Origin of the sequence: Pseudomonas sp. JQ170C, assembly GCF_035581345.1 — a bacterium.
In the GTDB taxonomy this organism is placed as follows: Bacteria; Pseudomonadota; Gammaproteobacteria; order Pseudomonadales; family Pseudomonadaceae; genus Aquipseudomonas.
On the sequence record NZ_CP141608.1, the window covers coordinates 4633195 to 4748537 of the forward strand.

General features: G+C 60.2%; 93 protein-coding genes, 2 tRNA genes, 3 rRNA genes and 1 pseudogene (1 of these 99 running past the window's edge). 52 read left to right on the top strand and 47 right to left on the bottom strand.

The features are described 5' to 3' along the window. The 8 genes from hutU to U9R80_RS21140 form a co-directional block, all read right to left on the bottom strand. On the bottom strand, positions 1-556 hold the start of the coding sequence (gene hutU / locus U9R80_RS21105; RefSeq protein WP_324803847.1) for a urocanate hydratase. The gene continues 1115 nt to the left of window position 1, outside the view; 556 of the gene's 1671 nt are visible here — the first part of the coding sequence; its start codon is at positions 554-556; its stop codon lies off the left edge, out of view. A 25-nt stretch (positions 557-581) separates the two neighbouring features. Further along, positions 582-1997: an OprD family porin gene (locus U9R80_RS21110; RefSeq protein WP_301843133.1), complete on the bottom strand. Its 1416-nt coding sequence runs from the start codon at positions 1995-1997 to the stop codon at positions 582-584. A 63-nt stretch (positions 1998-2060) separates the two neighbouring features. Continuing rightward, positions 2061-3638 (bottom strand): histidine ammonia-lyase, encoded by a 1578-nt coding sequence (gene hutH, locus U9R80_RS21115; protein ID WP_301843131.1) that lies wholly within the window; start codon positions 3636-3638, stop codon positions 2061-2063. Continuing rightward, entirely contained in the window at positions 3635-4426 is a 792-nt protein-coding gene (locus tag U9R80_RS21120; protein WP_301843130.1) for an ABC transporter ATP-binding protein, read from the bottom strand. Before U9R80_RS21120 ends, hutH begins: the two co-directional genes overlap by 4 nt. Next, positions 4423-5181, bottom strand: coding sequence for an ABC transporter permease (locus tag U9R80_RS21125; protein ID WP_301843128.1), 759 nt, complete (start codon positions 5179-5181; stop codon positions 4423-4425). Before U9R80_RS21125 ends, U9R80_RS21120 begins: the two co-directional genes overlap by 4 nt. Positions 5182-5196: 15 nt before the next feature. Next, positions 5197-5919: an ABC transporter permease gene (locus U9R80_RS21130; protein WP_301843127.1), complete on the bottom strand. Its 723-nt coding sequence runs from the start codon at positions 5917-5919 to the stop codon at positions 5197-5199. 138 nt (positions 5920-6057) lie between these two features. Further along, positions 6058-6921: a transporter substrate-binding domain-containing protein gene (locus tag U9R80_RS21135; RefSeq protein WP_301843126.1), complete on the bottom strand. Its 864-nt coding sequence runs from the start codon at positions 6919-6921 to the stop codon at positions 6058-6060. 104 nt (positions 6922-7025) lie between these two features. Then, positions 7026-7814: a HalD/BesD family halogenase gene (locus U9R80_RS21140; RefSeq protein WP_301843125.1), complete on the bottom strand. Its 789-nt coding sequence runs from the start codon at positions 7812-7814 to the stop codon at positions 7026-7028. A gap of 106 nt (positions 7815-7920) precedes the next feature. On the opposite strand from U9R80_RS21140, the gene U9R80_RS21145 reads away from it, so the two are divergent. Further along, complete coding sequence (locus U9R80_RS21145; RefSeq protein ID WP_301843124.1) at positions 7921-8817, top strand: LysR substrate-binding domain-containing protein; 897 nt, start codon at positions 7921-7923, stop codon at positions 8815-8817. Positions 8818-9104: 287 nt separating this feature from the next. On the opposite strand, the gene U9R80_RS21150 is transcribed toward U9R80_RS21145, so the two are convergent. Next, a complete protein-coding gene (locus tag U9R80_RS21150; RefSeq protein WP_301843123.1) occupies positions 9105-10013 on the bottom strand; it encodes a site-specific integrase in 909 nt (302 codons plus the stop codon). Positions 10014-10642: 629 nt separating this feature from the next. Between U9R80_RS21150 and U9R80_RS21155 the strand changes: the two genes are divergently transcribed. The 3 genes from U9R80_RS21155 (at position 10643) to U9R80_RS21165 (ending at position 13032) form a co-directional block, all read left to right on the top strand. Beyond that, positions 10643-11410, top strand: a complete 768-nt coding sequence (locus U9R80_RS21155) for an SIR2 family NAD-dependent protein deacylase (RefSeq protein ID WP_301843122.1) — start codon at positions 10643-10645, stop codon at positions 11408-11410. A 77-nt stretch (positions 11411-11487) separates the two neighbouring features. After that, positions 11488-11718 carry a BPSL0761 family protein gene (locus tag U9R80_RS21160; protein WP_301843121.1) on the top strand — a complete coding sequence of 77 codons (231 nt, stop codon included), beginning with the start codon at positions 11488-11490 and terminating at the stop codon, positions 11716-11718. A 306-nt stretch (positions 11719-12024) separates the two neighbouring features. Continuing rightward, positions 12025-13032 carry a DNA-binding protein gene (locus U9R80_RS21165; protein WP_301843120.1) on the top strand — a complete coding sequence of 336 codons (1008 nt, stop codon included), beginning with the start codon at positions 12025-12027 and terminating at the stop codon, positions 13030-13032. 79 nt (positions 13033-13111) lie between these two features. On the opposite strand, the gene U9R80_RS21170 is transcribed toward U9R80_RS21165, so the two are convergent. Then, positions 13112-13978, bottom strand: coding sequence for a hypothetical protein (locus tag U9R80_RS21170; protein ID WP_324803857.1), 867 nt, complete (start codon positions 13976-13978; stop codon positions 13112-13114). Between the two features lie 259 nt (positions 13979-14237). Here U9R80_RS21170 and U9R80_RS21175 point away from each other — a divergent pair, with 259 nt between their 5' ends. The 14 genes from U9R80_RS21175 to U9R80_RS21240 all read left to right on the top strand — a co-directional run bounded on the left by U9R80_RS21175 (position 14238) and on the right by U9R80_RS21240 (position 33774). Then, complete coding sequence (locus U9R80_RS21175) at positions 14238-14897, top strand: hypothetical protein (protein ID WP_301843118.1); 660 nt, start codon at positions 14238-14240, stop codon at positions 14895-14897. Between the two features lie 345 nt (positions 14898-15242). Next, positions 15243-16979 (top strand): hypothetical protein, encoded by a 1737-nt coding sequence (locus U9R80_RS21180; RefSeq protein WP_301843117.1) that lies wholly within the window; start codon positions 15243-15245, stop codon positions 16977-16979. Beyond that, the gene (locus U9R80_RS21185; protein WP_301843116.1) at positions 16972-17904 is read left to right on the top strand and encodes a TniB family NTP-binding protein; all 933 of its coding nucleotides are present in this window, start codon (positions 16972-16974) and stop codon (positions 17902-17904) included. The genes U9R80_RS21180 and U9R80_RS21185 overlap by 8 nt, the downstream gene beginning before the upstream one ends. A gap of 539 nt (positions 17905-18443) precedes the next feature. Then, the gene (locus tag U9R80_RS21190; protein WP_324803861.1) at positions 18444-20192 is read left to right on the top strand and encodes a hypothetical protein; all 1749 of its coding nucleotides are present in this window, start codon (positions 18444-18446) and stop codon (positions 20190-20192) included. A gap of 294 nt (positions 20193-20486) precedes the next feature. Further along, entirely contained in the window at positions 20487-24263 is a 3777-nt protein-coding gene (locus U9R80_RS21195) for a YobI family P-loop NTPase (RefSeq protein WP_301843114.1), read from the top strand. 1378 nt (positions 24264-25641) lie between these two features. Further along, positions 25642-26604 carry a LysR substrate-binding domain-containing protein gene (locus U9R80_RS21200; RefSeq protein WP_301843113.1) on the top strand — a complete coding sequence of 321 codons (963 nt, stop codon included), beginning with the start codon at positions 25642-25644 and terminating at the stop codon, positions 26602-26604. Between the two features lie 104 nt (positions 26605-26708). Next, on the top strand, positions 26709-28175 hold the full coding sequence (locus U9R80_RS21205; protein ID WP_442964919.1) for a 2-hydroxymuconic semialdehyde dehydrogenase: 1467 nt from the start codon (positions 26709-26711) through the stop codon (positions 28173-28175). Positions 28176-28189: 14 nt separating this feature from the next. Beyond that, entirely contained in the window at positions 28190-29002 is an 813-nt protein-coding gene (locus U9R80_RS21210; RefSeq protein ID WP_301843112.1) for a fumarylacetoacetate hydrolase family protein, read from the top strand. An 11-nt stretch (positions 29003-29013) separates the two neighbouring features. Further along, positions 29014-29952, top strand: a complete 939-nt coding sequence (locus U9R80_RS21215; protein WP_301843110.1) for an acetaldehyde dehydrogenase (acetylating) — start codon at positions 29014-29016, stop codon at positions 29950-29952. A 10-nt stretch (positions 29953-29962) separates the two neighbouring features. After that, a complete protein-coding gene (gene dmpG / locus U9R80_RS21220; protein ID WP_301843109.1) occupies positions 29963-30991 on the top strand; it encodes a 4-hydroxy-2-oxovalerate aldolase in 1029 nt (342 codons plus the stop codon). Then, on the top strand, positions 30988-31758 hold the full coding sequence (locus U9R80_RS21225) for a 2-keto-4-pentenoate hydratase (protein WP_301843108.1): 771 nt from the start codon (positions 30988-30990) through the stop codon (positions 31756-31758). Before dmpG ends, U9R80_RS21225 begins: the two co-directional genes overlap by 4 nt. Positions 31759-31782: 24 nt before the next feature. Then, the gene (locus U9R80_RS21230) at positions 31783-32208 is read left to right on the top strand and encodes a RidA family protein (protein WP_301843107.1); all 426 of its coding nucleotides are present in this window, start codon (positions 31783-31785) and stop codon (positions 32206-32208) included. 10 nt (positions 32209-32218) lie between these two features. Continuing rightward, positions 32219-32791 carry a 3-hydroxyanthranilate 3,4-dioxygenase gene (locus tag U9R80_RS21235; RefSeq protein ID WP_301843106.1) on the top strand — a complete coding sequence of 191 codons (573 nt, stop codon included), beginning with the start codon at positions 32219-32221 and terminating at the stop codon, positions 32789-32791. Then, positions 32788-33774: an amidohydrolase family protein gene (locus U9R80_RS21240; RefSeq protein ID WP_301843105.1), complete on the top strand. Its 987-nt coding sequence runs from the start codon at positions 32788-32790 to the stop codon at positions 33772-33774. The genes U9R80_RS21235 and U9R80_RS21240 overlap by 4 nt, the downstream gene beginning before the upstream one ends. A gap of 949 nt (positions 33775-34723) precedes the next feature. Here the strand turns inward: U9R80_RS21240 and U9R80_RS27405 are convergent. The 8 genes and pseudogenes from U9R80_RS27405 to U9R80_RS21275 all read right to left on the bottom strand — a co-directional run bounded on the left by U9R80_RS27405 (position 34724) and on the right by U9R80_RS21275 (position 46632). Beyond that, entirely contained in the window at positions 34724-35488 is a 765-nt protein-coding gene (locus U9R80_RS27405) for a methyl-accepting chemotaxis protein (protein WP_442964987.1), read from the bottom strand. A gap of 141 nt (positions 35489-35629) precedes the next feature. Continuing rightward, a pseudogene (locus tag U9R80_RS27410) lies at positions 35630-36616 on the bottom strand (cache domain-containing protein); the annotation flags it as partial. Positions 36617-36709: 93 nt separating this feature from the next. Then, entirely contained in the window at positions 36710-37771 is a 1062-nt protein-coding gene (locus U9R80_RS21250; RefSeq protein WP_301843351.1) for a porin, read from the bottom strand. Positions 37772-37868: 97 nt separating this feature from the next. Next, complete coding sequence (locus tag U9R80_RS21255) at positions 37869-39629, bottom strand: hypothetical protein (protein WP_301843352.1); 1761 nt, start codon at positions 39627-39629, stop codon at positions 37869-37871. Positions 39630-39748: 119 nt separating this feature from the next. Next, positions 39749-41077, bottom strand: a complete 1329-nt coding sequence (locus tag U9R80_RS21260) for an OprD family porin (protein ID WP_301843353.1) — start codon at positions 41075-41077, stop codon at positions 39749-39751. A 128-nt stretch (positions 41078-41205) separates the two neighbouring features. Beyond that, positions 41206-42621, bottom strand: a complete 1416-nt coding sequence (locus U9R80_RS21265) for an amino acid permease (protein WP_301843354.1) — start codon at positions 42619-42621, stop codon at positions 41206-41208. Between the two features lie 31 nt (positions 42622-42652). After that, on the bottom strand, positions 42653-43897 hold the full coding sequence (gene kynU, locus U9R80_RS21270; protein WP_301843355.1) for a kynureninase: 1245 nt from the start codon (positions 43895-43897) through the stop codon (positions 42653-42655). A gap of 506 nt (positions 43898-44403) precedes the next feature. Then, a complete protein-coding gene (locus U9R80_RS21275) occupies positions 44404-46632 on the bottom strand; it encodes a TonB-dependent hemoglobin/transferrin/lactoferrin family receptor (protein ID WP_301843356.1) in 2229 nt (742 codons plus the stop codon). Between the two features lie 626 nt (positions 46633-47258). Between U9R80_RS21275 and U9R80_RS21280 the strand changes: the two genes are divergently transcribed. The 7 genes from U9R80_RS21280 (at position 47259) to U9R80_RS21310 (ending at position 52775) form a co-directional block, all read left to right on the top strand. After that, on the top strand, positions 47259-47603 hold the full coding sequence (locus U9R80_RS21280; protein ID WP_301843357.1) for an energy transducer TonB: 345 nt from the start codon (positions 47259-47261) through the stop codon (positions 47601-47603). Between the two features lie 18 nt (positions 47604-47621). Then, positions 47622-48692, top strand: coding sequence for a hemin-degrading factor (locus tag U9R80_RS21285; protein ID WP_301843358.1), 1071 nt, complete (start codon positions 47622-47624; stop codon positions 48690-48692). A gap of 12 nt (positions 48693-48704) precedes the next feature. Further along, the gene (locus tag U9R80_RS21290) at positions 48705-49592 is read left to right on the top strand and encodes a heme/hemin ABC transporter substrate-binding protein (RefSeq protein WP_301843359.1); all 888 of its coding nucleotides are present in this window, start codon (positions 48705-48707) and stop codon (positions 49590-49592) included. A gap of 50 nt (positions 49593-49642) precedes the next feature. Further along, entirely contained in the window at positions 49643-50626 is a 984-nt protein-coding gene (locus U9R80_RS21295; protein WP_301843363.1) for a FecCD family ABC transporter permease, read from the top strand. Next, positions 50626-51393 (top strand): heme ABC transporter ATP-binding protein, encoded by a 768-nt coding sequence (locus U9R80_RS21300; RefSeq protein WP_301843360.1) that lies wholly within the window; start codon positions 50626-50628, stop codon positions 51391-51393. The genes U9R80_RS21295 and U9R80_RS21300 overlap by 1 nt, the downstream gene beginning before the upstream one ends. A 54-nt stretch (positions 51394-51447) precedes the next feature. Continuing rightward, on the top strand, positions 51448-52332 hold the full coding sequence (locus U9R80_RS21305; protein ID WP_301843361.1) for a ChaN family lipoprotein: 885 nt from the start codon (positions 51448-51450) through the stop codon (positions 52330-52332). A gap of 128 nt (positions 52333-52460) precedes the next feature. Then, a complete protein-coding gene (locus U9R80_RS21310; RefSeq protein WP_301843362.1) occupies positions 52461-52775 on the top strand; it encodes a hypothetical protein in 315 nt (104 codons plus the stop codon). A gap of 144 nt (positions 52776-52919) precedes the next feature. Here U9R80_RS21310 and rrf read toward each other — a convergent pair. The 5 genes from rrf to U9R80_RS21335 form a co-directional block, all read right to left on the bottom strand. Continuing rightward, positions 52920-53035: ribosomal RNA gene (gene rrf, locus U9R80_RS21315) — 5S ribosomal RNA — on the bottom strand. A gap of 139 nt (positions 53036-53174) precedes the next feature. Then, positions 53175-56064 (bottom strand): 23S ribosomal RNA (locus tag U9R80_RS21320). A 223-nt stretch (positions 56065-56287) separates the two neighbouring features. Then, positions 56288-56363: transfer RNA gene (locus U9R80_RS21325), tRNA-Ala, on the bottom strand. A 10-nt stretch (positions 56364-56373) separates the two neighbouring features. After that, positions 56374-56450, bottom strand: a tRNA-Ile gene (locus U9R80_RS21330). 85 nt (positions 56451-56535) lie between these two features. Beyond that, a 16S ribosomal RNA gene (locus U9R80_RS21335) occupies positions 56536-58072 on the bottom strand. Together the 16S, 23S and 5S rRNA genes with 2 tRNA genes alongside form the textbook arrangement of a ribosomal RNA operon. A gap of 549 nt (positions 58073-58621) precedes the next feature. Between U9R80_RS21335 and U9R80_RS21340 the strand changes: the two genes are divergently transcribed. Next, entirely contained in the window at positions 58622-59428 is an 807-nt protein-coding gene (locus U9R80_RS21340; RefSeq protein ID WP_301841365.1) for an aminoglycoside phosphotransferase family protein, read from the top strand. Positions 59429-59477: 49 nt separating this feature from the next. Then, a complete protein-coding gene (locus U9R80_RS21345) occupies positions 59478-60371 on the top strand; it encodes a formate/nitrite transporter family protein (protein WP_301841363.1) in 894 nt (297 codons plus the stop codon). 6 nt (positions 60372-60377) lie between these two features. Here the strand turns inward: U9R80_RS21345 and U9R80_RS21350 are convergent, their stop codons facing one another. Then, the gene (locus U9R80_RS21350; RefSeq protein WP_301841361.1) at positions 60378-61478 is read right to left on the bottom strand and encodes an MBL fold metallo-hydrolase; all 1101 of its coding nucleotides are present in this window, start codon (positions 61476-61478) and stop codon (positions 60378-60380) included. Between the two features lie 126 nt (positions 61479-61604). On the opposite strand from U9R80_RS21350, the gene U9R80_RS21355 reads away from it, so the two are divergent. Both U9R80_RS21355 and U9R80_RS21360 read left to right on the top strand, forming a co-directional pair. After that, entirely contained in the window at positions 61605-62681 is a 1077-nt protein-coding gene (locus U9R80_RS21355) for a diguanylate cyclase (RefSeq protein ID WP_301841359.1), read from the top strand. Between the two features lie 57 nt (positions 62682-62738). Next, positions 62739-65324, top strand: coding sequence for a bifunctional diguanylate cyclase/phosphodiesterase (locus U9R80_RS21360; protein WP_301841358.1), 2586 nt, complete (start codon positions 62739-62741; stop codon positions 65322-65324). On the opposite strand, the gene U9R80_RS21365 is transcribed toward U9R80_RS21360, so the two are convergent. Then, a complete protein-coding gene (locus U9R80_RS21365; RefSeq protein ID WP_301841356.1) occupies positions 65321-65902 on the bottom strand; it encodes a TetR/AcrR family transcriptional regulator in 582 nt (193 codons plus the stop codon). The two genes, U9R80_RS21360 and U9R80_RS21365, sit on opposite strands and share 4 nt — an antisense overlap. A 108-nt stretch (positions 65903-66010) precedes the next feature. Here U9R80_RS21365 and U9R80_RS21370 point away from each other — a divergent pair, with 108 nt between their 5' ends. Then, complete coding sequence (locus tag U9R80_RS21370; RefSeq protein WP_324803882.1) at positions 66011-67450, top strand: amidase; 1440 nt, start codon at positions 66011-66013, stop codon at positions 67448-67450. Between the two features lie 8 nt (positions 67451-67458). Here the strand turns inward: U9R80_RS21370 and U9R80_RS21375 are convergent, their stop codons facing one another. Both U9R80_RS21375 and U9R80_RS21380 read right to left on the bottom strand, forming a co-directional pair. Further along, positions 67459-67782 (bottom strand): DUF2025 family protein, encoded by a 324-nt coding sequence (locus U9R80_RS21375; RefSeq protein ID WP_301841353.1) that lies wholly within the window; start codon positions 67780-67782, stop codon positions 67459-67461. Positions 67783-67983: 201 nt separating this feature from the next. Beyond that, positions 67984-68901: a LysR family transcriptional regulator gene (locus U9R80_RS21380; protein ID WP_301841352.1), complete on the bottom strand. Its 918-nt coding sequence runs from the start codon at positions 68899-68901 to the stop codon at positions 67984-67986. 121 nt (positions 68902-69022) lie between these two features. On the opposite strand from U9R80_RS21380, the gene U9R80_RS21385 reads away from it, so the two are divergent. Then, complete coding sequence (locus tag U9R80_RS21385; RefSeq protein ID WP_301841351.1) at positions 69023-69781, top strand: SDR family NAD(P)-dependent oxidoreductase; 759 nt, start codon at positions 69023-69025, stop codon at positions 69779-69781. Position 69782: 1 nt separating this feature from the next. On the opposite strand, the gene U9R80_RS21390 is transcribed toward U9R80_RS21385, so the two are convergent. The 6 genes from U9R80_RS21390 to U9R80_RS21415 all read right to left on the bottom strand — a co-directional run bounded on the left by U9R80_RS21390 (position 69783) and on the right by U9R80_RS21415 (position 73898). Beyond that, complete coding sequence (locus U9R80_RS21390; protein WP_301841350.1) at positions 69783-70646, bottom strand: efflux RND transporter periplasmic adaptor subunit; 864 nt, start codon at positions 70644-70646, stop codon at positions 69783-69785. Between the two features lie 12 nt (positions 70647-70658). Beyond that, positions 70659-70865, bottom strand: coding sequence for a DUF1656 domain-containing protein (locus tag U9R80_RS21395; protein WP_301841349.1), 207 nt, complete (start codon positions 70863-70865; stop codon positions 70659-70661). Continuing rightward, positions 70852-72840 carry an FUSC family protein gene (locus U9R80_RS21400; protein WP_301841348.1) on the bottom strand — a complete coding sequence of 663 codons (1989 nt, stop codon included), beginning with the start codon at positions 72838-72840 and terminating at the stop codon, positions 70852-70854. The genes U9R80_RS21395 and U9R80_RS21400 overlap by 14 nt, the downstream gene beginning before the upstream one ends. Positions 72841-73077: 237 nt before the next feature. Continuing rightward, positions 73078-73194 (bottom strand): cytochrome c oxidase subunit CcoM, encoded by a 117-nt coding sequence (gene ccoM, locus U9R80_RS21405; protein ID WP_028943534.1) that lies wholly within the window; start codon positions 73192-73194, stop codon positions 73078-73080. A gap of 134 nt (positions 73195-73328) precedes the next feature. After that, positions 73329-73490 (bottom strand): hypothetical protein, encoded by a 162-nt coding sequence (locus U9R80_RS21410; RefSeq protein WP_165957326.1) that lies wholly within the window; start codon positions 73488-73490, stop codon positions 73329-73331. A 78-nt stretch (positions 73491-73568) separates the two neighbouring features. Beyond that, positions 73569-73898 (bottom strand): aspartate-semialdehyde dehydrogenase, encoded by a 330-nt coding sequence (locus U9R80_RS21415; RefSeq protein WP_301841344.1) that lies wholly within the window; start codon positions 73896-73898, stop codon positions 73569-73571. A gap of 141 nt (positions 73899-74039) precedes the next feature. Here U9R80_RS21415 and rapA point away from each other — a divergent pair, with 141 nt between their 5' ends. Then, complete coding sequence (gene rapA, locus U9R80_RS21420; protein ID WP_301841342.1) at positions 74040-76886, top strand: RNA polymerase-associated protein RapA; 2847 nt, start codon at positions 74040-74042, stop codon at positions 76884-76886. A 43-nt stretch (positions 76887-76929) separates the two neighbouring features. On the opposite strand, the gene U9R80_RS21425 is transcribed toward rapA, so the two are convergent. After that, on the bottom strand, positions 76930-78282 hold the full coding sequence (locus tag U9R80_RS21425) for a spinster family MFS transporter (protein ID WP_324803891.1): 1353 nt from the start codon (positions 78280-78282) through the stop codon (positions 76930-76932). Positions 78283-78559: 277 nt separating this feature from the next. Here U9R80_RS21425 and U9R80_RS21430 point away from each other — a divergent pair, with 277 nt between their 5' ends. After that, positions 78560-80833 (top strand): putative bifunctional diguanylate cyclase/phosphodiesterase, encoded by a 2274-nt coding sequence (locus U9R80_RS21430; protein WP_301841340.1) that lies wholly within the window; start codon positions 78560-78562, stop codon positions 80831-80833. Here the strand turns inward: U9R80_RS21430 and U9R80_RS21435 are convergent. Beyond that, positions 80733-81620 (bottom strand): NAD(P)-dependent oxidoreductase, encoded by an 888-nt coding sequence (locus U9R80_RS21435; protein ID WP_301841338.1) that lies wholly within the window; start codon positions 81618-81620, stop codon positions 80733-80735. The genes U9R80_RS21430 and U9R80_RS21435 overlap by 101 nt on opposite strands. Before the next feature lie 199 nt (positions 81621-81819). On the opposite strand from U9R80_RS21435, the gene U9R80_RS21440 reads away from it, so the two are divergent. Beyond that, positions 81820-84003, top strand: coding sequence for a hypothetical protein (locus U9R80_RS21440; protein ID WP_301841336.1), 2184 nt, complete (start codon positions 81820-81822; stop codon positions 84001-84003). A gap of 167 nt (positions 84004-84170) precedes the next feature. Here the strand turns inward: U9R80_RS21440 and U9R80_RS21445 are convergent, their stop codons facing one another. Then, positions 84171-84476: a DUF2288 domain-containing protein gene (locus tag U9R80_RS21445; RefSeq protein WP_301841334.1), complete on the bottom strand. Its 306-nt coding sequence runs from the start codon at positions 84474-84476 to the stop codon at positions 84171-84173. Between the two features lie 361 nt (positions 84477-84837). Here U9R80_RS21445 and U9R80_RS21450 point away from each other — a divergent pair, with 361 nt between their 5' ends. The 5 genes from U9R80_RS21450 to U9R80_RS21470 all read left to right on the top strand — a co-directional run bounded on the left by U9R80_RS21450 (position 84838) and on the right by U9R80_RS21470 (position 89838). Further along, positions 84838-85968, top strand: coding sequence for a branched-chain amino acid ABC transporter substrate-binding protein (locus U9R80_RS21450; protein ID WP_301841332.1), 1131 nt, complete (start codon positions 84838-84840; stop codon positions 85966-85968). A gap of 227 nt (positions 85969-86195) precedes the next feature. Next, complete coding sequence (gene livH / locus U9R80_RS21455) at positions 86196-87119, top strand: high-affinity branched-chain amino acid ABC transporter permease LivH (RefSeq protein WP_028943524.1); 924 nt, start codon at positions 86196-86198, stop codon at positions 87117-87119. Continuing rightward, entirely contained in the window at positions 87116-88372 is a 1257-nt protein-coding gene (locus U9R80_RS21460) for a high-affinity branched-chain amino acid ABC transporter permease LivM (RefSeq protein ID WP_301841329.1), read from the top strand. Before livH ends, U9R80_RS21460 begins: the two co-directional genes overlap by 4 nt. Then, entirely contained in the window at positions 88369-89136 is a 768-nt protein-coding gene (gene livG, locus U9R80_RS21465) for a high-affinity branched-chain amino acid ABC transporter ATP-binding protein LivG (RefSeq protein WP_301841327.1), read from the top strand. Before U9R80_RS21460 ends, livG begins: the two co-directional genes overlap by 4 nt. Beyond that, positions 89137-89838 carry an ABC transporter ATP-binding protein gene (locus U9R80_RS21470; protein WP_301841326.1) on the top strand — a complete coding sequence of 234 codons (702 nt, stop codon included), beginning with the start codon at positions 89137-89139 and terminating at the stop codon, positions 89836-89838. It abuts the gene before it with no gap. Between the two features lie 43 nt (positions 89839-89881). On the opposite strand, the gene U9R80_RS21475 is transcribed toward U9R80_RS21470, so the two are convergent. Then, a complete protein-coding gene (locus tag U9R80_RS21475; RefSeq protein ID WP_301841325.1) occupies positions 89882-90796 on the bottom strand; it encodes a LysR family transcriptional regulator in 915 nt (304 codons plus the stop codon). 107 nt (positions 90797-90903) lie between these two features. Here U9R80_RS21475 and U9R80_RS21480 point away from each other — a divergent pair, with 107 nt between their 5' ends. From U9R80_RS21480 to U9R80_RS21490, 3 genes are all read left to right on the top strand, one after another. Continuing rightward, the gene (locus tag U9R80_RS21480) at positions 90904-91503 is read left to right on the top strand and encodes a short chain dehydrogenase (protein ID WP_301841324.1); all 600 of its coding nucleotides are present in this window, start codon (positions 90904-90906) and stop codon (positions 91501-91503) included. Positions 91504-91573: 70 nt separating this feature from the next. After that, positions 91574-92248 (top strand): COG3650 family protein, encoded by a 675-nt coding sequence (locus tag U9R80_RS21485; RefSeq protein WP_301841323.1) that lies wholly within the window; start codon positions 91574-91576, stop codon positions 92246-92248. 106 nt (positions 92249-92354) lie between these two features. Continuing rightward, a complete protein-coding gene (locus U9R80_RS21490) occupies positions 92355-93968 on the top strand; it encodes an NAD(P)/FAD-dependent oxidoreductase (protein WP_301841322.1) in 1614 nt (537 codons plus the stop codon). A 56-nt stretch (positions 93969-94024) separates the two neighbouring features. Here the strand turns inward: U9R80_RS21490 and U9R80_RS21495 are convergent, their stop codons facing one another. After that, entirely contained in the window at positions 94025-95119 is a 1095-nt protein-coding gene (locus tag U9R80_RS21495; protein ID WP_301841321.1) for a PLP-dependent cysteine synthase family protein, read from the bottom strand. Between the two features lie 220 nt (positions 95120-95339). On the opposite strand from U9R80_RS21495, the gene nhaA reads away from it, so the two are divergent. Further along, positions 95340-96518, top strand: coding sequence for a Na+/H+ antiporter NhaA (gene nhaA / locus U9R80_RS21500; RefSeq protein ID WP_301841319.1), 1179 nt, complete (start codon positions 95340-95342; stop codon positions 96516-96518). Positions 96519-96588: 70 nt separating this feature from the next. Here nhaA and U9R80_RS21505 read toward each other — a convergent pair whose 3' ends face one another. Further along, a complete protein-coding gene (locus U9R80_RS21505; protein ID WP_028943515.1) occupies positions 96589-97053 on the bottom strand; it encodes a glycine zipper 2TM domain-containing protein in 465 nt (154 codons plus the stop codon). A 148-nt stretch (positions 97054-97201) separates the two neighbouring features. Between U9R80_RS21505 and U9R80_RS21510 the strand changes: the two genes are divergently transcribed. Further along, positions 97202-97435 carry a hypothetical protein gene (locus U9R80_RS21510; protein ID WP_301841317.1) on the top strand — a complete coding sequence of 78 codons (234 nt, stop codon included), beginning with the start codon at positions 97202-97204 and terminating at the stop codon, positions 97433-97435. On the opposite strand, the gene pdxH is transcribed toward U9R80_RS21510, so the two are convergent. The 5 genes from pdxH to dinG all read right to left on the bottom strand — a co-directional run bounded on the left by pdxH (position 97432) and on the right by dinG (position 104946). Continuing rightward, positions 97432-98079 (bottom strand): pyridoxamine 5'-phosphate oxidase, encoded by a 648-nt coding sequence (pdxH, locus tag U9R80_RS21515; protein WP_301841316.1) that lies wholly within the window; start codon positions 98077-98079, stop codon positions 97432-97434. The two genes, U9R80_RS21510 and pdxH, sit on opposite strands and share 4 nt — an antisense overlap. A gap of 18 nt (positions 98080-98097) precedes the next feature. Then, the gene (locus U9R80_RS21520) at positions 98098-99069 is read right to left on the bottom strand and encodes an OmpA family protein (RefSeq protein WP_301841315.1); all 972 of its coding nucleotides are present in this window, start codon (positions 99067-99069) and stop codon (positions 98098-98100) included. Positions 99070-99168: 99 nt separating this feature from the next. Continuing rightward, entirely contained in the window at positions 99169-100314 is a 1146-nt protein-coding gene (locus tag U9R80_RS21525) for a serine hydrolase domain-containing protein (protein ID WP_301841372.1), read from the bottom strand. 149 nt (positions 100315-100463) lie between these two features. After that, positions 100464-102719: a beta-agarase gene (locus U9R80_RS21530; RefSeq protein ID WP_301841312.1), complete on the bottom strand. Its 2256-nt coding sequence runs from the start codon at positions 102717-102719 to the stop codon at positions 100464-100466. Positions 102720-102801: 82 nt separating this feature from the next. After that, positions 102802-104946: an ATP-dependent DNA helicase DinG gene (gene dinG, locus U9R80_RS21535; RefSeq protein ID WP_301841311.1), complete on the bottom strand. Its 2145-nt coding sequence runs from the start codon at positions 104944-104946 to the stop codon at positions 102802-102804. Positions 104947-105043: 97 nt separating this feature from the next. Here dinG and U9R80_RS21540 point away from each other — a divergent pair, with 97 nt between their 5' ends. Next, on the top strand, positions 105044-105508 hold the full coding sequence (locus U9R80_RS21540) for a CopD family protein (RefSeq protein ID WP_301841310.1): 465 nt from the start codon (positions 105044-105046) through the stop codon (positions 105506-105508). 46 nt (positions 105509-105554) lie between these two features. Here U9R80_RS21540 and U9R80_RS21545 read toward each other — a convergent pair whose 3' ends face one another. The 3 genes from U9R80_RS21545 to U9R80_RS21555 all read right to left on the bottom strand — a co-directional run bounded on the left by U9R80_RS21545 (position 105555) and on the right by U9R80_RS21555 (position 107329). Continuing rightward, entirely contained in the window at positions 105555-105818 is a 264-nt protein-coding gene (locus U9R80_RS21545) for a DUF1145 domain-containing protein (RefSeq protein WP_301841309.1), read from the bottom strand. Between the two features lie 15 nt (positions 105819-105833). Further along, positions 105834-106550, bottom strand: coding sequence for an OmpA family protein (locus U9R80_RS21550; RefSeq protein ID WP_301841308.1), 717 nt, complete (start codon positions 106548-106550; stop codon positions 105834-105836). An 89-nt stretch (positions 106551-106639) separates the two neighbouring features. Then, positions 106640-107329, bottom strand: a complete 690-nt coding sequence (locus U9R80_RS21555) for an OmpA family protein (protein WP_301841306.1) — start codon at positions 107327-107329, stop codon at positions 106640-106642. Positions 107330-107486: 157 nt separating this feature from the next. On the opposite strand from U9R80_RS21555, the gene U9R80_RS21560 reads away from it, so the two are divergent. The 7 genes from U9R80_RS21560 (at position 107487) to U9R80_RS21590 (ending at position 115321) form a co-directional block, all read left to right on the top strand. Beyond that, the gene (locus tag U9R80_RS21560) at positions 107487-107981 is read left to right on the top strand and encodes a DUF6231 family protein (protein WP_301841304.1); all 495 of its coding nucleotides are present in this window, start codon (positions 107487-107489) and stop codon (positions 107979-107981) included. A gap of 4 nt (positions 107982-107985) precedes the next feature. Next, on the top strand, positions 107986-108462 hold the full coding sequence (locus tag U9R80_RS21565) for a YchJ family protein (protein WP_301841303.1): 477 nt from the start codon (positions 107986-107988) through the stop codon (positions 108460-108462). A gap of 5 nt (positions 108463-108467) precedes the next feature. Beyond that, positions 108468-108938 carry an LEA type 2 family protein gene (locus tag U9R80_RS21570; RefSeq protein ID WP_301841301.1) on the top strand — a complete coding sequence of 157 codons (471 nt, stop codon included), beginning with the start codon at positions 108468-108470 and terminating at the stop codon, positions 108936-108938. Positions 108939-108944: 6 nt separating this feature from the next. Continuing rightward, positions 108945-109145, top strand: coding sequence for an SEC-C metal-binding domain-containing protein (locus tag U9R80_RS21575; RefSeq protein ID WP_301841300.1), 201 nt, complete (start codon positions 108945-108947; stop codon positions 109143-109145). A gap of 235 nt (positions 109146-109380) precedes the next feature. Then, positions 109381-111819: a penicillin acylase family protein gene (locus tag U9R80_RS21580; protein ID WP_301841297.1), complete on the top strand. Its 2439-nt coding sequence runs from the start codon at positions 109381-109383 to the stop codon at positions 111817-111819. A 187-nt stretch (positions 111820-112006) separates the two neighbouring features. Then, on the top strand, positions 112007-114061 hold the full coding sequence (locus tag U9R80_RS21585; protein WP_301841296.1) for a c-type cytochrome: 2055 nt from the start codon (positions 112007-112009) through the stop codon (positions 114059-114061). A gap of 144 nt (positions 114062-114205) precedes the next feature. Beyond that, positions 114206-115321 carry a succinylglutamate desuccinylase/aspartoacylase family protein gene (locus tag U9R80_RS21590; protein WP_301841294.1) on the top strand — a complete coding sequence of 372 codons (1116 nt, stop codon included), beginning with the start codon at positions 114206-114208 and terminating at the stop codon, positions 115319-115321. The last annotated feature ends 22 nt before the right edge of the window (positions 115322-115343 follow it).

Genomic DNA, 115343 nt, shown 5'->3' on the forward strand with positions numbered 1-115343 from the left:
CCAGGGTCGCGGCCAGTGGCTGGGCGCCGCCCATGCCCCCGAGGCCGGCGGTCAGCACCCACTTGCCCTTGAGGCTGCCGTTGTAGTGCTGGCGACCGGCTTCGACGAAGGTTTCGTAGGTGCCCTGGACGATGCCCTGGCTGCCGATGTAGATCCAGCTGCCGGCGGTCATCTGGCCGTACATGGCCAGGCCCTTGGCATCCAGTTCGTTGAAGTGTTCCCAGTTGGCCCAGTGTGGCACCAGGTTGGAGTTGGCGATCAGTACGCGCGGAGCGTTGCTGTGGGTCTTGAACACGCCGACCGGCTTGCCCGACTGCACCAGCAGGGTTTCGTCTTCGTTGAGGTTGGTCAGGCTCTCGACGATCTTGTCGTAGCACTCCCAGTTACGTGCGGCACGGCCGATACCGCCGTAAACCACCAGTTCTTTCGGGTTTTCTGCGACTTCCGGGTCGAGGTTGTTCATCAACATGCGCAGCGGCGCTTCAGTCAGCCAGCTCTTGGCAGTGAGCTTGTTGCCACGGGCTGCACGGATTTTTGTATCGCGGAATTTGGTCATGCCAGGTACCTCGCTAGATTTTTTATTAAAAGATATTCAACGGATACGACGTGATGATGCGGACTTGGTCTTCATCGGGGCCTGAGTTATGGCTGATATCTTCATTTCCCCGGTAGGTCGATTGTCGAATCCTTACCGACAAATTCCTCGCTGGTCCCTCCTGAACGACGTAACGGACCTCGATGTCACGCTCCCATTCCTCACCATCACGAATGGTGTTTTCAAAGCTATAGGCGCCCTGCTCGTCTGCCCCCGTACCGTCTGCATCTTTTCCGGTCACGTAACGCACCATGAAGCCCAGGCCTGGCACACCTAACGCGGCAGCATCAAGGTCGTATTGCACCTTGTAAGACTTTTCACCGGGGGCGTTGAAGTCGGCCCACTGTGACGAGTTGGCCAGCCAGATTGAACCGGCACCTACATAACGATCCGAACTTTCTCCGCCTTGGCCGCTAATACCCAAATAATCAAATGGTGTGTTGCCATTAACCCGCTGATGAGCAACAGTAAGGCTATGGGCGCCAGCAGTCAGTTTCAGCGCAATACTGTAGGCGTCATTGTTTATCCTGCCGGCTCTCGCGTCGCCTGCATCGTCAGTTTTGTAGTAATTAATGCTGGTCGCTAGCAACAGACCGTCGCTAATAGCAATGTGATGATAAAGATCGGCGTAATATTGGTTCCATACATCTTCATAGTTCGCAGCGTGCAAGCCGCCGGACAAACTATCGCTGAAAGTGTAGTCGCCGCCGATATACGTGGCCCTATCCACCCGGGTCCAGCCGTAAGCCGTGCCCAGGTTGCCGTCACGGTTAGTGCTATTGTCGGCATTACCAGAAGTAAAGTGCCCCCCCTGCAGGGCGAGCCCCTTGATTTCATTACTGCTGAACAAGCCGCCATTGGCATGTTGCGGCATCAGATAGCCGTCCCAAGTGCCGAACACCGGGCTTTGTGGCATCAGGGTGCCGACCTTGAGTTCGGTTTCAGACACGCGCATTTTGACGGCGCCTCCCGCCATGCCATATGCGTCCTGTGCTTGGCAGGAACCCGTACGCGCATCGCAATGACTGGCGTTGCTCGGGAACACCTGACTACCACCAGTCCCCCCTCCACCATTGAGGCGTACGGCGCCATTGGCAAATGCATCCACGCCAACGCCAACAACACCTTGGGTGTAACCCGAGGTGAAGGTCAGCATCTCTGCCTGCCCCCACTCATTTATATAGTTTTGCGTACCGGGATCAGTGTTTTTGTAGTTCTTGTAAAACGCAACGTTGCGACTCTCCAAGCGCAGCGCACTGTCTTCAATAAAACCATTGGATTTAGCTTGACTGGAAACGTCCGGGTCTTGGCCAAGAGCATCTGATAGTTCTGATGCGAAAGCGTGTTGAGTCGCTGTCGCGGCAATAGCCAACGCCAGAACATGCCACTTATTAAGCTGCATGAAAGTTAATCCTTATTTTTGTTTTATTAACTTGTTTCGAGGAGTGCCATTAAAACTAGAAAGTTAGTCCACCGAGGAAACTCCCAGCCTCGGTCGCGCTCTAACCAAACGTGCTGCCTTTTCAATATCAGGTGCTAACCAGCGGTCTTCGTCATAGGGCGGGACATGGTCACGCAGGCAGCGCCAAGCAGCTGCGGTGCCGCTTCCAAACCGCTGCGCTTTGAGAAACTCGAAAGCTTGTGCCGCCAGCAGATACTCAATCGCAATGACCTGGGTAGCGTTCTCGATGACTTTAAGCAGTTTGAGGGTGGCTCCGGTACCTAGGCTCAGGTGATCCTCCTGCAGGGCGGAAGTCACAAAGTTATCGACCACTGCCGGTTGGGCAAGGTGGCGATTTTCCCCGACCAACGCCGCCGCGACATACTGCGCGATCATCATTCCCGAGTTGACCCCGGGTAGACTGACCAAGAATGGAGGTAGTCCACTGACAAGCGGATTGATCAACCGATCCAGGCGTCGCTCGGCAACACCCGCGAACTCTGCAACCGCGATGCACAGCAAATCGGCAGCCATCGCCACAGACTCACCGTGCGGGTTGGCCTGAGACAGGACACGATAAGCGTCAGGTGTGCCGACAAGCAGAGGGTTGTCTGTCGCCGATGCCAGTTCAATATTGATCTGCTGTTCCGCGTGCATCAGTTGATCACGACAAGCTCCATGAATCTGAGGGATCGAGCGAATGCTCAAGGCATCCTGCGTGCGGATACCGCGGCTGCTGGAAATGACTTCACTTCCCGCCAGCAGCGCACGCAACCTGACACCTACTTGCTTAGCACCCGGGTGAGGTTTGAGCGCCAGGACGGTCTCATCAAATGCATCGATCTGCCCCTTAAGTGCCTCGAAGCTCATCGCGCCGATGATGTCCGCCCAATCGGCCAGATTGAATGCATCAGCCAAGCCCAGGCAGGCCAAACCAGTCATGCAAGGCGTGCCATTGACCAAACTAATTCCGTCTTTGGCGCTTAACGTCAACGTAACCAGACCCGCTTGACGCAACGCTTGCTCGGCCGGCATCAACCGCCCTTGCCAGCTTACCTCGCCAAAACCCAGCAAGGCGACGCCAACGTGCGCCATGTGCGTCAAATAGCCCACTGAGCCCTGTGACGGCACGACCGGCGTAATTTGCAGGTTAAGTAGCGCTATCAGCGCTTCTATCACGCTACGGCTAATACCCGAATGGCCATGGGCATAATTGTTGACTGCCACGCATATAATGGCGCGCGTCTGCTCAACCTTCAGCGGCACCCCGACGCCACAGGCGTGACTCAACAGGGTGTTACGCGACAACTGCGCCAGTTGTGGCCCTTCGAGATTGACACTGCTGAGTGCGCCCAGGCCGGTGCTGATGCCGTAAGCCCGCTCGCCGCTCGCCACGATACGATCAACGATGGCGCGCGCATTGTCGATACGGGCCCAGGCCGAGTCACTGAGGTCCAATCGAGCACCCTCTCGTGCAACCCTAACGACTTCGCGCCATGTCAACGGTGAGTCGGCAAGGACAACCCTCCCCTGGCCCTCGGCGCTAGAGTCGGTTGATGCCGGGCCATGATTCAAGCCGTAAGTAGCGGTGTTGTTGCTCATTCCGCACTCCTCATCTGATGGCTGGCGACAAATTGGCGAAACCGCTCGGTAGGCAAACCTTCGAACAACTCAGTCGGCGTGCCTTGGGCATCAATTTGGCCCCCCTGCATGAAAACCACCCGGTTAGATACGTGGCGGGCAAACCCCATCTCGTGCGTCACGACCAACATGGTGCGGCCTTCTTCCGCAAGCCCGCGCATGACCTTAAGGACCTCGCCTACCAGTTCGGGGTCCAGGGCCGAAGTCGGCTCATCGAACAGCATGACTTGAGGATTCATTGCCAGGGCACGGGCAATGGCGACCCGTTGTTGCTGGCCTCCGGACAGGTGGGCGGGGTAGTAATGGCGCCGGTCATACAGTCCGACCTTCTGCAATAATTGTTCGGCTTCTTCAACACACTCAGCGCGAGAACGCTTGAGCACGCGCATCGGCCCCTCTATGACGTTCTCTATGACGTTCCTGTGGGACCACAGGTTGAAACTTTGAAACACCATCCCCAGACGACTGCGAATTTGTTGTACCTGGTGGGTGTTGCTCGGCACTTGTCGACCGTCACGCAGGCGTTTCATTTCGATTGTTTCCCCGTTGAGGCTGATACTGCCTTCATCAGGAGTTTCGAGCAGATTGATACACCGCAAAAAGGTACTTTTGCCTGAACCGCTTGCACCAAGAATCGAGACAACATCACCTTTATGGGCTTGCAGAGATATCCCCTTGAGCACATGTGCCTGACCATAGGACTTCTGGATGTTGCTGACCGACAGTGCGGCCATTGACTGAGTATTCATAGTGAGCTCCGCAGGGATTTCGAATGGCTGCCGGTGTCAGGCTTGTCTTGCTTCTCAACGAGCACAGGCCGCTCACGCAGGTGCGGCGTCAGCCGATGCTCAAGCCAGCGCATGACACGTACGATAAGGAAGTTCAGTACCAGGTAGATCATTGCGGCGCAAGCGAACACCTCCATGGTCCGGTAGGTCCGCTGGATGATCTGCTGAGCGATTCCTGTGACATCCCAGACGGTAATCAAGCTGGCCAGTGCGGTGGCCTTGAGCATAAGGATGGCTTCAGTGGAATAGGCCGGCAGTACCTGGCGCAAGGTGACCGGAGCGATAATCCTGCGCAGCAAGGCCATCCGCGACATACCAATTGCCTGCCCGGCCTCGATCTGGCCATAGGGGATGCTGAGCAGGCCGCCACGAATGATTTCTGCTGTGTACCCGGCTGTACACAGTGCCAGGGACACGACTGCGCAACCATAAGGCGAACGCAAGACAACCCAAGCGAAGCTTTCGCGTACTACGGGTAATTGGCTAAGCCCATAGTAGATCAGGTACATCTGGATGATCAGCGGCGTACCGCGAAAGATCATGATGTAGAAACGTCCCGGATAGCTCAGCAATGGGCAGCGGCTAACGCGCATGCCGACAATGGCGAATGACAATAGCAATCCCAAAGTCAGCGAGCTAAAGAACAGTGTCAGTGTGGTAGGCAACGCCGACAACAACTTCTGCAATGTGTCGAGCAAAAAGGCAAAGTCGATCATTAGGGCTCACCTGTCTCAATGTTGGAGGGGGCTGCGGCGCTGAGAACGCTGCACCCGAGCCTCGGCGATATTGAATATCCGCCCTGAAAGTCCGGTCAGGAGCAGATAGCCGATGCCACCAATGATGTAGAAGGCGAAATACTGGCGGGTCGAACCGGCCGCCATCAGGCTGGCGCGCATCAGTTCGACCAGGCCGATGACTGAAATCAGCGCCGAATCTTTCAAGGTCATCTGCCAAACGTTGCCCAGGCCTGGGAGCGCATAACGCATCACTTGCGGGATCAATACCCGCCTGAAACGCATGAAGCGTCCCATGCCGATAGCTAGAGCCGCTTCCAGCTCTCCTCGAGGGACGGCCATGAACGCTCCACGATACACTTCGGCCTGATACGAACCAGACAGCAGGCCGACCGCAAGAGCCCCCACCACAAAGGGGGGCATGCCGATATAGCCTGTGGCACCGAACCAGTGACCGACAGCAGAAACGACGGTGCCACCACCAAAGTAGAACAGGTAAATCACCAGTAGCTCGGGAACCCCCCGGAACAGCACTAGGTAGGATTCACCCAGCCAACGCAGGCCAGATCGGCGTGACAGCTTGGCCGCGGCCACCAGGCTGCCGAACACCGCACCGACTAGCAACGATACAACGGTCAGCAACAGTGTCATGCCTGCGGCTTTCAATAACGCCAAGCCCCAGCCGGTGTTACCGAAACTGAGCATCTGCAAGGTATCCATAACTGTATCCTTTATATCGAGACGCTTTTCGTTCGCCAGCCGCACGCAACAGCGGCGTGCAGCGGCGGGATCGACATTGACCAGCTGTTCACCAGCGATCGCGAGGACAACCTTCTCTGTTCGACCCGGTCTCTGTTTTTATGGTGTGATGTCAGCTTTGAACCATTTTTCGGTGAGTTTCTTCACCGTTCCGTCTGCCAGTGCAGCACTCAATGCTTCGTCGAACTTGGCCTTCAACTCCGGAGTGTCCTTACGAAAGCCCAGCGCTTCGCCCGGTCCCCAGATAGGACCACCGATCTTGGCGCCGACCATGGCAACCGATTTGTTCTCGGGCAAGTCAAGCACCGAGGTGAAAAAGGTCACGTCATCGAAACTGAAATCAATGCGCCCGGACTGTAGATCCAACACATGCTCATCGGACTTCTTGTACTCGCGGATGGTGGCGATGTCCTTGAAGTTGGTTTCGATGAATTGGGTGTAAGCGGTACCGGACGAAATGCCAATGGTTTTACCGTCGAGCAATGTCCGCATCTTCTCGATGTACGGTTTGTCCTGCGTGGCGTCGCCGGTCAGCTTGACCACCTCTGCGGCTAAACCGGCCTTGGCTATCAGCTCAGGATCGCTGGCCGCCAGTACGCCTTGAGTCGCAGCGTAGGGCCTGGAGAAATCAATCACTTTCTCGCGCTCGGGAGTGATGACGATGGCATCCATGATGACGTCGAACTTGCCAGCTTGCAGGCTGGGAATCATCCCATCCCAATCCTGAGCCTGCAGGGTGCATTTGATCTGCATGCGCGCGCAGAGATCTGCCATCAGCTCAGGCTCAAAACCGCCGATGGTCCCTCCCGGAAGCGTCATGTTCCAAGGCGGATACGCAGCCTCGGTAGCAATAGTGACCGCCGTCCATTCTTTAGCTTGAACAAAGGATGTGCAAAGCCACGCTACGCCGATAAGCGCACACTTAGCATGTTTTTTTAACGCGTTGATTTTTATTGTTTTCATATGCGTTTCCACTGCAATTAAAATTGAATGGTGTCGCTCATGGCTTCTCACGTCAGCGCAAGAAGCCGACCTTGAGTTCACTCACTACTTTTCGCTAATACCGATTAATACGCACGACCGTAAAAGCCGATACTGTCCTCCTTACTAAACTTTACATCTTGTCTTTCGTAATAAGAAAATATAGCAATCAGCCGCTCCTGCGAACCTTTGATAGGGGTGACGCGGTGCAAAGAGTTGACACCACGGAACACGTTCAAGGTCCCCGCTTCCAAGGTAAGTGTTTTGACCTCAGGGTCACGTTCGTCAAGCACAGCCGCAACGCCGTCGTAGTTGGGATTCTCCGCCGTTCGCAGATTGCTCCGGTACTGGAATTTTCCGCCTTCGAGGGGCTCCTGTAGCAGCAATGTCGTGGTGAACTCACTGCGGTCGAAATGCCAGTTCAACGCCTCACCGTCGCGATAGCTCATGACATTGGCGCGCGCCAGAGGGTCTTGCATCATATGAAGTGTTGGTTTTTTCATAACGGCGGCGATAAAGCGCAGAAGTGGCGGGTACTCGTAAATACCCAGCACAATACTTTCTTCAATCTGATCGGCACACAGCGTGTGGTTTGTTGACTCGACCTCACGCAACGCCGGATGATTTGAGTCCAGCTCCTTGAAGTCCGGTAGGAAGTAAATATTGTGCCGGCGTGAATGCGTGTGTGATTGGCTGTCCATCTTGGGTTTGATCTCGGCCACGGCTTTTTTAATCGCCTCCGGCCTCATCAGCTTTGTCAGATTGAACATCCCGGTTTCTTGCAACTCAGTAGCTGCTTGATCAACCTTTGCCTGCCATTCAGGGCTACCTTCCTTATCAAGTGGGTAGCGCTCCAGATCTAGAATGTCTTGCATAGTTGCCTCCTAGTAAGTGAACCATGAACGTACCCCGAGAAAAACTTTCTCACAACAGTACTAATTGTTAAGTTAGCATTAGAAAATCTTACGCTCGGAGTGCAACATGGGCCGCCTACCGCCGCTTAACGCAGTAAAAGCTTTTGAGGTTGCTGCACGAACGGGCAGCTTCGTGCTCGCCGCCGAAGAGTTGGGGGTATCCGCCGCAGCGATTAGCCAGCAAGTCAGACATCTTGAAGACTTCCTGGAGCGCAAACTTTTCGTGCGTACCGGCAATCGGATCACCCTGACAGATGCAGGCCATGCCATTTATCCGCAGACGTCCCGTGCGCTGAATGATATCGCCGCCATGACCACACGCATCCTTGAGGGTGACCTGCATTCAAGGCGGTTGGTGATCAGTGTGCCCTTCTCGTTGGCCGAAACCTGGCTCGCACCGAAGCTTTTGCCGCTACAGGAGCAGTACCCGAACCTGGCAATAGATATACGGGTAGAAGACGATCCCGTTGACCTGATCCGCCATGACATCGACATTCGGGTCAGTTATGGCGATTACCATTATCCGGCCTTGACTGCCGTACATCTGGTGCGTGATGAGGTAATTCCAGTCTGTACGCCTGATTTTTGGTCAGCTCACGGTAATGATGAGTTTGACCTCTCGCAAATTTCCCAGAACTTGTTCATCCATACCCACTGGGGTGCTAGCTATGCATCAGGCCCCACTTGGCACGATTGGTTTTCACTGATTTCCAGTAAGTATCACCCCGACCCGAAACAAGGTGTACGAAGCGGGTTGTCCAGTTTGTCGGTTTCACTGGCTCTGCTGGGCCTTGGAATAGCACTGGCGCACAAGCTAATCGCTCAGTCTGAGCTGGAGTCTGGGAGGTTAATAAACCTATCTTCGATGTCGCTTCCGCTGGGCCATCCCTATTGTGCGTTTGTACCTACCGGAAAGATGGGACGTAACGATATCACCCGAATGATGGAGTTACTGGGAGGGTAATCACGAAAAATGCACCTTTGGCCGCGAATGCTCTTGCTGGCGGTGATAGTCGCGGCGCTGCGGGCATTGCCTATGGGACTATTTACCGCCCTGTTCGGCTGAGAAGGCCCCCTGACGCTGGGGTGGCTCTTCACCAACGCCGCTCTCCTGATCTATAGCGGGCCTAAGAGCTTCGTTGGCGCCTGGAAATCCTGGCGGTAAACCTTCCCGCACCATCAGAAAAAGGCCTAGCAGCTAAGCGGTTCCGGGACGAAACGGGTCAGATATCCGGTAATCCATTCGTTCGCTCAACGGACCCATTCACCGAACGGCGCGTCACCATCGATGTAACGTGCGGCCGTCTGGACATCGCGCCACCCCACATAGGCCATTAGCTCCTTACTACTCCATTGGTTGCGGCTGGCCCAGGTAGCAAAGCCGCGGCGTAGCGAATGCGCCGAATACCCCTCGGCGTCGACGCCGCTGCGCAACAACGCCTGCCGCAACAGCCGCGATACGCTGTTGGCGTTCAAGGCTTGCTCGCTGACATGTCCCCAGCGATCAATCGCGCGAAACAGCGGGCCCTGGTCAACGCCACTGACCTCCAACCACTGAGCGCAGGCCTGCACGGGGCATAGGCGCTTTAGCGCCGGCATGGTCAGGTTTCGTCCACGATTAGCACGGTCAGTCTTGCTGCTGGGCAAGAACAGCTGTATCCCCTCCCCCTCGCGAATCTGCACATATTCGGCCTGCAGCCGGCACAGCTCATCGCCGCGCAAGGCGCGCCAGAAGCCGAGCAGGATCAGCGCCTGGTCGCGCGCGGCACGCAGCCCCACACCGGGCTCTGTCGCGCCCAACTGCACCTGCAACCCGCCAATACAGTCCTCAAGCGCTTGCAGCTGCAGTGCCTCCGCCTGCTTGACCGGGCGTGGATGCAGCGCCTGAATGCCGCGCAAGGTGTCACGCACTCTGGGTGCCTTGGTCGGATCGACGAAGCCGTGCTGCTGATGCCATTGCGCCAACGCCGCCAAGTGGGTGCGCAGGGTACTGGCCGACGCCGTAGCGCCATAGGCAGCGAGGTAGCGCACCACACTTTCGCTGGAGGCCGGCAACATGCCGCCCCACTCTGCTTCAAAGTGTTCGATCGCCTGGGCATAGCGGCGCTGGGTGCTGGCACGTCGTGCCGCTTGGAGATAGTGATCGGCCGCGTCGCTCACCTGAGCCTCCCCGTACCGTTAATTCAGGACGATTCACCTCGAAAGGGGTATGGCGTTCAAGAAACTAGGCTTCTCAAACCTCAGTATTTTCAGCACTCAATGCGATTTTGAGCCTGCGGTACACCTGTAATTTCATACCGTAAAAACAGTACGAAATAATCCGGCGTAACACGCCAAATCCTGGAGTAACAACGAGCCGTTCGGCCTATGCCGATGAACGTTCGCAGCCTCCGGAAGGTGATCCTCGACCACCACTGCCCTGCGCAACGCCTCATCGGTGAGTCACGTGCCACGCAGGACGCCCATTCAGTCTAGTCCGCTGCCGACATCTCCGCGCGTGATGGAGTCTCGGCGTTCGCGATGAAACCGCGGCACAACCACCTAATATCGAAAGTACGCCTGTGGGCAGATAGGCTGAATTCCACCAACAGCGCATACTGGCGTGACGGCGCCGACCGTAGCTGATGCCTACCCTCCCGGTTTCTCCTGGTGCGAGGACTTGGCGGACGCCTCAGCGTCGATCCGCTGCCGGGCGAATTGCCTGGCAATTAGCGGGGAGGGAAAGACTCAGCTTTGCCCCACAGACAGCGGCCGCCGCGCGCGCCCATTTATTTGGAGCACAGGTTCTGATGAAGGCCTTGGAGGAAGCCGCCGATGCGCTGCAGAGAGCGCAACGCATCGTCGTATTCAGCGGCGCGGGCATCTCTGCCGAAAGCGGTGTACCGACGTTCCGCGACCGACTGAGCGGCCTATGGGCGCGGCAAGACCCTCAGCGCCTGGAGACGGCCCAGGCTTTTCGTGAAAACCCGGCGCTGGTGTGGGGTTGGTACCTGTGGCGGCGTCAGCAGGTCGCGCAAGCATTGCCCAATGCCGCACACTTGGCGGTCGCCGCCTTGGCCGCTAGCGGGCGGACAGTCACGGTCATCACGCAGAACATTGATGATCTACACGAACGCGCTGGCAGTCCGGACGTTGTACACCTGCATGGCAGCCTGAAATCCCCCAGGTGTTCGGGCTGTCGTCGAACTGCCGAGCTAACTGCCGCCGAACAAAGAGTGCCGAACGAAGGTGCGTTGATTGAGCCGCCGCGCTGTAAAAGCTGTAACGGCCGGCTGCGCCCAAGCGTAGTGTGGTTCGGCGAGGACCTGCCTGCAATGGCCTGGAAAACTGCGGTGCGGGCGGCGCGAAGCTGCGACGTGTTACTGTCGATTGGGACCTCTGGCGTGGTGAGGCCGGCAGCTGACCTACCTGACTTGGCATTGGCGGCTGGCGCCGTGGTGATCCATATCAATCTGCTCGACGTCGCTATGGGCGGGCCGAATGAGCAAATACTGTTAGGACGAGCCGGGGACATACTCCCCAGACTGGTCGAGATGATGACGAGGACGAAGCACTGAATGCACGCTCAGCGCCGGCGGAGCTACTCTTGTACCGTGTTGGAAAACCCAGCCGCTGACGGCCGGAGGAACTCAAAATGACCATGCCCGAGGAACGCACCCGCGCCGTGCTAGATACCCGCAAGTTCTTGCTCGAACCCTCCCGGGATGGCTCGCTGCCTACACAGGTTCGTCGCGATGCCAAATTCCTGTTGCGTCATTTTCCGACTCCGGAAGACATCCGCCGAGCGGGCCTTATCGAAGAACGCAACGAAACTCTGCCTCTGGACTACCTGGGGCCGGTATTCAGTTCCTCAATTTCTGGTTAGTGCCGCTTCACCTCCTTGCGCCCTAACGCTTCTTCAGTTCATCGAATGGATCAACTGAAGTCGCCATGGGCGTGCCCAATGAGTTGATGTTATGGGGAACGGCCGGTTAGCTGCTGCCTCTTCGCAAGGACCTTAGCCGGATAAGCCGCGCGAGGATCCCCAGCCCATACTTCGCAGCCCGAAGAAGTACCACTGGCGGCTGCGAAAGTTGAACGGGGGACGATGCCGCAGGCGCGCACGTCGGGAGGCATCCGAGAGAGTTTAATTCCATACTGTCTAGGCATTCCCCATCGTCGGAGCAACACCATGGCCCGCAGTGGAATTAACAAAGCCCTGGTTCAGGGCGCGCGCGATGCCCTGCTGGCCAGAGGTGCAACCCCGAGTATTGAAGCGGTGCGTGCAGAGCTCGGCGACACGGGCTCCAAGACCACGATTACGCGCTATTTGCGAGAGCTGGCGAGCGAAGAGCCGCGCCCCCCTGCTGTAACCTTAACTGAGGAAGTCCAGGTTTACGTCGAGAGCCTGGTGCAGCGCCTCGCGGCAGATGCCCAAGAAGCCGTGAGCGCTGACCGGGCGCGCCTTGAACGGCAGAAACTTGCTTACGAACAGCAGCGTCAAGTCGATAGTGCCCGCCATGACGAGCTTAAAAAAAGCCATCAACTTCTGCTCGACGAACGCCATGAATCACGTGAACGGGAGCACAGCCTCAATACTCGCGTCCAGCAACTGGAGGGTGAGCGGCAGCGCCTACTCGCAACTGAATCGCACCTGCAACGAGCAGTGGGCGATCGCGCAGAACAGATACAGTCGCTGGAAGAGAAGTACCAGCAGGCTCGCGAGTCATTGGCACATTACCGTGAGCACACTCGTCAGCAGCGAGACAACGACATCCATCGCCATGAAACGCAAGTCCAGCAGCTTCAGCATGACCAGCGACGCCTACAGGAACTGGTGATGAGCAAACAGGAAGAACTTACCCTGCTGTACCGCGACTTGGAGCGGCAGAACGCTGAAAACCACGCCAAGGATATCGCCCTGCAGGCCGAGCAAAAGAGATTCCAGCAGCTTCACGCTAATCATGCCCAGTTGAACACTGCGCTTAGCCGGTTACAACAACGTGAACAGGCTCTGCAACTTGAAGTCTCCAGCTTACGCGAACGCGCCCACCGCTACTTGCTGGATCGTCGCCAAGACCGAAGAAATCTACGCGGCTTGGCGCAACAACTGGACCAGGTCCACCAACTGTTGGCTCGACTACCCAACACAGCAGTTTCATTCCGAAAACAGCCTGACGCTGACAGCCCTACCCGCTGACTCGGCGCGTACGATTGCCGCCAGCCCTACCCTCACTGGCCGCTAGCAGCCGATCCGGCGCTTAGGAATAACGCAGCGATCAATCGTCGTGAGGAAATTCGCAACAAACGCCATTCAGGGTGACGGGGTGCTCCTGCCATTGCGCGAGTTTTCTGTACCATTTTTGCCGCAACGAACGCGGCAATCGACACTCCGTTCTCCCAATCAGCTGTTGCGGACCGACATTGAGCTCGCGCTGAAGCTCCTGCCGAAAGTTCCAGATCAGCAACGCCAGATGTTGGTCATCGCCCTGGAGCCAACCCAACTCTCGAAGGAGATCCAGCAGATCCTGATGGGCGGCGCAGATCGCGTGGCAATGCTCCCAATTGTGTACTGGAACTGGCTCAGTCGTGAGCATTTGTGGTGTGAGTGTTGCATGAAGCTCGGCACAGATATGACAAATCGGCCGCTGTATGCTGCTCAGCGCAAACAACCCAGTGAAGTTCTTGGCAAGCCACCACCGGTGAAACAAGTAGCGGTCTGAGTGCGTATGTAACAACACCAGATGAACAGCCAAACACGGCCAGTCGGCACGATCAAACAACAACGTGCTCAATTTGCCGCCATAGCCATCTAAAGGTTCACCCGCTAATCGAATGGAGTCAGCCAACTCATCCCACTCGCCGCCCCACTCGGTGTGGGAAGTTACCGCCCACAACGGATTGTCATACAACTTGCGCAACTGCGGAAAATGACCAAACAGCTGGGACCGGGTATTTGGGGCCGGCGTGACGCCGCGTCTGGCACGTTTCCATAGCGATAGACTATCTTGCCAAGGCCGCACGCCGTGCCAGTATTTTGCCATGCTATATGGCGTATGAGGGCAATCCATCGATTGTGCCACTGTATGAAACAATGCCGTGTTGCGAAACAGGCACCCCGATGGATCAACGTCTAGGGCGATCACCTTGTACACCTCGACTACATTCGCCAGCGATCCTTTTTGCGCGGAATCTCAACCGTACTAAAACCTGAAAGACACTGAAGTTAGAGCCCTGCGCGGAAAATTAATGAGGTAGAGCCCCCCCTCATTCGCCCCCTAGTGTACATACTGATTACAGCACATACTGAAGACCAAGTTTGAAGCCGTTCGATAATTTTGACACCCGATATGCCAATAAGAAGGCTCATAGGTATTTACAATACCTATCGAATTGGAGGTTGAGATGTCTTCAATCAATCTTGTTTCCATTGAGCGCCAGCTGGCCAACGTTGCCACTTTCACTGCGTGCCGTTTACCAAGACATGGTCGACACGGCAGCCGCGTCACCATTTTTCCCTCCAGGAAAAACAACGCCCCACTCATGTGCGAGTCACTACTCGAAGCGGCCTTCAGCTTGGAGCTGGAACGAAGGACCGACGTGCTCTGCTATCAAATTCATCCTTATACACTGAAGTTTGTCGCGACCAAGGTTCGTTACACCCCCGACTTCCAAGTGACGTTTACCAGCGGCAGTCAGCAATTAATTGAAGTAAAAAACGACAAAAGTTTCGAGTGCAAAAGAATCCGGGCTAGACTCTCTCGCATTATCGACCTGCTGGCTGAGCACGATTGCGTTTTGGAGTGTTTGCCAATGTGCAATTTCTACAATGCCACACGCACCTCCAATCTCGAATACTTGTACCACCTTGCTTATAGCAATGACGGGGGAGCAGGCAGAGCGATTCGCCACCTTATAGCTCAGCAACCTCAAGCAATCCCGCTGCGCCAGCTATTGCAGAATAAATTTACCCCGGCAGAGATTGCCCACGCACTATTCTACCAAGTCATTCAATGCAATATAAGCAAGCCAATCACATTAGAATCTATGGTCTGGCTTAATTAATTCCTCAAGCATGGTGTACACCCTGCGAGACCACGGCTGTCCAGACTGCCCTAATTGGGATTACGAACTTATACACATAACACAGTGACAGCTCAGCCCCTCCCTCACGCTATAGGTACTTAGCTACCGTAATCCGTAATTAAAGAGGTTTGATCATGAACGTTTCCCCTGATGAATTCAACATACGGGTTGGCGAACAGTGGCGCTTTTATACGGAGGTTTATTTGGTCATTGCGGTCGATGACAAGCGGGCTCACCTGCGAAGTATAGTGAGGCGTACCCATATTGCGATACATACGCTGGAGCGACTGCGCCACGCTTTTTTTTCGCGGGAACTTATTTCGCGTGCAGGACGCCCCGCTGGAACATAATGTACTGCGCATCGTTGCCGACCTTAACGACGATCAACGACAACAACTGGACAAGCGCCTGCAGTATGTCCGCATTGCAGAAGCGAAACTCGGTGGAAGTCTACCGCGTCCAGCGACCGTGGCGCTGATCCAGGAGATAAGCAAACAAATAGCTGACTCTCATCCCCCCTGCTATACCACCTTGTACGGCTGGATGAAACTCTATCGACAGTCCGGTGGTAGTCCTATTGCACTGATCCGCTCGCCCCTGCAGCGCCGGCGTCGGCTGCTCGATCTTCAACCTAACGTTGTTGCCGAAACCATTGAGCACTGGGTACGCGAACTGTACCTAATAGAACTTCCGCATAGCATCGTTGAAGTTACTGATGTCATTCAATGTTGTCTTGAGGACCTCAATAGCAAGCGGCCGATTACAGACCAGCTGAGCGTCCCGAGCAGTTCGACCATTTGGCGTATCATTAAACAATATGACACCTATGAAAAGGACATCACGCAACGAGGGCGACAATATGCTATTAGAAAACAAAAGTTCAGCAGAAAAGGTCAACTAACGTATTTACTGGACCGTGTGGAGGGCGACACTCAGCTGATCGACGTTCTGGTCGTCAATGATCGTGGGGTAGTGATAGGTCGTGCCTGGCTTACGGTACTGATTGATGTGTGTTCTCGTGTAATTATTGGATGGGATATTTCTATCAATCCACCGTGTATTGAAAAGACACTCCGGGCACTCAGGCATTCGCTGCGCTCTGACTTGCTCTATACCGGCCTTGCCACCACCTATATTCTGGATAACGGCAGTGAATTTGCAGGAAAAAAAATCGCATATATCATGCACCTGCTTGGTGCCCAAGTAACTTACTGTGAGCCGTTCACCCCAGACCAAAAGCCCTATGTCGAACGCTGGTTTAAAACTCATAACATCCAGTTCGCCCATCACCTCAGCGGTACGACATTTTCAAACCCTGACGAACGGGGAGATTACAACTCTGAAAAAAATGCTACATACACCATCGCCGAGCTCAAAGAGAGCTTCAGCCAATTTCTTGGTATCTATCATCAGAATTTCCACCGATCTCTCAATGACTCGCCACTGAACACCTGGAACAAATTCCTCGATAAAAAATTTCCGCCGAAAAGGTTCAGTGAGTCGGATATTCAGCGCTTGTTCTGGAGCAAAATAACAGCACTTCCATCCAACGGCCGGATCGGATTCTCAAAACTTCAATGGACCGGGCCAGCAGTGCCAGCACTGACTACCCGCGGGGCCAAAAGAGTCAGACTCACGGTGTTCTACGACATCAGTGACTTGGGCACAATTTGGATCTGCCACCCGGACAGGCCGGAAGACCTCTATCCGGTTGAAGCGGTCGACCCGGAGTACCAGAACGGCCTGACTATGCAAATGCACCGTCTGGTGCAGAACCAACTGCGAAACGAACGGAAAGCATTCGATTTCAGGTCTGCTCGTGAATGCCGCGTCAAATACATCATCACATTGCGCAACAACAAGCGCAAAGCGGCACAGAAACGTTTAGCACGCTTGCAGGAAAGCCAGGCCTCGGACCGTCAGGAACCGATTGACAGTTACCCAACCTCGCCCTCTCGGGATTCCGCTCTACGTCCCAATCCAGTCCCACTTCCACCGATCACGCTGCTCGACGCAACCCCACTCTCACCCTTCTCTACAGTAGAGGTGCGCCATGAGTAATGCCGACAACCAATGGCTACTCGACTATTCGCAACAGCTGGTCTTGTTTCCGTCATTTCTCCACGCGTACACCATGTTGCAAAAAAGCGTGGAGACCGCCCGGCAACGGGGAATTCCCACTTCCGCGATGGTGGTGGGACCGTCAGGTTGTGGTAAGTCCACGTTGCTTCAACTGTTCCGTGATTCGTTTGGCCCTCCCTACGAGCTGATAGCACAGAACGGCATCACTACGATTCGGCCCGCGTTCTATTGCAGCGTTCCTTCGCCGGTGACCGTAAAAGCCTTCGCCAAAAAATTGGTTCGGGAACTGGGCTGCTCTGATTTAAGGGGCGATACGGTGGAACTGAGCTATCGCGTGATGGCATTGCTGAAAACCTGTCAGGTCGAAGTCTGTGAACTTGATGAATTTCATCACTTGGCCAGGCCCGAAGCAGAAAAAACGTGGGGAGTTGTCATCGATTGGCTCATCACCATGATGAACGAAACCATGACCCCCTTTGTCCTTGCAGGGGCTCCCGAATGTAAGTTTCTGTTGAATCAGCGTCCGGCATTCGCCCGCCGCTTTCCTTTCGTTGTGGACCTGCAACATCTCGACTTCAGTGAAGACCGCGACTCGGATTACATGGTGTTACTCAGCAGGCTCGACGAGCAGCTCTATACCCGCGGCCAGCTTAGTTCGGGGGCTCATCTCACTGATTCTGATGTAGCGGTGCGCCTGTATGTCGCCACATCCGGTAATTTGGAATATATCAGGATGATCATCCACGGTGCCGCACAGCACATGCTCGCTCATCAGCGGCTGAGTTTGGAAATTTCTGACTTTGCTCAAGCTAGCAAGTTAATCGACTTGAAGCTCAGCATGAGTCCAGAGCCATTGGGGCTGACTTTATCATCTTGCTATGACATGATTCAGAGAAGACAATGAAAACACTTAATTTTATCCCTCTGCCTCAGCCCGGTGAAAGCGCTAGCAGTATAATCCGTAGGCTGGCTAGCCAAAACGGTTACTCTACCGTTTCTAAGTTAGGTGCCTATTTTTTCGGGTATGGATATACACCCCATGGGAGCTCACTACTCCAAGGCAACCGCTATGAGTCAATAATGCTTTCTCAAGTAGGGCCGTCGTTACAGCAACGCATCAAAAATGGCTTCTACGCGTTAGCAGAACAAGATGCACCTAAAGGGGCCTTCCTGCTCGGAAATGTGAGAGTCGGAAGGCGGCTATTGAGAGCCCGATCCTTCCCGGTATGCAGTGAATGCCGAAAGTCGGGATACGACCATTTCATCAATGACCTCTGTCTTTGCAGACATTGTCCGGTACATTGCCGCACGCTGCTTTTTGCATGCCCTCACTGCAAGCGGCGTTTGGCTTTAAGAAATCAAAGTTCGCTACATTGTGCCTGCGGGGCAGATTGGGATTCACCGGCATGTTCTGAAGACGAGTGCCTTCCCGAAAAACGTCTGATGCAGATATTTGAACAACAAGATCAGAAAAAGCTAGACTCACTCATGGCGATGATAAGCGCCTTTGGCATTTCCAGACACAAAATCAACCGCATCAGCCACAGTGTATTTGATGCGGCCACTGCCTTGGTGTTTGATGACGCTCATAGGCTAAAACCTCTTCTGTCTGAGATCTGGAAACCGCTGGATGTGGTCCAAGCTGAAATACTGACTGCTCAGCTCAGGAGGCTGCATCCGGCCATTGCCTCCGATATTGAAGCGTTGCCGAAGAAAAACTCAAATATTATAAACAATGATCCAGCTCAGCCTATCACCGTTACCGGCATGAAGCTTTTACTCGGAGTAACGTCACGCGTATGGAAAGAGTTTCTCCAGGCAAACAAACGCCACAACAAGAAAAATTATAGCTTTGCCGACCTTGAGCAAATCCGCCAACCAATTATCGACTTTGCAGCGAAAACCACAAAGAAAAAACTTCAATTTGAATCAAAAATAGTTTCATCATGCTCCACATTAGCTGTCACCTCGAAACGCCTAGGTCTCACGCACGCTGAATGCCGTATTTTATCTGAAAAGGGACTACTCACCCCCATCGCTAGAATTCGCACGCGGCCCTACTACCAAAAAAATGACATCAACGTCTTTCAGACTGCATTCATATCTACACGAATGCTGGCCACTCGCCTAAAAGTTACGCACACTCAAATAATTACTGCACTCAACCGCTGCAAAACGATCAAGCCGTTGATCAACCACTCCGGAGCTCCATATCTCGTCCGCACCGAAGAAATCCCAACAGTGCTCCAATCATTAAAAAAAATACCACCAAAAACTAACTCCTTGAGGGATCAATTAAAAATAAACCGTTGCACCACAGAGCATTTACAGACGTTAACTCTCGATCAAGTGGCCGAGCACCTCAAGGTACACCGGAGCTCGGTTATTTACTATCGCGACCTCGGGCTGATCAGGTGCTCAACAGACAACAGTCGAGTTTTTGTTCGTGATGATGTAGTCAGCTTTTATGATCGCTTTGCTACTCCACGAATTTTAGGCCGCGAGCTTTACTTGGCCCCCAATAAAATATGTCGTATCCTCGAGCGCCATAACATCCATGGCCTCTCTGGACAGCTGGTTAATGGCAACGCAAATACTATATTTGATCGCAAACACCTTCCAGAGAACCTATACGCACTGATCAATCCAACGCACGATACATTTGGAGTTTGTCTCTCACTCAACCAGGTCATGACTTTACGAGACGCAGCGAAGGCATTAGGGATAACATATGGAGATGTGCGGAAGCTTTTTTCCCGCGACATTCGTCCTAGTCGAGCAGCGCAATACAGAGGTCACGGATCAATTTCTCACGATGAAATAAGTTCAATAAGAAAAAATATCTCCAGCCTTTCGAAACTGTCCGACGTTCTAGATAACTTTAACATCACGCATGCAGCTTTTTCCAGACGCTTCGTCTTCCCCGGCTTTGTCCACCCGTTGAAACTGAACAACCAAAAATTCCTTACACCAACCGATTCCATCAAGCTCAACGCTTTCATGGGCCAATATTGCAGCCCAACCGACGCAGCTAAAATCCTGGGGCTATCGTCCGCTCATATTAGCCTCTTAATGAAACAAAGAACCATTTCCTCATACCGTGTACCAGGATTTGACTATCCACACCCGTTCGTGAAAAGAATTGAAGTCCAAGCGTTGCTGGAACTACGGGTAAAGGATTTGCCCCGTTAGGCGAATCCCAATCAGGCGTATCACCGTGGGCGAACCGCTGCAATAGCCCAGACAACACCCTCAGCTTACAGTGCGCACATTATTGCCATTACCGGACCATTGGAGTCCCTCCCGCATCCGACCTCTTTGGTACACGTAGAGCCCTGGATTCCTGGCGAATGCCCGCCAAATATGTCATATAGCCGCTACTGACATGACGACGCGTGAGCGCTAATGGTGCACACGCTTACAGGGGCATTGGTAGCTGTCCGCGCCAGGCGCGACACGGAAGGCCAGAAACCAGGATCAAGGTTGATGTTTGGACGTATTGGACGCGGCGTTAGCCGCTGTTGGTGGGCGCTTGTGGCGGGCGGGCGGGCTACCCGCAGGTCATTTCTCGCGGGGCGCAAGGGGGATGAGCCATTCTTCGAGCCGTTGACCCCTGTCTTAGTTGAGAATGGAAGGGCCGACCGGTACGAGCGCGAGCTCCTGCGTGCGTTGAAAAACGAGGAAGTTCTGAATATCGCGGTTACAGGCGGCTACGGCGCCGGAAAAAGCAGTGTGCTGAAGACCTTCTTTGAGCACCACCCTGCGTTCGACCACATCTTTGTCTCCTTGGCCACATTCAGCAAGCAGCGACCGGCGGCATCTGAGGTGATAACTGATGGTGCGCCCGGGGACGCTGCTGTGACAGCAACCGCTACTCCCCCCGACACGGAAAATTCCGACCTGATCAATCGAATCGAAGAAACGATCGTTCAGCAGCTGCTTTACGCTGTGCCAGCAAAGGATGTGCCGAAGACGCGGCTCAAGCGAATAACCCAGTCTTCAACATTGCGGATCTATTGGCAGACTTTGCGGATTGCATTCATTGTCACATGTGCTTTACGGCTATGGGCCCCAAAGCTGAAAACGCTGTCCAATGTGTCCGTAGAGTGGTTCCTGCAATGGCTCCTTCTGGTACCCGAATCACTTGCTGTGGTTGGAGTGCTCGGGGGGGGCGTCTGGGCCCTGTATGTCGGATTAAGGATGCTCTCGCTTTTCAGCATCGATGGTTTGACGCTCAAAGGCGGCAAGCTTGAGGCTACGCAACACGGATCAGTGCTTCACAAAAACATCGACGAAATCATCTATTGCTTCGAGCGTAGTGACATCAATGTTGTAGTGATCGAAGACTTGGACAGGTTTGACATCCAGGACATTTTTTTCAGGCTGCGCGAAATCAACTTCATCATCCAGCGGTCTCCGCAGATCAGACGTCCCGTTCACTTCATCTACGCCATCCGCGATGAGATGTTCACCGTCACCGACAAGACCAAATTCTTCGACCTGATCATTCCTATTATCCCGGTGGTGAACTCGGAGAACTCCCGGGAGAAGCTGGTAGAGCTGATGAAGGACCGCAAGGTAACGGGTAAGCCACTGAGCGATGGGCTGAAGCCCAAGCTGATCGAGACGGTGTGCTATTACATCGATGAGATGCGGCTGATCAAAAACATTGTGAACGAGTACGACATCTACGCGAATTTACTGAGCCAAGATGGTTTGTTGCTTGATCCCAACAAGCTCTTCGCAATGGTCGCCGTCCGCAATCTTTATCCCGAGGCATACGCCGACCTGCTGAAGCGCAAGGGAGTCATTCATACGATCATCGAGGGCTATCCCGTTTGGGTTCATCACGAGACCCAAAAGTTGACGAACGACATCGTTAAGTTGAGAGAACGGCGCGCGGAGCGAGAGCTTGAAGTTGCCAGCGACCTGATTCACCTCCGTGCCGTCGTCTGGTATGAGATCATGCATCAAGGGGCGCTCAACAGCGCAAATTGTCTCTCGCTGCAGGATCAGTCGACGCTCGCACTGGTTGAATTTGTTACCCACGAAGGATTCACCAAAGCCTGTCGCTCGGTGAATGTGTGGCCTTTTTTTGACATGAACAACAGGTACAACAGTCAGAAAGGAAACCCGGTGCAGCCTTTGACTGTCCTCAATGAGCTTTCATATGAGAAGCGGGCTGCTCGGCTGGAGATCTCCTTAGAAGATATCGATACCGAACTAAGCTCGCTGCAAAAACAAATTACTAAGCTCAAAACCATGCCATTCAGGGAGGCAAGTCATAACGGTTACGGCGAGACATTCGCCGCGCAGCTCAAGGACTACAAGCTCATTGCCTTCCTGCTGCACCGCGGATTTCTGGATACCGACTACTCCGATTACCTTGGCTACTTCTACGAAGGCTCGCTCACCCAGTCTGACAAGAACCTGATCCTGGCTCTTGGCCGAGGCGAAATGCCTGATGTTGGCACCGCAATCAGCAACCCAGAGCGTGTCGCCGGTAAGCTTGACCTCGACTCCCTGGACAAGGGGAAAGGAATTCTCATGCACCTGATCGGGGAGCTCGCCCGCCACCGCACCGAAGACGCTGAAAACAGGAGCGCACAGCTCACTGTGATTCTCAAGAGCGGCCATCAGCATATGGATCGCTTGGCAGAGGCGTTTGACTTGATGCTTCTGGACGCGGATCGAAATGTTTTCATCAAAGCAATGTTCAGGGTCGATGCGAACCTTATCCTACAGTTGCTTGCCTACGAGAAAGCGCTGACTGCCCGAGAGGAACTCGTGCGAACGGTGCTGGATACACTGACGGTAGACGAGGCGGAGCAACTACAAGGGCGTCGAGGGACTTTCTTGAAGATGATCAATGGGCTATCCGATGTGTCGAAGCTAGTACCGCACATGGAAAGCGGGCAGATGGGGTGGGGTTGGCTCAAAGCTAAACCGGCAAGGTTCTCCAACATCAGCGAAACCACTTCACCTGATGACCTCAAGCGTCTGATGGAATGGGGTTGCATCGAGACCTCTCTAGGGATGCTCCGTCTCCTGTGTCGAACGCTTGACCCTGACAATGTCGATGAGCAGGTCACCTATCATCGACTGTGCAGACTCGACGCCCCGAGTGTTGATGCAATCATTAAACATTCGCCGAGTGGTTTCGTGGAAGCGCTGCTGACGCAGGAAGGCAAGCTTCACGAGTCCTCTGAATCGCTGAAAGCGCTTTTGGAACTATTAGAGGATGACGAAGATGAGGAACTGCTGCTGAAGGTGTTTGAACGCTCTACCGGCACAGTGCAGTCGCTGCAGTTGCTCCCGCAGCTACTTTGGCTTCCAGCGCTAAAATCAGCGCGGCTTGAGCACCCCGGTAGGGCTATTTGGACGTTCGTGAACAGCGTGATCTTCGCGCCCGCGGATGCACCTGAACGTGTCGATCTGGGTGATGCGTGGAAGCCGATCTTCCACAACTACATCGAGTTGAATGCGACAGTTCTCGCCAGTCAACTCTGGGGAATATCTGAAGCAGACCTGCGGCTTCAACACTTTTTCATCAACAGCGAGCAGGTCAGCAACATTACATTGAGCACGCTTTTCGCACACATCGTCCTGACTCCATCGGTTGTGGTAGGGGCGTCGCCCACCATGCCCTCCACACGATGGCCTTTGTTCGTAAATCAGGGTTTCATTCCTTACAGCTCGGAAATCAGAGAACTGATTGCGCAAAACTCGCCGGAATTGGAAGGCACTTACATCGCCAAACGCTGGAGGGATGCGCGCGTCTACCTTAACCTTGCCTCGATGCCAGTACACCTGGTGACATGGCTAAGTCGTATTGCAGAGGCCTCTATCACCGAAACCATCAAGATGTGGTCAGGTGTGAGCATAGAAATGTTCGGCCTGTGTGAAGACTCTGTGGTTGAGTTGGCAAAGGCGTGTGCGCGAGCCAACAAAGAACAAACAACCTTCCCCGCCGATTATCTGCCCGTGATTCTACACTTTCTGAGTAATGGCAACCTTTCTCCCGCAGACCGACAGGAAATGCTCATCCAGGCTCTGCAAATGAACTGCGGATGGGGTGACGTTGCTACAGTACTGCCGCTGATCGGGGATGAACATGGAGCGCTTCTCAATAAACGGCGTGTGAGCTTTTCCACGTCAGAAGATGATCGCCGTCTTGCTGAAGCGCTGAGAAATCGCAATTTCGTAGGTGCAGTGAAACCTGAGGCGAAACGTATCGTCGTCTACAGCAAGCGCAATCTATAAGTATGATTTTGCTGGATAGCGGGTTCATCGAATGGTCACCCGCTGCCGACTAGATTGGTGGGCAGGCCTGCACAAGGTGATTTTCAGAGGCCGTGGCTAATCAGCTCGGGCTCGTCTCCTTAACCGATGCGGGCATTTCCACTAACGCTCATTGGGTAAGTCGAGGTAGAACCACATACTCACAATATCGGTCTAGCGGTAAGCTGAGAGTTCAGTCATGGTTGACTATCGCACCTGAAATTTCAGCATTGATGAAAATTTATTTCAAAGCAAGATCAGTTTCACCCTCGACCAGACCGTCTGGCATGAGATGACTGTTTCAGCGCAAAGTGAAAACCTATGCGCTCCGTAGCTGTCAACCGAGCCACCTTAGCCGCACGCTAAGGTGGCTTTTTTTTGGGCTGTTCACTGAGTCCTGGGGAGTGTGATTCTGGTGTTGGTGTTGGTGTTGGTGTTGGTGTTGGTGTTGGTGTTGGTGTTGGTGTTGGTGTTGGTGTTGGTGTTGCGACTGTGGGTTTATCCGTTCCATGCGGCGAGGCTGTCGGCCCCTTCCGCCCTTACGGCGGCCTACTTTTCTTTTGGGAAAAGTAGGCAAAACCGCTCGCTCCTGCATCCGGCCCTGCGCTACGCTCCGGGTCCCCTCCTTCCGGCGCCCTCCGGGGCCACGCGGCCTACGACTTGCTTCGCCAAGTCTACGTCTCGCGTCTTCGGCTACGCCGAAGGGTGCTGCGCACTGCCCCTACAGGCACCTCCACTCGGCCTCCTGAAGTCGCACTCCGCGGCGCCTGAACTTTTGTGCATGAAGATCAAGATCAAAAGCGGGCTTCCGCCAGTGAGAACGGGCCCAATCTGTGGGAGCGGGCTTGCCCCGCGATGGATTTTGAATCTTGCCGATAGATCCATGCCTGCCGGTGATCCCGCTTCAGCGTTGCAGCTGGATGTGCACGGCTCAGGGGACTATCGCGGGGCAAGCCCGCTCCCACCGAGCCCGCTCCTACCTGGCTGTTGGCAGTGGAGTTTGATCTCGAAGATGCGTCCTCACAGGCGCCGCCCGTAACTTCGCGACTTCAGGAGGCCGAATGGAGGCCCCTGGAGGACACCGGAGTGAGGGAACCCGGAGCGCAGCGTAGGGCCGTATGCAGGAGCGAGCGGTTTTGGTTCCTTTTGCCACCAAGACAAAAGGGACCCGCCGTAAGGGCGGAAGGGGCCACCAGCGTCACCCCATGAAATGGATAAGCCCGCAACACCAACACTAAAATCACACTCCCCCGAATTCCGTGAAGAACCTTTTTTTGCCTCGGCAAAATCCGCTACTTGAATCGAGCCACCTCAAGTGTGCAATGCTCCGCCTCACAAGCCCGTCATTTGAAGGTCAAGCATGCAGTTCACTCATCTGTCAGTTGCGCGCAAACTCAAGTTCTACCAGTTGATGGTGTTCGATCAGGTCCTTCAGAGCGGCTCCTTGCTCCGCGCTGCCCAGGCATTGAGCCTGACCCAACCCGCGGTCACCAAGATCATCCATGAGCTGGAATCCTACTTCGACGCGCCGATGCTGGTCCGTGGCAACCGGGGTGTCAGGGCCACGCCATTGGGCGAGCTGGTGGCGCGACGCAGCAAATCGCTGCTGGCCGAACTGCGCTCGCTGACGGACGAGGTCAATGCCTACCAGGAAGGCACCTCGGGACATGTGCTGGTTGGCACCCTGATTTCCGCATCCAGTTCGCTGCTACCGCGTGCCCTGCAATTGCTCAAGCAACGCGCGCCGAAGGTTCTGGTGTCACTGCGGGTCGGCCAGATGGACCAGTTGTTCCCGGCCCTGGCCGTGGGCGAGGTCGACCTGGTGGTGGGTCGTGTACCGGACGACTGGCGTTGGTACCACGAGTCGTCACAGTTGGAGGCGGTTGTGCTCTATGGCGAGGAGTTGTCGGTCGTCGCCGGCGCGAATCACCCGCTCGTTGGCCAGAACCCGATCAACCTCAAGGCCCTGCACGACTATCCCTGGGTGCTGCCGACGCGCGACTCGCTGCTGCGCCGCACCGTCGACAGCCTCTTCGACGAGGCCGGATTGACGGCGCCCCCCAACGTGGTCGAGTCCTTGTCGATTCTCACCAATATCAGCCTGATGCAAGACCAGCAAACCGTCGCCGTCATGCCCCTGGAAGCGACCCGCCAATTCACCGGAGCCGGGCTGCTGGCCACCCTGGACCTGGGTACCCATCTGCAGTTCGGCGACATCGGCTACTTTCACGCCCGCAACCGCGAACTGGGGCCGGCCGCACGGCTGTTTCGCGAGTGTCTGGAGCAGGCTGCCCAAGAGCAACATGGCGAACAGCCGGGCTAACCGCCAGGCATTCCATTTGCTAATACCTGACAGCAATTGTTTGATTACTCGCTTATAGGAAGACCCCATAGACTCCTCCGAAACGCCAAGAATCGGAGGTCACCGTGCCCAATCCCCTGCCCCTGTTGCGCCACTTCGTGAACGGAGAGTTCGTTGCCACCGCCGCGACCTTCGACAATGTATCCCCCATCGACGGTCGCACCCTGGCCCGGGTCTGCAAGGCCGACGCAGCGCTGGTGGACAGTGCGGTAACCGCAGCCAAGGCGGCCCAGGAAGGTCCCTGGGCCGACTACAGTGCCAGTCAGCGAGCCGACGTCCTGCTGCGAATCGCCGAAGGCATCGAGCGCCGCTTCGAGGAGTTCGTCGCCGCGGAGGTGGCCGACACCGGCCGCCCCGTACAGCAGGCCCGGACTCTGGATATCGCCCGCGGCGTTCACAACTTTCGCACCTTCGCTGAACTGATTCGCCAGGCCGGCGGCGAGTACTACGAGATGCGGACTGCCGATGGCAACGATGTCTTCAGCTATACGGTGCGCAAGCCTCACGGCGTAGTCGCGATCATCTCCCCCTGGAACCTGCCGATGCTGCTGCTCACCTGGAAAGTGGCACCGGCGCTGGCTTGTGGCAACTCGGTGGTGGTCAAGCCTTCGGAAGACTCGCCCACCACCGCCACCCTGCTGGCCGAGGTCATGCAGGAAGCTGGCGTGCCGGCGGGCGTGTTCAATCTGGTGCATGGTTTCGGGCCGAACTCGGCCGGCGAATTCCTCACCCGTCACCCCGATGTGGACGCCATTACGTTCACCGGTGAGTCCCGCACTGGCGCCACCATCATGAAAGCGGCAGCCGAGGGCGTGCGCGAGGTGTCCTTTGAGCTGGGTGGCAAGAACGCCGCCGTCGTCTTTGCCGACTGCGACTTCGACGCCGCCGTTGCCGGCGTGCTGCGTTCCAGCTTCACCAACTCCGGCCAGGTATGCCTCTGCTCGGAACGGGTCTACGTCGAACGGCCGATCTACGAGCGCTTTGTCGCCGCCCTCAAGGAGGGCGCCGAAAAGCTCAAGGTCGGCTACCCGGACGAGGACGGCGTCAACATGGGCCCGCTGATCTCCCACAAGCACCGTGACAAGGTGCTGGGCTACTTTGAACTGGCCCGCCGCGAGGGCGCCACCGTCGTCACCGGCGGCGGCGTGCCGCATTTCGGCGATGCCCGCGACAATGGCGCCTATGTGCAGCCGACCATCTGGACCGGCCTGTCCGATGACGCCCACTGCGTGCGTGAAGAAGTCTTCGGCCCGGTCTGTCACGTCGCCCCGTTCGACCGCGACGAAGAAGTGATCCGTCGTGTCAACGACTCCGCCTACGGCCTCGCCACCGCCGTCTGGACGACCAACCTCAAGCGCGCCCACAAGGTGTCCCGCCAGCTGCGCGTCGGCATGGTGTGGGTCAACACCTGGTTCCTCCGTGACCTGCGCACGCCCTTCGGCGGTGCACGACTCTCCGGCCTGGGCCGCGAGGGCGGCCGTCACTCCCTGGACTTCTACTCGGAAGCCACCACCGTCTGCGTCAACGCCTGAGCCGGAGTACTCCCATGCATGCCGTCCTCCTCGAAGCCGCCGATCTCCTGCGCCAGGCGCAGCTGAGCGGCCAGCCCTGCCCACCGGTGCGCGAGTTGATCGCCGCCGCCCATGCCAGCGAACCCGACACCGATGCGGTGGCCCTGGCCTACGCCGTGCAGCGTCACAACAACCAGCTCGCCGTGGCCGCCGGGCGCCGCCCGGTGGGCCGCAAGATCGGCCTGACCAGCCTGGCGGTGCAAGCCCAGCTGGGCGTCGACCAGCCGGACTTCGGCCTGCTGCTGGCCGACATGGCCCGTGGCGACGGCCAGCCGATCGCCTGGGCGGACTGCGCCCAGCCCAAGGTCGAGGCCGAGATCGCCCTGGTGCTGGAACACGACCTGCCCCACGAACGCCACACCGTCGCCGACCTGATCCGCGCCACCGCCTATGCCCTGCCGGCGATCGAGGTGGTCGGCAGCCGCATCGCCAACTGGGACATCAAGCTGGTCGACACCATCGCCGACAACGCCTCGTCCGGCCTGTTCGTGCTCGGTACCCGTCCGGTGCAGTTGCACCAGCTGGATCTGGTGCGTTGCGGCATGAGCATGACCCTGCGCGGTGAACCGGTGTCTGTCGGTGCCGGCGCGGCCTGCCTGGGCAACCCGCTCAACGCCGCCGTCTGGCTCGCCGACACCATGGCCCGTCTCGGCGAGCCGCTGCGCGCCGGCGACATCCTGCTGACCGGAGCGCTCGGCCCGATGGTCGCGGCCCAGCCGGGCGACCAGTTCACCGCCCACATCCAGGGCCTGGGCAGCGTCAGCGCCGCCTTTGCCAGCCGGAATTAAGAGGAGCCCCCATGAGCAAGAAACTCAAAGTCGCCATCGTCGGCTCCGGCAACATCGGCACCGACTTGATGATCAAGGTGCTGCGCAATGCGCAGTACCTGGAAATGGGCGCCATGGTCGGCATCGACCCCGCGTCAGACGGCCTGGCCCGCGCCGCACGACTGGGCGTGCCCACGACCCATGAAGGCGTCGAGGGCCTGACCCGCCTGCCAGTCTTCAACGAGATCGACTTCGTCTTCGATGCCACCAGCGCCGGCGCGCACGTGAAGAACGACGCCTTGCTGCGGGCCCACAAGCCCACCCTGCGCCTGATCGACCTGACACCAGCCGCCATCGGTCCCTATTGCGTGCCGGTGGTCAACCTGGAGCAGCACCTGCAGGCGCTGAACGTCAACATGGTCACCTGCGGTGGCCAGGCGACCATCCCGATGGTGGCGGCCGTGTCGAGGGTGGCCAAGGTGCACTACGCCGAGATCGTCGCCTCCATTGCCAGCAAGTCCGCCGGCCCCGGCACCCGCGCCAACATCGACGAATTCACCGAGACCACCAGCAAGGCCATCGAGGTGATAGGGGGGGCCGCCAAGGGCAAGGCGATCATCGTCATGAACCCGGCCGAACCGCCGCTGATGATGCGCGACACCGTGTTCGTGCTGTCCGAGGCCGCCGACCAGGCCCGCATCGAGAGCAGCGTGGAGGAAATGGCCGCCGCTGTGCAGGCCTACGTGCCGGGCTACCGCCTGAAACAGAAGGTGCAGTTCGACGTAATCCCCGAGTCCGCGCCGCTGAACATCCCCGGCCACGGACGCTTCTGCGGCTTGAAGACCTCGATTTTCCTCGAGGTGGAAGGCGCCGCCCATTACCTGCCGGCATACGCCGGCAACCTCGACATCATGACCTCCGCCGCGCTGGCCACCGCCGAGCGCATGGCGCATTCGCTGCTGAACGCCTGAGGAACGCCCCATGAACGGCAAGAAGCTGTATATCTCCGACGTGACCCTGCGTGACGGCAGCCATGCGATCCGCCACCAGTACAGCCTGGAACAGGTCCAGGCCATCGCCCGCGCCCTCGACCAGGCCCGCGTCGACGCCATCGAAGTGACCCACGGCGACGGCCTGCAAGGCTCGTCCTTCAACTACGGCTTCGGCGCTCACACCGACCTTGAGTGGATCGAGGCCGCGGCCGAGGTGATCGAGCACGCCCGGCTCACCGTTTTGCTGCTCCCCGGCATCGGCACGGTGCACGACCTCAAGGCCGCCTACGACGCCGGCGCGCGCTCGGTGCGGGTGGCCACCCACTGCACCGAGGCGGACGTCGCCAAGCAGCACATCGAGTACGCCCGCTCGCTCGGCATGGACACCGTCGGTTTCCTGATGATGAGCCACATGATCCCCGCCGAAGAACTGGCCAGACAGGCCCAGTTGATGGAGAGCTACGGCGCGCAGTGCATCTACATGGCCGACTCCGGTGGCGCCATGAACATGCACGACACCCGCGAGCGCATGCGCGCCCTGAAGGCGCGCCTCAAGCCCGAGACCCAGACCGGCATGCACGCCCACCACAACCTGTCCCTCGGCGTGGCCAACTCCATCGTCGCGGTAGAGGAAGGCTGCGACCGCATCGACGCCAGCCTGTCCGGCATGGGCGCCGGCGCCGGCAATGCGCCTCTGGAAGTGTTTATCGCCGCCGCGGACCGCCTGGGCTGGAACCACGGCACCGACCTGTACCGCCTGATGGACGCCGCCGACGATCTGGTGCGCCCGTTGCAGGACCGCCCGGTGCGGGTCGACCGCGAGACCCTCGGCCTCGGCTATGCCGGGGTGTATTCCAGCTTCCTGCGCCACGCCGAAGTGGCCGCCGCCAAGTACGGCCTGAAGACCCTCGACATCCTCGTCGAACTGGGCAGACGCCGCATGGTCGGCGGCCAGGAAGACATGATCGTTGACGTCGCCCTCGACCTGCTGGCCCAGCACCCGGAGAACCGCCCATGAGCACCGAAATCGCCCGTATCGCCACCGCGCTCGACCAAGCGGCACGGCGTGCCCAGCCGCTGGCCCAGTTCAGCGTCGAGACGCCCTTTTCGCTGGACGACGCCTACCGCATCCAGCGCACCTCCATGCAGCGCCGCTACGACGATGGCGAACGCTGCATCGGCATCAAGCTGGGCTTCACCAGCCGCGCCAAGATGATCCAGATGGGCGTCGACAGCCTGATCTGGGGCTGGCTCACCGATGCCATGCTGGAAGAGGACGGCGGCCTGGTCGACCTGGCGCGCTACATCCACCCGCGCGCCGAGCCCGAGGTCTGCTTCCTCACCCGCCGGGATATCGACCGCCCGCTGACCTTGCTGGAAGCGGCGGACTACGTGGAGGCCGTCGCCCCGGCGCTGGAAATCATCGACTCGCGCTACCAGGCCTTCAAGTTCAGCCTCGAGGACGTGGTGGCGGACAACTGCTCCTCCTCGGGCCTGACCGTCGGCCCCTGGTCGCGGGATTTCTCCGCGCTGGCCAATGCCGGCGTGGTGATGCGCCTGGACGGCCGCGCAGTACAGGTCGGCTCCACCGCCGCAATTCTCGGCCAGCCGCTGCGTAGCCTGGTGCAGGCCTCGCGCTTGCTGCACGACGCCGAACGGGTGCTGCCGGCCGGCAGCCTGGTGATGGCCGGAGCTGCCACCGCCGCCGAAGCGCTGCGCCCGGGCATGCACGTCAGCGTCGAAATCCAGGGCCTGGGCGAAAGCAGCTTCAGCGTGCGCCCCTGACACGAACCCACAAGGAACCGCATCATGAGTGACAACCGCGCCACCGTCGTCGCCGGCAAGGCCAAGCCTCGCGGCCGCTTCCCCCACATCAAGCGCGCCGGCGACTTCCTGTTCGTCTCCGGCACCAGCTCGCGCCGCCCGGACAACAGCTTCGTCGGCGTCGAAGTGGATGAGATGGGCACCACCAACCTGGACATCCGCGCGCAGACCCGCGCAGTGATCGAGAACATCCGTGACATTCTTGCCAGCGAGAACGCCAGCCTCGCCGACCTGGTGGAGATCAGCACGTTCCTGGTCGATATGAATGACTTCGGCGGCTACAACCAAATCTATACCGAGTACTTTGACGAAACCGGGCCGACCCGCACCACGGTCGCCGTACACCAACTGCCACACCCGCACCTGCGCATCGAGATCAAGGCCGTCGCCTACGCGCCCCGCTCACGCTGAGAGAACAATAATGGACAAGCACCACTTCAGCCCGCCGTTCAACTTCAATCGCTGGATCGAAGAGCACGCCCATCTGCTCAAGCCTCCAGTGGGTAACCAGCAGATCTGGCAGGGCAGCGACTTCATGGTCACCGTGGTCGGCGGCCCCAACCAGCGCACCGACTTCCACGACGACCCGGTGGAAGAGTTCTTCTACCAGTTCAAGGGCAACGCCTACCTGAACATCTGGGATCGGGGCCGCTACGAGCGGGTGGACCTCAAGGAAGGCGACATCTACCTGATGGCCCCCCATGTCATCCATTCGCCCCAGCGCCCCGAACCCGGCAGCCTGTGCCTGGTGATCGAGCGCAAGCGCCCGGCCGGACTGCATGACGCCCTGCAATGGTCCTGCGCCCGCTGCGGCACCCTGATCAAGCGCTACGAGATGCAGCTGGAAAGCATCGTTGCCGACCTGCCGCCGGTGTACGAGCGCTTCTACGCCACCACGGATGACGAGCGCCGCTGCGCGCAATGCGGTGACATTCATCCCGGCCGTGACTGGCAGGCTTGGCACCGGACCCTCCAGGAGTTCCACCCCACATGAAAATCGACATCCATTCGCACTTCTTCCCCACTATCAGCCAGGAAGAAGCCGCCCGCCTGAGCCCCGAGCACGCGCCCTGGCTGCATACCGAAGGCCGCCAAGGCCAGATCATGCTCGGCAACAAGCCCTTCCGCCCGGTGCACGATGTGCTCTGGGACCCGGTCCGCCGCCTCGAGCATCTGGACGAACAAGGCCTGGACATCCAGGTGATGTGCGCCACCCCGGTGATGTTCGGCTACGCGCAGCCCATTGAACGCGCCCTCCCCTGGGCGCAACTGATGAACGACCGCGCAGTGGAAATGGCCGCCCATGCCCCGGACCGCCTCAAGGTGCTGGCCCAGGTTCCGCTGCAGGACATCGACGCCGCCTGCCGCGAGGCCAGCCGTGCCATGGCCTGCGGTCATATCGGCGTGCAGATCGGCAACCATGTCGGCGAGCACGATCTCGATCACGACGGCCTGGTCACCTTCCTCCACCACTGCGCCAACGAGAACATCCCTCTGCTGGTGCATCCGTGGGACATGATGGGCCGCGACCGCATGAAGAAATGGATGCTGCCCTGGCTGGTTGCCATGCCGGCGGAAACCCAGCTCGGCATCCTCTCGCTGATTCTCTCCGGCGCCTTTGAAACCCTGCCCGAGTCCCTGCGCCTCTGCTTCGCCCACGGCGGTGGCGGCTTCGCCTTCCTGCTCGGCCGTGTCGACAACGCCTGGCAGCACCGCGACATCGTCCGCGAGGACTGCCCCAACCTGCCCTCCAGCTACGTCAAGCGCTTCTACGTCGACTCCGCCGTCTTCGACCAGCGTTCGCTCAAGTTGCTGGTGGATGTGATGGGGACCGACCGCGTGATGCTCGGCTCCGATGCGCCGTTCCCGCTGGGCGAGCAGCAGATCGGCGCGGGCGTCCTGGAGCACCCGGGACTGTCTGCAAGCGACAAGCATCGCATTGCCGGCGGCAACGCCCGGGAGTTCTTCAGTCTCTGATTTCCTTTGCTTCGGCCACTTGGCCTCTTGGCCCCCTATCCATACTCGGAGAGGGGGCTTTTTTGTTGGTTCATCACGGATTGTCGGGAACGTTTGGCTTGGCTTGGCTTGGCTTGGCTGGCTTGGGCGGTGCGATGGCGGTGGCGGTGGCGGTGGCGGTGGCGAGCTTATCCATTTTGTGTGGTGGGGCCACTGGCCCCTTCCGCCCTTACGGCGGCTTACTTTTTTTCAGTCGAAAAAAAAAGTAAGCAAAAAATTCTCGCCCCACCAGGGGCCCTACGCTTCGCTTCGGGTCCCCTCGCTACGGTGTCGCTACGGGGCATTGCGAGCTACGACTTGCTTCGCCAAGTCTACGCTTCGCAACTTCGGCCACGGCCGAAGGCGCTTCGCGCTAGCCCCTACACGACACCTCCACTCGGCCCTTCTGGTTAACGGGGCGGGTGGATCAAGATCAAGAGCACAATTCGCTGCGCTCTTGCTTTTGGACCCCGGTGAATCAGTAGGCACCGCTCTTCTGCTCTTCTGCTCTTCTGCTCTTCTGCTTTTTCTTTTGCTTTTGATCTTGCTTTTGATCTACCTGCCCCGTTAACCAGAAGGGCCGAGCGTAGGTGTCGTGGAGGGGTGAGTGCGAAGCACCTTCGGCCGTGGCCGAAGTCGCGAGACGTAGAGTTGCTTGCAACTCGTAGGCCGCGATACCCCGTAGCGACACCGGAGTGAGGGGACCCGGAGCGAAGCGTAGGGCCCCTGGTGGGGCGAGAATTTTTTGCTTACTTTTTTTTTCGACTGAAAAAAAGTAAGGCGCCGTAAGGGCGCAAAGGTGACTCCGCGCCGCCTTGGCAAACGGATAAGCCCGCAGCACTCAACGCCACAAATCCACAAATCCACAAATCCACAAAGAACATCAAACCCGTAAATCCGTGAAGGACCTTTTTTTGTGGCACGCGCGGCCTCAGACGCGGAAGCTGCCTACCAGTTGCTGCAAGCGCCTGGCCTGACGTTCCAGGTCGGCGCAGGCGCCCAGCGTGGTCCGCAGATTTTCCACACCCCCCAGGTTAAGGGTGTTAATGGCGCTGATTTCCAGGTCCAACGAATCGACCACAGCGGTCTGTTCCTCGGTGGCCGTGGCGACCGACTGGTTCATGGCGTCGATCTCGACGATGTGCCGGGTCACGTTGCCAAGGCGCTCGCCCGCCTTGTTGCCGATCTCCACGCTCAGCTCGCTGTAGCGCTGGCTCTCGACCATGGCGGTCACCGCCTCGCGCGCACCGACTTGCAGCTCAGCGATCATCGCGTGGATTTCCTGCGCTGATTCCCGGGTGCGTTGCGCCAGGCCGCGCACCTCATCGGCGACTACCGCAAAACCTCGACCGGCCTCGCCGGCGCGGGCGGCTTCGATGGCGGCATTGAGGGCCAGCAGGTTGGTCTGCTCGGAGATGCCTTTGATCACGTCAAGGATCTGGCCGATGTTCACTGTCTTGCTGTTGAGCTGCTCGATGTTGACGCAGGAGGTGCTGATCTTCGCCGACAGTTCGTTCATCGCGGCGATGCTGCGCTCGACCACATGACGACCGCCTTCGGCCTGCTGACGCGCGTCCGAGGCCTGGTGCGAAGCGTCGGCGGCGTTGCGCGCGATCTCCTGCGCGGCGGCACCCAGTTCGTTGATTGCCGCGGCGACACTGTTGGTGCGGTTGGCCTGCTCGTCGGAGTTGACCATCGACGCGTTCGAGGCATCCACCACCCGTTTCGCCACGTCGTTGAGCTGGCGGGTTGCCGAGGACACCTCGCTGATCGAGCCGTGGATGCGCTCAACGAAGCGGTTGAAGGCCTCGGCCAGTTCACCGAACTCATCTCTGGCCTGCGTCGCCAGGCGCTTGGTGAGGTCGCCCTCGCCCTGGGCGATGTCCTGCATGGCGCGGCCCATGGCACGCAGTGGCTGCATCAGCACGCGGACAAGCATGCTCAGCAGCAGGATGATGCAGACCACGGCAACCAGCGTGGCGATCAGCGCCGAGGTGCGGAACTCGCTGAGCATGGCATAGGCCTTGGCCTTGTCCACCGAGATGCCCACGTACCAGTCCACCGTCGGCAAGCCGCGTACCGGCGAGAAGGTCAGGATGTGCGTGCCTTCGGCGGACGCGACTTCGCTGAAGCCGGCGGCCGGTGACACAGCATCCTGCGGGTAAAGGTCACGCAGGTTCTTCATCACCTTGTCCTGCTCCGGGTGCACCAGCACCTTGCCGTCGGCGCCGACCAGGAAGGCGTAGCCGATGCCGTCGAAATCCAGGGCGTTGATGATGTTCACCAGGGTGTCCAGGCTCAGGTCACCGCCCACCACGCCCAGCAGTTGCTCCTGTTGCCGGAGTGGAACGGCGATGGTCAGCATCAGTTGGCTGTCGGTCGCATCCTGATAAGGCTCGGTGACAACCGTGCCTTGGCTGTCCCGGGCGGCCTCGTACCAGGGGCGCAGTCGCGGGTCGTAACCCTCGGGTGGCGGAGGATCGTTCGCCGACATCTGGAAGGTCCCGTCGGCTCGGCCCAGGTAGGCATGGGCGAAACTGTCGCGCATCACCTGCAGTGCCAGGTTCTGGCTGGCATCGCGCTCGACGCCCTGCTGGACAATGCCCTGCGCGGCCTGCTCGATCAGCGCCAGGCGCCCGCCGAGCCAGAGCTGCACGGTGTTGGCGGCCTGCCGCCCGGCATTCTGCAAGCGGCTCTCCAGGCTGCGCCCGAGCGCGGCCTGCAAGTGTGCGTCGTTGTACAAGGTGAATACGGTGAAGCTGGCGACTACCAGCAATGAGGTGGCCAGCAGCAGCTTGCTGCCAAAGCCGAAGGGGCGGGTCATGGGTGGCTTCCGGTCAGGAGGCTGGACGCTCGACCGGCCGCCCAGCCCGGCAAGAAAGGCGCATCCCCGGCGACTGCCGGAGATGCGGGGGGGTTAGAACTTGATGCGCACGCCGAGCTGCATGCCTTGCGGGTTCTCGTTCGGCAGCGGGCTGTCCAGGCTCCAGCTGACCGGGTAGCGGATCTCGCTGTCACGGGTGTGATGGATGTAGGCGTAAACCCCGTAGAGGTCGATGCTCTTGTCGTAGTTGTAGATGTAGCCAACGCTGATCGCTGCGGCATCGCTCAGCGCTTCATCTTTGCGGTCGTCCTTGTAGATGAAGCTGACCGTGGCGTTGTGCTTGTTGCCGAAGTTGTGGCGCAGGCCCAGTTGCAGGTCGCTGCCGTTGGAGGCGAAATCCACCCAGGGGGCGTAGGCGTAGTAGCCCACGTAGCGGTGGTAGACCGCCGACAGATCGGTCCGGCCCATGCTGTACACCGCGGTCAGGTAGGCGTCGGTGGACTGCTCCATGGTGTGCTTGTCCCACAGATTGCGCTGGTACTTGCGGTCCACGGCGGCCGAGAAATACCAGGGGCTGTCGGTCCAGCGATCCACGGCGACGCTGATGACCTGCCCATCGCGGCTACCATCGTCCTCACCGTCGGTGACGCCACCACGGAACTCGTAACCGTTGATGCGCGGGCTGATGTACATCAGCAGGCCGTTTTCACGCCACGGTGCGTAGAACACCATTACGTTGCTGATCAGGCTGTAGTCGTTGTTGTACAGCGGGTCGGCGTAGCCATAAGCGTTGGCGGACGGGGTGTCCCGGCGGCCTGCGCTCAGCGTCCCCCAGCGCTTGGAAATGACCTCGAAATAGGTCTCGCGCTTGCCGATGTCGTCATCAGAATGGGGGTTGTACTGCGCCTGATAGATCCAGTTCAGCGACAGGTCCTCGGTGACCGCTTCCTGCATGTGCAGTTGCAGGCGGTTGGCGCTCAAGCCACCGCCGTTGGCACGCTCCTCGGTGTGACCGCCGGACTTGGCCACCTCGTAGTTGACGTCGATCACCCCGGAAAGCTCGATAACGTCGATGCCCGAGACGTCCTTGAGGTCCGCGATGTCCGCGCAGGCGTAGCCGCTCATCAGCGGCAGAATGAGTAAAAGTTTGCGCATTGGATGCTCCGATCGAACAAGTAGAGGCTCGCGGCAGCACTCCCCTGCTGCCGCGGCCTGATTTCTTATTGGTATTACTGTTCTTGCGGGGGCTGGATCAGTCCCGGGACGGCCAGATCTTCTGCGGCGCCGCGAAGCTCGGCTCGCCCAGCAACGGGGTCGACAGCGCATAGAAGCCGTGGTTGGTGAAGACCCAGATCAGGTTGCGGTCGTACTCGGTGTAGGTGCCGTGGGTGAGGTTGCCCATGGCCCAGCTCACGACGTTCTTGGTGTCGTACGGCGGCACGAAGTAGGCCGCGATGGTCGGCTTGTCCGGGTTGCGCACATCGAACACCTGGACGCCGGCGTTGTAGTAGGCGTACGGCAGGATGCCGTCACGCGATATCCCGGGCTGGGTGTAGTAACCACTGCGTTTCGGACCGAAGCTGCCCTTGCGCTGGCAGAAGTCGGTGAACTCGGCATCGGCCGGCGGCGTCGGTGTCGGCAGGGTGTGCTTGATGGTCGGCTTGGTCGGGTTGCTGACATCCACGGCGTAGATCGGCTTCTGCGCCTCGTAGCAGTCCTCGGTCAGCGGGTAGCCGCTGAAGTAGATCAGTCCGGTCTTCTCCACCTGGCTCACATCGATGCCGTCGCCTTCAGTGCCGGCCACGCTGACGGGGAAATCGAGATGGCCGACCACCTTGAGGTTCGCCGAGTCGGTGATGTCGACCACGTACAGGCCCATGCCACCCATGGCCGCATAACCGTACTTGCCGCCCTGCTCCACCGGCTTGGGGATGAACAGCGACGCCCGCGATCCCATCCAGGACGCACGGTTGCCCGAGCGTGGGTTGGCCTTGAACACTGCCTCGTGCTCAGGGTCGCCGATAATCTGGCCCGGCACGGTCAGCATGTCGAGCAGCTTGGGGTTGCTCGGGTCGGACATGTCCCAGGACTGATAGCCGGAGTTGTACAGGTCGTTGGGGTACTCGGTGAGTGCGTACTTGTCGCTCGGTGCAGCCGCCACGTACATCACATCGCCGCCGAAATAGGCAGGAATGTCACGTACCCCGGAACCTTCCTGCTCGCCGATTGGCGCATCCGGATGCTCGATGTCGGTGGTGCGGGTGGCGATCAGCTTCCAGTCCTGGGGCAGCGGGCCGTTCATCTCGTAAACCTTGAAGCCCTTGAGGTGCTTGGACTTGCGGATGGCTTCGACCTTGTCCGGCTCACGATACTTGTCGCTCAGGACGCCAAAGCGGCGGGTCTCGAAGGACTGCACCATGATGTTCTTGCCAAGCTTCTTGTTCCACTGGATCGACGCGGCGCCGAAGAAGTCGTCCGCCGGGTAGGGGTTGACCTCCTCACCCGGGCCATCCCCCCCCCAGGGTGCGCCCTTGGACAGCACGACCTTCACGTCCTTGGGATTGGTGATGTCAAAGATCTTCAGGTCGCGACGCACGTACTGGTAGAGGTAGCGCTTGCCGCCGAAGTCGACGATGTTCTGCCAGGTGTGGAAGGGCTCGACCGCGATGGGGTAGTAGGCCTCCACCTTCATGTTCTTGATGTAGCTCTTGGTATCCCAGTGATCCAGCTCGCCGGGGAATGGCTTGCCTTCATGGGAGAAAGGCGTGGCCACTGGCCAGATGAACTTGCCGGTGGCTTTGTCCATGCCATAGCTGCCCGGTGTCGGTGCCGGCGGAATGCGCTCCGGGCCCAGCTCGGTCAGACGCTTGACGAGGGGATCGGTGATGTTCATCGGAGCATGCTCTTCGGCATGCAGGCCAGCACTGGCGAAGAGGCCAACCACCAGCGAAAGCGCCAGGCGGCAGCGTTTATGTGGATTGGCAGGTTTAACAGGGAGCTGCATTGTTTTCATTATTTACTCCGTTTGGTAATGCCCCATCGGGCAATCTTTGCGTTTCACCACTTCCGGAATCCTTTCCGAGCTACTTCTTCGTGTTCGTTGCCCGTGGACAGGCCGCCTCGCGCGAGGCGTCAGAAGATCTCCAGCGGGTAATCGGTAATGAGTCGAAAATCATCGAGGTCGCCGGAACCCTGCCCGGCATCGGCGCGATGCCAGGCCTGACGCAGCCGGAAACTCACCCCCTTGGCCGGCCCGGACGCCACCACGTAGCGCAACTCCAGGTTGGTTTCCCGATGCGAGCCGTCGTCGCCATAGCGCCCGGCGTAGGGACTGCCGACCGGAATCGCGCTGCCATCGATCTGGTCGCCCTGGATGTAGCGGACCATCAGCGAGCCGCCAGGCAGCCCCAGCCCCGCGAACGAATAGTCGTAGCGAACCTGCCAGGAGCGCTCGTGGGGCCCGTTGAAGTCGGAGAACTGGGCCGAGTTGGGCAGCCAGATGGAGGCCCCCTGGTCGTTGCCGTTACGACCTTTGCGGTCGTTGTCGCCCACGCCCAGGTAGTCAAAAGGGGTGTCGCCGCGGACCTTCTGCAGCCCGAGCAGCAGGCGATGGCTCCCCAGGCGCAGGTAGGTCGAGGCCCCCAGTGTCAGGTTGTCGATCTCGCCGGCCCGCGCCGCGCCGGTCTCGGTGGTCCGGTACAGGGTCAGGTTCAGCCCTGCTTCGCGCTGGTCTTCCAGCACAAAGTGCGAATTCAGGTTTGCGTAGCCCTGGTACCAGATGTCCTCGAATTTCGCGCCGTACAGCGCCAGGGAGTGCCCCGGCGCCCACTGCCAGGTAGCGCCGGCATAGTCGGCGCGCGGTGTGGTGACCTCGGCCATGACCGCCCACAGGTCACCGTCGGCGTTGGTGGTCACCGGGCTGGTGGCCGAGGTGAAATGGCCGGCCTGCACATCCAGGTCGTCGCGTTCCCGGCTGCGCAGGCTCAGGCCGGTGGCGGTCTGCGGCACGATGCGAAAGTGGCTGACGCCGAATACCGGGGTGTCCGGACGCTGCTCGCCAACCTTGAGTTCGGTCTTCGACAGCCGCAGCTTCAGCGCCGCGCCGGCCTTGGCGTACTCGTCGGCCGGCTCGCCGTCATCGTGCACCGGCAGGTTGCGGGTGCCGGTCTTGCCCGCCGAGGCATCCAGCTTGAGACCCTGGTAGATGAACGCATCGATCCCGACACCGAGGGTGCCGGGGGTGAAGCCGGAGCTGAAGTCCAGGTTGATGCCCTGGGTCCAGTCGCGCTGGTCGGGGCGCCCCTCCTCCTTGCTGCGATTGAAGTAGGAGTTGCGCAACAACAGCTTGAGCTGGCTGCCCTCGACGAGACTGCCCCAGCCCTCGGCGGACACCGTCGCCGCACAGGCCGGCAGGGCCAGAAGGCCAGGAATCAGGGACAGGGCTGAGCAAAATGCGCGCATAACATCCTCGTACCACTTGAATGCTCGAGGTGAGCGGGCAAGCCGCTCCCCACCCGGACGGCGAAGCGCCCGGGGACTGATTTTTCAGGGAATGGATGGCCCGATCCAAGGATCAGGCCGGATCAGGCTCAGTGCCGAATCGGCAGCGGGCTGGGCGCCTCACCATCGACGGGCCGGGACCTGCGCAAGCGCAGGAAGTAGATCAACGCCATCACCAGCAGGAAGGGCACTCCGCAGACCAGGGTCAGGAAGAACTCCTCGGTGAACAGCGTGGTCAGCATCACCGCCAGCATCAGCAGCAGGCCGGCCAGGCTGGTCCAGGGGTAGCCCCACAGACGGAACTCCAGGGACGCGCTGTCCTGACGACGACGGAAGAACAGGTGGGTGAGGAAGATTCCGGCCCAAGTGAACATCGCGCCGAACATGGCAATCGACATCATCAGGGTGAAGGCGTCCTTCGGATAGGCGATGTACAGCAAGGTGCCCAGACCGATCCCCAGCGACGACAGCAGCAGGGCCGGCAGCGGCACGCCCCGAGCACTCACCCGGCCGAACACTGCCGGCGCCTGGCCAGCTCGCGCCAGGCTGAACATCAGCCGCGAGGTGATGTACAGCTGGCTGTTCATCGCCGACAGCGCCGCGATCAGGATGACCGCGTTGAACACCGCTCCGGCATAGGGAACGCCGGTGGCATGCATCACCGTGACGAATGGGCTCTGGCCACCGTTGTTCTGCCCCCAGGGCAGGATCGCCAGGACCAGCGCGATGGTCAGCAGATAGAACAACACCAGGCGCACCACCGTGATGCGGAAGGCCTTGGTGACCGCCCGCTTGGGGTCCTTGGCCTCCCCCGCCGCCACCGCGATCATCTCGATGCTGAGGTAGCTGAAGAACGCCACGATGACCGCCACCCAGGTGCCCCACATGCCGTTGGGGAAGAAGCCACGATCATTCGTATAGTTGGCAAAGCCGATGGACGAATCCGCCGGCGCGCCATAAACCACCCAGGCGCCCAAGAGGATGAAGGCGACGATGGCGCACAGCTTGAGCAGAGAGAACACGTACTCGATTGCACCGAAGACCTTGACGCTGAAGAGGTTGATCAACACCAGCGCCGTCGAGAAGGTGACCATCCAGTAACCGCCCGGCACGTCCGGGAACCAGTACTTCATGTACATGGCCGCCGCGGTGATCTCGGTGCCCACCGCAAAGACAATGGACGCCCAGTACGCATAGCGAATGAGGAAGCCGAACCAGGGCGCCACGTAGAACTCGGCGAAGGAGCCGAAGGAGCCTGAAGTCGGGTGGCGGACGGTCATTTCCGCCAGGCAGCCCATCAGCAGCAGCGCGATCACCGCACCGATGCCGTAACTCAGCAGCACGCTGGGGCCGGCAAAGCCGATGGCAAAGCCACTGCCCAGGAACAGCCCGGTGCCGATGGCGCCACCGATGGCAATCATCGATAGCTGGCCGCTGCTCAAGCTTTGTTTCAGGCCCTGCTCGCGCTGGACCAGGTTATCGAAAGAGCTTGTTGTTTTTGTCATGTTCGAGTGCTCAGGTCTGGTCAAGAAGGGATCAGGTCACCGACTTCCTGGCGATGAAACGCGGCGCATTCCATTCGCCGCTTGCGAGTACCTCGCGCAGCGCCTGGACGCTGTCCCAAATGTCCACGTAGCTGTTGTAGAGCGGGGCGAAGCCAAAGCGCAGGATGTCCGGGGCACGGAAGTCGCCGATCACCCCGCGGGCGATCAGTGCTTGCATCACCGGGTAGGCATTGGCATGCGCCAGCGACACTTGGCTGCCGCGTTGCGCGGCATCGCGCGGCGAGCGCAGCTCCACGTCCAGGCCAACCAACTGCTCGTCGCAGAGCTGGATGAACAGATCGCACAGGGCGACGCTCTTGTTGCGCAGCACCTGCATGTCGACGCCGTCGAACACCTCCAGCGAGGCTTCCAGGGCCAGGATGCCCAACTGGGGAGCAGTGCCCACCAGCATGCGGTCGATGGTCGGGTGCGCCTCGTAGTCGTGGGTGAAGTCGAACGGCCGGGCATGGCCGTGCCAGCCGGTCAGCGGTTGACGCACATGCGGGATGTGGCGTTCGGCGACAAACACGAAAGCGGGCGCACCGGGGCCGCCGTTCAAGTACTTGTAGCCACAACCGACGGCGAAGTCGGCCTGCACACCGTTCAGGTCGATCGGCATGGCACCGGCGGAGTGGCACAGGTCCCAGACCACCAGGGCCCCGACTTCGTGGGCACGCGCCGTGATGGCGGCCATGTCGTAGCGGCGGCCGGACTTGTAGTTCACATGGGTCAGGGAAAGGATCGCGACCTCTTCATTCAGCGCCGCCAGCACCTCGTCCGGCTCGACGCAACGCAGCTCGCAACCGGTGAGTTCGGCCACGCCGGAGGCGACATAGACGTCAGTCGGGAAGTTGCCCCGCTCGCCGAGGATCACCTTGCGTCCCGACTGCATACGGGTAGCCGCCACCAGCACCTTGAACAGGTTGATGGAGGTGGAGTCGGCGACGATCACCTCATTGGCACCGGCACCGATCAACCGGGCAATCTTGCCGCCGGCGCGCTGCGGCGCGGGGTACCAGTCGGCATCATTCCAGGAGCGAATCAGGCCGTGGGCCCACTCCTGCTTCAGCACGCGTTCAATGCGCGCAGGGACATGAGCGGGCATGGCCCCCAAGGAGTTGCCATCGAGATAGATCTCGCCCGATGGAAGATCAAAACGCGCACGCGAGTTGCCCAGGGGGTCATCGTGATCGAGACGTTCAAAATGCTCGCGGGTGAGCGGGACGGACAAAGACATGCGAGTTCCTCTAATACTTGTTCTTTTAGAAAGGAGCGGCGGCCGCTAATCGGCGTAGCCATGCAAGGGCTCACAGCAGTGCTGCTCGACGCATCCCGGTGCATGGAGGGGATGTTACTCCCAGCCGTGAATTACCTATAAATAGAAAGAAGGGTCTTAGCTATTACGCCTGGTAATACATGAACCGACTGTACGCTCGGCGCTGGCTGACAGACGAGGTGATGGCGGGGCTGAGCACATTGGCCTGATGGCGTGGAGGGGGTAAAGCGGGAGGGGTGTTGCGGCATGCGGCCTCTCGCGGGGCAAGCCCGCTCCTACCGGGTCAGGTCGCTGACGCTGTGCAGATTTTTTTGGAATCCGTGCAATCGGTGGGAGCGGGCTTGCCCCGCGAGAGGCCGGTACATCCGGCCACGTTGGTGTTGTCTGGTATACGGCCGCTAGGCGGCCGATCGCGGGCAAGCCCGCGCCTACCGGTTCAGTGCAAAACAGCCGCACCTCACATCCGATCAGATCTCCCAGATCACGTTGACCGCCGCATACCGCCCCGGTTGCGTCAATCGACCCAGGCCGGCTGCATCGGTATCGCGGCCCTGGACGTCGCCCCAGTTCCAGTACTTCTGGTCAGTGACGTTGAACAGGCCGCCGTTGATCGACACCTCTTCAGTGACCTGCCACCAGCCGTTGAGGTCAAGCACGCCATAGCCCGGGGTTTCAAACTGGCGGTTGATCAGCAGGTCGGCATCGCCGCTGTGGTCGACGCGGTCCTTGGCCTGAACCAGGGTCCAGGTCAGCTGGCCGCCGAACACGCCGCTCGGCGCATCGTAGCCCAGGCCCATGACGGCCTTGAGAGGGTCGACGCTGTTCAGCGGTTGGCCACTTTCTTCATCCTTGCCCCGTGCGTAGGCAATGGAGCCCAGGGCGCGGGTACCGGCTGGCAGGAAAGCGTCGAGCTTGATGTCGCCCTTGGCTTCGGCACCGCGGATGGTGACTTTGCCCAGGTTGCGCGGCTGGAAGGTCAGCAAGCCGTTGCCATTGGGATCGGGCACGGTGTCGGTAGCGATGAAGTCCTTGTACTTGTTGTAGAACAGCGCGATACCGAAGCTGCCCAGGTCGTAACGACCGCGCAGGCCGAATTCGTAGCTGTCGCTGGTTTCCGGCTTGAGGTCGGGGTTGCCGATCTGCTGGTAACCGAACTGTGGGTTGCTGAACTCGCCGTACATGTTCACCGGGCTCGGCGCACGGAAGCCGGCAGCGTACTGGCCGTAGAGGCTTTCATGTTCGGTCAGTTGGTAGGTGACACCCAGTTTTGGCGAGATGTGGTCGTCGGTGATCCGCGACGGATCGGTCTCTGAAGGCAGGCCGTTGAGGTAGGCGTCGGTGACGTGCGGGGTTTGGCGGTAGTAGTCGTAGCGCAGGCCCGGCAGCAGGGTCCAGCGGCCGATCTCGATGCTGTCCTGGACGAACAGGCCCAGGGATTCGCTGGTCGGGTCCGGGAAGTCGCTGACCGGGAAGTTCTCGGTGGCCGGCACCACGGCACCGGTGTCCAGGCGTACTTCGCTGCCCTTGCGCAGGTTGCTGGCCTCGATGCGTTTGACCTCGGCACCGTAGATCAGGTGGTGACGGGTATCGTTGATGGCGAACTGTTTGTCGAGCTGGGTGTTCAGGCTCCACAGGCGCTCATCGTATTGCGAGTCGCGGGTACGCAGGCGATTGACCCCGGCCGTCGTCTGGCGTTGCTGAGCGGTTTTCTGTTTGTTGCTGCTTTCCTGGTAGTTGAGCTGCCACTTGAGCTGGTCGGCCAGCAGGCTGTTCAGGCCCAGGGTGTGCTCCAGGCTGTAGCGGTCGCGGTCGATGCTGTCTTTGGCTTGCGAGCCGAGGATGGCCGGGCTGGTGAAGGTCGCCCGCGGGTTGATGTCGCTGAGCAGGTTGCTGTTGGCATCGTCCTGGTAGCGCTCGTAGGTGAACTGCAGGCGATCGCCATCGGCGTAGTCCCAGCCCAGTTTCGCCAGCAGGTTTTCGGTGGTGTAGTCGAGCGGGTTGGCTTCCTCGCGGGCACTGCCGACACCGCCGGTGCCACCCCAGGTGTCGGTGGACTGACCGTCACGGCGGCCCAGGTGCAGCAGGCCGTCGACGGTACCGGTACGTCCGGCGAAGGTGGCGCTGCGCTGCCAGCTGTCATCGCTGCCGTCATAGCCGGTCTTGAAACGGGCGTAGGTGTCGTCGCCCTCGTCCAGGTAGTCGCCGGCATCCTTGGTCATGTAGCTGACCGCACCGCCGATGGCGTCGCTGCCATACAGCGAAGACGCCGGGCCGCGGATGATTTCCACCTGCTTGATTGTGTCGAGGTCGACGTAGTTGCTGCGCACGTCCTGGAACGGGCTGAAGAAGTTGCTTTGCGGAATCCGCACACCGTCGACCTGGGTCAACACGCGGTTACCGTCGATACCGCGGATGTTCGCGCCATTGAGGCCAAACCGGCTGCCGGTACCACTGACCGAGACGCCCGGCTCGTAGCGCACCAGATCCTTGAGGTTCTTGTCGTTGTGCTGGTCGATTTCGCGTTCGTTGTGAACCGAGACCGTGTTCGGCACCTGCATCAGGGTTTGCTCGGTGCGGGTGGCGGTCACGCTGACGGTATCGAACTGGGTGACGGGCTCTGCAGCCAGGGCCAGCGAGGGCGAGAGCAGCAGCAAGGCAAGCCACGAACGCTGGGGGAATGGCGGGCGAATCGACATCTAACTTGACTCCTGAAGGTCAGGCAGCGGTCGCACGCAGCAGGCCTGCAAACGGTCCTGGGCTGGCGTCTGGAGCTGACTGGGATGTGTTGGATTTTGTTTTGAACGCAGCGATTGCCCCTTTCTGTGAAGGGCACTGATCACTGGCACACTGTTGGCAGCGGCAGCGACGATAACCAGCTTGACTTACAAATGCAAATTATTACCATATGCGTTCTTATTTATAAAAAAGAACGTGCATGAAACGTCTTGCAGGCTATTTGCTGTTGTCCATCGCACTGCATTCCGGCCTCGTTTGGCTGCTGCACGACCGTGAGGCCATATCAGCGCCCTTGGCTTTTCAGCCGACGATGACGCTTCAATGGGTCAGCCTTGCACCGCCCGTTCAAGCAGCCCAGGCACCGCTCCCCCGGCCAGAACCTGCTCCGCAGCCAGCGGCAAAGCCATTGCTGGTAAAAGCACCTGTGCCAGCAAAGACTCCACCTGCACCGGCCAATTCACCCCGAGCTTCGCCCCGGCCGGCGGTCGTCAAATCGCCACCGCCAACGCCGTCTCGCGCCGAACCTCGTCCTGCCCAACCCGTCAACAGCACGCCCGGTCCGGCAATCGCTACCGCACCCAGCACCATGCCTGCCGTCCCCGCTCCGGCGGCTCCTGCGGCGGCAGCGCCTGCCCTTACCCCGGTGGTCAGCCTGCGCCCCAGCTTTGTCAGCCCTCCCCCACCTCCTCGTTACCCGTCCCAGGCACGCCGGCGCAACCAGCAAGGCATCGTGCGTGTGGAAGTGAGCCTGGACGAGCGCGGTCAGCAACAGAAGCTCAAGCTGGTGCGCTCTTCGGGCGTGGACAGCCTTGACCAGGCGGCCCTGGAGGCTGTCACCCACTGGCGCTTTCGCCCCGAAATTGTCGATGGCCGGGCTGTGTCCAGCCGCGTTGAGATACCAATAGAATTCGCCCTTACGGCGAACCGATGACCCTGAAGGAGTTCTTCCATGACCGTCCCAACCTGCGCCCAGTCCACCGAACCGACGCTGTACCTGAACTGGCAACAGCTACGCAGCGAACAACCTGGCCTGCGCGCGCGCGACGCCGCAGCCAAGCTCGGTGTCAGCGAAGCCGAACTGACGGCCAGCCGCCTGGGCACCGATACCGTGCGCCTGCGCCCGGAATGGGCAACGCTGCTGCCGGCCCTTGGCGACCTGGGCTACATCATGGCCCTGACCCGCAACGAACATTGCGTGCATGAACGCAAAGGCGTTTACCGTGACGTGACGGTGATGGGCAGCGGCCAGATGGGCATGGTGCTGTCGCCCGACATCGACCTGCGCCTGTTTCTCAGTGGCTGGGCCAGTGTGTTCGCTGTCGACGAAGCGACGGCGCGCGGTCCGCAGCGCAGCATTCAGGTCTTCGACCGCCAGGGTGTGGCCGTGCACAAGGTATTCCTCACCGCCACCAGCGACGAAGCCGCCTGGGCACCGTTGGTCGAGCGCTTTCGCGCCGAACAACAGACTGCCGAGCTGAACCTGCAACCCCTGCCGCAAGCCAAGGCGCCACGTGACGATGCCGAGGTCGACGCGGTCGCCCTGCGTACCGAATGGTCGCAGCTGCAGGACACCCATGACTTCTTTGCCCTGCTCAAGCGCAACGATGTGGCCCGTACCCAGGCCCTGCGCCTGGCCGGCCACGAATGGGCCGAGCCGCTGGCCACCGTCGAATTGACCAACGTGATCGAAGAGGCCGGCAAACGCGAAGTGCCGATCATGGTGTTCGTGGGCAACAAGCACTGCATCCAGATTCACTCGGGGCCGGTCAGCAACCTACGCTGGATGGACACCTGGTTCAACGTGCTCGACCCGGCGTTCAACCTGCACCTGAAGACCACCGGCGTGACCGAACTGTGGCGCGTACGCAAGCCAAGCGTCGATGGCATCGTCACCAGCTACGAAGGCTTCGATGCCGATGGCGAGCTGGTTATCCAGTTGTTCGGTGTGCGCAAGCCGGGTGTGCCCGAGCGTGACGACTGGCGTGCATTGGCAGAATCCACCCGCCCTTTGACTGCCTGAGGAATCCACTTGATGCGTATGAAAACACTGCTGGCCTGCGCCGGCGTGCTCCTCAGTCAGATGGCGACCGCCACCGAGGCCCTGCCCCAGCGCTGGGTCAGTGCCGGTGGCGCGTTCAGCGAGTGGGTGGTTGCCTTGGGTGGCGAAAGCAAACTGGTCGGTGTCGACAGCACCAGCCAGTACCCACGCTCGCTGCACAGCCTGCCGGGGGTCGGCTACCAGCGTCAGCTGGCCGCCGAAGGGATCCTCGCGCTCAAGCCGGACATCCTGGTCGGCAGCAATGAAATGGGCCCGCCACCGGTGCTGGAGCAGCTCAAGGCTGCAGGCGTGCGGATTGAACTGCTGTCGGCCAAGGCCGATGTACCGACTCTGCAACACAACCTGACCGCGCTGGGGCAACTGCTTGGCAAGCCGGCTGAAGCGCAGGCATTGATGAACGGCTATGAGCAGCGTTTGAGTCAGCAGGCTGCGCGGGTCAAGCTCGCACAGCAGCAACATCCGGCACCTCGTGTGCTGATGTTGCTCAGCCACTCCGGCGGCAACCTGCAAGTAGCCGGCAAGGACACGCTGGCCGCCTGGATGATCCAGCAGGCCGGCGGTCAAAGCCTTGGCGAACACAATGGCTACAAGCCGGTGTCCAGCGAAGCGCTACTGGCCCTGGACCCACAGGTGATCATCTTCGCCGGCGGTCGCCTGCAAGGTGATGCCGCCCGTGCGGCCCTGCTCGAGCAGAACCCGGTGCTGGCCCAGACCCAGGCCGGACGTGAAGGCAGGGTGATGGTGATTGATCCGACCTTACTGGTCGGTGGCCTCGGTCCACGGGTACCGGATGCGTTGGCCAGCCTTACAGCGGCGTTCTACCCGGATGCCAAACCACTGACCGCCGGGGCTGGCCAATGACAGCTATTGTCCGGCCTCGTCCGATGCTGCTCGCCCTGGGGGTGATGCTGGTGTCGGTGATTTGGCTGTCTCTGGCATTGGGGCCGGTCAGTTTGCCGTTGAGTGACACCTTGATGGCAGGTTTGCGCATGCTCGGGCTGTCGCTGGACGGCGACGCTACCCACCAGGCAGAGCTGATCCTGGGGCAGATCCGCTTGCCTCGGACTTTGCTGGGCATTGCTGTCGGCGCCGTGCTGGCGCTGTCTGGCGTCGCCATGCAGGGCTTGTTTCGCAACCCCCTGGCTGATCCCGGCCTGGTGGGCGTGTCTGGCGGTGCGGCACTGGGGGCGGCTATCGCCATCGTCGGTGGCAGCATGCTGGGCGGGATGCCGCCGGCCATTGAACCTTATGTGCTGTCGGTGTGCGCCTTCGGCGGTGGCCTGATCGTTACGGCGGTGGTGTATCGCTTCGGCCGCAGCAATGGACAGACCAATGTCGCCACCATGCTCCTGGCCGGTGTGGCAATGACGGCGATGGCGGGGGCCGGCGTCGGTTTGTTTACCTACCTGGCCGATGATGCGACGTTGCGTACCCTGACCTTCTGGAACCTGGGCAGCCTCAACGGTGCCAGCTATCAGCGCCTATGGCCGTTGCTGATCGTGGTGGTCGGTGTAGCGCTGTGGCTGCCTCGCCGGGCGTCGGCGCTGAACGCCATGCTGCTGGGTGAATCGGAAGCCCGTCACCTGGGCTTCGATGTCGAGCGGATCAAGCTGGAGCTGGTGTTGTGTACCGCCCTGGGTGTGGGCGCTGCAGTGGCCGCTGCCGGCCTGATCGGCTTTATCGGCCTGGTGGTACCGCACTTGATGCGGTTGCTGGTCGGCCCGGACCATCGGGTGCTGTTGCCCGCGTCGTTGCTGGCCGGTGCCGCGCTGCTGTTGCTGGCCGACCTGATCGCGCGCTTGCTGCTGGCGCCGGCTGAACTTCCGATCGGAATCGTGACCGCGCTTATCGGTGCGCCCTTCTTCCTCTTCTTGCTGGTGCGGGGGCGTTCCTGATGCTACGGGCAAATAACCTGTCGGTACGGCGCGGTCATCGCACTGTGCTGGAGAACATCGACATTCAGCTGAACCCCGGGGAGGTGGTTGGCGTACTCGGCCCCAACGGCGCCGGTAAAAGTACATTGCTTGCAGCCCTGTGCGCTGAGCTGCCGATTACCGAAGGCAGCGTCAGCCTCGATGAGCGCCCGCTCGCCGATTGGCCTGGCCAGGAGCGCGCCAAGCGCCTGGCCGTGTTGCCCCAGAGTTCGAGCCTGAACTTCGGCTTTTCGGTCAACGAGGTGGTGAGCATGGGTCGCCTGCCCCATGCCACCGGCCAGCTACGCGATGCCGAGATCGTCACCGAGGCACTGCAAGCGGCTGACGCCCTGCACCTGGCTGGGCGCAGTTACCTGGCGCTGTCGGGTGGCGAGCGGCAGCGGGTGCATCTGGCTCGGGTACTGGCGCAACTCTGGCCCGGCGCGCAAGGCCAGACGCTGTTGCTTGACGAGCCGACGTCAATGCTCGATCCATTACACCAACACACCATTTTGCAAGCGGTGCGCGACTTCGCCGAACGTGGCGCCGCGGTCATGGTTATCCTGCACGATCTCAACCTGGCAGCCCGCTATTGCGATCACCTACTGTTGTTGCAGCAAGGCCTGCCCCACGCCTATGGGCCGCCGGCAGACGTGCTGACGGCCGATGCACTGGCGGCGGTGTATGGGCTGCAGGTACTGATCCAGCAACACCCCGAACGTGGCCACCCGTTAATCATCGCGCGCTGATAGGCCCCCTCGTTCAACGGTGATCGAGGGGCAACTGATTACCAAGGAAACCTCATGCGTCTTCTGTCGCTCTGCCTGGTGGGCCTGTTGACGGCCTGCCAATCTCACCCTGTACAGCCACCGCCGGCCCCTATTGCTCCACAAGGCCGTGACCACGCCGAACTTGGCGTCATTCGCGATCTTGCGTCGGGTCAGACCCTTACGCCGCAGCAATTGGTCGAACGCCTGGCCACCGCGCCGCGTGTGCTGGTCGGTGAGCAACACGACAATCCGGATCATCACGCCCTGCAACTGTGGTTGATGCGCCAACTTGCTGCACAGCGCGCACAAGGCAGTCTGCTGATGGAGATGATCAATCCGAATCAACAGGCAAACGTTGATGCCGTGCAAGCCGCTGCCCGAGCGGGCGAGGTGCCGAGCGACCTGTTCAAGGCGCTGGCCTGGCAGGCCAATTGGGATTGGAGCGTGTATGGGGCATTGGTCACCTACGCCGTGAAGCAACCCTATCCCCTGTTGGCCGCCAACCTGGACCGGGCGCAGATCATGCAGATCTACAAACAGCGTCCGACGCTTGAGGGCACAGCGTCCACCACGCCGTACGTACAGACCACGCTGCTGGACGATATCCGCGAGTCGCATTGCGGCCTGCTTCCCGAAACGCAGATGCCGGCGATGCTCGCCGTGCAGCAACAGCGGGATCGGCGCATGGCCGAACGTTTGTTGAGTGCTCCTGCACCTGCGGTATTGCTGGCGGGAGCCTTCCATGTGCGCAAGGACCTGGGCGTGCCGCTGCACCTGAGCGACCTGGGTGCCAAGGACGGTAATGTGGTGCTGATTCTGGCCGAGGTGGGCAAAACCGTGAGCGCCGAAAGCGCTGACTACGTGTGGTATACGGCGGCGCAACCCGAGCAGGATCACTGCGCCAAACTGCGCCGCTGAGGGGGTTGCCCTGTAGCGCACTGAAAGACATGAAAGGCTGCCGTCAGGCGGCCTTTTTTTATGCGCGGATGAAATGTGCGAAAATGCCCGCGCTTTTGTTCATATGTGTGGAGATGTACAGCGTGGTAATGCACTACTCAACGAGCGGCGACGCAGTCGCTTGCGGTCGAAATGGCAACAACCTCAGCAGCACCGCTGACACCGACAAGGTCGATTGCAAATCCTGTCAGCGTTCCCTGGTCAAAGCTGAATCGGTGCCGGCCAAGAAAGCCACCCCTTCCCTGGCTGAACTGCGCAAACAGCGACTGGCGAGCCAAGCGTCCCAGGCGAGCCCGGTGCAAGCCACCACGTTCTGCTTCAAGGCCAACTGGCGTGTACGCCTGGCCGCCCAGCCTGATCGTTGCCGCCTGCCGCGTGGCATGGCGCCACAGGCGTTCGTGTAAACCGGTGCGGGAGCCTGAGCCAGGCTCCCGCGCGCGTTTAGCTGTAGCGTGATGGTTTCTTTGATCTGGATTCTGTTGGCTTTTGCTCAGCCAGAAAAGACAAAACCCCTACCTGCGTATGCAGATAGGGGTTTCGGAATTTAATCTTGACGATGACCTACTCTCACATGGGGAAACCCCACACTACCATCGGCGATGCATCGTTTCACTACTGAGTTCGGGATGGGATCAGGTGGTTCCAATGCTCTATGGTCGTCAAGAAATTCTGTGTACCAGACCGTCATTCGACGTTCCGGCAAATCGGGTATGTGATGTTTTGTGTGAGTCGCAAACTTTCGGTTCGTTTCGTCTTCACAACACCGCAATCTGGTCATTCGACGCAAATTGCTTGGGTGTTATATGGTCAAGCCTCACGGGCAATTAGTATTGGTTAGCTCAACGCCTCACAGCGCTTACACACCCAACCTATCAACGTCGTAGTCTTCGACGGCCCTTCAGGGAGCTCAAGGCTCCAGTGAGATCTCATCTTGAGGCAAGTTTCCCGCTTAGATGCTTTCAGCGGTTATCTCTTCCGAACATAGCTACCCGGCAATGCCACTGGCGTGACAACCGGAACACCAGAGGTTCGTCCACTCCGGTCCTCTCGTACTAGGAGCAGCCCCTCTCAAATCTCAAACGTCCACGGCAGATAGGGACCGAACTGTCTCACGACGTTCTAAACCCAGCTCGCGTACCACTTTAAATGGCGAACAGCCATACCCTTGGGACCGGCTTCAGCCCCAGGATGTGATGAGCCGACATCGAGGTGCCAAACACCGCCGTCGATATGAACTCTTGGGCGGTATCAGCCTGTTATCCCCGGAGTACCTTTTATCCGTTGAGCGATGGCCCTTCCATACAGAACCACCGGATCACTAAGACCTACTTTCGTACCTGCTCGACGTGTCTGTCTCGCAGTCAAGCGCGCTTTTGCCTTTATACTCTACGACCGATTTCCGACCGGTCTGAGCGCACCTTCGTACTCCTCCGTTACTCTTTAGGAGGAGACCGCCCCAGTCAAACTACCCACCATACACTGTCCTCGATCCGGATAACGGACCTGAGTTAGAACCTCAAAGTTGCCAGGGTGGTATTTCAAGGATGGCTCCACGCGAACTGGCGTCCACGCTTCAAAGCCTCCCACCTATCCTACACAAGCAAATTCAAAGTCCAGTGCAAAGCTATAGTAAAGGTTCACGGGGTCTTTCCGTCTAGCCGCGGATACACTGCATCTTCACAGCGATTTCAATTTCACTGAGTCTCGGGTGGAGACAGCGCCGCCATCGTTACGCCATTCGTGCAGGTCGGAACTTACCCGACAAGGAATTTCGCTACCTTAGGACCGTTATAGTTACGGCCGCCGTTTACCGGGGCTTCGATCAAGAGCTTCGCGTTAGCTAACCCCATCAATTAACCTTCCGGCACCGGGCAGGCGTCACACCCTATACGTCCACTTTCGTGTTTGCAGAGTGCTGTGTTTTTAATAAACAGTCGCAGCGGCCTGGTATCTTCGACCGGCATGAGCTTACGGAGCAAGTCCTTCACCCTCACCGGCGCACCTTCTCCCGAAGTTACGGTGCCATTTTGCCTAGTTCCTTCACCCGAGTTCTCTCAAGCGCCTTGGTATTCTCTACCCAACCACCTGTGTCGGTTTGGGGTACGGTTCCTAGTTATCTGAAGCTTAGAAGCTTTTCTTGGAAGCATGGCATCAACCACTTCGTCGCCTAAAGGCAACTCGTCATCAGCTCTCGGCCTTAAGATCCCGGATTTACCTAAGATCTCAGCCTACCACCTTAAACTTGGACAACCAACGCCAAGCTGGCCTAGCCTTCTCCGTCCCTCCATCGCAATAACTAGAAGTACAGGAATATTAACCTGTTTTCCATCGACTACGCTTTTCAGCCTCGCCTTAGGGACCGACTAACCCTGCGTCGATTAACGTTGCGCAGGAAACCTTGGTCTTTCGGCGTGGGAGTTTTTCACTCCCATTGTCGTTACTCATGTCAGCATTCGCACTTCTGATACCTCCAGCAAGCTTCTCAACTCACCTTCACAGGCTTACAGAACGCTCCTCTACCGCATCACCTAAGTGATACCCGTAGCTTCGGTGCATGGTTTGAGCCCCGTTACATCTTCCGCGCAGGCCGACTCGACTAGTGAGCTATTACGCTTTCTTTAAAGGGTGGCTGCTTCTAAGCCAACCTCCTAGCTGTCTAAGCCTTCCCACATCGTTTCCCACTTAACCATGACTTTGGGACCTTAGCTGACGGTCTGGGTTGTTTCCCTTTTCACGACGGACGTTAGCACCCGCCGTGTGTCTCCCATGCTCGGCACTTGTAGGTATTCGGAGTTTGCATCGGTTTGGTAAGTCGGGATGACCCCCTAGCCGAAACAGTGCTCTACCCCCTACAGTGATACATGAGGCGCTACCTAAATAGCTTTCGAGGAGAACCAGCTATCTCCGAGCTTGATTAGCCTTTCACTCCGATCCACAGGTCATCCGCTAACTTTTCAACGGTAGTCGGTTCGGTCCTCCAGTCAGTGTTACCTAACCTTCAACCTGCCCATGGATAGATCGCCCGGTTTCGGGTCTATACCCAGCGACTAAGCGCCCTATTAAGACTCGCTTTCGCTACGCCTCCCCTATTCGGTTAAGCTCGCCACTGAATATAAGTCGCTGACCCATTATACAAAAGGTACGCAGTCACCTAACAAGTAGGCTCCCACTGCTTGTACGCATACGGTTTCAGGTTCTATTTCACTCCCCTCTCCGGGGTTCTTTTCGCCTTTCCCTCACGGTACTGGTTCACTATCGGTCAGTCAGTAGTATTTAGCCTTGGAGGATGGTCCCCCCATATTCAGACAAAGTTTCTCGTGCTCCGTCCTACTCGATTTCATGACTAAGAGATTTTCGCGTACAGGGCTATCACCCACTATGGCCGCACTTTCCAGAGCGTTCCGCTAATCTCAAAGCCACTTAAGGGCTAGTCCCCGTTCGCTCGCCACTACTAAGGGAATCTCGGTTGATTTCTTTTCCTCAGGGTACTTAGATGTTTCAGTTCCCCTGGTTCGCCTCTTGCACCTATGTATTCAGTACAAGATACTCAGCTTATGCTGAGTGGGTTCCCCCATTCAGAGATCTCCGGATCAAAGTCTGTTTGCCGACTCCCCGAAGCTTATCGCAGGCTACCACGTCTTTCATCGCCTCTGACTGCCAAGGCATCCACCGTATGCGCTTCTTCACTTGACCATATAACCCCAAGCAATCTGGTTATACTGTGAAGACGACATTCGCCGAAAATTCGCGATTAAACTCACAAATTTTACCTTAGCCTGAACAACACCAGTGAAAGTGCTATTCAGTCTATCTTTCTATCACATACCCAAATTTTTAAAGAACGATTCTGAAAAAGTTCAGAAATCAATATTCGAGGCGAATATTCATTTCTAAGCTTTGACACGGTAGCAAGGGGTGGTGGAGCCAAGCGGGATCGAACCGCTGACCTCCTGCGTGCAAGGCAGGCGCTCTCCCAGCTGAGCTATGGCCCCAACAAGAAACTGGTGGGTCTGGGCAGATTCGAACTGCCGACCTCACCCTTATCAGGGGTGCGCTCTAACCAACTGAGCTACAGACCCAGTTAAGAGCTGTTACCGATATCGTCTTCTTCAATGAATCAAGCAATTCGTGTGGGAGCTTATAAGACAGCTGATGTCTGTCGATTAAGGAGGTGATCCAGCCGCAGGTTCCCCTACGGCTACCTTGTTACGACTTCACCCCAGTCATGAATCACACCGTGGTAACCGTCCTCCCGAAGGTTAGACTAGCTACTTCTGGTGCAACCCACTCCCATGGTGTGACGGGCGGTGTGTACAAGGCCCGGGAACGTATTCACCGCGACATTCTGATTCGCGATTACTAGCGATTCCGACTTCACGCAGTCGAGTTGCAGACTGCGATCCGGACTACGATCGGTTTTGTGAGATTAGCTCCACCTCGCGGCTTGGCAACCCTCTGTACCGACCATTGTAGCACGTGTGTAGCCCAGGCCGTAAGGGCCATGATGACTTGACGTCATCCCCACCTTCCTCCGGTTTGTCACCGGCAGTCTCCTTAGAGTGCCCACCATTACGTGCTGGTAACTAAGGACAAGGGTTGCGCTCGTTACGGGACTTAACCCAACATCTCACGACACGAGCTGACGACAGCCATGCAGCACCTGTGTCAGAGTTCCCGAAGGCACCAATCCATCTCTGGAAAGTTCTCTGCATGTCAAGGCCTGGTAAGGTTCTTCGCGTTGCTTCGAATTAAACCACATGCTCCACCGCTTGTGCGGGCCCCCGTCAATTCATTTGAGTTTTAACCTTGCGGCCGTACTCCCCAGGCGGTCAACTTAATGCGTTAGCTGCGCCACTAAAATCTCAAGGATTCCAACGGCTAGTTGACATCGTTTACGGCGTGGACTACCAGGGTATCTAATCCTGTTTGCTCCCCACGCTTTCGCACCTCAGTGTCAGTATGAGCCCAGGTGGTCGCCTTCGCCACTGGTGTTCCTTCCTATATCTACGCATTTCACCGCTACACAGGAAATTCCACCACCCTCTGCCCTACTCTAGCTCGCCAGTTTTGGATGCAGTTCCCAGGTTGAGCCCGGGGATTTCACATCCAACTTAACGAACCACCTACGCGCGCTTTACGCCCAGTAATTCCGATTAACGCTTGCACCCTCTGTATTACCGCGGCTGCTGGCACAGAGTTAGCCGGTGCTTATTCTGTCGGTAACGTCAAAACACTAACGTATTAGGTTAATGCCCTTCCTCCCAACTTAAAGTGCTTTACAATCCGAAGACCTTCTTCACACACGCGGCATGGCTGGATCAGGCTTTCGCCCATTGTCCAATATTCCCCACTGCTGCCTCCCGTAGGAGTCTGGACCGTGTCTCAGTTCCAGTGTGACTGATCATCCTCTCAGACCAGTTACGGATCGTCGCCTTGGTGAGCCATTACCTCACCAACTAGCTAATCCGACCTAGGCTCATCTGATAGCGCAAGGCCCGAAGGTCCCCTGCTTTCTCCCGTAGGACGTATGCGGTATTAGCGTTCCTTTCGAAACGTTGTCCCCCACTACCAGGCAGATTCCTAGGTATTACTCACCCGTCCGCCGCTGAATCGAAGAGCAAGCTCTTCTCATCCGCTCGACTTGCATGTGTTAGGCCTGCCGCCAGCGTTCAATCTGAGCCATGATCAAACTCTTCAGTTCAATACTGCTTGGGTTTTGAGAAAACCCTAAACTTGGCTCAGCAATCTCAAATGACTTCTTTGAAATCTTTCGACTTCTCGTGTAGTCACTTGTGATGCTGATAATCTTTTTGACTATCAGCCTGAGCTCACAAGCACCCACACGAATTGCTTGATTCGATTGTTAAAGAGCGGTGGCTGAAGTCTTTCGCTTCAACCGAGGCGCGCATTCTACGCCTTCCTCAGAGTGTGTCAAGCGTTCATTTTGAAGTTTTTCAGAATTTCTCTTTCAACTTCAACCGCTTAACTCGCTGCGATCTCTCGTCAGCGGGAGGCGAATTCTACAGCGCTTGAATTCGCTGTCAACTGCCTTTTTCACCGCTGCCGATCTTTCGATCGAGCCCCTCCGGCACTACCTGAAACCGTTAACTCTTTGAAACTCAAGGAGTTTTCGATTCCGACTACGCCGGAAGTGGGGCGAATTATAGAGAGATAAAACGGCAGGTCAAGGACTTATTTCAACTCCGCCTCAGATATCTATATATAGGTACTTCACATCAAGGAAACCTCCATGTTTGAACCTTACCTGCAGTGCTGGCAGTTGATTCCCGATGGCGCCCCCATCATTACGGCTAGCAGTCACTTGCTTGCGGTGATGTACCAAGGCCAACCCGCCATGCTCAAGGTCGCCCATACACGTGAAGAACAACATGGCGCCGAAGTGATGAAGTGGTGGAACGGCGAAGGCGCGGCGCAGGTACTGGCTCTCGCCGACAACGGCCTGTTGATGGAGCGAGCGCTGGGGCCGGACTCATTGACCACCTATGCCGAGCAAGGACGCGATGAACACGCCACCCGCATCCTGTGCCAGACCGTTGCGCTGTTACACGCCCCACGCAACAGGCCCGCACTACCACTCATAACACTGAGGTCCTGGTTCAGCAGTTTATGGCCCGCCGCCGACGCCTATGGCGGCATCTACAAAGACAGCGCCGAAATCGCTCGGCACCTGTTGGCCACCCCGCAAGAAGAATGCGTGCTGCACGGCGATATCCACCACGGCAATGTGCTGGACTTCGGCCCACGCGGTTGGCGCGCCATCGACCCCAAGTGCCTCTACGGCGAGCGCACGTTCGATTACGCCAATCTGTTCTGCAACCCCTCCCCTTGCATCGCCACAGATGCACAGCACTTTACCCAACGACTGGCGCTTGTCTGCGAGATCGCCGCGCTACCGCGCGAGCGACTGTTGCAGTGGATCGTGGCCTGGTGTGGTTTGTCCGCAGCCTGGTTCCGTGAAGACGACCTGCACGAGCACGCCGCCCCTCGCCTGTCCGTGGCACAACTCGCACTCAACGCTCTGGAGACAGGCAACTAATCCGCCCGCTGTCGATCTGTAGAGAAGGCACTCCACGCGAGCCATAGCCATGAGCGATACAGAAAACGGCAAGACCCCAGGCCTGTCAGCGGACGAAGAGCAGGAAGTCAGTCACAACCAACCCCCACGCGCAGCCGTGTTGCACGAGATCATTCGTTACCAGGGTGATCAGGAACTGGAGCGCACGCTCGCCGCCCTCTGGTGGTCGGCGCTGGCAGCGGGATTGAGCATGGGCCTGTCGATGATGGCCATGGGGCTTTTCTATGCGCGCCTGCCCGAAGGGGACAGCAGCCAGCTGATTGCCAGCCTGGGGTATTCAGCCGGGTTTCTTGCGGTCATCCTGGCCCGCCAACAACTTTTCACCGAAAACACCCTGACCGCCGTACTGCCGGTCATGACCAACCCCACGCTGAACAATCTCGGACGCCTGCTGCGCTTATGGTCCGTGGTGCTGCTCGGCAACCTCGCCGGCACCATACTGGTTTCCTACGTGATGCTGTACCTGCCAATCTTCGACAGCAAGACCGACGAAGCCTTTCTAGATGTCGGTCGCAAGGTGATGGAGAACGATCTGAACCAGATGTTTGCCAAGGGCATCATCTCGGGCTGGATGATCGCCACCATGGTCTGGATGATTCCCTCCATGGAGCACGCCAAGATCTGGATCATCCTGATGATCACCTACCTCATGGCGCTGGGGGACTTCACCCATATTGTCGTCGGCTCCGTGGAAGTCTCGTACCTGGCCTGGGCCGGTGAAGTCAGCTGGCAAACCTACTGGCTGGACTTTGCCGCCCCCACCCTGGTCGGCAACATTATCGGCGGCAGTTTCATCTTCGCGCTGATCAGCCATGCCCAAGTGCGCAGCGACAGCGGCAAACCACCCACACCACAACCGGGCGAGGGCAAGGAAGATAAAGCACGCAAGCCCTCACCGAAGTAGCGCCGCCTACAGGTCCTTCATAGCCATGACCCGCTCGTCAGCGCCCAGTGTCTGACGCTGCGGCTTGGGCAGCCACCAGGCCGGGCCGCTATGGGGATGTTCCAGGCTCACCCGCTCGCCCATCTGTGGCGTGCTGAGCAGCACCTGCGCGGCATTGGCCAAGGCAAGGATGCGATCGAAAGGTTCATGCCAGCTGTGGGTGGACAGATCAAACGTGCCGTTATGCACCGGCAGCAACCAGCGCCCGCGCAGGTCCTGGTGCGCCTGCAGGCTTTGTTCGGGCTGCATATGAACGTTGGGCCAGTCACGGTTGTAGGCACCGGTTTCGATCAGGGTCACATCAAAGGGCCCATATCGATCGCCAATTTGCTTGAAGCCCTCGAAATAGCCAGTATCACCGCTGAAGAACAATCGCAGGTTGTCGTCCAGGATGACCCACGACGCCCATAGCCGGCTGTTGCTGTCGAACAGACCACGCCCGGAAAAGTGCTGGGCCGGCGTCGCCACGAAGCGGATACCCTCGATGCGGGTCTCCTGCCACCAGTCCAGTTGTTGCACCTTGGCTGCCGGCACCCCCCACTCGATCAGCAGGTCACCCACCCCCAACGGCGCGATGAAATGCTCGGCACGGTCGGCCAATTGCCGGATGGCGTGCTCATCGAGGTGATCATAGTGGTCATGGGAAAGGATCACTGCGGTCAACGGCGGCAGTTCGTCGAGCTTGAGCGGTGGCTGGTGGAAACGCTGCGGCCCGGCCCATTGCACTGGCGAGGCGCGTTCGGCGAATACCGGGTCGGTGATGAAGAAGCGTTCACGCAGCTTGAGCAGTACCGTGGAATGCCCGAGCCGCCACACACTGCGATCCGGAGCGTCAAGCAATTGCTGGCGACTCAGGGGCTGTACGGCAATCGCCACATCCGGCCGAGTATCCGGTGGCTTGCTGAGGAACAGAAACTTGAATCCGATGCGCAGCTTTTTGAACGCGCTGTCCTGGGGTAGCTGGCGCAAGTTGTGGTAGCGCCCATCCTGGCGTTGCGCCGGTTCACCCGCCTGTGGGGTCAGAGGGGCCATGAGCAGAAGCACTCCAAGGATGAGGGTAAGTTTCATGGTACCCCAAGGTGGTTGCATCAACTATGAAATGGCCTATAAGGCCATTTTTCACTAGCGTGCGATTGTTCAACAATGTTCACCGCTTCTATGCGATAAACGGCGTCCCGGGACAGGCCAGCGACCATGATGGACAACAAGAACGGCAAGGGCCTTTCATTTGTAAGAAGGATATACCCACCGCGCATTATCGGCCTGGGCATCGGCATGCTCAGTGTAATGGCCGGTATCTCGACCCTGGATATGCCTCAGTGGGTCTGGGGGTTGTTGCTGCTGAACGGGCTGCTCTGGCCACACCTGGCCTATCAGCTCGCCCGGCGTGCCCCGGTTCCCTATCACGCCGAATACCGTAACCTGCTGACCGACTCGCTGATGGGCGGTTTCTGGGCTGCCACCCTGCACTTCAATCCCCTGCCCACCGTCACCATTCTTTCGATGATGGCGATGAACAATTTCGCTGCCGGGGGTCAACGCCTGTTTCTCAAGGGGTTGCTCGCCCAGTGCCTGGGTGCCGGCCTGTCGATCTCCCTGTTCGGCGCCGGGCTTGAGCTGCAAGCAACCTCCCTTCAGGTCTACGCCTGCCTGCCCATGCTGACCCTCTACCCCATGGCGGTCGGCTGGGTCTGTTATCGCCTGGCCATGAAGCTGTCCGAGCACAAGCGCCGTCTCAGCGCCCTGAGCCGCACCGACAGCCTGACCGGCCTGCTCAATCACGGCGCGTGGAAAGACCTGCTGCAACTGAAGTTCCAAATCTGCCAGCAAAAGCGTTGCGGCGCAGTCATCGCGATCATCGACATCGACCACTTCAAATCCATCAATGACACCTACGGCCATGTCGTTGGCGACTGTGTGCTGAGCCAACTCAGCAGCGAGCTCAAGCGCAGCCTGCGCGAAGATGACCTGGCCGGTCGCTACGGTGGCGACGAGTTCTGTTTGATTCTGCCCGACACCAGCCTGGAACACGCCCGCCTGAGCATGGAGCGCCTGCGCGAACAGGTCGGTAACTACCGCAATCCGCAATTGCCGGCCCTGCGCATCAGCCTGAGCATCGGCCTTGCCAGCTACCACGAAAGCCTGAGCTCTCCGGAAGCCTGGTTGAATGAAGCCGACAAAGCCTTGTACACGGCGAAAAACAGCGGGCGCGATCAAGTCAATTTTGCCCAGTTGGACCTTGCCCCCCTGAAGCTGGCCTATCCTGAGTGAACGTTCGCCCCTGCGGCACGGCCGCAAGGGTGCAACTCACCAAGGAGCAGCACGTGCATGGACAGGATCGCCAAGAATTCGCCGACCAACCCGCCCCCTCACCTGCAAACCCGCAAACTCATCGCCGGTATCGCTGTGTTGTTTGTCCTGGCCTGTCTGATTGCCCTCGGCGCACTGTTCAACATTGCCCTCTCGCTGAACGCCAGCGAGCGCGAAAAAAGCAGCTTCTATGCACATAAGGCGCTCGAACAGCGGCTGGAAGCTTCTCGGCAATTTCTCTCCAGCTATGCCGTATGGGATGCCGCCTACGACCACCTCAACGGCACCGCCGACCTGGAGTGGGCTTATAAAGAGAAAAACGTAGGAGACTCGCTGTACACCGCCAGCGGATTTGAAGGGGTGTTCGTGCTCGATGACCAGCACACTAAATACGCCTTGTTCAAAGGCCAGCTCAGTAACGCCCCCGCCAGTACCTATATAGAAGAGCCATTGGCCCCCATCATTGCCCAGGCGCGAAACGTCGCCACCGAGCGCCGGCAAATCACCCAGTATGTGCTGTTCAATGGCTGGCCGGCGGTAGTGGTGGCCGCCGCCATTCGCCCCGATGACGAACAACTGGGCATTGATCCGCACACCACCTCGGTGATGATGTTCGTCGACCAACTGACCCCCGAAAAACTCAGCAACCTGGGCGCCGGGGCTGGCGTGAGCGGCATGCACATCGAAAAAGCGGGTGCCTTGGCAGAGGATCAATCCAGCCTGGTACTGGGTGAAACCGAGTACCGCCTGGCGTGGCTCACACCCCGCCCGGGCGATCAACTGCTCTGGGCTGTGCTGCCCCCTTTGCTCGGGGCCATGCTGGTACTGGGCCTGCTGATGGTCTACTTCTTCCGCTATGCATTGCGCACCGCCCGGGAAATCGCCAGCTCCCTGCGAAGCCTGCAATCGAGCAACCTGGCGCTGGAGGCCAGCGAGCAGCGCTTTCGTGCGGTGGCCGAGGCCGCGTCGGACTGGATCTGGGAAACCGATCGCTTCCAGCGCCTGAGCTATCTTTCCCAGCGCTTCGTCACCGTCACCGGCTACAAGACCGAAGACTGGCTGGGCCAACCGATCAACCAGCTACTCAGTTGCGAGACCACCCCCCTGACGCTCTGGCTTGATAGCCAGGCTGAGCCTGATCCGCAGCAAATGGCCAATCTTCGCTGCGCCTACCGCGATCAGAATGGACAGCTGTGTTTTTGCCGGGTCTCGGCGCGGTCGATCATGCTCGACGGCAAGCTGGCCGGCTTTCGCGGCACCGCCAGCGATATCACTGACGAGGTGGCCGCCCATGCCCGCATCCAGCACTTGTCGATGCACGATGCACTCACAGGCCTTGCCAACCGCAACAAGCTTTCGCGCTTTCTGGAACAGGCGCTGCTCAAGGGCCAGGACGCCCCACCCTTGACGCTGTTGCTGTTGGACCTGGACAGCTTCAAGCCGATCAACGACTCCCTCGGCCATGCCGCCGGGGACGCCGTGCTGCTGGAGGTCGCCGTGCGCCTGCGCGAGTCGACCCGCGACGGGGACCTGGTAGCACGCCTGGGCGGGGACGAATTCGTCCTGGTGATGAACGGCATGGACAGCCGCAACGAGATCGACCGCTTCTGTGCCCGCCTGATCGACAACCTGCACCAACCCATCCACTACGAAGAACAGGCCCTGCATATCGGTGCAAGCCTTGGCGTGGCCCAGACCCGCTTGCAAGGCTTCGATGCCGGTGAACTGATTCGCTGCGCCGATATTGCCTTGTACCAGGCCAAGGCCGATGGCAAGAACACCTGGCGCTACTTCTCGCCGGAGATGAACGAGCAGATCCAGTACCGTCGCCAACTGGAAAACGATTTGCGCAAAGCACTTAAGAACGATGAGTTCGTCCTGCACTTTCAGCCACGCTACCGCCTGGAGTCGCTGGAAATTGTCTCGGTCGAAGCCCTGGTGCGCTGGAATCATCCCGTTGAGGGGTTACTGGGCCCAGACACGTTCATTCCGCTGGCCGAACAGACCGACCTCATCGTCCCCCTGGGCCGCTGGGTGCTGCGCGAGGCCTGCGAAACGGCTTGCAGCTGGCCGCAGCACCTGCTGGTATCGGTCAACCTCTCGCCGGCGCAGTTCTCGCGCAGCGATGTGGTCAATGACGTCTACACCATCCTCGTCGAGACCGGTTTCCCGGCCCAGCGCCTGGAGCTGGAGATCACTGAAAACGTCATGCTCAACGATATCGAGGGCGCCCTGGGCACCATGACGGCGCTCAAGGAACTGGGCGTGCGCCTGAACATGGATGATTTCGGCACCGGCTATTCATCGCTGGGCTACCTGCGCACCTACCCCTTCGACAGCATCAAGATCGACAAGCGCTTCATTGCTGGCCTGAGTAACGACAGCAACGACCGCGCCGTGGTCCAGGCCATCATCAACCTGGGCAAGGCCATGGGCCTGACCGTCACCGCCGAAGGCGTGGAAACCGAGCAGCAACTCAAGGCGCTGAGCAAGGAAAAGTGCCATGAGGTCCAGGGTTACTACCTGAGCAAACCGATCGATAAACGCGCCTTCGAGCAACTGCTGCTCGAACACGACAGCAGCAGCCGATGCGGCACCTCCTAGCTCGCCGCAAGCCCCAGTCGCTTGCGCACCAGGGTCAGCAAGCGGCTGGCAACATCATCGAAGCCCTTGTTCTGCGCGACGATCTGTACGCCCTCCAGTAGCAAGGTCAGCTCAAAGGCCGCCAGTTGCGGTTCATCCAGACCACTTTCCTCACACAGGCGAACCAACCGCGCCGCTTGCCGACGCTTGTGGGCTTCGATCAGTGTCCGTGCCGGGCTGTCGCACACCGGCAGCTCCGCCAGGGTGTTGGTATAAGCGCAGCCGCGGTGCGACGACAGGACCGGCTCCTGCACCAGAAACTCGGCGAACCCCAGGATCTGGAGCGCCGGCTGCCCGGCAAAGCGCTCGGCCAGATCGGCCCAAACGCTGTCGTACTCCTCCATCAGCAACTGCAACCAGGCCAGCACCAGCACGTCCTTGGATTCAAAGTGCCGGTACACGGTCATCTTGGTGGTTTCAGCCTTGGCGGCAATGGCATCGACCGTTACACGGCTGATGCCCTCGTTGAAAAACAGCTCGTGGGCGGCATCGAGTACACGCTCGCGAGGCGGCAGGCGGGCGATTCGTTGCGAACGCATGGACAGGCTCCCGTTGACGACGATACCAATCAGTATCACTCTATACTCATGAGTATCGCTCGATACCCATCGGTATTCTATCGTCAACCGACACAGTAGCGGGAGTCCATGATGAAGGTTTCTGAGTACGTGCAATTCGATGCCATTGGCCTGGCAGGCCTGATTGACCGGGGCGAAGTCAGCAGCCATGAAGTCATCCAGGCCGCGCATCAGGCAATCGAGGGGGTCGAACCCAGGGTCAACGCCCTGGCCGAACACTGGCGGGACGAACCCCTCCCCGCTCCCAGCGCCGGCGCGCTGTATGGCGTCCCCTTTCTGATCAAGGACCTGGCCATCAGCATGCAAGGGCGGCCCCATGAGTTCGGCAGCCGCCTGGCCCAAGGCACCCGCAGCGAAGCCGACTCCTTCTTGATGCAGCGCTTTCGCCGCGCGGGCCTGGTTACCCTGGGCCGCACCACAACGCCGGAGCTGGCCATCAGCACCACCACCGAGTCGCGGCTTTGCGGCCCCACCCGCAACCCCTGGGACTTGAGTCGCAGCGCGGGTGGCTCCAGCGGCGGCTCAGCGGCGGCGGTCGCCAGCGGCATGGTCGCGGCGGCACACGCCACCGACGGTGGCGGTTCCATCCGGGTTCCGGCGGCAGCCTGCGGCCTGTTTGGCCTCAAGCCCAGCCGAGGCCTGATCTCCATGGGCCCGTACCTGGATGAGGCGTGGAATGGTCTGGCGGTACAAGGTGTGCTCAGCCGCTCGGTGCGCGACAGCGCGCTGCTGCTCGATTGCATGGCCGGTAGCGAGCCGGGCGATCCCGTCCAGCTCCCGTTCGCCTGCGGCCACTACTTGAGCGCGGTTGCCCAGGCGCCCCGGCCACTGCGAATCGCCGTGCAACAGCACCCGCTCAATGGCAAGCGCAGCAACGACGCGATGCTTCTGGCCCTCAACGCTCTGATGGCAACACTGGAGGCGCTGGGTCATCGCTGTGAGCTGATCGAGCCCGACATGGGACTTGGTTGGGAGGCGTTCGTGCAGATGAATGCCTGCTTCTGGGCTAGCAATACCGCCGCCTGGCTCGAGGTGCTGAGCCGCGAAACCGGTCGCCCGCTCAACAGCGACTGGCTGGAGCCCGCCACCCTGGCCCTGCATGAATACGGTAAAGCCTTGCGCGCCACCGATCTGCTGACGGCCATGGACCAGCGCAACCAGATCAGCCGGCACATGGCCGGCTTCTTCCAGCGCTATGACCTGCTGCTCAGCCCGAGCCTGGCCGAGCTTCCTCCCCTGATCGGCACCTACAACGCCGGCCAGGAACAGCTCGACGGCCTTGGCTGGATGCACCGGGTGTTCGACCACTCGCCATTCACCGCCCTGGCCAACATTTGCGGCACAGCGTCAATGTCAGTGCCCCTGTACCAGGATCCGGCCAGCGGGTTGCCGATCGGCATGCAGTTCAGCGCCGGTGCAGCCGGCGATGCACTGCTGTTGAGCCTGGCCGGACAACTGGAACAGGTACTGCCCTGGGCCGCGAGGCGCCCAGCGGTGTGGGCGATGTAGAACTGCCGTTACGCCCGCAGTTGTCGCTGCGCGGCAATCTCCGGCAAGTCGCTCCGGCGCAGGTACACCCGGAGCGGCTCACTGATGTTCAGACGCTCATCGACGTTCTGTGCCAGGAGAATTTCAATTAGCGCTCGGCTCAAGGTCATGACGTCGCCGGGGCCGGCCTGCCAGACAAATTCGCTGCTGGGCGTGATGCTGTCATCGGCGACGTCCATGCCGAACGAATCTTCGCTGAAGCGCACGATATGCGCGCCGCGCTTGCGGTGAAACCCGACGAAACCCTTGAGTTGGTCGGCGGCGGCGCAGATATCCTGGGATGTGATATGCATGTCAAACCTCACTTTTGCATCCACAAGGATGCGGGGCGAAAGGGATTGGCACACAGGGCGGGAGGGTAGCTCTCTGGCGGAGCGACTCGAAGGCCAAGGGTAATGGAAATTGTTCCGCGAGGGTTACGGATTTTTCACTCAAAACCGAGGTGATCGCCAGACGCATGGGAGTGACTTCTAAGCCAGCACGCCGGCTCCTCTTCAGCTTCCGCTTGCCACTGGATCGAGATGAGGCTCAAGCAAAGCCGCCAGCCAATCCATGAACGCCCGCAGCCGGTTCGGTACGTGTTGTTGCCGGGCATAGAGCAACGACACCGGCAAAGGCGGCGCAGCAAAATCCGCCAGCAACGCCACCAGTTCACCCCGCTCCAAATACCCCTGCAACCCTGCCGCCGGGGCCTGGATCAATCCAAGCCCGACCAGGCAGGCGCTCTCGTAAGCCTCTGTGCTGTTGACAGTGATTGCTCCGGCCATGGGTTGAACCTGCAGGGTGCCCGACTGCAGATACTCGAAGCCTGCACTACGGCTGCCAAGGTTCCTCACGTAATGGATCAACTGGTGCCGATGCAGGTCGGTCAGGCAGGTCGGCGTGCCATGACGTTGCAGGTAACCCGGGCTTGCGCAGTTGATCTGCGCCAGGCTGCCCAAGGGCCGGGCAATCAGGTCGAGGTCACTCAAGGTGCCGATGCGCAGCACGCAGTCGAAGCCTTCACGCAACAAATCGACCTGGCGATCCGTGCAGCTGATCTCAAGCGCCACCCCCGGATGGCGCGCCATGAACATCGGCAGGTTGGGCAGCACGATGCGCCGTGCCATCAGCGTCGGCAGATCGACCCGCAAGCGCCCGCTGAGCGCGGCTGTTTCGCGATGGAACAGCCCCTCGATCTCGTCCATGCGCGACAACAGGTCTTTGCTCCGCTCGTACAGGTGCAGGCCGTCCTGGGTCGCCTGCACCCGCCGCGTGGTGCGGTTGAGCAAGCGCGTGCCGAGCAGGTTCTCAAGGGCCCGGATCTGTTCCGACACCGTTGAACGCGGCAACCCCAGGCTCTCCCCGGCCAGCGTAAAGCTCGACAGCTCACTGACCCGGACAAAGGTTCGCAACAACTCCAACTTGTTCATGGCCGCAGGCTCGATTGTTCGCCGATACCGATCAGTATTTCCGAAATCTGCGGATTTATCTGCACCTGAGCGACCAATAGACTTTCTCGACTTCTTCCGCTTCCGCTGCGAGGTACAGACCATGACGCGCAAAATCGCATTGATTACCGGTGCCAGCCGGGGACTGGGTAAAAACACCGCATTGCACCTGGCCGCCCAGGGCATCGACATCATCGGCACCTACAACAGCAAGGCCCAGGAAGCCCAGGCGCTGGTCCAGACCCTGGAGCAACAGGGCGTTCGCGCCGCCATGCTGCAACTGGACGTCAGTAACAGTGCAAGCTTTGCCGATTTTGCCGAACAGCTGCGCCATAGCCTCAAATCGGTCTTCGGCCGCGAGCAGCTGGATTTTCTGGTGAACAACGCCGGCATCGGCATCAACGCAGCCTTCAGTGAAACCACAGAGGCGCAGTTCGACCAGCTCTGCAACATCCAGCTCAAAGGCCCGTTCTTCCTGACCCAACAGCTGTTGCCGCTGATTGCCGACCAGGGCCGCGTGGTGAATATCTCCACCGGGCTGACCCGCTTTGCGCTCCCCGGCTACGCCGCCTATGCCGCCATGAAGGGCGCCATGGAGGTACTGACCCGTTATCAGGCCAAGGAGCTGGGCGCCCGGGGGATCCGCGTCAACATCCTCGCACCCGGGGCCATCGAAACCGATTTTGGCGGTGGGGTGGTGCGCGACAACTCAGACGTCAACGACTTCATCGCCAGCAACACCGCCCTGGGACGGGTCGGCCTGCCGGATGACATCGGCGCTGCCGTCGCCCTGCTGCTGAGTGACGGCGGAGGCTGGATCACCGGCCAACGCCTGGAAGTGTCCGGCGGCATGTTCCTCTGAGTCAGCGCGGGCCTTCATGCACCTGGACGCTGGCCGTCATGCCGGCGCTCAGGGGCATGTCTTGGGGAATCTGGTCCAGCTTGATCCGCACCGGAATACGCTGGGCCAGGCGCACCCAGTTGAAGGTCGGCTCGACTTCGGCAAGCAACTGGCTATCGGGATTGGCGTTTCGGTCGGTGATCCCGCGGCTGATGCTTTCGACATGCCCCTGCATGGGCTCGCCGGCGCTCATCAGCCAGACCTTGACCGGATCGCCGACGCGAATGCGCGGCAACTTGGTCTCTTCAAAATAGGCCTGTACATAGAAGGTCGAGTCATCGATCAAGGCCATGACAGGCTGCCCGGCATTGACGAAGTTGCCCTCGGCCAGGCGCAAGTTGGTGATATGACCGTCACGCGGCGCCTTGACCTGACTGCGGGCCAGGTTGATGGCCGCTTCCGTGACTTCGGCCTCGGCTTCACGCAATTGCCCCCGCGCCACCGCGGCGTTGATCTGGGCGTTCTCGCGCAGTTCTGCACTGATCGCCTGCGGCCCCAGGGCCAGGCGTCGAGAGGCTTCGTGTTCCCGCAGGCGCAATTGATGCTGGCGAGTCTCGACCACGGCTTTGGCCTTTTCCAGGGCGGCTTCAAAACGGTCGCGGTCGATCGACATGAGCAAGTCCCCCTTCTTTACTTGCTGGTTGTCCTGGACCTTGAGTTCGCGCACCCAGCCCGACACATCGGGGGCGATGATCACCACGTCGGCGCGAATTTTCGCATCGCGGGTCCAGGGCGTGAGCATGTAGTACTGCCAGAGTTTCCAGCCGGCAAAAACGGCCACGGCCACCAGGCACAGCGTCACGGCTATACGTACCAATGCACGCATGGTTCACACTCCTTACAAAGGCCCCAGCCCGAGGGTTACCAGGGTCAGAACACAAACGAACAGCGCGCAATCGAACAAGGCTTCATGCCAGATCCATCGCCCCAACGGCGTCAGGCGCAGCAACAACCGCACCGCGGCGGTCATTGCCAGCGCCAGCACCACATAAATCAGAAACGGGCTGAGCAGTACGCCGCCCAATGCCCACTCACGCAAACCCATGGATTTCCTCCTGGCGTCGACACCACTTGCCCCAACTGCGCTGCAGCTGCAACACCGCCCCCACCGCCAGGCGCAGCGGATCGCTGGCGGGCTGGCTTTGCAGGGCCTTGATGAACGCTTCGCTGGCCGCGTCCAGGCGCTGCCCCCGGCCCGGCGCCGGCCCTCGCGCCAACACCGCTTCCAACTGCTGCAAGTACTCGCGCTCGGCAGCGGTCACCGGCGCCTGGGATACGGCCAGGCAATGGCGCAGGTGTAGCAGCTCGTCACCGATATCCAGCCCGTGTACACCATCGTCCCAACGGCTGCGGTCCTGCTCTGGCAACGCGGTGTAATGCCGGGCCAGTTGCAGCAGGCGGTCGGCCATCCGGCCGCCGAACCAGGTTTCGGCCCCGCGCAAATCCCGCCGGGTCAAACGCACCAGATCGTTCTGCGTGGCCGCCCGCAAGCGTCGGCCGTGCCACGCCGGGTTACGCAGCACCAGCAACTTGAACGCCAGCACCGCAGCCCCCACACCGATCAACATGGCCTGGGCACTGTTGAGGAAGGTCGCCACCCCGAAACTCATGGTATTGAGCGGCGCCACCAGCACGATAAAGTGCAGGCAATACGAGGTGGCCGTGGCGCCGATGCGTGGGTTGGCCATGCCCAGCGCCCCAAAGAACAACGGCACGCCCATGGCCATGCACAACATGGGAAAACCGTTCCACTGGGGCAACAGAATCTGCCCCACAACAAACGCTACCGGGATTGCCAGCAGAATCCCGCGCAAAAAGCTCATGCCGATCTGCGCACCGTTCTCGCGGCTGGCGAACAAACTGCACACCACACACGTGAGCACCAACCCGCCCGGTGCCGCAGTCCAGGCCGTAGCCAGCCAGAAGCTGGCCATGGCCAGAAATGCCAGGGCACTGCGCGAGCCGAACAGCAATGCCAGCGGCACATCGCGGTGCGCAGCGAGGCTATCAGGCACATCCACCGGCGCCTTGCCCTCCTCCACCGCGCCCAGCGCCAGGGTCGCCGCCATGGCGGTATCCAGCAGCAGGGTCAGACGTGCCAGGCAATAGTGTTCGGCCGAACTGATGGTGTCATCGTGGGCGGCGTCCCAGACGCGCTGACGCAGCAACAGCAAACTCGCCTGATCAGGTGTGGCCAAAGCCTCCCGGACCTCATCGAGCCAGGGTTGCAGGTGCAAGGCCTGGGCTTGGTCCAGTTGCTGCCACTGGCGACGCACCGAACGGGCAATACGCAACAGCACCAGCAGCTTCTGACTCAAGCCCCGAATGGCCCGGGCCCGCTCGCGCCCCAGCCGCCCTTCAAACCAGGCGTGCTCGCGCTGGGCATCCACGGCAACGATACGTCCGAGAATCTCCAGCAGCCCTCTACGGGCCTGCTCTTCGCCCGTCAGGGTCGCGCTGGCTGCCTGTAAACCGTTGCTCCAGGCCTGTCGCGCCTGCCCGCCCAACTGCTGCTCGACCCGCATTGGCCAGAGCAAGGCGCTGGTGGCCGTGGCACAGACAATGCCCAGGCAGATCTCGGTGCAACGCGCCACGGCCTGGTCGAACACCAGCAACGGATGACTGATTGCCGGCAAGGCAATGATCGCCACGGTGTAGCCAGCCAGTACAAATGAATAGGACCAGGCGCTGCGCAGCAGCGTCGAACAGGCGGTACACAGCGCCAGCCACAGGGCCAGGGCCAGCAGGAACAACCAGGGCGTCTGGGCGAACAGCCCGATGAACACCACCGACATGAGGGTGCCGACGAGGGTGCCGAAAAGCCGCGCCAAGCCCTTCTGCAGGACCATGCCCGACAGCGGCTGGGCAACGATGAAGGCGGTCATCAACGCCCACGCCGGTTGTTCAAGCCCCCAGCGCAATGCCACCCACAAGGCCAGGCCACCACCGAGCAAGGTCTTGAGGGCAAATTGCACAGCGAGTCTGTTCGGCGCCAGCAGGGCCTGCAACGTGATGGGCACGGGATGAACCTTGGAAAGCGGTGATCTAACGATAGTCAGGATGGTGCGGAAAGGTTGAAGCTTAATAATTAGCTAGCTAACTATCAAGCGCTAATGGAACTGGCTTGCGCCGCGATCCGATCGATCCGGGTGATTGCTTTCGCGGGGCGAGCCCGCTCCTACAGGTTTTCTGCAGGCAAAAAAAATGGGCGACCGAAGTCGCCCTAAATGCCTTGCGTGCCCGTGAATCTGGAAGCCTCAGCGCTGCTTGCGCTTGGTCGAGTCCTTCCAGATGAAAATTCCGAATCCAACGAAGAACAGCAACATCAGGCCGACCGTAATTACTCCAGCGATAACCACATTATCGAAGAACATGTCGGCCTCCATTTGCCTGCACCTGTCTGATGGGCTCAAGGTATCGAATGGACGGCGAGAGAAAATTGACCGAGGTCAATGGCGCCCGGGACCGGGCGCACGAGGGGGGCGCAGGCTTGACCTGCATCAAGCTTTCAACGCTTCTTGGGTTTGCCCTTGGGCTTCTTCTTGACCTTGCCCAGTGGCATGGCCTGTTCAAACGCCTGGCGCACTTCATTCAGGCGTTTTTCATTGAGGTCGTGGACGCGTCGGGCGCGTTCGGCACCGAGGTCGATCAGGTTGTCATCTTGGCTCATGGTCTGGCTCAGGAAGCGGACGGCGATTGCCTAATAATGAAGGCTGCAACCGGGTCTGACCAGCACGAGCGCAGCGCTTCAGACTTTGATGTCTACCAGCAGGCCCTGGCGAGGCTCATCGTCGATCAATGGCGCGACTGGCACCGTGTTGTCGGCATTGACCTCATCGCCCGGCACTGGCTGATAGTCCGCTTGCTCCCCGTCAGGCTGGCCCCGGCGCTGTTTGCGCTGTTGCTCCTCACGCAGCAGCAACGCCGCCTGGTGCGGATCGCGGTGCTTGAGGTCGATGGCGCCGTCACTGGAACTCGGCTGGGCAGGCACCACCGGCTTGATGTCCGGGGTCGGCTTGACCGGGTCCAGTTGTGACGTCACGGGGGCAGCACTGAGCGGAATGAGGGGCGGCAGCATGGGGGGTCTCCTGTCGCCACTATGTCGGCTGCAATTCTGTGGCCTTGAGCCGGGCAGGTTGAATATATTGCTAGACTCTTTGGTCTGTACCAGTCCTATCCGTTAAGATAGTCGGCTTTTTCATGGCGGGAGTCAGGCAGTATGGCGCAGCAGTATCAACCGGGGCAACGCTGGATCAGCGACAGCGAAGCCGAGCTAGGTCTGGGGACCGTTCTGGCACAGGACGGCCGCTTGTTGACCGTGCTCTACCCGGCCACTGGCGACACCCGCCAGTACTCCCTGCGCAATGCGCCCCTGACCCGGGTGCGCTTCTCGCCTGGCGACCAGATCACTCATTTCGAAGGCTGGAAGCTGACCGTCCGCGAAGTCGATGATGTCGACGGCCTGCTGGTCTATCACGGCCTCGATGCCGAGAACCAGGCCCGTACCCTGCCGGAAACCCAGCTGTCGAACTTCATTCAGTTCCGCCTGGCCAGCGACCGTCTGTTCGCCGGACAGATCGACCCGCTGCCGTGGTTCTCGCTGCGCTACAACACCCTGGAACATACCAGTCGCCAGCTGCAATCTTCGTTGTGGGGCCTGGGCGGCACACGCGCCCAGCCTATCGCCCACCAACTGCACATTGCCCGCGAAGTCGCTGACCGGATCGCCCCGCGCGTATTGCTGGCCGACGAAGTAGGCCTGGGCAAAACCATCGAAGCGGGCCTGGTGATTCACCGCCAACTGCTGACCGGCCGCGCCAGCCGTGTACTGATCCTGGTACCCGAGAACCTGCAACACCAGTGGCTGGTCGAGATGCGCCGCCGTTTCAACTTGCAGGTGGCCCTGTTCGATGCCGAGCGCTTTATCGAAAGCGACGCCAGCAACCCCTTCGAGGATGCCCAGTTGGCGCTGGTTGCCCTGGAGTGGCTGACCGAAGACGAAAAGGCCCAGGACGCACTGTTCGCAGCGGGCTGGGATTTGCTGGTGGTGGACGAAGCGCACCACCTGGTCTGGCATGAAGACCAGGTCAGCCCCGAGTACGGCCTGGTCGAGCAACTGGCCCAGGTCATCCCTGGCGTGCTGCTGCTCACCGCCACGCCCGAGCAACTGGGCCAGGACAGCCACTTCGCCCGTCTGCGCCTGCTCGATCCGAACCGTTTCCACGACCTGGCCGCCTTCCGCGCCGAGAGCGAACACTATCGCCCGGTCGCCGAGGCCGTTCAGGAGCTGCTCGATGAAGGTCGCCTGTCGGACAAGGCGCACGCCACCATCCAGGGCTTTCTGGGTGCCGAAGGCGAGGCCCTGCTGGCAGCGGTCAGCGATGGCGACAGCCAGGCCAGCGCTCGCCTGATTCGCGAACTGCTCGATCGCCATGGCACTGGCCGCGTGCTGTTCCGTAACACCCGCGCCGCAGTCCAGGGCTTCCCGGAGCGCAACCTGCACCCGTATCCGCTGCCGAACCCTGACCAATACATGGAGCTTCCGCTGGGCGAACACGCCGAGCTGTACCCGGAAGTAGCCTTCCAGGCCCAGGGCGAGATGGACGATGACGAGCGCTGGTGGCGCTTCGACCCGCGCGTCGACTGGCTGATCGATACCCTGAAGATGCTCAAGCGGGTCAAGGTCCTGGTGATCTGCGCCCATGCCGAAACCGCCATGGACCTGGAAGACGCCTTGCGCGTGCGCTCCGGCATCCCCGCGACGGTGTTCCATGAAGGCATGAGCATCCTGGAACGTGACCGCGCTGCCGCCTACTTCGCAGACGAAGAGTTTGGCGCCCAGGTGCTGATCTGCTCGGAAATCGGCAGCGAAGGCCGCAACTTCCAGTTCTCCCATCACCTGGTGCTGTTCGACCTGCCGGCCCACCCGGACTTGCTCGAACAGCGTATCGGCCGCTTGGACCGGATTGGCCAGAAGCACATCATCGAACTGCATGTGCCGTACTTGCAGAACAGCCCGCAAGAGCGCCTGTTCCAGTGGTACGACCAGGCACTCAATGCCTTCCTGGCCACCTGCCCGACCGGCAACGCCCTGCAACATCAGTTCGGCCCGCGCCTGCTGCCGCTGCTTGAAAGCGGTGACGACGGCGAGTGGCAAGCCCTGGTCGATGAAGCCCGCGCCGAGCGCGAGCGCCTGGAAGCCGAACTGCACAGCGGTCGCGACCGCCTGCTGGAGCTCAACTCCGGCGGTGCCGGTGAAGGCCAGGCGCTGGTCGAGGCGATCCTCGAACAAGACGATCAGTTTGCCCTGCCGATCTACATGGAGACCCTGTTCGACGCTTTTGGCATCGACAGCGAAGACCACTCGGAAAACGCCCTGATTCTCAAGCCGAGTGAAAAAATGCTCGACGCCAGCTTCCCGCTGGGTGACGACGAAGGCGTAACCATCACCTACGACCGCAACCAGGCGCTGTCTCGCGAAGACATGCAGTTCATCACCTGGGAGCACCCGATGGTGCAAGGTGGCATGGACCTGGTGCTGTCCGGCTCGATGGGCAACACCGCCGTGGCACTGATCAAGAACAAGGCGCTCAAGCCGGGCACCGTGCTGCTTGAACTGCTGTACGTCAGCGAAGTGGTGGCACCGCGCGCCCTGCAACTGGGCCGCTACCTGCCACCGGCCGCGCTGCGCTGCCTGCTCGACACCAATGGCAACGACCTGGCTTCGCGGGTGTCGTTCGAGACGCTCAACGACCAGCTCGAAAGCGTGCCCAAGGCCAGCGCCAACAAGTTCATCCAGGCTCAGCGCGATGTGCTGACGCCACGGATCAACAGCGGTGAAGCCAAGATCATGCCGCGCCACGCCGAGCGGGTCGCCGAGGCCCAACGCCGGCTGGCTGCCGAAACCGACGAAGAGCTGGCGCGCCTGACCGCCTTGCAAGCGGTGAACCCAAGCGTGCGCGACACCGAAATCGACGCCCTGCGCAAGCAGCGCGAACAAGGCCTGGCAATGCTGGAAAAAGCAGCGCTGCGCCTGGAAGCAATTCGGGTGCTGGTCGCGGGTTAATCCTTGATGGCTTCATCGCCGGCGCTGCCGGCGATGAAGCCAGTCAGGCCTCTACCAGCTTGCCGCCCTCCTCCTCACTCCCCAGCACCATCCCTTCACGCATCCGCTGCGCATCACGCCCGAAACTCCGCGACGCCACCAGCAAAAACACCAGCGTCAGCATCAGTGCCACCGGTATCAGATACATCGCATCGTGCAGGCCTTCAGCCTTGAACGCCTCGCTCATCTGCACCTGCCCAGCCGCCAGCATTGCCGCCTGGGCGAAGTGATCCGACAACGCCCCCACCACCACCGGCCCCAACCCGCCCCCCAGCAAATACAGCCCGGCAAAGAACAGGGCCATGGCCGTGGCGCGCAGGCGTGGCTGAACCACATCCTGGATAGCCGTGTACACGCAGGTGTAGAAGTTGTAGGCAAACAACCACCCCACACCAAACACTGCGACAAACACGCCGATCTCGACACGCCCGGCATGTAGGGCCCACGCCGTGGCCACGGTCGACACCAGCATGCTGAATGCACCAAACAACAGCCGGCCGGTGGGAAAGCGTTGATGAATCTTGTCGGCGACCCAGCCGCCCAGGGTCAACCCCACCAACCCCGTCAGGCCGACGATCACCCCGGTGGCCACGGCCGCCTGCTGCAATGACAGCAAAAAGTAGCGCTGCAGCATCGGCACCATGAATGAGTTGCAGGCGTAGGTGGCGAAGTTGAAGGTCAGCCCCGCCAGTACCAGCCAGCAAAACGTCGGCACACTCAGCACCCGACGCAACGGCCGATCGACCGGCGCCTGCGAGATAGTCACCACTTCGGCAGCGCCCCGGGCCGGCTCGCGAATCATGAACATGAACACCGCCAGCAGCAGCCCGGGCACCGCGGCGATAAAGAACGGCGCACGCCAGCTGTCGAACGCCTGGACCATCGCGCCAATGCTGAAGAACGCCAGCAACAGCCCCAGCGGCAGGCCAAGCATGAACAGCCCCATTGCCCGTGCCCGGCGCTCGGCGGGAAACAGGTCACCGATCAGCGAGTTGGCCGCAGGGGCATAGCTGGCTTCACCAATCCCCACGCCCATGCGCACCAGCAAAAAGCTCCAGAAGCTGCCGGCCATGCCATTGACCGCAGTCAGTGCGCTCCAGACCGCCAGGCCCCAGCCCATGAGTTTGCTGCGCGAACCGTTATCGGCCATGCGCCCCAGCGGCAAACCGGCAATGGCATACACCAGGGTAAACGCGGTGCCGATCAGGCCGATCTGGAAATCGCTCAGGTGCCACTCCAGGCGGATCGGCTCGATGATGATGGCGGGGATGGTGCGATCGAAGAAATTGAACAGGTTGGCCAGAAACAACAGGAACAGGATGCGCCAGGCATTGTCGGCTTGAGTGGAGCGCTGCATTGATCGGTCCCTCGTTATTATTGTGTTCGGGGCGTTGCATATGCCGAACCGAATCTAGAGGGCCATCGACTAAGTGTCTGCCACCATTGACCGGGGTGATATCGGGTAATGGGAACCATTGGCACCGTTAGAACACATCGCTATGTGCTCAATGCCCAAATCGTAGAAGTCAAAGTGCCATTAATGAGGATGGGTTAATTCCCGCTTCCTATACTGCTGCAGGAACGGTCTCCAGACTCTTGGGGGGACGAGTGAAAACTCGACAAAGAGGCATGGTATGGAGTGGCTGGGGCTACAGATGCTCGCCGAGTTACCGGTAAGCAGTCAGATCCTTCTTGAGTGCAGGTACAACCCCTATCTGGTGGCGCTTGCCTTCCTGGTGGCCGGTGCCGGCAGCTTCGCCACCCTGAGCATGGCTGAACGCCTGAACCATACAGAGCAACCCGCGGCCCAGCGACAATGGCGACTGCTCGGTGCCTGCTGCCTGGCCGGTGGTGTATGGGCCCTGCATTTCATCAGCATGCTGGCGTTCCAGGCCTCGATCGAGGTGCACTACGACTATGCCCTCACCGGGCTGTCGCTGATGATCATGTTGCTGGCCGGCTGGCTGGCCATGAACACGCTGGGGCATCGGCAACTACGACTGCGTCATTTCCTGCAGGCAGCCGTGTGTATCGGCCTGGGTATTTGCGCCATGCATTACATCGGCATGGCGGCAATGCGCTCCAACGCCCAGCAGTTCTATCAACCGGACATGTTCATCGCCTCCATTGCCGTGGCCATCGCCACCAGCCTGCTAGCCCTGGTGCTGGCGCGTTACTTTCGCTACGGCAGTGGCATGCTCCACCAACTGCTCAAGTACGGCGCCAGCCTGTTGATGGCCGCTGGCATTTTCGCCACGCACTTCACCGGCATGTCAGCCATGACCCTGGTCATTCCCCCTGACGCCAGCGTTACCCTGGCGGCCGGCGACAACAGCCTGCAACTGAGCCTGACCATTGCCTTCATCACCTTGCTGATCAGTGCCAGCAGCATCAGTGCGGCGCTATCGGACCAGAAGCTGCAGAGCAAGGAACATGACCTGCGCCGGGTCAATCTGTTGCTCAGCCAGCTAGACCAGGCCAGGGTGTCGTTGCAGCAAGCGGCCCATTACGATGCCCTGACCAACCTGATCAACCGTCGCGGTTTCAACCAGGTATTTGCCGAGCGGCTGGTCGAACAAACCAGCAACGAAGGCATGCTGGCAGTCATGTTCCTCGACATCGACCACTTCAAGCGCATCAACGACAGCCTGGGTCACGACGCTGGCGATGAGCTGCTCAAGGTCATTGCCGGCTATATCAAGGCGGCGACCCGGAGCCAGGATGTGGTGGCGCGCTTTGGCGGCGACGAGTTCTGCATTCTCACCGCGCTTCACAACCGTGACGAAGCCCGCCACCTGGCCCAGCGCATCATGCAAAAAATGAAGGAGCCGATCATCCTGGCCGGACGGCGCATGGTCATGACGACCAGTATCGGTATCAGCGTGTTCCCCGACGACGGTCGTACATGCGAAGAACTGCTCAAGAATGCGGACCTGGCGCTGTATCAATCCAAAGGCTGTGGGCGCAACAACCTGAATTTCTTCAACAACACCCTCAAGGCCCGGGCCACCCTCGAACTGCAACTGGAGGAAGAGCTGCGCATTGCGCTGCTCGAAGAGCATGGGCTGCGCATCCACTACCAACCGATTTTCGACCTGCACACCGGGCAGGTGGCCAAACTCGAGGCGTTGGTGCGCTGGCAGCATCCGCAACATGGCTTGCTCAGCCCGGAGCGTTTCATTGGCATTGCCGAAGCCAACGGCCTGATAACCGAGCTCGACCTCTGGGTCATGCGCCATGCCTGCGAAGATCTGGCGCACTTGAGCCGCCATGGCTACAGCGGATTGAAGGTCACCGTCAATTGTTCGGCCCTGACCCTGGGGCGCGAAGAGCTGGCCAGGGAAGTCGAGAATGCCTTGCAACAGGCCGGCCTTGCGCCCCGGCAACTGGAGCTGGAAGTCACCGAGAACGCTTTGATGGGCAACATCCACAGCACCAGTGCAATGCTCAAGGATATCCGCGCCCTGGGAGTGTCCCTGTCGATCGACGACTTCGGCACCGGCTACTCGTCATTGGCCTACCTCAAGCGCCTGCCCCTGGACACCCTGAAGATCGACCGCTCGTTCATCCAGGATGTACCTCGCAGCCGGCAGGACATGGAGATCGTCCAGGCAATCATTGTCATGGCCCACACGCTGCACCTGCAGGTGGTCACCGAAGGTGTGGAAACCCTGGAGCAATACCAGTTTCTCGCCCAGCAGGGCTGCGACTTTGTCCAGGGCTACCTGCTAAGCCGCCCGGTGCCCCTGGGGGACCTGCGCGCCATCATCGGCAAGCTGGAGCAGCGCGAGCCCGTGCGGACCAGCTTCAATCCTTACGTCGGTACAGATCAATCAATGTCGCCGGATCTTTTTGCAGATAACCCTGACTACCGTGCAAGCGCATCATCTGCGCGGCCAAGCCACTGAGGGGCGTTGCCGAGCCCTGCTCACGAGAGAACTTCACCGCTGTATCCAGGTCCTTGAGCAACGTGCGCACGTGCCATTTGACCGGTTCGAAGCGGCTCTGGGCCATTTGCGGTGCCAGAATCTGCAACGGCTTGGAGTCGGCGAAGCCTCCGGCCAGGGCCTCGGCGATCAGGCTCGCGTCGACACCGGACTGTTCGGCCAACGCCACCACTTCGGCAATGACCAGAGCGTTGCACGCAACGATCATCTGATTGCAGGCCTTGGTCACCTGCCCTGCCCCTACCGGCCCCATGTGGGTGACCCGCTGGCCCAGAGTCAGCAATACCGGGCGTACCTTTTCAAGGTCTGCCGCATTGCCCCCGACCATAATTGCCAGGCTGCCCGCCTCGGCCCCCGGCGTGCCACCGGACACGGGCGCATCCAGCCAGCTCATGCCACTGAGCGCCGCAAGCTCGGCTGCCATTTCCCGGGTCGCCGTCGGTTCCAGGCTGGAAAAGTCCACCAGCAACTGCCCGGCCTGGCCACCCTTGGCCACGCCTTCGGCGCCAAATACGACATCGCGCACCACCGCGGTATCGGCCAGGCACAGCAACACCACGTCAGTGCCCTGACACAACTCGGCCGGCGTCGCGACCTGGCGGGCACCCGCCTTGACCAGCTCGGCACACTTGTCTGGCGAGCGGTTCCATACCGTCAGCGGATACCCCGCTGCCAACAAACGCCGACACATCGGCAAACCCATCAGGCCGATTCCGGCAAACCCCAGTGAAGGACGTGCAGTGCTCATGTACAGCTCCAGGCAGATTAAAGAAGTTGAGTAATTGGACGATTCAGTTGCAGGCGTGGCAGGGAAACTCCTACCCGGCGCTAGGGGAGCCCCCTATCGCTCACGCCAAATACGCACTGATACAGTCGCGAACCTTTTCCAGTGATGGCCCTATGACACCCACTAGAACAGCCATCCACCTGCAGGCAAATGGCGCAAAATGACCTCCAAGAATACTTCCGCCAGCGCGGTTTCCGAACTGACGTCATCCTCTCCCGCGCTCAGCAGTTCCGGGGCAAGAGAGTTCCACACCCCACGGGCGCTCAATCCGCAGCAGTACCTCTACTTCACCGAGACAGACATTCAGCGCATCCTCGAAAACCTCGACGGCCTGCGCGACCTGGTGTTCCCACCCAGCGTCCACCTCGAAGACGAGAGCCAACTGCGGCTGGACCAACAGTTTCCTTCGGTCTGCCTGATCGGCCTGGGCCGCTGTGGTTCAAACATCGCCCTGGATGTTGCAGAACTTGTATACAACGCCAGGACCTTCTACCTCAACGAATTCAATAATCAAGACCCTGCCGGTAGCGAGTCCAGCTACAGCCCGGCGCGCTGGATCCGCAACAATCTGCGCCTGGTACAGAACAAACCCAGCAAACCGGTGTTCCTGGTCGAACCGCTGGTGATGCTTGGCGACCTGGACAAGGACATTGCCGGGCGCATCCGTTTCTCGGGCAAGGGTGAAAAGAGCGGTTTCATCCGCGACTACAGCAAAATGAAGATCATGGACCTCTCGGAAGTCCATGCCGGGGGTGCCGGTAATGCGCCGATCCTGGGCCAGTACCTGGCCAAGATCATTCTCAACAAGGAGACCCACCGATTCTCCAGCGCCGACTGGAAGCTGATTCATTCCTACCTGATCGACTCCTGCGGGATCAAGGCCAACCAGTCCAGGCTGTACTTCTACATCTTCAGCGCCGGTGGTGGCACGGGCTCGGGCATGGCATCGGAATTCGGCCTGGCCCAGCAGTACTCGTACATGAACAAGACCTTCGATACCAAGCCGGCGGACGAGAACGACGGCAAGAGTGGGCACTCGTTCGTCTTCGAGCCGATCTTCACCAGTGGCATCTGCGTGCTGCCCAACATTTCCGATCACCGCAGTGAAATGTCGGAAGCGCTGCACATCAACGCTGGCCGATTGCTGTGCAAGTACCTGTCGGAGGAATGGGACTTCTCCTACAACTTCGATAATGAAGACAGCAGCGAAGCCAGCGTCATGGGCCGTATCCGCCCCTGGAACGCGATGATGCTGATCTCCAACGACATCATGCGCTATGCCGAAGAAAACGATGACGGCAACATCCAGAACATTGATGTCAATGCCATGGAGAAGCATGCCAACCAGTACATCTCACAGCAGATCTTCAACATTCTCACCGCCCAGGCCGTCACTACCGACTACGACCAGACCTACTTCCGTCGGGCGGGCATCGACATCGGCGAAACCATCCGCCTGGACGCCAATGACCTGTTCATGAGCCTGGCCGGCCCGGTGGCCATCGCCTACGCCGAATCAGTGGTGCCGGAACGCACTTCGCCGGGCACGGACAAATTCAAGGTGTTCGAGAAAGATCAGCAGCCCCTGAACATCGATGACCTGTTCTTTCGCTCCATCGATCTGCCCCACTTCAACACACAAACCCAGGCGATCGAGGGCATCAGCCTGCTGCCGATCGAATCCAAGCGCTATCGGGCGGCGCTGGAGCAATACAAGTCCTCGGGCTACGACGCTGCGGCCCTGCACGACCTGCACTTTTTCAAGAATTGCTCGTCGGTGGTCTCGATTGTCTCGCTGCCCAAGGACTACAAGCTGTCGTACATGGACCTGAACCGGCTCAAGACCCACCTCAACAGCCTGTTCCCCAACACCACCCTCAAGCGCTATGCCTTGGTCATCGGCGCATCGGCAAACCTGTCGCTGACCACCCTGATCGCCAAGAGTCCGTGCCTGTCGGACGACTTCCTGACCTTGATCGTGGCGTTCATCAAGCGCTGCTTTGCCCGCAACCCGTACCGCTTCGACGACACCCTGGACAACGCCATCCTCGAATTCATCACCAGTGAAACCTTCGATGAAGCGCGCATCGATGACCTGCTCAATGAATACGAAAACCCGGCGAAAATCCTCGATACCAACTGGTACGCGATCAAACCGATGTACGAGAAGAAGTACCGCGAGCTGATCAACGACAAGAGCAAGTTCGTCTCGATCAATGACATTCGTCTTTCACGAGAATGCGTGAAGAAGGCGGTGAAGTACCTGCGCGAAATCTACCGCCATCGCATCGGCAAGACGCGGGTGATTTCGTTGAACAGCCATACCGGGAAGGTCGACTACTGATAGAACGCATCGCGGGGCAATCCCGCTCCTGTCCGCCAGGAGCGGGATTGCCCCGCGATAAACTGTTACCTGCGCCACGGACTGTTACCAACGGTCACCCCGCCTGAACAGTCTCGAGCACCAAAATCGTCTGCCTGTGCGTTTTCACGCACCAATTTCGGGCACGCTCACTCAGGTTTCTTCACCTGAATCACGATGAACGGTGAAACCACCACTGCCCAGATCTCTGGATCGCGGCTCTGAAGGTCTAGCGCCTGCTCTGCAGTAACGGCGCCCACCGTGCCAGCATTACGCCATGCGGCCACGGTTTCGCTACGGTTCTCGGCCATCGCCTGTGCAACTTCAATCAGGTCCAGGGACGTGTCGACCCAAATCAGGTCACCTTTGGCCCAAAAACGCTCCAGGGCTTTCCACTCGATTACTGCGGTCTCGCCGAGCAGCTTGGCATAGAGGGTGCTTGGTTGATCAGTCATGGGTTCCTGCCAGAAATAATTCGACTACTGTAAGAGGTCGGTATTTTTGCAGAAAAACCCGGTTTCAAAGAAATAATTGAGAGAAAACAACTGGAAAGCGGCGACTTTCCGCGTGAATTGGGCTGGGCCTAGCCGCTTTACTGTAAGTTTCTGTCAATTAAGCGACATGCTCCGAATTTGCCTCAGCGGGCCTGCTTTTCAAGCGACAAAGCGGCGCTCTACACTGTACCGGTACAGTTGCCAGGGCAAAATCGGAGCAGTCCGGGACCGTGACGAGGCGTGGCCTCCTACGGAACCTGATCCGGTCCTCATGCGCTGGCCGCCAGGACTATAAAAATTACAACAGAATGAGTGGAGCATTATGAGTAAGGCTACTAAGCAGATTTCCAAGCTGTTTGCCGCAATGGTTCTGGCCGGGGTTGCCAGCCATTCGTTTGCAGCCGACACTATCAAGATCGGCATCGCCGGCCCGAAAACAGGTCCGGTGACTCAGTACGGCGACATGCAGTTCATTGGTGCCAAACAAGCCATCAAAGACATCAACGCCAAGGGCGGTGTCGACGGCAAGATGCTTGAAGCCAAGGAATACGATGATGCGTGCGACCCTAAACAGGCCGTGGCAGTCGCCAACAAAGTGGTCAACGATGGCGTCAAGTTCGTAATCGGCCACCTGTGCTCCAGCTCCACCCAACCTGCGTCCGACATCTATGAAGATGAAGGCGTGATCATGATCACCCCCGCCGCCACCAGCCCGGAAATCACCGCCCGTGGCTACAAGCTGATCTTCCGCACCATCGGTCTGGACAGCGCCCAGGGCCCGGCTGCAGGCAACTACATTGCCGATCACGTCAAACCGAAAGTGGTTGCAGTCCTGCACGACAAGCAGCAGTACGGTGAAGGCATCGCCACTGCCGTGAAGAAGACTCTGGAAGACAAAGGCACCAAGGTTGCCGTCTTCGAAGGCCTGAACGCCGGTGACAAGGACTTCTCGTCCATCATCCAGAAGCTCAAGCAGAACAACGTCGACTTCGTCTACTACGGCGGCTACCACCCAGAGCTGGGCCTGATCCTGCGTCAGGCCAAGGAAAAAGGCCTGAACGCCAAGTTCATGGGCCCAGAAGGCGTCGGCAACGACTCCATCTCGCAGATCGCCCAGAACGCCTCCGAAGGCCTGCTGGTCACCCTGCCGAAGTCCTTCGATGCCGACCCTGCGAACAAGGCCATCGTTGAAGCGATCAAGGCTGACGGCAAGGACCCAAGCGGCCCGTTCGTGTTCCCTGCCTACTCGGCTGTCCAGCTGATCGCCGATGGCATCAAGGCTGCCGGTAGCAGCGACGATGCAGAAAAAGTCGCGGCAGAAATCCACAAAGGCACCTTCAAGACCCCGACTGGCGACCTGTCGTTCGACGACAAGGGCGACCTGAAAGACTTCAAATTCGTGGTCTACGAATGGCATTTCGGCAAACCTAAAACCGAAGTTTCTCCTCAGTAATTCCGTCTGACTACATGACTACTAAGCCCACTGTGCGAGCAGTGGGCTTTGTTTTACGAGGTTCATGGGCCTGATTCCCGCGATCCGGGAGCAGGTTCACCTGAAAATCTTAAAACCGTCACCAGCGGTTCGCTGACAGTGCCTGTGTCGAAGTGGCTCAAGACCACAAGACCGAGCCGGGAATACCCCACCAGTGAAATGCGTACCAGGTTTTTAGGAGCGCTGTAATGCCTGAGATCTATCACTTCTTCCAACAGCTGGTTAATGGCCTGACCATTGGCAGCACCTATGCCTTGATAGCCATTGGCTACACAATGGTTTACGGCATCATTGGAATGATCAACTTCGCCCATGGCGAGGTCTACATGATCGGTTCCTACGTGGCCTTCATTGCCCTTGCCGGGCTGGCCATGATGGGTATCGACTCACTGCCGATATTGATGACCGTCGCCTTCGTCGCAACGATCTTCGTGACCAGTGCCTATGGCTACAGTATCGAGCGGGTCGCCTACCGGCCGCTGCGTAACAGCAACCGGTTGATCCCGCTGATTTCTGCCATTGGTATGTCGATTTTCCTGCAGAACACCGTATTGCTATCCCAGGACTCCAAGGACAAGTCCATCCCCAACCTGATCCCAGGGAGCATCTCTTTCGGACCGGGCGGCGCAGAGGAAGTGCTGATCTCCTACATGCAGATCCTGGTGTTCGTCGTCACTCTGGTGGCCATGACCGGACTGACCCTGTTCATCTCGCGTTCGCGTCTGGGCCGGGCCTGCCGGGCCTGCGCAGAAGACATCAAGATGGCCAACCTGCTTGGCATCAACACCAACAACATCATCGCCCTGACCTTCGTCATCGGTGCTGCCCTGGCAGCCGTGGCGGCCGTGCTGCTGAGCATGCAGTACGGGGTGATCAACCCCAACGCCGGTTTCCTGGTGGGCCTGAAGGCCTTTACCGCGGCTGTATTGGGCGGTATCGGCAGTATTCCGGGCGCCATGCTCGGCGGCCTGGTGCTGGGGGTGGCTGAAGCCTTTGGTGCCGATATCTTCGGTGACCAGTACAAGGACGTGGTGGCCTTCGGCCTCTTGGTCCTGGTGCTGTTGTTCCGTCCGACCGGCATTCTCGGCCGTCCGGAGGTTGAGAAAGTATGAACAAGAATCTCAAACAGGCGTTTTTCGCCGCCTTGCTGGTCTGGGCCGTGGCCTTCCCGGTGCTTGGCCTGAAGCTCAGCATCGATGGCATCCGACTGATCGTCCATAGCCAGGGGGCCTTCACCCTCACGATCATCGCCGTGTGTTCGGTACTGATGTTCCTGCGTGTGCTGTTCGACAAACAGTGGAGCGCAGTGATGCGCACCCGCTCGGACCGCAAGCTGATCTCGCCGGCCGTGAGCAACTTCCTGACCCTGCCCAAGACCCAGCGCTGGATCATCCTGGGCCTGATCGTGGTTGCACTGGTGTGGCCATTCTTCGGTTCACGCGGCGCAGTCGATATCGCCACCCTGATCCTGATCTACGTGTTGCTGGGCCTGGGCCTGAACATCGTGGTGGGCCTTGCCGGGCTGCTCGACCTGGGCTACGTCGGCTTCTACGCCGTCGGCGCCTACAGCTATGCCCTGCTGTCGCACTACTTTGGCTGGGGATTCTGGATCTGCCTGCCGATCGCCGGCATGATGGCGGCCACCTTCGGCTTCCTGCTCGGCTTCCCGGTACTGCGTCTGCGCGGTGACTACCTGGCCATCGTGACCCTGGGCTTCGGTGAGATCATTCGTCTGTTCCTGCGTAACCTCACTGGCCTGACCGGTGGCCCGAACGGCATCAGCAACATCGAGAAGCCGAGCTTCTTCGGCCTCACCTTCGAGCGCCGCGCGGCCGAGGGCATGCAGACCTTCCACGAGTTCTTCGGCCTGCAATACAACTCGATCAACAAGGTCATCTTCCTCTACCTGGTTGCCTTGTTGCTGGCCTTGCTCGCCTTGTTCGTGATCAACCGTCTGCTGCGCATGCCGATCGGTCGCGCCTGGGAAGCACTGCGTGAAGACGAGATCGCCTGCCGCGCACTGGGTCTGAACCCAACCGTGATCAAGCTCTCGGCGTTCACCCTGGGTGCCTGCTTCGCCGGTTTCGCCGGTAGCTTCTTTGCCGCTCGCCAGGGCCTGGTGACCCCGGAGTCGTTCACCTTCATCGAATCGGCGATCATCCTCGCCATCGTCGTGCTTGGCGGCATGGGTTCTCAGTTGGGCGTGATTCTCGCGGCCATCGTGATGATCCTGCTGCCCGAACTCATGCGTGAATTCAGCGAATACCGCATGTTGATGTTCGGGGCATTGATGGTGTTGATGATGATCTGGCGTCCGCAAGGCCTGCTGCCTATGCAACGTCCTCACATGGAGCTGCGTCGATGAGCCGCGAAATTCTGCAAGTCAGCGGCCTGAGCATGCGCTTCGGCGGCTTGTTGGCGGTCAACGGCGTGGCCCTGACCGTCAAGGAAAAGGAAGTGGTGGCCTTGATCGGCCCTAACGGGGCCGGCAAGACCACAGTGTTCAACTGCCTGACCGGCTTCTACAAGCCGAGTGCCGGCACCATCCTGCTGGATGGCCAACCGATCCAGGGCCTGGCTGGCCACGAGATTGCCCGCAAGGGTGTGGTACGGACCTTCCAGAACGTGCGCCTGTTCAAAGACATGACCGCACTGGAAAACCTGCTGATTGCCCAGCATCGTCACCTGAACACCAACTTCTTCGCCGGCCTGTTCAAGACGCCGGCGTTCCGTCGTAGCGAGCGCGAGGCCATGGACTTCGCGCAGTTCTGGCTGGACAAGGTCAACCTCACCGAGTTCGCCAACCGTACCGCCGGAACCCTGGCCTACGGTCAGCAACGACGCCTGGAAATCGCCCGCTGCATGATGACCCGCCCGCGGATCCTCATGCTCGACGAACCGGCCGCCGGCCTGAACCCGAAGGAGACCGAAGACCTCAAGGCCCTGATCAGCCTGCTGCGTGAGGAACACAACGTCACGGTGCTGCTGATCGAGCACGACATGAAGCTGGTCATGAGCATCTCCGACCACATCGTGGTCATCAACCAGGGCACGCCCCTGGCTGACGGAACCCCGGAACAGATCCGTGACAACCCTGAAGTGATCAAAGCCTACCTGGGGGAAGCGTAAATGCTGCAGTTTGAAAACGTTTCCACCTTCTACGGCAAGATCCAGGCGCTGCACAGCGTCAACGTCGAGATCCGCCAGGGTGAGATCGTCACCTTGATCGGTGCCAACGGCGCGGGCAAATCCACCTTGCTGATGACCCTCTGTGGCTCTCCCCAGGCCCACAGCGGCAGCATCAAGTACCTGGGTGAAGAGCTGGTCGGCCAACCGTCCTCGCACATCATGCGCAAGAGCATTGCCGTGGTACCCGAGGGGCGCCGGGTGTTCGCCCGCCTGACGGTGGAAGAGAACCTGGCCATGGGTGGCTTTTTTACCGACAAGGGCGACTTCCAGGAACAGATGGATAAGGTCCTGCACCTGTTCCCGCGCCTGAAGGAGCGCTTCACCCAGCGTGGCGGTACCATGTCCGGTGGCGAGCAGCAGATGCTGGCCATCGGCCGGGCGCTGATGAGCAAACCCAAGCTGCTGTTGCTTGACGAGCCGTCACTGGGCCTGGCGCCGATCATCATCCAGCAGATCTTCGACATCATCGAACAACTGCGTCGTGATGGTGTAACGGTCTTCCTGGTCGAGCAGAACGCCAACCAGGCCTTGAAGATCGCCGACCGTGCCTATGTACTGGAAAACGGCCGGGTGGTGATGCAGGGCACGGGTGAAGCCCTGCTGACCGATCCAAAGGTACGCGACGCTTACCTGGGAGGTTGACCCACTGTAGGAGCGGGCTTGCCCTGCGAGAGTGATTCGATAGTCACTTCGCATCGCGGGGCAAGCCCGCTCCTACGTTTTTGAACCAGCGCATCAGGTAGTCGGCAAGCACCTGAACCCGCTTGGGCATCGCCCCTTGATAGGGATGCACGAGGAACAGCGGAACGCTGCGCGTCTGATAGTCATGCAATAGCCACAGCAATCGCCCTTGCGCCAGTTCCCCATGCACCATGTAGGAAGGCAACCTGGCAATCCCCGCCCCCAGCAACGCGGCTTTCTTCAGCAGGCTGTAATGATTGCTGGCAAAACTGCCGCCAACCTGTACTCGCACCAATTCATGGTGCTGGTGATACAACCACTCCTCGCGACCACTGTAGTGACTGTTGAGCAAGCAACGATGGCTGCTCAGTTGCGCAGGTGTGTCCGGCTGCCCATACCGCTGAACATAGGCCGGGCTGGCACAGGTCAGCTCCTGCATCGCCAGCACCGGGCGTGCCACCAATCGCGCATCGTCCTGGACCTCGGTGCGAATGGCCAGGTCGAAGCCATCCCCTAGCAAGTCACGGTAGCCATTGTTCAATTCGAGCTCCACTTGAAGGTCGGGGTAGGCCGAGGCGAACTCCAGTAACAGTCCTTCAAAAAAAGTCTCTCCCAATGACACCGGTACGGTGATGCGCACCGGGCCTGCCAGTTCGTCCCTGAGCATGGACAGGGTCTGACGGGCCCCCTCCATTTGACGTACCAGCGCCTGGGCCTGGGGCAACAGCATGGCCCCCGCGGCGGTCAGGCTCAGGCGGCGCGTTGTGCGGTGCAACAACTTGACCGAGTGACTGGCCTCCAACGCACTGATGCGCTTGGACAACTGCCCCTTGCTCCAGCCCAGTTGCTGGGCAGCCTGGGTGAAGCTACCGGCATCCATCAAAACGGCAAAGGCCGCCAGGTCGTCCAGGTCGCTCATGGATTGTTTCCATATGAAAACCAAAGGTTGCCTATTAGCACGCTTATCTGCACAAAAATCCACCCTAGACTTGAGCCTTGTCCTCCCAACCTGCAAGGAACGGTTCTATGAAAATCCTGTTGATCGGCGCCAGCGGCACTATTGGTTCAGCGGTAGCCAAGGAACTGGAACAACGCCATGAAGTGATTCGTATCGGTCGCAGCAGCGGTGACTACCAGGTGGATATCAGCGACAGCGCGTCGATTCGCCGCCTGTTCGAGCAGACCGGCCGCTTCGATGCCCTGGTCTGCGCCGCCGGCAACGTGACCTTCGCCCCACTGGCGGAAATGACCGAAGCACAGTTCGCCCTGGGCCTTGGCGACAAGCTCATGGGCCAGGTGAACCTGCTACTGATTGGCCGGGAATTCATCAACGACGGTGGCTCGTTCACCTTCACCACCGGCGTCACCAGCCATGACCCGATCCGTACCGGCGCCTCGGCGAGCCTGGTGAACGGCGCCATCGATGCCTTCGTCAAGGCGGCGGCCATCGAGTTGCCGCGCGGCTTGCGGGTCAACTCCATCAGCCCCAATGTGCTGGTCGAGGCGATGCCGGCCTACGCACCGTACTTTCGCGGATTCAAACCCGTCCCGGCCGCCGAGGTGGCACTGGCCTATGCCAAGAGCGTCGAAGGTCTGCAGACCGGCCAGACCTATCATGTGGGCTGAGGCCTTGTGATCGGCGCCGAGCCTGCGTAACGTGGCGGCACCTTTTGGTAGAGACTCTGGAGTTTGCTCGATGCGTGCCGCCCCTTCGCTGTTGCTTGTCGCCTTGTTGCCGCTGTTTGCCGGCTGCCAGATGCTGGCCGATAAACCCCAGGCCGCCTCAAGCGTTGGCATGACCCGGATGCAGGGCGAGTTGAGCGCACAAGGTGGCCAGTTGCTGTTCAAGCCCTGCACGGAAAATCGCCATTTTGCCGTGTTCGATGCAGGCAACACCGGCATTCTGCAGGAAGCAGCGGACCTGGCCGATGAGCCGGGTACGCTGTTCGCCGATATCAACGGCACGCTGTCCACCAGCCAGAAAGCCGGCAACGACGGCCAGTTGAACGTGCAGCGGCTGTACCGGGTCGAGCACTCCAACAGTGCCTGCAGCGACCCCAACTTCAAGCGCCTGACCCTGCGCGCGAGCGGCCACGAACCGGACTGGAACCTTAAGGCCAGCGGCAAGGGCATGGTCCTGGACCGTCCCGGCCAGCCGTCCCTCGCAGTGCCCTACCTGGAAGAGCAGTTGCCCGACGGTCGCTTCAGCCTCAGCACCGAAGCCAACGGCCAGCGCGTGGAACTCTGGGTCGCCCCACAGCGCTGCGTCGATATCGCCACCGGCGGCGTGCAGCACTTGATGGCCGAGTTGCGTGTCGATGGCCAGACCCTGCGCGGTTGTGCTTATTACGGCGGCGCACGCAACGACTGATCATCGGCGCACGCGTTTCTCCTGCCTGCAACGGCGGCGAACAGCTTATACTTGGCGGTTTGTGTAAAGCCGCCGGCCGTTCATGGCCGGGATACTGGACCCTGCCATGTTACGAATCACCGAACTGAAGCTGCCGCTGGATCATCCTGATGAAGCCCTGCGCGAGGCAATCGTGCAACGCCTGGGGATCAGCGACGAGCAGTTGCTGGACTTCACCCTGTTCAAGCGCAGCTATGACGCGCGCAAGAAGAACAGCGAACTGCTGTTCATCTACACCATCGACCTGAACGTCAGCAACGAAGCCGAGCTGCTGCGCACGTTCGCCGACGACCACAACGTCAATGTCGCGCCGGACGTCAGCTACAAGGTGGTCGGCCAGGCACCTGCCGACCTGCAGGAGCGTCCGATCGTGGTTGGCTTCGGACCGTGCGGGATCTTCGCCGGCCTGCTGCTGGCACAGATGGGCTTCAAGCCGATCATCCTCGAACGCGGCAAGGAAGTGCGCCAACGTACCAAGGACACCTGGGGCCTGTGGCGCAAGAGCGTGCTCAACCCCGAGTCGAACGTGCAGTTCGGTGAAGGCGGCGCCGGTACCTTCTCCGATGGCAAGCTCTACAGCCAGATCAAAGACCCGCAGCACCATGGCCGCAAAGTGCTGCACGAGTTCGTCAAGGCCGGTGCGCCGGACGAGATTCTCTACGTCAACAAGCCACACATCGGCACCTTCCGCCTGACCGGCATGGTCGAGAACATGCGTCATGAGATTCATGCGCTGGGCGGTGAAGTGCGCTTCGAGCAGAAAGTCACCGACCTGCTGATGGACGACGGCCAGCTCCATGGCGTAGTGCTGGAAAGCGGCGAACAGCTGAACTCGCGCCACGTGATCATGGCCCTGGGCCACAGCGCCCGCGACACCTTCCGCATGCTGCACGCCCGCGGCGTGTTCATGGAAGCCAAGCCGTTCTCCATTGGTTTCCGCATCGAGCACCCACAGTCGCTGATCGACCAGGCGCGCCTGGGCAAGTACGCCGGGCACCCGAAACTGGGCGCGGCAGACTACAAACTGGTGCACCACGCCAAGAACGGACGCTCCGTCTACAGCTTCTGCATGTGCCCGGGCGGCACTGTGGTAGCGGCCACCAGCGAGCCAGGCCGGGTAGTCACCAACGGCATGAGCCAGTACTCGCGTAACGAGCGTAATGCCAACTCGGGCATCGTCGTCGGTATCACCCCCGAGCAAGACTTCCCGGGCGGTCCACTGGCCGGTATCGAACTGCAGGAAAAACTCGAATCCCACGCCTATGTGCTCGGTGGCAGCAACTACCAGGCACCGGCCCAATTGGTGGGCGACTTTGTCGCTGGCAGGCCGTCTACCGCCCTGGGCAGTGTCGAGCCGTCGTACAAACCGGGCGTCAACCTGGGCGACCTGGCCCCGAGCCTGCCGGACTTTGCCATCGAAGCCATACGTGAGGCGTTGCCGGCCTTCGATCGGCAGATCAAAGGTTACAACCTGCACGATGCGGTACTGACCGGCATCGAAACCCGCACCTCGTCACCGCTGCGCATCACCCGCGATGCGAGCATGCAGAGCCTGAACCTCAAGGGCCTGTTCCCGGCTGGTGAAGGTGCTGGTTACGCGGGCGGAATCCTGTCGGCGGGTGTCGACGGAATTCGCATTGCCGAGGCCGTAGCCCGCAGCATGCTGGGTCTGGAGCAGTAAATGGTTATCGCGGGGCAAGCCCGCTCCTACAGGAGCGGGCTTGCCCCGCGATGATTTCAAATCCCCGCACACAAGATCGACTCGGGTAGCGCCTCGCCCCGCTCGACGCACGCCGTCACCGCCTCGATCCCCTCCCGCAACTGATACCCCTGTCTCGTCAGCCAGTCCTGGTCGTAATAGCTGGTCGCATAGCGATCACCGCCATCACAGAGTATCGCCACGATCGAGCCAGTCTCCCCGGCCGTACGCATCTGCCGTGCCGCGATCAACGCACCGATCAGGTTGGTACCGCTCGAGCCTCCCACTCGCCGCCCCAGGCGCTCAGCGAGGTAGTGCATGGCTGCCAGCGACAGAGCATCCGGCACCTTGACCATCGCATCGATGACATGGGGCAGGAACGATGCCTCTACCCGTGGACGGCCAATGCCTTCGATCCGTGAGCCGCAATCAAGCTGCAAGGTGCGATCACCGCTCTTGTAGCTGTCGAAAAATACCGACCGCTCGGCATCGGCACACAGTACCCGGGTGGTGTGCTGGCGATAACGCACATAGCGCCCCAGGGTTGCCGTGGTGCCACCCGTACCGGGGCTGGAAATCAGCCAGCTCGGCTCTGGATGGCGCTCGAAGCGCATCTGGCTGTAGATCGACTCGGCGATATTGTTGTTGGCACGCCAGTCGGTAGCGCGCTCGGCGTAGGTGAACTGGTCCATGAAGTGCCCGCCACTTTCTCGCGCCAGGCGCTCGGACTCGGCGTAGATCTGCGTCGGATCATCGACCAGGTGACTCTGGCCGCCATAAAAGGCGATCTGGGCAATCTTTTCCTGAGAGGTACTGGCGGGCACCACGGCAATGAAGGGCACACCGAGCAAGCGCGCAAAGTAGGCTTCGGAAATCGCCGTCGATCCACTGGAGGCTTCGATCACGGGCGCACCGGGGCGCAACCAACCATTGCACAAGGCGTAGAGAAACAACGAACGCGCCAGACGATGCTTGAGGCTACCCGTGGGGTGACTGGACTCGTCCTTGAAATACAAGTCGACGCCGGGAAACCCGGGCAGAGGCAGCGGGATCAGGTGGGTATCGGCACTGCGCTGAAAGTCAGCCTCAATGATACGGATGGCTTCGCGTGCCCAGAGGCGGTGATCAGTCATGGTCCTGTCCCGGAAAAGATCAAAATGCAAGGGATCATGGTAGGAAACCCCGGCAAAAGCTAACAGATACAGCCGCACTAAATATTTCGATACAACTGCTAGGCTGCATGAGGCAGGATCGCCATCACTTATAACAAAAGCGAATATGTTTTTTGTTTTAAAGAATATCTGCTCACGGTAGGGTGTCGCCCTATTAGAAACCTCAGGATGGAGATCACCCTTGCTGCGTAGCACTTTCACACGTTTCTTTCAGTTGGAAGCTGCCAGCGGTCTATTACTGATTGCTGCAGCTGCCCTGGCCCTGATCATCAATAACTCGCCGTTGTCGTACTTGTACAACGGCCTGCTGGATGTCCCCGTGGTCGCCCAGATTGGCGCACTGAAAATCGCCAAGCCTTTGCTGCTGTGGATCAACGACGGCTTGATGGCGCTGTTCTTCCTGCTGATCGGCCTTGAGGTCAAGCGCGAGGTGGTCGAAGGCCACCTGTCCAAGCCTTCGCAAATCGTCCTGCCCGGGGCAGCCGCCATTGGCGGCATGGTCGTCCCGGCACTGATCTACTGGTTCCTGAACAAGGACGACCCGAGCGCTACCGCTGGCTGGGCCATTCCGATGGCCACCGACATCGCCTTTGCCCTGGGTGTACTGGCCCTGCTGGGCAAGCGGGTGCCGGTGTCGCTGAAGCTGTTCCTGATGACCCTGGCGATCATTGATGACCTGGGTGCAATCATCGTCATCGCCCTGTTCTACTCGAGTGAGTTGTCGACCTTGTCGTTGATGCTGGCGGGCGCTTGCCTGTTGGCCCTGATCGCCATGAACCGGCTGGGCGTGGTCAAGCTGGGGCCTTATATGGTGATTGGCCTGATCCTCTGGGTCTGCGTGCTCAAGAGTGGTGTGCATGCCACCCTCGCCGGCGTCACCCTGGCCCTGTGTATCCCATTGCGAACCCGCAATGCCGAGCCCTCTCCCCTGATGACGCTGGAGCACGCCCTGCACCCGTGGGTCGCTTACGGCATCCTGCCCTTGTTTGCCTTCGCCAACGCTGGTGTATCGCTGGCCGGTGTCACGCTTGAAAGCTTCACTCACCATGTGCCTATGGGCATCGCCGTGGGCTTGCTGCTGGGCAAGACCATCGGGGTATTCGGCCTGACCTGGATGTCGGTCAAGCTGGGCATCGCCGCCCTCCCCGCCAACGCCAACTGGGGCCAGGTGCTGGGCGTGGCGATCCTGTGTGGCATCGGCTTCACCATGAGCCTGTTCGTGGGCTCCCTGGCGTTCGTGCCCGGCAGCAGCGAGTACGCCGGTATGGACCGCATGGGCATTCTCACCGGCTCCATTCTTGCCGCCCTGATCGGCTACACCATCACCGCGCTGGCCAGCCGCAAAGCTGTCACCGCCTGAGCAAAAATCAGGCGATAAAAAACCCCGACCGGCACTGCCGAGTCGGGGTTTTTTTATTGCCGTTGGGGTATCAGTGCGAAACCCGGCTGGTGCCATCGACGGTCATGATGCGCACCCGCTCACCCACGCGGAAGATCTCGTTTTCCTGCACGGCCTGGACGTAGGCACGCATGCTGCCGTCGTCTTCACGCACGGTGATTTCCACGCCCTGGGTGCGGGTCAGGCCTTCTTCAGCGGCCGAACCGGCCAAGCCACCGGCCACGGCACCGATGACAGCGGCGACGATGCTGCCGCGCCCGCCACCAATGGCGCTACCGGCCACACCGCCGACAACGGCGCCGGCACCGCCGCCGATTGGCGTCTTGGTGCCTTCGATCTTGACGGGGCGCAGGGATTCAATGGTACCCATACGTACGGTCTGAACACGGCGGGCTTCGTCGCGCGAGTAGCTATCGCCGGTCAGGCTCGAGGCGCAGCCAGTGAGCAGCATCGACATCGTTGTGAAGCTGGCCAACAGCAAAACAGATTTACGCATAGGATGATCTCCAAAAGTCAGGTGTTCATTAGACTCCGCGCGTTGACGACTGTCACGACCGAGGCGGGGTAAAATTGCTTCCATTCAGCTTCCATACAGCCTGTTTCATCGAATGCAGCCTGTAAATACGTCTAGCGCAAGGATAGTCATGGATTACTTCATCGTCGTCGTCACGACTGTGGCAGGGTTGTACTTTCACTGGTGGTTGTATGTACGCATCCGGCGCTGGATGGACCGCGACCTGGCGCTGTCGATGGCCGGCAAGGATGAGCGCAAGAAAGCCTACATGCTCGAGTGCTTGGACAAAGCGCGCGCGCAAAAGGTCAAACGCGGGGAGTTGGCGGCCTGGCTGGAACGCGAGGCCGCCGGATATACCGATTAAGGCGCCAGGCGCTCGCGCACCCAGGCGCCGTCCTGCAAGCGGTAATTGAGGCGGTCGTGCAGGCGGCTGGCGCGCCCCTGCCAGAACTCGACGCGCTCGGGCAGCAAGCGATAGCCGCCCCAGTGCTCAGGGCAATGCGGCTGCGTATCACTGAAGCGCTGCTCGGTGGCCGTGACCAGCGCCTCAAGCTCCTCGCGACCCGCAATCACCCGGCTCTGCGGTGATGCCCAGGCCCCCAGGCGGCTGCCCAACGGACGCACCTGGTAATAGTCATCCGACTCCTTGGCGCTGACCTTGACTACCTTGCCTTCGATGCGCACCTGCCGCTCAAGGGCCGGCCAGAAGAAAGTCATGGCGGCATTGGGATTGGCTTGCAGCTGCTGCCCCTTGGCGCTCTCGTAATTGGTGAAAAAGGTGAAGCCTTTGTCATCCAGGCCTTTGAGCAAGAGGATCCGGCAGTGCGGGCGACCGTCAGCGTCCACGGTCGCCACAGTCATGGCGTTGGCTTCTACCGGCGGCTGCTCGGTTTTCACCGCGTCGTCGAACCAGTGGCGAAACAACGCGAAGGGTTCGTCCGGGGCCTGGGCTTCAGCCAGGCCATCACGGGTGTAGTCGCGGCGCATATCGGCCAGGGTCTGGGTCATTACTGCGTTCCTTGACGATCAGTTGGTCTTCGCAGGGCTGGTGTTGGCGGCCACTTTCTTCGCCGTCGGCGCAGGCTTTTTAGCTGCAGGCTTGGCGGCTGGGGCTTTCTTCTTGGCTGCCGCAGTCTTGGTTGTGGCGGCTTTTTTGGCGGTGCTCGCCGCTTTCGCTGGCGCCTTGGCTGCAGGTTTCACTGCCGCCTTGACCGGCGCCTTGGCATCTTGCACGGCGACCAGTGCTGCCGGGCTTGGAGTTGGCTGCTTGTACTTGGCGAGCAAGGCAATCATGGTGTTTTGCGGCGTCAGTACCATCTCTACGCGACGGTTCAAGGCGCGACCTTCAACACTGTCATTGGCCGCACGCGGCATTTCCGAGCCCATGCCCCGCAAATTCAGACGATCACGCTCCAGGCCGCTGAGGCGGAAGATCGCGGCAATCGACTGCGCACGTTCCTGGCTGAGTTTCTGATTGAGGGCGGCAGCGCCGCTGGTATCGGCATGACCCAGGACCAGCACGGCGGTCTGCTTGTCGGTCTCGATGGCCTTGGCCACCCGGGTGATCGGGCCCAGCGTCACCGGCAGGAGCATGGCTGGGCGGTCAGGGTTGTAGGATGAATCCACCGGCACGGTGACTATCAGCACATCTTCACGACGCTCAACCTCGAACTTGCTGTCCTTGATGGCTTCACGCAGGCGTGGCTCATAGTTGTCCAGCCAGGCCTGGGTGGCCTTGTGGTCGATCTTCGGTACGGCAGCGGTGTTGCTCTTGGCGCTGTCGCCGAACGGCCACCACCAGCGGCTGCTGCTTTCCGACTTGGCATCGGCCTTGACCACTTTCTCGGTGACTACTTGCTTCACTTCCTTGTCGGCAACCTTGTCCGAGCCAAAGGGCCACCAGTTGAGCCCGCCATCCGCTGCGCCATTTTGAGAGTGCTGCGCGCAACCGGTCATGGTCAGGCACAGGGCAAGGGCTAAGGTTTTATGTGAAGACATCAGCGATACACCATGAAAATGAAAGAAAATCTGCTCAAAAGCGCTGAGCATTGGAATCCAGAATAGCCAAAGGGTTCAGGCAACACCGGGGTCAACCGATCAAAGGCAACTGCCCAGAACCCGCACCAGCTTCTGCGCCCGCGGGTCCATCAGCACATAAGGGCCCAGGGTATTGGTCACGAAACCGAACGCCACATCGTGCTCAGGGTCGGCAAACCCGACCGACCCACCCGCGCCCGGATGGCCGAAAGCCTTGCTGCCCAGGCCGAAGGTGGCATTGGCTACCGACGGCTGGTCAAGCATGCAGCCCAGGCCGAAACGGGTACGGGTCAACAGCGTCTTGTCATCGCCCAGGCTGTGTTCGCGCGTCAGCTCGTCGAGCAGCTCGGACTCCAGCAGACTGCCGTCGAGCAGCCCCGCGTAGAACCCGGCCAGGCCGCGGGCATTGCCGTGGCCATTGGCCGCCGGCTGTTGCATCCGCCGCCACTCAGGCTTGTTGGTGCTGGTCAGCATCCCTGGCGGGTTGGTAAAGGCACGGGTAGACAGCGCCTCTGGCTCGCGCAGGGTAACGTGCAGCAGGCGCTGGGCCGCTTCATCACCCATGTTGCCCTTGCCCCTGGCAATATGCGCCACCCGGTGGAACTGGTCATCGGCCAGGCCAATGTGAAAATCCAGGCCCAATGGCCGTGCCGTGCGGGCAACAATGGATTCACCCGGCTCACGCCCGTCGGCGCGGCGAATCAACTCGCCTATCAGCCAGCCGTAGGTGATCGCCGCATAACCGTGAGCGGTCCCGGGTGTCCACCAGGGCGTTTCAGCGGCCAGGGTGTCGACCATGGTCTGCCAGTCATAGAAAGAATCGGGGCTCAACAACTGACGAATGGCCGGCAATCCGGCTTGATGGCAAAGCAGCTGGCGCAGGGTAATGGCCTGCTTGCCGGCTTGGGCAAACTCTGGCCAGTAACGGGCAACCGGAGCGTCCAGCGACAGCTTGCCCTCGCCTACCAGCTGCAGGGCGGTGACGGCGGCAAAGGCCTTGGTGCAGGAAAACAGGTTGGCAATGGTATCGCTGTGCCAGGCTTCGGCCCCGTCCTTGTCGGCGGTACCCGACCAGAGATCAACGACCGTCTCGCCGCCGACCTGGATACACAGCGCCGCACCACGCTCCTGAGGATCGTCGAACAACGCCGCGAAGGCTTCGCGCACTGCTTCGAACTTAAGCTCGTAATGACCCTGAATCTGCACCCAGCCGCTCCCGAATACACCAACACCGAAAATGGCGTGCATTGTTTCAGCCTGCGGCGGATTTGGGAACAGACAGCGGTCAGGCAGTTACTTGCCCAAAAAGCGATTCGACCCGGCGCACGCAGGTGCGCCGGGTCGCCAAGCAGGCATTACGGGGCTTTGGCGGCCTTTTCGGGCGCTGGAGGCTTGCCGATCTGCGCCTGTGCTTGCAGGTTGCTTTTACGCACGCTCTCGACAAAGCCCTGGAACGGCACATCGGTGATGCCCAGCAGGCCGAAGTGTCCGTTCTCCCCATCCAGCAAACGTCCGCTGGCCGGTTGATCCAGGTACTGGAACCAGTGCACCCCGACAATCGTTGGCTCAGCCAGTGCGGCTTTGACGAACGCGGCATAGGCAGGCCCTCGTGCCTCTTCCTTGGCCACCTCCATTGGCCCTGGCCAGAACGGCCCGCGATCACGCGAACCGAACTGGAACTCGGAGACCAGTACCGGCTTGTCCAGTGCATTGAGTTGGCTGAAGTCGTAGCCGTCCTGGGGCTTGGGTGTATAGAAGTTGAAGCTCAGTACATCGCAGAACTCGGCACAGGCGGCCACTGCTTCCGGTGTACTGACCGCATAGCGCCCGCCCAGCAGCAAGTGATTGGGGGCATGCCATTTCAAGGAGTCGGCAATGGTCTTGAAGTAGGTTTCGGCAAACACCTTCTGGAAGTATTTGAAGTCGGCCTCGATCTCCGGATGCTCAGGGCTCGGCAACGGCGGCTCGAAGCCTGGGTCTTCCATCAATTCCCAGGCCGGCAGGTCGATACCCCAGGCCTTGGACAGCCCCGCCTGGTTGCGGTACTTGTCGCGCAACTGCTTGAGGAAGGCACGCTTGGCCGGCACATCGGTGGTCAGGCGCAGCGTCCCGTAGGCCAGGGCATAACGCGCCTTGGGATCATCGCCTGGCGCGGCCCAGGCCAGTTCGTTGTCGGCGAAGTAGCCGATCAACCAGGGGTCGTCGCGATGGTCTCGCGCGGCAATGGCTACCGCACGTTCGGTGGCCATAGCAAAGCGAGGGTCGAACGGGTCGGGCATACGGCCCCACCAATCCATGCCCGTGCTGATGCTGGTGTAGTCACCCACGATCGACAGCGGCAAGGTATAGGCCATGCGATCAGCCTGCCCCAAGGCCGGATCGCTCCAGTTGCCCAGGGTGTTGAACCCCCACCCCTGCAGGCGATCCAGGGTATGCCCCTGCCAGCGCTGCTTGTCCAACACCGGCGCCGGGCACTCCACTGCAGGCGCAGTGTCGGTTGCAGCCGCCGGGGTGCAGGCCTTGCCATGGGTGCGCTCGAGGTTGGCGGCATAGAAGTCGTACCAGCGCCCCTGATTGAAACCGCGCCCGCTGGACGATCCGTTGCCGTCGTTGTTGTCGCCATCGCCATAGAACTGCGCCAGCGGCTCGCCCGCCTGTGGCAGGGCGGTGAACATCGACTCGCGTCCGGCCACATAGGTGCGCCCACCGTCGGGGGCGACCGCATTGACGCCCAGCGAATAGAACGGATGGCCTTCAGGGGTCACCAGGTACCAACGGCCGTCATGCTTTTCGGTGCGGAAGAAACCTTTTGCCTCGAAGCGTGCACCGGTGGTCACGCCGCCGAACTTGTCGTGCGGCAGTTGACTGCGCTCGGCCAACCAGCCCTTGAGCTGCTGCTGTTCGCGTGCCGTCGCCGCCTTGAGCTGATCGTCGCTGACGATCTTTTCCGGCCAGCGGGCGCGGGTGGACTGGCCGTAACCATCGATCAAAGCGGTGTAGGCGGCCTTTTGCACCTGATCATCGTCCTGGGTGCCCACGCGCTCGATCATCAGGCTCTGGGCGACGTTGGGCTTGTTCATCGACAAGGTCACCGCCACCACTTGCGTGAGATCCAGCTCGCCAGCACTGCTGGTCAGCAACCAACGCTGACCTTCATGCACCCACGGCATCGGTGGCCCGGCACGCATGCCCTGACTCAGCGGCGAGGTAGCCTTGAGCGGCACCAGCACCGTCTGCGCAGGGCCCGCCGGCAGGTCGATGCGACTGGTGAGGGTCTTGCCGTCGCTGCTCAGTACTGTGACATCTATGGTCAGTGGCCAGTCCATGCCGCTTTGCAGGCGCAAAGTCATGGCGGTCGCGCTGGACCAGTCCCAGGCCCCCGATTGCGGGCTCAACTTCAAGCTGGGCCGCTCCACGGGGTTGAATACCACGCGGCGCAATACCTCTCCCTCGGCCGTCTGCTCTGCATTGTACTGCGGCAAACTGGCATCCTCGGTCGCCACGTTGACCACGGCGGCCGGGCGCACGAAGCTGAACAACGTCTGTTGCCCGGCCAGCAACGGGGTGCTGAACAACAGTGCGAAGACAGCGGGCAAGGTACGGCGAATCATAGGGCTGGAGCTCTCCTTGAGGGCCCTTGCGGGCCTTGAACTGAGTCATAGACAACGCCCCGGCGTAATTCGCTGCAGGGCGTCAGGAAATTTCCCGTCGAAACGGCGGCAGCGCGTTGAGAATAGCTTTGCCGTAGCGCTGGGTGACGACGCGTCGATCCAGCAGGGTGATGGTGCCGCGATCCTCTTCGGTACGCAGCAGGCGACCGCAGGCCTGGATCAGACGCAACGAGGCGTCCGGCACAGCGATCTCCATGAACGGGTTGCCACCGCGGGCTTCGATCCACTCGGCCAGGGCTGCCTCGACCGGATCATCGGGCACCGCGAACGGAATCTTGGCGATCACCACATGCTCGCAATAGGCACCCGGCAGGTCGACACCTTCGGCAAAACTGGCGAGGCCGAACAACACGCTGGAATCACCGCCGTCGACCCGCGCCTTGTGCTTGTTCAAGGTTTCCTGCTTGGACAGGTTGCCCTGGATGAACACCTGCTTGCGCCAGTCCCGGTCCAGGCCGTCGAACACGTCCTGCATCTGTTTGCGCGAAGAGAACAGCACCAGCGTGCCGCGCGAGCCTTCGACCAGCTCCGGCAGGTCACGAATGATCGCTGCGGTATGGGCGGCGGCGTCTCGTGGATCGGCACGCAGGTCCGGTACCCGCAAAACACCTGCATCGGTGTGATGGAAGGGGCTGGGCACGACACTGGTCACGGCGTCCTTGGGCAGGCCAGCACGCATGCGGAATCGGTCGAACTTGCCCAGCGCCGTCAGCGTTGCCGACGTCACCAGCGCGCCATAGGCGACGTTCCAGAGGTTACGGCGCAGCATCTCGGCCGCCAGGATCGGGCTGGCGTTGACCTCGATATCGAACAGCGCCCCGCTCTCGGCCAGGGTCAGCCAGCGCGCCATGGGCGGGCTGTCTTCCGGGTCTTCGGCGGTGAAGGCGGTCCACAGCTCCCAGTTACCCTGGGCGCGCATCAGCAGGCTGCCAAACAGCGGGTACCATTCTTCAGCCTGATGGCTGGCGATGCCGATGTTCACTTCCGCATCCATGCCTTCCTTGAGCAAATCGGTCAGGCGGGTGAACAGGTCGGTCAGGCGTGAAAAGCCCTTCTTCAGCTCGATGCCCATCTCGCGCATATGCTCGGGCACCACCCCGCCTTCAAAGCGATGGCGCGGCCGTTCGCGGCCTTCCATGTCTTCGCCGGGACGGAAGTCAGCCACCTGCTCACAGGCACTGAACATGAACTGCTGCTGGGCCTTGATCTCCCGGGCCAGCTCCGGCACCTGCTCGATCCACTTGCCCAGATCGCCTGGCAGCGGGTGCTGGGCGAGCAGTTTGGTCAGGTTCTTGGCCGTCTGCTCCAGCCAGTCGGCGGTGGAGCGCAGGCGAGTGTAGTGGGCGAAATGGCCGATGGCCTTGTCGGGCAGGTGATGGCCTTCGTCGAATACATAAATGGTATCGCGCGGATCAGGCAGCACCGCACCGCCGCCCAGGGCCAGGTCGGCCAGGACCATGTCGTGGTTGGTGACGATGACATCGACCTTGCCCATGCCTTCACGGGCCTTGTAGAAGGTGCACTGGCCGAAGTTTGGACAGTGGCGACCGGTACACTGGCTATGATCGGTGGTCAGGCGGGCCCAGTCCTGGTCTTCGAGGGCCTGGGGCCAGCTGTCGCGGTCACCGTCCCATCGGTTGCCGGCGAGCTTCTCGATCATGCTGGTGAACAGCTTCTGGCTGGCCTCATCGACTTCGATCCTGAAGCCTTCTTCCTCGAACAACTGAGCGGTGGCCGATTGGGCCTGGCCCTCCTGCAGCAGCAAGTCGAGTTTGGACAGGCACAGGTAGCGGCCACGCCCCTTGGCCAGGGCGAAGCTGAAGTTCAGGCCGCTGTTGCGCATCAGGTCGGGCAGGTCCTTGAAAACGATCTGCTCCTGCAAGGCGACCGTCGCCGTGGCGATCACCAGGCGTTTGCCTGCGGCTTTGGCAGCCGGGATCGAAGCCAGGCTGTAGGCGACCGTCTTGCCGGTACCGGTGCCTGCCTCGACCGCCACAATGGCGGGCTCACCGACACGGCGACCTTCGTCATCGCAGTCGATATCGCCAAGGACCTTGGCCACTTCGGCGATCATCAGGCGTTGGCCATAGCGAGGCTTGAGGCTTTTGGCTTCGAGAAAACGCGAATAGGCGCCCTGAATCGTGGTTTTGAGTTCGGTGCTGATCATGGTGTCGGGGCGCCCGGAGGGCTGGATAAATTTTCAGTGTTTCGATTGGGTCGCTATCATACCCCGCTATTGCCCTTTGCGCCGAATGGAGATCCCGATGACCGCCTTTGCCCTTCCTTATAGCCTGCACGTCCTGGCCGCCCTGGTGTGGGTCGGCGGGATGTTCTTCGCCTGGCTGATCCTGCGGCCTGCGGCGGTTGCAGCCCTCGAAGGCCCCGCTCGTCTGCGCTTGTGGGTGGAAGTATTTCAGCGTTTTTTCGTGTGGGTCTGGGTGGCGATCGCGGTGCTGGTCATCAGCGGCGTGGGCATGCTGCACATGCGTTTTGCCGGCTTCGACGGGGCGCCACGCTATGTTCAGGTGATGATGGGCGGAGCGATCGCGATGATTGCGCTGTTCATTCGTATCCAGTCATTGCTGCTACCGGAGCTGCGTAAAGCGGTCAAGGCAGAAGACTGGCCGACCGGTGCGTCGGTACTGGGGAAAATTCGCCGGGTGGTGGGCTTCAACCTGCTGCTGGGGATGGCAGTCGTCGTGGTCGCCACGGCCCGCCTGCCCTTCTGATCCTGCAGGAGCGGGGCCTGCCCGCTCCTTCAACAACAAGTCCGTTCTAGCGTGGGCGGGGTGCCGGGATCGAAAGCACGTGAAAGATCCCGACCAACAGGATCTGCAGCCGATCGAACCAACGATGGCTGCGGTCCCTCAGGCGGCTGTTATAGGCCAGCACTTCCAGCAGGTGCAGGCCCAACAGTCCGATCCCGACGGCGCTGATCAGTTTGTTGAAGGGAAACGCCTGGGGAATCAGCAGATTCACCAGCACTACCCACCAGAACACCACCGTCAGCGCCTTGCCCAAGCCCAAGAAAACTTTCATGCGTGCCCCCTGCCGTTAGTTCAGGTGCAGTTCAACCCTGCGGTTCTGCGCCCGCCCCTCCTCGGTATCGTTGTCTGCAATCGGCTCGCTCTCACCCCGGCCCTGACTGGTGACTTTCGCCGGAGACAACCCCTGGCTGATCAAGTACTCGGCAACGCTACTGGCACGCCGCTCGGAAAGCGTCTGGTTGTACGCGTCCGTACCCTGGCTGTCGGTATGGCCGATCACTTTGACGCTGGCCACGTTGGCGGCGTTCAGTTTGTTGGTCAGCGCCTGCAATTGGGTATGGGCGCTGCTGGTCAGTTCTGCCGAGTTGAATGCGAACATCACCGAGCCCTGGTCGTTGAGGGTGATCACCTCAGGTACAGGGGCTGGCTCGGCTTTTTCGGCGGCGGGATACTGTGGCAATGGGCAACCGTTATGACTGACCGGGGTGTTGGCCGGCGTGTCCGGGCAACGATCACGGCGATCGAATACACCGTCTTCATCTTCGTCACCGTCCTGGGCGTAGCAGATCAGCCCACCGGCAATCGCGCCAGCAGCACCGGCTCCCGCGGCCCAGGCAGAACTTTCAATCGCCCCCAGTCCACCGCCGACAAGTCCGCCGAGCAGGCTGCAGATTGGCCAGGTCCTTTGATTGAGTGGTGCGCTGCCATCACTGTGAGTGGCGCAACCGGAAAGCAGGCTTGCCGCCACCACCACTGATACTGCGGCCTTGGAGAGAACACTCATGGGAATTGCTCCTTTGTCACCGGTCGCTACCGGTCACACAGGAGTAAAGACCGGCCTGCGGCACTTCTCAAGCCGCAGGCCGTTGCGCGTCAGCGCTCGATGCGAATTTCCACACGCCGGTTCATCGCCCGGCCTTCAGCGGTAGCGTTGTCAGCTTCCGGACGGCTCTCACCGGCGCCTTGAACCGAAACGAAGCTGGCTTGCGGTACGCCGCTGCTCACCAGGTAGTCGGTGACCGATTGGGCACGGCGTTCCGACAGTTTCTGGTTATAGGCATCACGACCGACACTGTCGGTATGCCCGGTCACACTCAACCTGGCATTTGCCGCTTCTTGTTTCAGGCGAGTCGCAATGGTGTTCAGGCGCTCCTTGTCGGCTGCGGTCAGCTTGGCCGAGTCGAATTCAAAGTGAACATCACGGATCACGATCACTTCTTCCTTCACTACCACCACTTCTTCAACCACGGCGGGTTCCGGTGGGCACCCATTGGCATCGACCTGGACACCACGAGGCGTACCCGGGCACTTGTCACGGCTGTCCGGTACGCCATCACCATCTTCATCACCGTCGCCATGGGCCCAGCAGTAACCTGCTGCCATACCCGCACCCAGCAAGGCCCCCCAGCCAGCCCAGCTCGAGCTTTCTATAGCACCCAAGGCGGCGCCACCCACACCCCCGACGGCCGCACATTTTGGCCAATCGGTTTTTTGCAAACCTGCACAACCAGTCAACACGCTGGTAAGCAGAACCAGAGGTAAAGCTGTGCGTACTATGCTCATTTGTTGCATCTCCTGGGATTCGGTGCAAAACCGATGCTCATGGGAGTAAAGACCCGCCGAACCATCTCCGCCAGCAATAAGCCATGATGCCGCCATCAGTCACTATGCCTGGGGGCCCGGGACCGTTAGTCTTGACCCATCTGACCGAGGATTCCCGATGATTGACGGATTTTCCCAGCGTACGCCGCAACAGGCCCTGGCCGCGCTGCTTGAACGCCATGCTCCACAACGCCTGCTGCTGGTGGGTTCACGCTTCCCTGCACTGGAAGCCTTCGCCCAGGCCCACCCGCAGGTCGAGATTGCCCAGGCTTCCCCTGGCCCGTTGCCCGCCGAGCTTGCGGCGCAACGCTTCGACCTGGCCCTTTTGGTCGATTGCCTGGAGCACCTGCCCAAGCGCAACGGCCTGCAATTGCTGGGCGGTATCCGCAACCTCAATGCCAGCCGTGTGGCGGTGCTGGCGGACCTTGAGGCCTGCCAATGGCAAGACACCGACTTTTTCGCCCTGGCCCTGCAGGCCAATGAAAAATTTCAACGTGATGAACAGGTGCTGAGCCTGTTCACCTATGATCTACGTGAATACAAACAGGTACCGGACTGGCTCAACGCCAGGTTCTGGGCCAACCCTGAAAATTTTGGCAAGTACTGGTGGTGAAACAATGAGTGTCTCGGTTTGTCCTTGCGGCAGCGGTAACCTGCTCGACGCCTGTTGTGGACATTTCCATGCCGGCCAGCCGGCACCCGACGCGCAAGCCCTGATGCGCTCGCGCTACAGCGCCTACGTGCTGGGCTTGATCGACTACCTGGTAGAAACCACCCTGCCCGCGCAGCAGGCAGGCCTGGACCGCGACAGCATCATGGCCTGGAGCACCCAGAGCACCTGGCTGGGCCTCGAAGTGGAAGGCGCCGAAGTGTTCGGTGGCCAGCCTGAACATGCCTTTGTCACCTTCACCGCGCGCTGGCACGACAACGACGGCGAACACAGTCACCGCGAGCGCTCGGCCTTCGTGCAGAACAATGGCCGCTGGTACTTCATCGACCCCACCGTAGGCCTCAAGGCCGGACGCAACGACCCCTGCCCCTGTGCCAGCGGGCAGAAGTTCAAGAAGTGCTGCGCCAGCTACCTGGGTAACTGACGTTGATGGCCCGTCTGTTGTTGCTCAGCATCCTGATACTTCAACTGACGGGCTGTGCCAGTTGGCTGGGGGATGATTACCGTGACCCCGAAGTTCATCTGGTCAAGGTCGAGGCGGTCAAGATGCGTCTGTTGGAGCAAGAGTTCGTTCTCCATGTACGCGTCGACAACCCCAACGACCAGCGCCTGTTCATCCGCAGCCTGAGCTACACCGTGCGCCTGAACGATTTGCTGCTGGCCGAAGGCGAGTCGAGCCTGTGGCGCAGCGTGGGCGGGCACGCCCGGCGCACCTTCAAGATTCCGGTGCGCACCAACCTCTGGGCGCAGGTAAAACCCCTGGCCAAGCTGCTCAAGAATATCGACCAACCCCTGCGCTATCGTCTCGATGGCGAACTCAACAGCGGATTAATCTTCACCCGCGACCTGCACTTGTCGCGCAGTGGTGAGATAATTCCCGGCGATCTTTTACCGGAGTAACCCGCAATGACCCAACAACCCCATGTTCATGGCCCCGACTGCAACCACGATCATGATCATCACGACCATGACCACGGCCATGTTCACGGCCCGCACTGCAACCACGCCCCCCAGGAGCCAGTGCGCAATGCCCTGAAGGACGTCGGTCGCAACGACCCATGCCCGTGCGGCAGCAACAAGAAGTTCAAGAAGTGCCACGGGGCCTGATTACAGCCCTGTAACAGCGGTCGCCGCCTGTGGCTATGCACAGGCGCGACCGCTGCTCGCTTGTACGGCGAACTCAACAAGCACCTGATCAACAGACCGTTCGTCGCCGGGAACCCTGACAGCGGTGTGATTGACGCGAGGCTTTGAAAATAAAGGCTTCTCCCCCGCTTGCATGGTGTGGTCGGGCTCACTAACGTAGCGCCTTTTAGTCGCCACGCCCTGCAGGAGCCCATCCATGGCCGCGCCAGCCTTTCCCCCTTTTATTCCCCGGTTCGGCGTAGCCGCAGCGATGTTTGGCCTGCTTGCCCTGGGCGGCTGCCAGATGGGTGGTTATCGCGACAGCGTGCCGCCGAACACGGGCGTGCAACCGCTCAAAGGCCTGGCGCAGAATGTCTCGGTGCGGCGCAACGCCCAAGGCATGCCGCTGATTGAAAGCAGCAACTTCCACGATGCCCTGTTTGCCCTGGGATACGTGCATGCCAGTGACCGCATCGGGCAAATGGTCGGCATGCGCCTGCTGGCCCAGGGGCGTCTGGCCGAGATGGCCGGAGCCGATGCACTGGAAACCGACCGCCTGATGCGCGCCGCCAACCTCAAGCAAACGGCCAACCAGCTCTACGCCGATGCCTCGCCGCGCCTCAAACGCTTCTTCGAGGTCTATGCCCGCGGCGTCAACGCCTACCTGTTCCGTTACCGCGACCGCCTGCCAGCGCCGCTGGCCCAATACAACTACCGCCCCGAGTACTGGAAGCCGGAAGACTCGGCGCTGATCTTCTGCCTGTACAACTTCAGTCAGTCGGTCAACTTGCAGGAAGAACTGGCCGCCTTGTCCCTCGCGCAGAAAGTCGGCAGCGACAAACTGCCCTGGCTGTTGCCCAGCTACCCGGACGAACCATTGCCGATGGCCGAGGCCGACAAACTCAAAGGCTTGAGCCTCAGCCAATTGGGCGCCCTGGCACCCCTGGCTGCGGCCAGCGAGCAACTGGCGACCCTGAACCTGCTGGGCACGCCCGGCTCCAGCAACTGGGCCATCGCCCCGCAACGCAGCCGCAGCGGCAAGAGCCTGCTGGCCAGCGATACCCTCGGTGCCTGGGCCATGACCCCGGTACAGATCCGAGCGCCCAAGTACCAGGCCGCCGGCGTCACCCTAGCCGGCCTGCCGCTGGTGCTCTCGGGTTACAACGGCAAGCTGGCCTGGAGCACCAGTGCGGTGATGGCGGATAACCAGGATCTGTTCCTGGAACGCCTCAAGCGCGAAGGCAGCCGCCTGATGTACCAGGCCGACGGCAAGTGGCTACCGGCGTTGGCCCGCAACGAGACCTTCTTTATCAAGGGCCAGCGCCCGCAGCGTGAAACCCTGTTCGACACCCGCCATGGCACCTTGCTCGGCAGCACGCAAAACGCCAGCCTCGGCCTGGCCTTGCAAGTGCCGCAGCTCAAGGGTGACATGAGCATGGATGCGTTCTTCAACCTGTCACGGGCGCAGAACGTCGAGCGTGCCTTCGACAACACTCGGGAGATTGGCGCCGCTGCGCTGAACTTCGTCTTTGCCGACGCCAGCAACATTGGCTGGCAGGTCAGCGGACGCTTCCCCAACCGCCGCGAAGGCCAGGGCCTGCTGCCCTCGCCAGGCTGGGACAGCCGCTACGACTGGGATGGCTATGCCGACCCAATGCTGCACCCCTACGACCAGGACCCTGCCCAGGGCTGGCTCGGCAATGCCAATCAGCGCAGCGTGCCCAAAGGCTACGGCATGCAGCTGTCCAACAGCTGGTACTACCCCGAGCGCGCCGAGCGCCTGGGGCAACTGGCGGGTAACGGCAAACACGACAGTCGCAGCCTGATCACCATGCAGAACGATCAGACCTCACTGTTCGCCGGCAAGCTCAAGGCAATGTTCGAGGCACCGGGCATGGCGCAACCGCTCAAGCAAGCCATCGACAGCCTGCCCCTCGATCAACGGGCCAAGGCCCGGGAAGCCTATACCCGGCTGATGGCGTTCGATGGCCGACTGAGCACCACCTCGGCCGACGCAGCCTTGTATGAACTGTTCCTGCAGGAAAGCGCGAAGCTGACCTTCCTGGATGAACTGGGGCCGGAGTCCTCGGCCACCTGGAAGGCCTTTGTCGGTAATGCACGCCTGTCCTACTCGGCGCAGGCCGATCACCTGCTGGGCCGGGAAGACAGCCCGTTCTGGGACGATGTGCACACGGCGCAGAAAGAAGACAAACCGGCGATCCTCGCCCGTAGCCTGGCCGCCGCCGTCAGCGCCGGTGAAGCGCAACTGGGTAATGATCGTCGCGCCTGGCAATGGGGCAAGCTGCACCAATACCGCTGGCCTGCGCCGACCTTCCATGGCCTGGGTGATGCGGTCAAACGAGGCCCGCAGGCCACCGGCGGCGATCACAGCACCCTGAACCTGGCCCCCTATGCCTGGGGCCAGGATTTCAACACCCAATTGCCGCCGTCGCTGCGCATGGTGGTCGACTTCGGCCAGGTCGAGCCGCTGCAATTGCAGACCAGCAGCGGGCAGTCCGGCAACCCGGCCAGTGCGCATTTCGCCGATGGCCTCAATGCCTGGTTCCAGGGCCGCTACATGAGCCTGCCCCTGCAACCGCAGAACTTCGACCGGGCCTACGGCAGCAAGCGCCTGACCCTGGTACCGGGCAAGTAACCCTTCCCCGCCCGCGCAGCCGGTGCAATGCCGGCTGCGCTGATCCATATCAACAGCCCCCTCCCGCAATTGCCTTACAACGAAACTGGGGCGAAGTTCGCCCCGGTTTTGCCTGATGATCTCTAAAAACGATTGCACACCTGCGCCCGGGGATCGCCCCAGGACGGGTGAATAAAGGAATATTGCAATGGCTTGTGCCTTTTCGCGTCTGGCGCTGTACGCCGCGACGTTGCTGTTGATCCCGACCCTTCACGCCAGCGCTGCAGCGCCGGCAACACCGCCACCCGACCCGGTCGATGACACCCTGCTCGAACGCGGCAAATACGTGGCGCAACTGGGTGACTGCATCGCCTGCCACACCGCCCCCAAGGGCCCGCTCATGGCCGGTGGCCTGCAGTTGAAGACGCCCATGGGCATCATCTACTCCAGCAACATCACGCCCGACCCGGACACCGGTATTGGCCGCTACAGCTTCGAGCAGTTCGACACCGCCATGCGCGAGGGTGTGAGCGCGGACGGCACGCACCTCTATCCGGCCATGCCCTATCCGTCCTACGCAAAAATGAGCGAAGAGGACATGCGCGCACTCTTCGCCTACCTGATGCACGGCGTACCCGCGATCAGCCGCTCCAACCAGTCGGCCAACATGAGCTGGCCGTTCAACATGCGTTGGGGCCTGGCGTTCTGGAACTGGGCCTTCCTCGACAACCAGCCGTTTGAAGCCGACCCCAACCAGGACCCTGTGATCAATCGAGGGGCTTACCTGGTACAGGGCCTGGGACATTGCGGTGCCTGCCACACCCCTCGCGGCATTGCCTTCCAGGAAAAAGCCCTGAGCGATGCCGGCAGCAGCGGCAAGCACTTTCTGGCCGGCGAAACCGTCGAGCACTGGCGCGCCCTGAGCCTGCGCAACTTGTGGACGGTGCCGGACACCGTGCAATTGCTCAAAACCGGACAAAACCGCTTTGCCACCGTGTCGGGCAACATGGCCGAAGTCATCCACCACAGTACCCAGCACTTCAGCGATGCCGACCTCGTCGCCATCGCCAGCTATCTCAAATCCTTGCCGCCGGGCGAGGATGACTTGCCCATGCCGACCGTAGCGGTGACGCCGGCCATGCCGCCGGATGACCTGTTCAGCAGCCGTGGCGGCCTGGGCTACACCCAGTTCTGCAGCGACTGTCACCGCACCGATGGTGCAGGCGTCAACGGCATGTTCCCGCCACTTGCCGGCAACCCCAGTGTCGCCTCCAACGACCCGACCTCCTTGCTGCACATCACCCTCACCGGTTGGAAAACTGCGCAAACCGCGACCCACTCACGGGTCTACACCATGCCCGGCTTCGCTCGCCTGTCGGATCAGGAAATCGCCGAGATCCTCACCTTCGTGCGTGGGCGCTGGGGCAACGACAGCCCGGCCGTCACCGCCGGGCAGGTGAAGAAATTGCGCGGCCAGCTCAACCCGCAAACGACGGATTCAAGCGCATTCCAGACACCGCGCCTGGCCGACTTGCTGGCCGCCCCCAACGCCGAGCAAGTTGTGCGCGGTATGCGCCTGCACCTGCAAACCAAGGCACTGCTGCCCGATAACGTCGGTAACGCACTGAACTGCACAAGCTGTCACCTGAACGCCGGTACCGTGGCCGACGGCTCGCCTTTTGTCGGCGTCTCGGCCTTCTTCCCCGGCTACGCGCCGCGCGCCGGCAAGGTGATTACCCTGGAGGAACGCATCAACGGCTGCTTGCGCCGCTCCATGAACGGCACGCCGATCCCGCCGCAATCAGCAGACATGCAAGCCATGGTCGCGTACTTCGAGTGGATGAAGAACAACACCCAGCCTGGCGACAAGGTGGCCGGACGCGGGGTCGGCAAGATCGACCCGGCCATCAAGCCGGACCTTGCCAATGGCCAGCAGGTGTACGTCAAGCAATGCGCGGTGTGTCACGGCAGCAACGGTGAAGGCCTGGCCCGCGACGATGGCAGCCTGGTGTTCCCGCCGCTGTGGGGCGAACAGTCGTTCAACATCGGTGCCGGCATGGCGCGCACCTACACGGCAGCGGCCTTCGTCAAACGCAACATGCCGATCGGCTTTCACGAGCGTTTCCCGTTGGGTCAGGGCGGCTTGAGTGACCAGGAGGCGGTGGATGTCGCCGCGTGGTTCTCGCAACAGCCCCGGCCGGACTTCCCCGACAAGGTCAAGGACTGGCCCAACGGCGGCAAGCCGGTGGATGCCCGCTACTGATCGGCAGGAGCGGGCCTGCGCCGCGATTGATGCTGGCAGCGCCGGCACTACGCGGCGCATGCCCGCCGCTGCGCGTAGAGGACTGCGCGCCTGGAAACTTTATGCTTATATCAAGCTTTTCAGGACCGACTCACTAGGACCGTTATGCATCACTCGACCCACGACATTCTGGCGCCGGTTCCAGGCATCGCCCGCCAGATCCACAGCTTTCATTTCGGCCCACGGGGAGCCGGCAAAATCTATATCCAGGCGTCACTGCACGCAGACGAGCTGCCCGGCATGCTGGTGGCCTGGCACCTGAAGCAGCGCCTGGCCGAGCTCGAAGCAAAGGGCGTGCTGCGCCGCGAAATCGTGCTGGTTCCGATTGCCAACCCGGTGGGCCTGGAACAGGTGTTAATGGATGTGCCGCTCGGCCGTTTCGAGCTGCAAAGCGGTGAAAACTTCAACCGCAAGTTTGTCGACCTGAGCGACGCGATCGGCGATCAGGTCGAGGCGCACCTGAACCAGGAACCTGCGCACAACGTTGCGTTGATTCGCGAGTACCTGCGTCGCGCCCTGGACGCCCATCCTGCCCAAACGCCACTGCAGTCCCAACGCCTGACGCTGCAACGGTTGGCCTGCGATGCCGAGATGGTGCTCGACCTGCACTGTGACTTCGACGCGGTCGCGCACCTGTACACCACGCCAGAGGCCTGGCCGCAGGTCGAACCCCTGGCGCGCTACCTCGGCACCCAGGCCAGCCTGCTGGCCACCGACTCGGGCGGGCAGTCGTTCGACGAGTGTTTCACCCTGGTCTGGTGGCAGTTGCAACAACGCTTTGGCAAACAGTTTCCCATTCCCCAGGGCAGCTTTTCGGTCACGGTCGAATTGCGTGGCCAGGGCGATGTGAACCACCCGCTGGCGAAACAGGACTGCGGGGCAATTCTCAATTACCTGACGCAGTACGGTGCGATCGAAGGCGAAGCAGCCGAGATGCCAGCGTTGCCCTACCCGGCCACTCCGCTGGCAGGCGTCGAACCGGTTGCAACGCCTTTGGGCGGGTTGCTGGTGTTCCATGTCGAGCCTGGCCAGTACCTGGAGGCAGGCGAGTTGATCGCAGAAGTGATTGATCCGCTCAATGACCGCGTGACACCGGTGCGCAATGCCCAGCCCGGCCTGCTGTACGCACGCTCATTGCGCCGCATGGCCACCGCCGGCATGGTCATCGCCCACGTGGCCGGTCGAGAGGCTTACCGCAGCGGCTATCTGCTGTCGCCTTGAACGCGAAAAGCCCGAGCAAGGC

Bases quoted from the DNA above. Each gene is read 5' to 3' on its own strand.
- U9R80_RS21110 (WP_301843133.1), bottom strand. From the start codon at position 1,997: ATGCAGCTTAATAAGTGGCATGTTCTGGCGTTGGCTATTGCCGCGACA.
- hutH (WP_301843131.1), bottom strand. From the start codon at position 3,638: ATGAGCAACAACACCGCTACTTACGGCTTGAATCATGGCCCGGCATCA.
- U9R80_RS21120 (WP_301843130.1), bottom strand. From the start codon at position 4,426: ATGAATACTCAGTCAATGGCCGCACTGTCGGTCAGCAACATCCAGAAG.
- U9R80_RS21125 (WP_301843128.1), bottom strand. From the start codon at position 5,181: ATGATCGACTTTGCCTTTTTGCTCGACACATTGCAGAAGTTGTTGTCG.
- U9R80_RS21130 (WP_301843127.1), bottom strand. From the start codon at position 5,919: ATGGATACCTTGCAGATGCTCAGTTTCGGTAACACCGGCTGGGGCTTG.
- U9R80_RS21135 (WP_301843126.1), bottom strand. From the start codon at position 6,921: ATGAAAACAATAAAAATCAACGCGTTAAAAAAACATGCTAAGTGTGCG.
- U9R80_RS21140 (WP_301843125.1), bottom strand. From the start codon at position 7,814: ATGCAAGACATTCTAGATCTGGAGCGCTACCCACTTGATAAGGAAGGT.
- U9R80_RS21145 (WP_301843124.1), top strand. From the start codon at position 7,921: ATGGGCCGCCTACCGCCGCTTAACGCAGTAAAAGCTTTTGAGGTTGCT.
- U9R80_RS21155 (WP_301843122.1), top strand. From the start codon at position 10,643: ATGAAGGCCTTGGAGGAAGCCGCCGATGCGCTGCAGAGAGCGCAACGC.
- U9R80_RS21160 (WP_301843121.1), top strand. From the start codon at position 11,488: ATGACCATGCCCGAGGAACGCACCCGCGCCGTGCTAGATACCCGCAAG.
- U9R80_RS21165 (WP_301843120.1), top strand. From the start codon at position 12,025: ATGGCCCGCAGTGGAATTAACAAAGCCCTGGTTCAGGGCGCGCGCGAT.
- U9R80_RS21175 (WP_301843118.1), top strand. From the start codon at position 14,238: ATGTCTTCAATCAATCTTGTTTCCATTGAGCGCCAGCTGGCCAACGTT.
- U9R80_RS21185 (WP_301843116.1), top strand. From the start codon at position 16,972: ATGAGTAATGCCGACAACCAATGGCTACTCGACTATTCGCAACAGCTG.
- U9R80_RS21190 (WP_324803861.1), top strand. From the start codon at position 18,444: ATGCAGATATTTGAACAACAAGATCAGAAAAAGCTAGACTCACTCATG.
- U9R80_RS21195 (WP_301843114.1), top strand. From the start codon at position 20,487: ATGTTTGGACGTATTGGACGCGGCGTTAGCCGCTGTTGGTGGGCGCTT.
- U9R80_RS21200 (WP_301843113.1), top strand. From the start codon at position 25,642: ATGCAGTTCACTCATCTGTCAGTTGCGCGCAAACTCAAGTTCTACCAG.
- U9R80_RS21210 (WP_301843112.1), top strand. From the start codon at position 28,190: ATGCATGCCGTCCTCCTCGAAGCCGCCGATCTCCTGCGCCAGGCGCAG.
- U9R80_RS21215 (WP_301843110.1), top strand. From the start codon at position 29,014: ATGAGCAAGAAACTCAAAGTCGCCATCGTCGGCTCCGGCAACATCGGC.
- dmpG (WP_301843109.1), top strand. From the start codon at position 29,963: ATGAACGGCAAGAAGCTGTATATCTCCGACGTGACCCTGCGTGACGGC.
- U9R80_RS21225 (WP_301843108.1), top strand. From the start codon at position 30,988: ATGAGCACCGAAATCGCCCGTATCGCCACCGCGCTCGACCAAGCGGCA.
- U9R80_RS21230 (WP_301843107.1), top strand. From the start codon at position 31,783: ATGAGTGACAACCGCGCCACCGTCGTCGCCGGCAAGGCCAAGCCTCGC.
- U9R80_RS21235 (WP_301843106.1), top strand. From the start codon at position 32,219: ATGGACAAGCACCACTTCAGCCCGCCGTTCAACTTCAATCGCTGGATC.
- U9R80_RS21240 (WP_301843105.1), top strand. From the start codon at position 32,788: ATGAAAATCGACATCCATTCGCACTTCTTCCCCACTATCAGCCAGGAA.
- U9R80_RS27405 (WP_442964987.1), bottom strand. From the start codon at position 35,488: ATGGTCAACTCCGACGAGCAGGCCAACCGCACCAACAGTGTCGCCGCG.
- U9R80_RS21250 (WP_301843351.1), bottom strand. From the start codon at position 37,771: ATGCGCAAACTTTTACTCATTCTGCCGCTGATGAGCGGCTACGCCTGC.
- U9R80_RS21255 (WP_301843352.1), bottom strand. From the start codon at position 39,629: ATGAAAACAATGCAGCTCCCTGTTAAACCTGCCAATCCACATAAACGC.
- U9R80_RS21260 (WP_301843353.1), bottom strand. From the start codon at position 41,077: ATGCGCGCATTTTGCTCAGCCCTGTCCCTGATTCCTGGCCTTCTGGCC.
- U9R80_RS21265 (WP_301843354.1), bottom strand. From the start codon at position 42,621: ATGACAAAAACAACAAGCTCTTTCGATAACCTGGTCCAGCGCGAGCAG.
- kynU (WP_301843355.1), bottom strand. From the start codon at position 43,897: ATGTCTTTGTCCGTCCCGCTCACCCGCGAGCATTTTGAACGTCTCGAT.
- U9R80_RS21275 (WP_301843356.1), bottom strand. From the start codon at position 46,632: ATGTCGATTCGCCCGCCATTCCCCCAGCGTTCGTGGCTTGCCTTGCTG.
- U9R80_RS21280 (WP_301843357.1), top strand. From the start codon at position 47,259: ATGCCTGCCGTCCCCGCTCCGGCGGCTCCTGCGGCGGCAGCGCCTGCC.
- U9R80_RS21285 (WP_301843358.1), top strand. From the start codon at position 47,622: ATGACCGTCCCAACCTGCGCCCAGTCCACCGAACCGACGCTGTACCTG.
- U9R80_RS21290 (WP_301843359.1), top strand. From the start codon at position 48,705: ATGCGTATGAAAACACTGCTGGCCTGCGCCGGCGTGCTCCTCAGTCAG.
- U9R80_RS21300 (WP_301843360.1), top strand. From the start codon at position 50,626: ATGCTACGGGCAAATAACCTGTCGGTACGGCGCGGTCATCGCACTGTG.
- U9R80_RS21305 (WP_301843361.1), top strand. From the start codon at position 51,448: ATGCGTCTTCTGTCGCTCTGCCTGGTGGGCCTGTTGACGGCCTGCCAA.
- U9R80_RS21310 (WP_301843362.1), top strand. From the start codon at position 52,461: ATGCACTACTCAACGAGCGGCGACGCAGTCGCTTGCGGTCGAAATGGC.
- U9R80_RS21340 (WP_301841365.1), top strand. From the start codon at position 58,622: ATGTTTGAACCTTACCTGCAGTGCTGGCAGTTGATTCCCGATGGCGCC.
- U9R80_RS21345 (WP_301841363.1), top strand. From the start codon at position 59,478: ATGAGCGATACAGAAAACGGCAAGACCCCAGGCCTGTCAGCGGACGAA.
- U9R80_RS21350 (WP_301841361.1), bottom strand. From the start codon at position 61,478: ATGAAACTTACCCTCATCCTTGGAGTGCTTCTGCTCATGGCCCCTCTG.
- U9R80_RS21355 (WP_301841359.1), top strand. From the start codon at position 61,605: ATGATGGACAACAAGAACGGCAAGGGCCTTTCATTTGTAAGAAGGATA.
- U9R80_RS21360 (WP_301841358.1), top strand. From the start codon at position 62,739: ATGGACAGGATCGCCAAGAATTCGCCGACCAACCCGCCCCCTCACCTG.
- U9R80_RS21365 (WP_301841356.1), bottom strand. From the start codon at position 65,902: ATGCGTTCGCAACGAATCGCCCGCCTGCCGCCTCGCGAGCGTGTACTC.
- U9R80_RS21370 (WP_324803882.1), top strand. From the start codon at position 66,011: ATGATGAAGGTTTCTGAGTACGTGCAATTCGATGCCATTGGCCTGGCA.
- U9R80_RS21375 (WP_301841353.1), bottom strand. From the start codon at position 67,782: ATGCATATCACATCCCAGGATATCTGCGCCGCCGCCGACCAACTCAAG.
- U9R80_RS21380 (WP_301841352.1), bottom strand. From the start codon at position 68,901: ATGAACAAGTTGGAGTTGTTGCGAACCTTTGTCCGGGTCAGTGAGCTG.
- U9R80_RS21385 (WP_301841351.1), top strand. From the start codon at position 69,023: ATGACGCGCAAAATCGCATTGATTACCGGTGCCAGCCGGGGACTGGGT.
- U9R80_RS21390 (WP_301841350.1), bottom strand. From the start codon at position 70,646: ATGCGTGCATTGGTACGTATAGCCGTGACGCTGTGCCTGGTGGCCGTG.
- U9R80_RS21395 (WP_301841349.1), bottom strand. From the start codon at position 70,865: ATGGGTTTGCGTGAGTGGGCATTGGGCGGCGTACTGCTCAGCCCGTTT.
- ccoM (WP_028943534.1), bottom strand. From the start codon at position 73,194: ATGTTCTTCGATAATGTGGTTATCGCTGGAGTAATTACGGTCGGCCTG.
- U9R80_RS21410 (WP_165957326.1), bottom strand. From the start codon at position 73,490: ATGAGCCAAGATGACAACCTGATCGACCTCGGTGCCGAACGCGCCCGA.
- U9R80_RS21415 (WP_301841344.1), bottom strand. From the start codon at position 73,898: ATGCTGCCGCCCCTCATTCCGCTCAGTGCTGCCCCCGTGACGTCACAA.
- rapA (WP_301841342.1), top strand. From the start codon at position 74,040: ATGGCGCAGCAGTATCAACCGGGGCAACGCTGGATCAGCGACAGCGAA.
- U9R80_RS21425 (WP_324803891.1), bottom strand. From the start codon at position 78,282: ATGCAGCGCTCCACTCAAGCCGACAATGCCTGGCGCATCCTGTTCCTG.
- U9R80_RS21430 (WP_301841340.1), top strand. From the start codon at position 78,560: ATGGAGTGGCTGGGGCTACAGATGCTCGCCGAGTTACCGGTAAGCAGT.
- U9R80_RS21435 (WP_301841338.1), bottom strand. From the start codon at position 81,620: ATGAGCACTGCACGTCCTTCACTGGGGTTTGCCGGAATCGGCCTGATG.
- U9R80_RS21440 (WP_301841336.1), top strand. From the start codon at position 81,820: ATGACCTCCAAGAATACTTCCGCCAGCGCGGTTTCCGAACTGACGTCA.
- U9R80_RS21445 (WP_301841334.1), bottom strand. From the start codon at position 84,476: ATGACTGATCAACCAAGCACCCTCTATGCCAAGCTGCTCGGCGAGACC.
- U9R80_RS21450 (WP_301841332.1), top strand. From the start codon at position 84,838: ATGAGTAAGGCTACTAAGCAGATTTCCAAGCTGTTTGCCGCAATGGTT.
- livH (WP_028943524.1), top strand. From the start codon at position 86,196: ATGCCTGAGATCTATCACTTCTTCCAACAGCTGGTTAATGGCCTGACC.
- U9R80_RS21460 (WP_301841329.1), top strand. From the start codon at position 87,116: ATGAACAAGAATCTCAAACAGGCGTTTTTCGCCGCCTTGCTGGTCTGG.
- livG (WP_301841327.1), top strand. From the start codon at position 88,369: ATGAGCCGCGAAATTCTGCAAGTCAGCGGCCTGAGCATGCGCTTCGGC.
- U9R80_RS21470 (WP_301841326.1), top strand. From the start codon at position 89,137: ATGCTGCAGTTTGAAAACGTTTCCACCTTCTACGGCAAGATCCAGGCG.
- U9R80_RS21475 (WP_301841325.1), bottom strand. From the start codon at position 90,796: ATGAGCGACCTGGACGACCTGGCGGCCTTTGCCGTTTTGATGGATGCC.
- U9R80_RS21480 (WP_301841324.1), top strand. From the start codon at position 90,904: ATGAAAATCCTGTTGATCGGCGCCAGCGGCACTATTGGTTCAGCGGTA.
- U9R80_RS21485 (WP_301841323.1), top strand. From the start codon at position 91,574: ATGCGTGCCGCCCCTTCGCTGTTGCTTGTCGCCTTGTTGCCGCTGTTT.
- U9R80_RS21490 (WP_301841322.1), top strand. From the start codon at position 92,355: ATGTTACGAATCACCGAACTGAAGCTGCCGCTGGATCATCCTGATGAA.
- U9R80_RS21495 (WP_301841321.1), bottom strand. From the start codon at position 95,119: ATGACTGATCACCGCCTCTGGGCACGCGAAGCCATCCGTATCATTGAG.
- U9R80_RS21505 (WP_028943515.1), bottom strand. From the start codon at position 97,053: ATGCGTAAATCTGTTTTGCTGTTGGCCAGCTTCACAACGATGTCGATG.
- U9R80_RS21510 (WP_301841317.1), top strand. From the start codon at position 97,202: ATGGATTACTTCATCGTCGTCGTCACGACTGTGGCAGGGTTGTACTTT.
- pdxH (WP_301841316.1), bottom strand. From the start codon at position 98,079: ATGACCCAGACCCTGGCCGATATGCGCCGCGACTACACCCGTGATGGC.
- U9R80_RS21520 (WP_301841315.1), bottom strand. From the start codon at position 99,069: ATGTCTTCACATAAAACCTTAGCCCTTGCCCTGTGCCTGACCATGACC.
- U9R80_RS21530 (WP_301841312.1), bottom strand. From the start codon at position 102,719: ATGATTCGCCGTACCTTGCCCGCTGTCTTCGCACTGTTGTTCAGCACC.
- dinG (WP_301841311.1), bottom strand. From the start codon at position 104,946: ATGATCAGCACCGAACTCAAAACCACGATTCAGGGCGCCTATTCGCGT.
- U9R80_RS21540 (WP_301841310.1), top strand. From the start codon at position 105,044: ATGACCGCCTTTGCCCTTCCTTATAGCCTGCACGTCCTGGCCGCCCTG.
- U9R80_RS21545 (WP_301841309.1), bottom strand. From the start codon at position 105,818: ATGAAAGTTTTCTTGGGCTTGGGCAAGGCGCTGACGGTGGTGTTCTGG.
- U9R80_RS21550 (WP_301841308.1), bottom strand. From the start codon at position 106,550: ATGAGTGTTCTCTCCAAGGCCGCAGTATCAGTGGTGGTGGCGGCAAGC.
- U9R80_RS21555 (WP_301841306.1), bottom strand. From the start codon at position 107,329: ATGAGCATAGTACGCACAGCTTTACCTCTGGTTCTGCTTACCAGCGTG.
- U9R80_RS21560 (WP_301841304.1), top strand. From the start codon at position 107,487: ATGATTGACGGATTTTCCCAGCGTACGCCGCAACAGGCCCTGGCCGCG.
- U9R80_RS21565 (WP_301841303.1), top strand. From the start codon at position 107,986: ATGAGTGTCTCGGTTTGTCCTTGCGGCAGCGGTAACCTGCTCGACGCC.
- U9R80_RS21570 (WP_301841301.1), top strand. From the start codon at position 108,468: ATGGCCCGTCTGTTGTTGCTCAGCATCCTGATACTTCAACTGACGGGC.
- U9R80_RS21575 (WP_301841300.1), top strand. From the start codon at position 108,945: ATGACCCAACAACCCCATGTTCATGGCCCCGACTGCAACCACGATCAT.
- U9R80_RS21580 (WP_301841297.1), top strand. From the start codon at position 109,381: ATGGCCGCGCCAGCCTTTCCCCCTTTTATTCCCCGGTTCGGCGTAGCC.
- U9R80_RS21585 (WP_301841296.1), top strand. From the start codon at position 112,007: ATGGCTTGTGCCTTTTCGCGTCTGGCGCTGTACGCCGCGACGTTGCTG.
- U9R80_RS21590 (WP_301841294.1), top strand. From the start codon at position 114,206: ATGCATCACTCGACCCACGACATTCTGGCGCCGGTTCCAGGCATCGCC.